This window comes from Geodermatophilus sp. SYSU D00684 (assembly GCF_054050455.1).
On record NZ_JBJGZI010000004.1, the window covers coordinates 115,344 to 218,351 of the forward strand.

86 protein-coding genes and 1 pseudogene (1 of these 87 cut by a window edge) are annotated in these 103,008 nt (G+C 76.1%); 30 read left to right on the forward strand and 57 right to left on the reverse strand.

Annotation, left to right across the window (positions count from 1 at the left end):
- On the forward strand, positions 1-1,067 hold the 3' portion of the coding sequence (locus ACI79L_RS04010) for a glycosyltransferase (RefSeq protein WP_456935526.1). It extends 901 nt beyond the left edge of the window; only the last 1,067 of its 1,968 coding nucleotides appear in the window; its start codon lies off the left edge, out of view; its stop codon occupies positions 1,065-1,067.
- A 72-nt stretch (positions 1,068-1,139) separates the two neighbouring features.
- Here ACI79L_RS04010 and glfT1 read toward each other — a convergent pair whose 3' ends face one another.
- The 4 genes from glfT1 to ACI79L_RS04030 all read right to left on the reverse strand — a co-directional run bounded on the left by glfT1 (position 1,140) and on the right by ACI79L_RS04030 (position 6,720).
- A complete protein-coding gene (gene glfT1 / locus ACI79L_RS04015) occupies positions 1,140-2,048 on the reverse strand; it encodes a galactofuranosyltransferase GlfT1 (protein ID WP_456935527.1) in 909 nt (302 codons plus the stop codon).
- The gene (gene wzt / locus ACI79L_RS04020; protein WP_456935528.1) at positions 2,045-2,827 is read right to left on the reverse strand and encodes a galactan export ABC transporter ATP-binding subunit Wzt/RfbE; all 783 of its coding nucleotides are present in this window, start codon (positions 2,825-2,827) and stop codon (positions 2,045-2,047) included. The genes glfT1 and wzt overlap by 4 nt, the downstream gene beginning before the upstream one ends.
- A complete protein-coding gene (gene wzm / locus ACI79L_RS04025; protein ID WP_456935529.1) occupies positions 2,824-3,657 on the reverse strand; it encodes a galactan export ABC transporter permease subunit Wzm/RfbD in 834 nt (277 codons plus the stop codon). The genes wzt and wzm overlap by 4 nt, the downstream gene beginning before the upstream one ends.
- A 96-nt stretch (positions 3,658-3,753) precedes the next feature.
- Entirely contained in the window at positions 3,754-6,720 is a 2,967-nt protein-coding gene (locus ACI79L_RS04030) for an N-acetylmuramoyl-L-alanine amidase (RefSeq protein WP_456935530.1), read from the reverse strand.
- A gap of 258 nt (positions 6,721-6,978) precedes the next feature.
- On the opposite strand from ACI79L_RS04030, the gene ACI79L_RS04035 reads away from it, so the two are divergent.
- From ACI79L_RS04035 to ACI79L_RS04060, 6 genes are all read left to right on the forward strand, one after another.
- Entirely contained in the window at positions 6,979-8,535 is a 1,557-nt protein-coding gene (locus ACI79L_RS04035; RefSeq protein ID WP_456935531.1) for an LCP family protein, read from the forward strand.
- Between the two features lie 326 nt (positions 8,536-8,861).
- Positions 8,862-11,060, forward strand: coding sequence for an acyltransferase family protein (locus tag ACI79L_RS04040; protein ID WP_456935532.1), 2,199 nt, complete (start codon positions 8,862-8,864; stop codon positions 11,058-11,060).
- Entirely contained in the window at positions 11,057-11,842 is a 786-nt protein-coding gene (locus ACI79L_RS04045) for a TIGR03089 family protein (protein ID WP_456935533.1), read from the forward strand. Before ACI79L_RS04040 ends, ACI79L_RS04045 begins: the two co-directional genes overlap by 4 nt.
- 43 nt (positions 11,843-11,885) lie before the next feature.
- Entirely contained in the window at positions 11,886-12,719 is an 834-nt protein-coding gene (locus ACI79L_RS04050; protein WP_456935534.1) for a CoA transferase subunit A, read from the forward strand.
- Positions 12,716-13,384 carry a CoA transferase subunit B gene (locus ACI79L_RS04055; protein ID WP_456935535.1) on the forward strand — a complete coding sequence of 223 codons (669 nt, stop codon included), beginning with the start codon at positions 12,716-12,718 and terminating at the stop codon, positions 13,382-13,384. The genes ACI79L_RS04050 and ACI79L_RS04055 overlap by 4 nt, the downstream gene beginning before the upstream one ends.
- Positions 13,385-13,403: 19 nt before the next feature.
- Positions 13,404-14,225 (forward strand): DUF1028 domain-containing protein, encoded by an 822-nt coding sequence (locus tag ACI79L_RS04060; RefSeq protein WP_456935536.1) that lies wholly within the window; start codon positions 13,404-13,406, stop codon positions 14,223-14,225.
- A gap of 9 nt (positions 14,226-14,234) precedes the next feature.
- On the opposite strand, the gene ACI79L_RS04065 is transcribed toward ACI79L_RS04060, so the two are convergent.
- Positions 14,235-15,227, reverse strand: a complete 993-nt coding sequence (locus ACI79L_RS04065) for a decaprenyl-phosphate phosphoribosyltransferase (protein ID WP_456935537.1) — start codon at positions 15,225-15,227, stop codon at positions 14,235-14,237.
- 141 nt (positions 15,228-15,368) lie between these two features.
- The gene (locus tag ACI79L_RS04070; protein ID WP_456935538.1) at positions 15,369-18,455 is read right to left on the reverse strand and encodes an arabinosyltransferase domain-containing protein; all 3,087 of its coding nucleotides are present in this window, start codon (positions 18,453-18,455) and stop codon (positions 15,369-15,371) included.
- Positions 18,456-18,613: 158 nt separating this feature from the next.
- Between ACI79L_RS04070 and ACI79L_RS04075 the strand changes: the two genes are divergently transcribed.
- Positions 18,614-19,909, forward strand: a complete 1,296-nt coding sequence (locus ACI79L_RS04075; protein ID WP_456935539.1) for a hypothetical protein — start codon at positions 18,614-18,616, stop codon at positions 19,907-19,909.
- Positions 19,906-21,063, forward strand: coding sequence for a glycosyltransferase family 4 protein (locus ACI79L_RS04080; RefSeq protein ID WP_456935540.1), 1,158 nt, complete (start codon positions 19,906-19,908; stop codon positions 21,061-21,063). The genes ACI79L_RS04075 and ACI79L_RS04080 overlap by 4 nt, the downstream gene beginning before the upstream one ends.
- On the opposite strand, the gene ACI79L_RS04085 is transcribed toward ACI79L_RS04080, so the two are convergent.
- The gene (locus ACI79L_RS04085) at positions 21,011-21,823 is read right to left on the reverse strand and encodes an alpha/beta fold hydrolase (protein WP_456935541.1); all 813 of its coding nucleotides are present in this window, start codon (positions 21,821-21,823) and stop codon (positions 21,011-21,013) included. The two genes, ACI79L_RS04080 and ACI79L_RS04085, sit on opposite strands and share 53 nt — an antisense overlap.
- Before the next feature lie 159 nt (positions 21,824-21,982).
- On the opposite strand from ACI79L_RS04085, the gene ACI79L_RS04090 reads away from it, so the two are divergent.
- Both ACI79L_RS04090 and ACI79L_RS04095 read left to right on the forward strand, forming a co-directional pair.
- Positions 21,983-22,489, forward strand: a complete 507-nt coding sequence (locus ACI79L_RS04090; RefSeq protein WP_456935542.1) for a GNAT family N-acetyltransferase — start codon at positions 21,983-21,985, stop codon at positions 22,487-22,489.
- 66 nt (positions 22,490-22,555) lie between these two features.
- Positions 22,556-23,197, forward strand: coding sequence for a methyltransferase domain-containing protein (locus ACI79L_RS04095; protein WP_456935543.1), 642 nt, complete (start codon positions 22,556-22,558; stop codon positions 23,195-23,197).
- An 18-nt stretch (positions 23,198-23,215) separates the two neighbouring features.
- On the opposite strand, the gene ACI79L_RS04100 is transcribed toward ACI79L_RS04095, so the two are convergent.
- Genes ACI79L_RS04100 through ACI79L_RS04115 form a run of 4 tightly spaced genes read right to left on the reverse strand, consistent with a single transcriptional unit; the run spans position 23,216 to position 26,918 of the window.
- Complete coding sequence (locus tag ACI79L_RS04100) at positions 23,216-24,385, reverse strand: acyl-CoA dehydrogenase family protein (RefSeq protein WP_456935544.1); 1,170 nt, start codon at positions 24,383-24,385, stop codon at positions 23,216-23,218.
- A 9-nt stretch (positions 24,386-24,394) separates the two neighbouring features.
- Positions 24,395-24,919 carry a 5-(carboxyamino)imidazole ribonucleotide mutase gene (gene purE, locus ACI79L_RS04105; RefSeq protein ID WP_456935545.1) on the reverse strand — a complete coding sequence of 175 codons (525 nt, stop codon included), beginning with the start codon at positions 24,917-24,919 and terminating at the stop codon, positions 24,395-24,397.
- Positions 24,920-26,149, reverse strand: a complete 1,230-nt coding sequence (locus ACI79L_RS04110) for a 5-(carboxyamino)imidazole ribonucleotide synthase (RefSeq protein WP_456935546.1) — start codon at positions 26,147-26,149, stop codon at positions 24,920-24,922.
- 31 nt (positions 26,150-26,180) lie between these two features.
- The gene (locus tag ACI79L_RS04115; RefSeq protein WP_456935547.1) at positions 26,181-26,918 is read right to left on the reverse strand and encodes an SGNH/GDSL hydrolase family protein; all 738 of its coding nucleotides are present in this window, start codon (positions 26,916-26,918) and stop codon (positions 26,181-26,183) included.
- 60 nt (positions 26,919-26,978) lie between these two features.
- Between ACI79L_RS04115 and ACI79L_RS04120 the strand changes: the two genes are divergently transcribed.
- Positions 26,979-27,497: a GtrA family protein gene (locus ACI79L_RS04120; protein ID WP_456935548.1), complete on the forward strand. Its 519-nt coding sequence runs from the start codon at positions 26,979-26,981 to the stop codon at positions 27,495-27,497.
- 106 nt (positions 27,498-27,603) lie between these two features.
- Entirely contained in the window at positions 27,604-28,086 is a 483-nt protein-coding gene (locus tag ACI79L_RS04125) for a hypothetical protein (protein ID WP_456935549.1), read from the forward strand.
- A gap of 16 nt (positions 28,087-28,102) precedes the next feature.
- On the opposite strand, the gene ACI79L_RS04130 is transcribed toward ACI79L_RS04125, so the two are convergent.
- The 4 genes from ACI79L_RS04130 to ACI79L_RS04145 form a co-directional block, all read right to left on the reverse strand.
- Positions 28,103-31,063, reverse strand: coding sequence for an AAA family ATPase (locus tag ACI79L_RS04130; RefSeq protein WP_456935550.1), 2,961 nt, complete (start codon positions 31,061-31,063; stop codon positions 28,103-28,105).
- Positions 31,060-32,211 carry an exonuclease SbcCD subunit D gene (locus tag ACI79L_RS04135; RefSeq protein WP_456935551.1) on the reverse strand — a complete coding sequence of 384 codons (1,152 nt, stop codon included), beginning with the start codon at positions 32,209-32,211 and terminating at the stop codon, positions 31,060-31,062. The genes ACI79L_RS04130 and ACI79L_RS04135 overlap by 4 nt, the downstream gene beginning before the upstream one ends.
- 61 nt (positions 32,212-32,272) lie before the next feature.
- Entirely contained in the window at positions 32,273-32,818 is a 546-nt protein-coding gene (locus ACI79L_RS04140) for a PH domain-containing protein (RefSeq protein ID WP_456935552.1), read from the reverse strand.
- A 31-nt stretch (positions 32,819-32,849) separates the two neighbouring features.
- A complete protein-coding gene (locus ACI79L_RS04145) occupies positions 32,850-33,707 on the reverse strand; it encodes a biotin--[acetyl-CoA-carboxylase] ligase (protein WP_456935553.1) in 858 nt (285 codons plus the stop codon).
- 18 nt (positions 33,708-33,725) lie between these two features.
- On the opposite strand from ACI79L_RS04145, the gene ACI79L_RS04150 reads away from it, so the two are divergent.
- The 5 genes from ACI79L_RS04150 (at position 33,726) to ACI79L_RS04170 (ending at position 38,812) form a co-directional block, all read left to right on the forward strand.
- Positions 33,726-35,351: an acyl-CoA carboxylase subunit beta gene (locus tag ACI79L_RS04150; protein WP_456935554.1), complete on the forward strand. Its 1,626-nt coding sequence runs from the start codon at positions 33,726-33,728 to the stop codon at positions 35,349-35,351.
- Complete coding sequence (locus ACI79L_RS04155) at positions 35,348-35,563, forward strand: acyl-CoA carboxylase subunit epsilon (protein WP_456935555.1); 216 nt, start codon at positions 35,348-35,350, stop codon at positions 35,561-35,563. Before ACI79L_RS04150 ends, ACI79L_RS04155 begins: the two co-directional genes overlap by 4 nt.
- On the forward strand, positions 35,560-36,168 hold the full coding sequence (locus tag ACI79L_RS04160) for a Maf family protein (protein WP_456935556.1): 609 nt from the start codon (positions 35,560-35,562) through the stop codon (positions 36,166-36,168). Before ACI79L_RS04155 ends, ACI79L_RS04160 begins: the two co-directional genes overlap by 4 nt.
- A gap of 56 nt (positions 36,169-36,224) precedes the next feature.
- On the forward strand, positions 36,225-36,959 hold the full coding sequence (locus tag ACI79L_RS04165; protein WP_456935557.1) for a class I SAM-dependent methyltransferase: 735 nt from the start codon (positions 36,225-36,227) through the stop codon (positions 36,957-36,959).
- An 86-nt stretch (positions 36,960-37,045) separates the two neighbouring features.
- Complete coding sequence (locus ACI79L_RS04170) at positions 37,046-38,812, forward strand: acetyl/propionyl/methylcrotonyl-CoA carboxylase subunit alpha (RefSeq protein WP_456935558.1); 1,767 nt, start codon at positions 37,046-37,048, stop codon at positions 38,810-38,812.
- Between the two features lie 43 nt (positions 38,813-38,855).
- Here ACI79L_RS04170 and ACI79L_RS04175 read toward each other — a convergent pair whose 3' ends face one another.
- The 4 genes from ACI79L_RS04175 to ACI79L_RS04190 all read right to left on the reverse strand — a co-directional run bounded on the left by ACI79L_RS04175 (position 38,856) and on the right by ACI79L_RS04190 (position 48,581).
- A complete protein-coding gene (locus tag ACI79L_RS04175) occupies positions 38,856-42,398 on the reverse strand; it encodes a S8 family serine peptidase (RefSeq protein ID WP_456935559.1) in 3,543 nt (1,180 codons plus the stop codon).
- A 65-nt stretch (positions 42,399-42,463) separates the two neighbouring features.
- Positions 42,464-45,124: a zinc-dependent metalloprotease family protein gene (locus ACI79L_RS04180; protein WP_456935560.1), complete on the reverse strand. Its 2,661-nt coding sequence runs from the start codon at positions 45,122-45,124 to the stop codon at positions 42,464-42,466.
- Positions 45,125-45,173: 49 nt separating this feature from the next.
- A complete protein-coding gene (locus tag ACI79L_RS04185) occupies positions 45,174-46,877 on the reverse strand; it encodes a reprolysin-like metallopeptidase (RefSeq protein WP_456935561.1) in 1,704 nt (567 codons plus the stop codon).
- A gap of 105 nt (positions 46,878-46,982) precedes the next feature.
- Complete coding sequence (locus ACI79L_RS04190; RefSeq protein ID WP_456935562.1) at positions 46,983-48,581, reverse strand: NAD(P)H-quinone dehydrogenase; 1,599 nt, start codon at positions 48,579-48,581, stop codon at positions 46,983-46,985.
- On the opposite strand from ACI79L_RS04190, the gene ACI79L_RS04195 reads away from it, so the two are divergent.
- The gene (locus ACI79L_RS04195) at positions 48,507-48,965 is read left to right on the forward strand and encodes a gamma-glutamylcyclotransferase family protein (RefSeq protein ID WP_456935563.1); all 459 of its coding nucleotides are present in this window, start codon (positions 48,507-48,509) and stop codon (positions 48,963-48,965) included. The two genes, ACI79L_RS04190 and ACI79L_RS04195, sit on opposite strands and share 75 nt — an antisense overlap.
- 291 nt (positions 48,966-49,256) lie before the next feature.
- Here ACI79L_RS04195 and meaB read toward each other — a convergent pair whose 3' ends face one another.
- From meaB to ACI79L_RS04230, 7 genes are all read right to left on the reverse strand, one after another.
- On the reverse strand, positions 49,257-50,243 hold the full coding sequence (gene meaB, locus ACI79L_RS04200; RefSeq protein ID WP_456935564.1) for a methylmalonyl Co-A mutase-associated GTPase MeaB: 987 nt from the start codon (positions 50,241-50,243) through the stop codon (positions 49,257-49,259).
- 15 nt (positions 50,244-50,258) lie between these two features.
- Positions 50,259-52,466 (reverse strand): methylmalonyl-CoA mutase, encoded by a 2,208-nt coding sequence (scpA, locus tag ACI79L_RS04205; protein ID WP_456935565.1) that lies wholly within the window; start codon positions 52,464-52,466, stop codon positions 50,259-50,261.
- Positions 52,463-54,376: a methylmalonyl-CoA mutase subunit beta gene (locus ACI79L_RS04210; RefSeq protein WP_456935566.1), complete on the reverse strand. Its 1,914-nt coding sequence runs from the start codon at positions 54,374-54,376 to the stop codon at positions 52,463-52,465. Before ACI79L_RS04210 ends, scpA begins: the two co-directional genes overlap by 4 nt.
- A gap of 29 nt (positions 54,377-54,405) precedes the next feature.
- Positions 54,406-55,665, reverse strand: coding sequence for an amidohydrolase (locus tag ACI79L_RS04215; protein ID WP_456935567.1), 1,260 nt, complete (start codon positions 55,663-55,665; stop codon positions 54,406-54,408).
- On the reverse strand, positions 55,662-56,867 hold the full coding sequence (locus tag ACI79L_RS04220; RefSeq protein WP_456935568.1) for a glutamate--cysteine ligase: 1,206 nt from the start codon (positions 56,865-56,867) through the stop codon (positions 55,662-55,664). The genes ACI79L_RS04215 and ACI79L_RS04220 overlap by 4 nt, the downstream gene beginning before the upstream one ends.
- 62 nt (positions 56,868-56,929) lie before the next feature.
- A complete protein-coding gene (locus ACI79L_RS04225) occupies positions 56,930-58,414 on the reverse strand; it encodes a hypothetical protein (protein WP_456935569.1) in 1,485 nt (494 codons plus the stop codon).
- A gap of 101 nt (positions 58,415-58,515) precedes the next feature.
- Positions 58,516-60,009 carry a hypothetical protein gene (locus ACI79L_RS04230; RefSeq protein ID WP_456935570.1) on the reverse strand — a complete coding sequence of 498 codons (1,494 nt, stop codon included), beginning with the start codon at positions 60,007-60,009 and terminating at the stop codon, positions 58,516-58,518.
- A gap of 121 nt (positions 60,010-60,130) precedes the next feature.
- Here ACI79L_RS04230 and ACI79L_RS04235 point away from each other — a divergent pair, with 121 nt between their 5' ends.
- Genes ACI79L_RS04235 through ACI79L_RS04245 form a run of 3 tightly spaced genes read left to right on the forward strand, consistent with a single transcriptional unit; the run spans position 60,131 to position 63,254 of the window.
- Complete coding sequence (locus tag ACI79L_RS04235; RefSeq protein ID WP_456935571.1) at positions 60,131-60,931, forward strand: purine-nucleoside phosphorylase; 801 nt, start codon at positions 60,131-60,133, stop codon at positions 60,929-60,931.
- Positions 60,928-62,559 (forward strand): phospho-sugar mutase, encoded by a 1,632-nt coding sequence (locus ACI79L_RS04240; protein WP_456935572.1) that lies wholly within the window; start codon positions 60,928-60,930, stop codon positions 62,557-62,559. The genes ACI79L_RS04235 and ACI79L_RS04240 overlap by 4 nt, the downstream gene beginning before the upstream one ends.
- A gap of 2 nt (positions 62,560-62,561) precedes the next feature.
- On the forward strand, positions 62,562-63,254 hold the full coding sequence (locus tag ACI79L_RS04245; RefSeq protein WP_456935573.1) for a haloacid dehalogenase type II: 693 nt from the start codon (positions 62,562-62,564) through the stop codon (positions 63,252-63,254).
- A 6-nt stretch (positions 63,255-63,260) separates the two neighbouring features.
- On the opposite strand, the gene ACI79L_RS04250 is transcribed toward ACI79L_RS04245, so the two are convergent.
- From ACI79L_RS04250 to ACI79L_RS04275, 6 genes are all read right to left on the reverse strand, one after another.
- Positions 63,261-63,524 (reverse strand): hypothetical protein, encoded by a 264-nt coding sequence (locus ACI79L_RS04250; protein WP_456935574.1) that lies wholly within the window; start codon positions 63,522-63,524, stop codon positions 63,261-63,263.
- Between the two features lie 25 nt (positions 63,525-63,549).
- Complete coding sequence (locus tag ACI79L_RS04255; RefSeq protein WP_456935575.1) at positions 63,550-64,050, reverse strand: hypothetical protein; 501 nt, start codon at positions 64,048-64,050, stop codon at positions 63,550-63,552.
- A 38-nt stretch (positions 64,051-64,088) separates the two neighbouring features.
- Positions 64,089-64,568, reverse strand: a complete 480-nt coding sequence (locus ACI79L_RS04260) for a DUF805 domain-containing protein (RefSeq protein WP_456935576.1) — start codon at positions 64,566-64,568, stop codon at positions 64,089-64,091.
- 113 nt (positions 64,569-64,681) lie between these two features.
- Complete coding sequence (locus ACI79L_RS04265; protein ID WP_456935577.1) at positions 64,682-65,572, reverse strand: Gfo/Idh/MocA family protein; 891 nt, start codon at positions 65,570-65,572, stop codon at positions 64,682-64,684.
- A gap of 2 nt (positions 65,573-65,574) precedes the next feature.
- Positions 65,575-66,198 (reverse strand): uracil phosphoribosyltransferase, encoded by a 624-nt coding sequence (gene upp / locus ACI79L_RS04270; RefSeq protein WP_456930009.1) that lies wholly within the window; start codon positions 66,196-66,198, stop codon positions 65,575-65,577.
- A gap of 17 nt (positions 66,199-66,215) precedes the next feature.
- Positions 66,216-67,319, reverse strand: coding sequence for a calcium:proton antiporter (locus ACI79L_RS04275; protein WP_456935578.1), 1,104 nt, complete (start codon positions 67,317-67,319; stop codon positions 66,216-66,218).
- Positions 67,320-67,400: 81 nt separating this feature from the next.
- Here ACI79L_RS04275 and deoC point away from each other — a divergent pair, with 81 nt between their 5' ends.
- Genes deoC through ACI79L_RS04290 form a run of 3 tightly spaced genes read left to right on the forward strand, consistent with a single transcriptional unit; the run spans position 67,401 to position 70,716 of the window.
- Complete coding sequence (gene deoC, locus ACI79L_RS04280; RefSeq protein ID WP_456935579.1) at positions 67,401-68,396, forward strand: deoxyribose-phosphate aldolase; 996 nt, start codon at positions 67,401-67,403, stop codon at positions 68,394-68,396.
- Positions 68,396-69,847, forward strand: coding sequence for an aldehyde dehydrogenase family protein (locus ACI79L_RS04285; protein WP_456935580.1), 1,452 nt, complete (start codon positions 68,396-68,398; stop codon positions 69,845-69,847). The genes deoC and ACI79L_RS04285 overlap by 1 nt, the downstream gene beginning before the upstream one ends.
- Positions 69,844-70,716, forward strand: a complete 873-nt coding sequence (locus ACI79L_RS04290) for an aldehyde dehydrogenase family protein (protein ID WP_456935581.1) — start codon at positions 69,844-69,846, stop codon at positions 70,714-70,716. The genes ACI79L_RS04285 and ACI79L_RS04290 overlap by 4 nt, the downstream gene beginning before the upstream one ends.
- A gap of 6 nt (positions 70,717-70,722) precedes the next feature.
- Here ACI79L_RS04290 and ACI79L_RS04295 read toward each other — a convergent pair whose 3' ends face one another.
- Positions 70,723-70,860, reverse strand: a complete 138-nt coding sequence (locus ACI79L_RS04295) for a hypothetical protein (protein ID WP_456935582.1) — start codon at positions 70,858-70,860, stop codon at positions 70,723-70,725.
- Positions 70,861-70,943: 83 nt separating this feature from the next.
- On the opposite strand from ACI79L_RS04295, the gene ACI79L_RS04300 reads away from it, so the two are divergent.
- Positions 70,944-72,449, forward strand: a complete 1,506-nt coding sequence (locus ACI79L_RS04300) for a hypothetical protein (RefSeq protein WP_456935583.1) — start codon at positions 70,944-70,946, stop codon at positions 72,447-72,449.
- A 213-nt stretch (positions 72,450-72,662) separates the two neighbouring features.
- Here ACI79L_RS04300 and ACI79L_RS04305 read toward each other — a convergent pair whose 3' ends face one another.
- The 10 genes from ACI79L_RS04305 to ACI79L_RS04350 form a co-directional block, all read right to left on the reverse strand.
- Complete coding sequence (locus ACI79L_RS04305; RefSeq protein ID WP_456935584.1) at positions 72,663-74,102, reverse strand: DEAD/DEAH box helicase; 1,440 nt, start codon at positions 74,100-74,102, stop codon at positions 72,663-72,665.
- A gap of 234 nt (positions 74,103-74,336) precedes the next feature.
- Positions 74,337-75,413 (reverse strand): adenosine deaminase, encoded by a 1,077-nt coding sequence (locus ACI79L_RS04310; protein WP_456935585.1) that lies wholly within the window; start codon positions 75,411-75,413, stop codon positions 74,337-74,339.
- A gap of 9 nt (positions 75,414-75,422) precedes the next feature.
- A complete protein-coding gene (locus ACI79L_RS04315; protein ID WP_456935586.1) occupies positions 75,423-76,250 on the reverse strand; it encodes an ABC transporter permease in 828 nt (275 codons plus the stop codon).
- Positions 76,247-77,155, reverse strand: coding sequence for an ABC transporter ATP-binding protein (locus ACI79L_RS04320; RefSeq protein WP_456935587.1), 909 nt, complete (start codon positions 77,153-77,155; stop codon positions 76,247-76,249). Before ACI79L_RS04320 ends, ACI79L_RS04315 begins: the two co-directional genes overlap by 4 nt.
- Positions 77,156-77,243: 88 nt before the next feature.
- Positions 77,244-78,524, reverse strand: coding sequence for a thymidine phosphorylase (locus ACI79L_RS04325; RefSeq protein WP_456935588.1), 1,281 nt, complete (start codon positions 78,522-78,524; stop codon positions 77,244-77,246).
- On the reverse strand, positions 78,524-78,940 hold the full coding sequence (locus ACI79L_RS04330; RefSeq protein WP_456935589.1) for a cytidine deaminase: 417 nt from the start codon (positions 78,938-78,940) through the stop codon (positions 78,524-78,526). Before ACI79L_RS04330 ends, ACI79L_RS04325 begins: the two co-directional genes overlap by 1 nt.
- On the reverse strand, positions 78,941-80,227 hold the full coding sequence (locus ACI79L_RS04335; protein ID WP_456935590.1) for an ABC transporter permease: 1,287 nt from the start codon (positions 80,225-80,227) through the stop codon (positions 78,941-78,943).
- The gene (locus ACI79L_RS04340; RefSeq protein WP_456935591.1) at positions 80,224-81,480 is read right to left on the reverse strand and encodes an ABC transporter permease; all 1,257 of its coding nucleotides are present in this window, start codon (positions 81,478-81,480) and stop codon (positions 80,224-80,226) included. The genes ACI79L_RS04335 and ACI79L_RS04340 overlap by 4 nt, the downstream gene beginning before the upstream one ends.
- Positions 81,477-83,084 carry an ABC transporter ATP-binding protein gene (locus ACI79L_RS04345; RefSeq protein WP_456935592.1) on the reverse strand — a complete coding sequence of 536 codons (1,608 nt, stop codon included), beginning with the start codon at positions 83,082-83,084 and terminating at the stop codon, positions 81,477-81,479. Before ACI79L_RS04345 ends, ACI79L_RS04340 begins: the two co-directional genes overlap by 4 nt.
- Before the next feature lie 261 nt (positions 83,085-83,345).
- Positions 83,346-84,401: a BMP family lipoprotein gene (locus ACI79L_RS04350; RefSeq protein WP_456935593.1), complete on the reverse strand. Its 1,056-nt coding sequence runs from the start codon at positions 84,399-84,401 to the stop codon at positions 83,346-83,348.
- Positions 84,402-84,648: 247 nt separating this feature from the next.
- On the opposite strand from ACI79L_RS04350, the gene ACI79L_RS04355 reads away from it, so the two are divergent.
- Positions 84,649-85,977: a D-alanyl-D-alanine carboxypeptidase family protein gene (locus ACI79L_RS04355; protein WP_456935594.1), complete on the forward strand. Its 1,329-nt coding sequence runs from the start codon at positions 84,649-84,651 to the stop codon at positions 85,975-85,977.
- Between the two features lie 31 nt (positions 85,978-86,008).
- Here ACI79L_RS04355 and ACI79L_RS04360 read toward each other — a convergent pair.
- The 4 genes and pseudogenes from ACI79L_RS04360 to hisC all read right to left on the reverse strand — a co-directional run.
- Positions 86,009-86,698 (reverse strand): annotated as a pseudogene (locus tag ACI79L_RS04360) (YihY/virulence factor BrkB family protein); the annotation flags it as partial.
- A 222-nt stretch (positions 86,699-86,920) separates the two neighbouring features.
- Positions 86,921-87,490 carry a 2'-5' RNA ligase family protein gene (locus ACI79L_RS04365; protein ID WP_456935595.1) on the reverse strand — a complete coding sequence of 190 codons (570 nt, stop codon included), beginning with the start codon at positions 87,488-87,490 and terminating at the stop codon, positions 86,921-86,923.
- Positions 87,487-88,506, reverse strand: coding sequence for a tryptophan--tRNA ligase (trpS, locus tag ACI79L_RS04370; protein WP_456935596.1), 1,020 nt, complete (start codon positions 88,504-88,506; stop codon positions 87,487-87,489). Before trpS ends, ACI79L_RS04365 begins: the two co-directional genes overlap by 4 nt.
- Positions 88,507-88,521: 15 nt before the next feature.
- Positions 88,522-89,661, reverse strand: a complete 1,140-nt coding sequence (hisC, locus tag ACI79L_RS04375) for a histidinol-phosphate transaminase (RefSeq protein ID WP_456935597.1) — start codon at positions 89,659-89,661, stop codon at positions 88,522-88,524.
- Positions 89,662-89,717: 56 nt separating this feature from the next.
- On the opposite strand from hisC, the gene galE reads away from it, so the two are divergent.
- On the forward strand, positions 89,718-90,674 hold the full coding sequence (gene galE, locus ACI79L_RS04380) for a UDP-glucose 4-epimerase GalE (protein WP_456935598.1): 957 nt from the start codon (positions 89,718-89,720) through the stop codon (positions 90,672-90,674).
- A 6-nt stretch (positions 90,675-90,680) separates the two neighbouring features.
- Here the strand turns inward: galE and ACI79L_RS04385 are convergent, their stop codons facing one another.
- Entirely contained in the window at positions 90,681-92,000 is a 1,320-nt protein-coding gene (locus tag ACI79L_RS04385; protein WP_456935599.1) for a hemolysin family protein, read from the reverse strand.
- Positions 92,001-92,250: 250 nt separating this feature from the next.
- On the opposite strand from ACI79L_RS04385, the gene ACI79L_RS04390 reads away from it, so the two are divergent.
- Entirely contained in the window at positions 92,251-93,303 is a 1,053-nt protein-coding gene (locus tag ACI79L_RS04390) for a CAP domain-containing protein (RefSeq protein WP_456935600.1), read from the forward strand.
- A 61-nt stretch (positions 93,304-93,364) separates the two neighbouring features.
- Here ACI79L_RS04390 and ACI79L_RS04395 read toward each other — a convergent pair whose 3' ends face one another.
- From ACI79L_RS04395 to ACI79L_RS04415, 5 genes are all read right to left on the reverse strand, one after another.
- Entirely contained in the window at positions 93,365-94,135 is a 771-nt protein-coding gene (locus ACI79L_RS04395) for an endonuclease domain-containing protein (protein WP_456935601.1), read from the reverse strand.
- Positions 94,136-94,400: 265 nt separating this feature from the next.
- Complete coding sequence (locus tag ACI79L_RS04400) at positions 94,401-95,615, reverse strand: NADP-dependent isocitrate dehydrogenase (protein ID WP_456930210.1); 1,215 nt, start codon at positions 95,613-95,615, stop codon at positions 94,401-94,403.
- Between the two features lie 69 nt (positions 95,616-95,684).
- Positions 95,685-96,638 (reverse strand): malate dehydrogenase, encoded by a 954-nt coding sequence (gene mdh, locus ACI79L_RS04405; RefSeq protein WP_456930211.1) that lies wholly within the window; start codon positions 96,636-96,638, stop codon positions 95,685-95,687.
- 53 nt (positions 96,639-96,691) lie between these two features.
- On the reverse strand, positions 96,692-96,991 hold the full coding sequence (locus ACI79L_RS04410) for a DUF3017 domain-containing protein (protein ID WP_456935602.1): 300 nt from the start codon (positions 96,989-96,991) through the stop codon (positions 96,692-96,694).
- 73 nt (positions 96,992-97,064) lie between these two features.
- Positions 97,065-97,937 (reverse strand): bifunctional methylenetetrahydrofolate dehydrogenase/methenyltetrahydrofolate cyclohydrolase, encoded by an 873-nt coding sequence (locus ACI79L_RS04415; RefSeq protein WP_456935603.1) that lies wholly within the window; start codon positions 97,935-97,937, stop codon positions 97,065-97,067.
- Between the two features lie 94 nt (positions 97,938-98,031).
- Between ACI79L_RS04415 and ACI79L_RS04420 the strand changes: the two genes are divergently transcribed.
- Positions 98,032-98,637: a hypothetical protein gene (locus ACI79L_RS04420; RefSeq protein ID WP_456935604.1), complete on the forward strand. Its 606-nt coding sequence runs from the start codon at positions 98,032-98,034 to the stop codon at positions 98,635-98,637.
- A gap of 114 nt (positions 98,638-98,751) precedes the next feature.
- Here the strand turns inward: ACI79L_RS04420 and ACI79L_RS04425 are convergent, their stop codons facing one another.
- The 4 genes from ACI79L_RS04425 to ACI79L_RS04440 are packed head-to-tail and all read right to left on the reverse strand — an operon-like array spanning position 98,752 to position 102,779.
- Positions 98,752-99,396 (reverse strand): pentapeptide repeat-containing protein, encoded by a 645-nt coding sequence (locus ACI79L_RS04425; RefSeq protein ID WP_456935605.1) that lies wholly within the window; start codon positions 99,394-99,396, stop codon positions 98,752-98,754.
- Positions 99,393-100,946, reverse strand: a complete 1,554-nt coding sequence (gene purH, locus ACI79L_RS04430; protein ID WP_456935606.1) for a bifunctional phosphoribosylaminoimidazolecarboxamide formyltransferase/IMP cyclohydrolase — start codon at positions 100,944-100,946, stop codon at positions 99,393-99,395. Before purH ends, ACI79L_RS04425 begins: the two co-directional genes overlap by 4 nt.
- Entirely contained in the window at positions 100,943-101,551 is a 609-nt protein-coding gene (gene purN, locus ACI79L_RS04435) for a phosphoribosylglycinamide formyltransferase (protein ID WP_456935607.1), read from the reverse strand. Before purN ends, purH begins: the two co-directional genes overlap by 4 nt.
- Before the next feature lie 31 nt (positions 101,552-101,582).
- On the reverse strand, positions 101,583-102,779 hold the full coding sequence (locus ACI79L_RS04440; protein ID WP_456935608.1) for a cell division protein PerM: 1,197 nt from the start codon (positions 102,777-102,779) through the stop codon (positions 101,583-101,585).
- Between the last annotated feature and the right edge of the window lie 229 nt (positions 102,780-103,008).

The following is a 103,008-nucleotide window of genomic DNA, read 5'->3' on the forward strand; positions in this document are numbered from 1 at the left end:
GCCCGATGCTGGTCGGCGGCCAGATGCTGGCGCTGCAGAACCGCTCGGTGCTGCACAGCATGGGCGAGATCGTCGACCGCGAGACGTTCTTCTGGACCAACGCGCCGAACACCGAGTACCACCACGACTTCGGCAAGGAGACGCTGCGCGAGTCGCCGGACCTGCACCGGCGGATCGACGTCGACTACAACGGCTGGTGGATGTGCCTCATCCCCCGCGCCGTCACCGAGAAGATCGGCATGCCGCTGCCGGTGTTCATCAAGTGGGACGACGCCGAGTACGGCCTGCGGGCCTTCGCCGCCGGCTTCCCGACCGCGTCGCTGCCCGGCACCGCCATCTGGCACCTGTCCTGGGGCGACAAGGACGACGCCAGCGACTGGCAGGCGTACTTCCACATCCGCAACCGGCTGATCGCCGCGGCCCTGCACTCGCCGCACAGGCACGGCGGCAAGCTGTTCCGCGAGATGCTCAAGGCCGACCTGCGGTTCCTCATCAACCTGCAGTACTCCACGGTGGAGCTGCACCACCGGGCCTACCGCGACTTCCTCGCCGGCCCGGAGGCGCTGTTCAGCGGCATGCCGCAGTCGGTGGTCACCGCCCGCGAGGTGCGGGCCACCCACGCCGACGGCAAGGTGCTGCCCACCTCGGCGGACCTGCCGCTGCCCTCGATGCCGACGGCGAAGGCGGTGCGCTTCCGCCGGATCCCGGTCAACCCGCTGCAGATCGGCAAGACGCTGGTCAAGGCGCTGGTGCACAACGCCCGGCCGGTGGCCCCCGAGAACCTGGACACCCCGCAGCTGAACCTCGCGTTCCAGGACGCGCAGTGGTTCCTGCTGTCCCGGCTCGACAGCGCGACCGTGGGCACCGCCGACGGCCGCGGGGTCACCTTCCGGCGCCGCGACCCGGCGACCTTCCGCCGGCTGGCGGCGACGTCGGTGCAGCTGCTGCGCCGCATGTCCGCCGACTTCCCGGAGCTGCAGCGCCGCTACCAGGCCGCGGCCGGCGAGCTGACCTCCATGGACCGCTGGACCGAGGCGTTCGAGGAGTGGGGCTACACCCGCGTCTGAGGGACGCACCGAACGGCGAAGGGCCCCGACCGGATCGCCGGTCGGGGCCCTTCTCGCGTGCGGGGGCGGTCGTCAGGGGCGGGTGAAGCGCTCCTGGCGGCCGGCGCGGGTCAGCCGCAGCCACTCGCGCCAGCCGGCGCGGTCGCGGCGGGACACCAGGAAGAACCAGCCGAAGCGCACGGTCTCCAGCGGGCGCAGCCAGCGCATGCCCGGCTGGGCCATGAGGTAGCCGCGGTTGCGGTAGGTGAAGTACCGCTTGACGTCGTTCGCCGGGTACTGCGCCGACAGCCGCCCGCCGAGGATCGGCGCGAACTCCGTCGTCCCCTCCGGGTGCAGGTAGGCCGCCTGGGTGCAGGTGCCGAAGGGCAGGCCCGCGCGCAGCAGCCGCCGGTGGATCTCGGTCTCGTCGCCGCGGAAGAACAGCCGGTAGTCCGGGACGCCGACGACGTCGAGGGCCTCGGCGCGGAACAGCGCCCCGTTGAACAGCGAGGCGTAGGACGGCAGCAGGTCCAGGCCGGCGAAATCGCTGCGCCACCGCCGCCAGCGCAGCCCGCGGCGCAGCGGGAAGGCCAGCCGGTCGGGGTCGGCCATGTCGGTGACCAGCGGGCTGACCTCGGCCAGGCCGTGCCGCTGCGCGGCGTCCAGGAGGGTGGCGAGCACGGTCGCGTCGGCGGGCCGGCCGTCGTCGTCGGCGCACCAGACCCAGTCCGCGCCGAGGGCGAGGGCGTGCAGCATGCCGTAGGCGAAGCCGCCGGCGCCGCCGAGGTTGCGCCGGCTGGGCAGGTGGGTGGCCGACAGCCCGCTCGCCGCGACGACGTCGGCGGCCGACTCGTCGGGCCCGTTGTCGACGACGACGACGTGGTCGACGCGGCGGGTCTGGGACGCCAGCGCGGCCAGGCTCTCGGCGAGCAGCTCCCGCCGGTGCCGGGTGACGACGACGGCGACGACGCACTCCCCCGCGGCCGGGACCGCGGCGCTCACGCGGGCAGGCCCTTGTAGGCCCGCAGCACGTCGTCGAGGTCGCCCTGCTGCCGGATCCGGCCGTGCTCCATCCAGATGGCGGTATCGCACAGCTCGCGCAGGAACTCGTCGGAGTGCGAGGCGAACACCAGCAGGCCCGAGCGCTCGACGAGCTCGACCAGCCGCTGCTTGGACTTCTCGAGGAAGGCGGCGTCGACGGCGCCGATGCCCTCGTCCAGCAGCAGGATCTCCGGGTCGATGCTGGTGACGACGCCGAGGGCCAGCCGCACCCGCATGCCGGTGGAGTAGGTGCGCAGCGGCATGTGCAGGAAGTCGCCGAGCTCGGTGAAGTCGGCGATGTCGTCGACCCGCTCCTGCATCTGCCTGCGGCTCATCCCGAGGAACAGCCCGCGGATCATGATGTTCTCGAGGCCGGAGATCTCGGGGTCCATGCCGACGCCGAGGTCGAACACCGGCGCGACGCGGCCGCGCACCTCGGCGTGGCCGCGGGTCGGCTCGTAGATGCCCGACAGCAGCCGCAGCAGCGTGGACTTGCCCGCGCCGTTGTGGCCGACCAGGCCCACCCGGGCGCCGTGCTCGAGGGTGAGGGTGATGTCCCGCAGGGCCTCGATGACCGGGACCTTGGCGCCGCTGTCGATGTTGCCCCCGACCAGGCCCATGACGGTCTTCTTCAGCGACCGGCTCTTGGCGTCGAAGATCGGGAAGTCGACGCAGGCGTCCTTGGTCGTGATCCCGATCGAGCCGTCCGTGCCGGCCTCGTTGACGTCGTTCACGCTCACACCCAGTAGGAGACGCGGGACCGGTAGCGGCGCATCACGAACATCGTGAACGCCCAGCCGGCCACCGTGATGGAGAGGACGACCACCCAGTACCTCAGCTCCTGGTCCTGGCCCAGCAGCGGTCGCCGGATGATCTCCACGAAGTGCAGGAAGGGGTTGAACTCGGCCAGCCGCGCCCGCTCGGCGATGGCCGGGTTCGGGCTGTTGACCAGCTCGTCGTAGATCCACACGATCGGCGTCAGGAAGAACGCGAGCTGCACGACGCTCTGCGTGATCGGCAGGATGTCGCGGAACCGCGCGGTGATGACGCCGACGGCGAGGGAGACCCAGGCGCCGTTGAGGGCGAGCAGCACGAACGCCGGGAGCACCGCGACGGCCGTCCACTTGAGCGGCTGCGGGAACACCAGCAGCATGACCAGGTAGACGATCAGGTTGTGGGCGAAGAACAGCGTCTGCCGCCACACCAGGCGGTAGACGTGCACCGACAGCGGCGCGGGCAGGTGCTTGATCAGGCCCTCGTTGGCGATGAAGACCTCGGAGCCCTCGTTGATGCACCCGCTGATGAAGTTCCAGACGATGAACCCGACGAGGACGTGCGGCAGGAACCGCGAGAGCTCGATGTCGAACAGCCCCGAGTAGAGGATCCCGAGCGCCACGGCGGTGACCGCCATGCTGATGGTGATCCAGATCGGGCCGAGGACCGAGCGGCGGTAGCGCTGGCGGATGTCCTGCCAGCCCAGGTGCCCCCAGAGCGTCCGCTGCTCCCAGCCGCGCCTGAGGTCCGCGACGGCTGCGGCGAGCGTCCGTCCGGCCGGTTGTGCGATTGCCACGGCGGTCCACGCTACCTGCGCGCGGCGGACCGGCCCTGGTACGGACCGGTCCGCCGGGACGCCGGGGTCGGGTGGGACCGCTGTGCCGGATGGGGGTCAGCGGTAGGCGACCGTGGTCTGGCCGGTGGTGCGGTCGTGGGTGATCGAGCCGCCCTGGAAGTCGGTGCGCCAGCCGGTGGGCGTGGCGATCGAGCCCGACACCGGGTAGCCCAGCCGGGAGTGCTCCCAGCCCAGCTGCACCCACCGCTGGTGCACCGGGCCGACGATCTCGTGGGTGCCGGTGGCGGGTGACCAGTACACGGCTCCCCCGCTGAACAGCGTGTAGCGCCCGTCGCCGTCGCGGGTCGGGAACTGCTCGCTGGTCGGCACGCCGAGCACGCCGGCCTCCGCGCCGAGGGCCGCCCACAGCCGGGCGGTCTCGCCGGGCAGCACCCGCGTGCCCGCCGCCGTCCGCACGATCGTGCCGCCCTCGAAGGTCTGCACCTGCTGGACGGCGGTGCCGCCGGCCAGCCGCCGGGGGCCCGACGTCGGGTAGCCGAGCGGGCCGTGCTCCCAGCCCTGCGCGATCCAGCGGAGGTACACGTCGCCGGTGAGCACGTGCACGCCGGCGCGGGAGGCGTAGATCGCGCCGTGCTGGAACTGCTGCCACGTCGCGTCTCCCCCGCCGGTGGGCAGGACGTCGCTGGTGGGCAGGCCGAGCGGTCCGGCGTCGGCGCCGCCGGCGTTCCAGGCCACCCGGATCGGGCCGGCGACGACGTGCACCCCGGCCTCGCGGCTGGCGTAGACGGCGCCGCCCTGGAAGGTCGTGAACCGGCCGACGCCGCCGGGCGCGGGCAGGTCGTCCGACGTCGGGTAGCCCAGCGGCCCCGCCTCGTACCCCTGCGCCACCCAGCGCCGGTGGACGTCCCCGACGAGGAAGTGGGTCCCGGCCGGGGACGCGTAGAGGGCGCCGTTCTCGAACGCCTGCCAGGTGGCGTCCCGCGCGGCGGTGGGCAGCGTGTCCGCGGTCGGCCAGCCCAGCGGGCCCTCCTCCGCGCCGGACGCCGCGTAGGCCGTGGCCAGCGTCCCCAGCAGGACGCGGACGCCGTGCGCCGGGGTGGCGTAGACCGAGCCGCCCTGGAACACCGAGAAGGTCCCGTCGCCGCCGGCGGTGGCGGCGGTGTCGGTGGCCGGGTAGCCCAGGGGGCTGCCCTCCCAGCCGAGCTCCACCCAGCGGGCGTGGACGTCGCCGGTCAGCAGGTGGACGCCGGCGGGTGAGTCGTAGACCGCGCCGTGCTCGAACAGCTGGTAGATCGCGTCGCCCCTGCTGGTCGGGAACGGGTCGCTGGTGGGGTAGCCCAGCGGGCCGTGCTCGTGGCCGGAGCCGGCCCAGGCGGTGAGGATGCGGCCCTGCACGACCCGGACGCCGTTGCGCGGCGTCTCGTAGAGGGCGCCGCCCTGGAAGCCGGTCCAGCGGGCGTCGCCGTCGCGGGTGGGCAGGGTGTCGGTGGTCGGGTAGCCGAGGGAGCCGTGCTCCCAGCCGAGCTCGACCCAGCGCCGGTGGGTCGCGCCCAGCATGTAGTGCGGGCCGGTGGCCGGCGACCAGTACATGGCGCCGTTCTGGAAGAGGTTGTAGCGCCCCTCACCCCCGCCGGTCGGGGAGGTGTCGGAGGTCGGGTAGCCCAGCGGGCTGCGTTCCCAGCCGAGCTGGGCCCAGCGGGTGTAGAGGTCGCCGAGGACGAACCGGGCCCCGGTCGGCGCCGACCAGTACATGGCGCCGTTGACGAAGAAGCGGTACCGGCCCTCTCCGCCGATGGTCGGCCACTCCGCCGTCGTGGCCGGGCCCAGCGCGGCGCGCGCGCCGGCGTCGGCGTCGTACCGGTCGGTGACGGGGGTCTGCGCCCCGGCGATGAGCCGGGCCGCCTTCTCGCGGATCTCGCCGAGGCGGGCGTAGCCGTACCGGCCGGGACAGGCGGTGGACCCGACGTCCCGGTGCCCGAACACGGTCGGCAGGGTCACCCGCACCCCGGCGGCGTAGCGCGAGGTGCCGCCCCCGCTGGAGGTGAGCGTCGTGGTGCCGCGCGGGTCGATGCGGAACAGCGAGAACTTCCACGCGATGATCGCCGCCACCGAGTCGACCATGACCTGCGGCGTCGCGGCGACGTCGAAGTTCCCGAGCATCGAGACGCCGAAGGTGCCGGTGTTGAACCCGCCGGCGTGGGCGCCCATGACCGTCGACGCCAGGCCGCCGTAGCGGCCCTCCCAGCGCCGGCCGAACCGGTCGACGATCACGTTGTAGCCGATGTCGCCCCAGCCGAGGCTCACCGTGTGGTAGCGGTAGATCGACCGCATGATCGCCGGCACCTCGTCGGCGGAGTAGCCGTTGGCGTCGGCGGTGTGGTGCAGGGTCGCGGCCTTGAGCGTGCTCGCGTACTGCGGCCGCCAGGTGCGGATCCGCTCGTCGGCGCCCCACTGGGCCCGGGAGTAGACGTCGGGCATCGCCATCGCGGCCTCGGCGGTGTCCTGGATGTCGGGGGTGCCCAGCGAGTCGTCGGCGTCGCTGGTCCCGGGGTCGACCAGGTCCAGCCGGACGTCCGCCGGCTGCGCCCCCGCCCGCGTCACCAGCTCCACCTGCACGCCGGTGCTCGGGCCGGTCCACAGCGGGGCGGTGCCCTGGCGGGGCTCGCCGCCCGTGCCGGCGGCCGCGCCGGGCTCGGCGTCCTCGCGGCCGACCTCGGTCCAGCCGCCCCAGTCCCCGTCCTCGTCCTGCACGCGGACCTGCACGAGGGTGTCGGTGACCGCGGGATCGGCCCGCCAGGTGACGCCGACCAGCGAGAACTCCGCGACGTCGGTCTCGGTCACGGTGAGCGTGGGCGCGCCGGCGGGGACGCCGGCCACCGGGTCCGTGGTGCCCTCCTGCACCTCGGCCCCGCCCTCCGGCGCGCTCACCGAGCCGAGCTCCAGCTGCTCGGTCGAGGTCTCGACGGGGACCGGCTCGGGCCCCGGGGCGGCGTAGACCGGCAGCACGAGCACCGTGCCGGTCAGGGCGACGAACGCGACGGAGCCGGCGAGCAGTCGGCGCACCGAGATGCCTCCTCTGGTCCTCGGACCGGGACACCGGTCCGGTCCTGGAGGTTCGTCACGGAGCACCCCGTTGTTGAGCCGGACGCGCCGGACCCGCGGGATCCGGCACCGCCGGGGCCCGTGTGACGGCCGTGCCGGGTGAGGTCGTGCGCGACCAGACGGGCAGCAGGTGCACGACGGGCACCCGCGACCCGGGACGGAGCGTTCCCCCGTGTCGCGCGACCACCGGCCGCTCCACCCGCCCCTAACCTCGGTCGGGTGAGCCGAGACCGCAACGAGCAGGGTGGCGCCCCGGGACGTCCGATCCCGGCGCGGCTCGACCCGCGCGCCGGCCGTCCCTCGCGCCCCCGCGCCCGGGCCGCCGACGAGACCGCGGGGCGCCGTGCCGGCCCCGGGACCGCCGCGCCGCGCCGCCGGGGCGCCGCTGTCGCCCGCGGCGTGGCCGCCGTCCTGTCCGTGGTCCTGCTCGGCGCGAGCGGCTGGGGCTGGTACCTGGGCCGGGTCGCCGAGGCGACGGTCAACCGCACCGACGCCATCCCGACCGACGGCAACTCCGACGCCGGGGACGCCGCCGAGGCGATGAACCTGCTGCTGGTCGGCAACGACAGCCGCGCCGACCTGACCCCCGAGCAGCTCGCCGAGCTCAGCGCCGGCGCGGACTCCGGGATCAACACCGACACGATGATCCTGGTGCACGTCCCCGCCGACGGGTCGCGCGCCTCGTTCGTCTCGTTCCCGCGCGACTCCTACGTCGAGATCCCCGGATACGGCATGGACAAGCTCAACGCCGCCTACGCCTACGGGTACGCCGAGGTGGACGACGCCGCGCCGGAGGCCGACCGGCAGGCCGGCGGCGCGCAGCTGCTCGTCCAGACCATCAGCCAGCTCACCGGCCTGCAGATCGACCACTACGCCGAGGTCGACCTGCTCGGCTTCTTCAACCTCACCAGCGTGGTCGGCGGCGTGGACGTCAACCTGTGCGAGGCCGTGGACGACTCCGCCTACTCCGGCGCGGTCTTCCCGGCCGGGCCGCAGACCATCTCCGGGGCGGACGCGCTGGAGTTCGTCCGGCAGCGGCACGGGCTCCCCCGCGGCGACCTGGACCGGATCGTCCGCCAGCAGGTGTTCATCGGCGGCGTGCTCCGCAAGATGCTGTCCGACGACGTCCTGCTGGACCTGGGCAAGCAGCGCGCGCTGATCCAGGCGGCGTCGGAGTCGCTGACCATCGACCAGGACCTCGACCTGCTCGACCTCGCCCAGCAGATGCAGTCGGTGACCGCCGGCAGCATCGAGTTCCAGACGATCCCGATCGTGGGCGACGACCGCGACGAGCAGGGCCGCTCGATCCTGCAGCTGGCCGACGAGGACGAGCTGCACGACTTCTTCGCCGAGCTCTCCGCCGAGCCCGAGGCGGCCGCCCCGGAGGCGCCGGCGGCGCCGGTCACCGTGGCACCCGCGGACGTGTCGGTCGCGGTCTACAACGGCTCGGGCACCCCGGGCCTGGCCGCGGAGGCGGCGTCCTCGCTCGAGACCGTCGGCTTCCCCGTCACCAGCACCGGCAACGCCGACAGCACCGACTACGAGCAGACGACGATCCGGCACGCCCCCGGCGACGAGGCGCTGGCCGCCACCCTCGCCGGGCAGATCCCGGGCGCCGTTCCCGAGGTCGCCGACGACGCCACGTCCGGCACCGTCCAGCTGATCCTGGGCTCGGACTTCAACGGCATCGGCCAGGCGACCACCCCGCCGACGGCGTCGCCGAGCGCCCCCGTCGAGCCGGCGCGCACCGCGGCCGACACCAGCTGCATCAACTGAGGCAGGCCCCTCCTGCCCCTCACCACCCGCACGCCCGCGGCGGGCCCCTGCCCGGGGGCCACCCGCGACGGCACCAGGTCCCCCACCGCGTCCGCGCGGTGGGGGACCTCGGCGCTCCCGGACCCGCCCGCCGCTGCCCGGCACGCGCGTGACGGGTGGGGCGACAGGGGCCGGGAACAGACCCGTCCGTCACGGTCGTCAGTTCTTGCCATCCCTGAACGTCTCGGAACCGTTACAGACTTGGCCTGCACTTCCGCGCGGTCCGGCCGAGGGGCCGCGGTGTGACCCGCGGGCCGGGCAGGGCCGCGTGGCCGAGATGGGGGACGATGAGCGCGACGCTGGACCACACCGGCAGGGCCGGTGTGGAGGACACGACCGTCCTCGCGCAGCCGACGCCCCCCGTCCCGCGGCCGCGGGGCCCCCGGCCGCCCGCCCGTCCCGCCGAGCGCGGCATGCGCGTCGAGATCCAGGGGCTGCGCGCGCTCGCCATGGCCCTCGTGGTGCTGTACCACGTCACCCCGCTGCGGGTGCCCGGCGGCTACGTCGGCGTCGACGTCTTCTTCGTCGTCTCCGGCTTCCTCATCTCCGGCCACCTGCTGCGCGAGGTGGAGCGCACCGGCCGCATCCGGCTCGGCCGGTTCTGGGCCCGCCGCGCCCGCCGCCTGCTGCCGGCCGCGCTGCTGGTCCTGCTCACCAGCGCCGTCGTCACGTTCCTGTTCGTGCCGACGACGCTGTGGGCCCAGTTCCTGCGCGAGATCGGCGGCTCGGCGCTCTACGTCGAGAACTGGCTCCTGGCCGGGGACGCGGTGAACTACCTCGCCGCGGCGAACGTCGCCTCCCCCGCCCAGCACTACTGGTCGCTGTCGACGGAGGAGCAGTTCTACCTCGTCTGGCCGCTGCTCGTGCTCGCGGCGGCGTGGCTGGCCGCCCGGCTCTCCCGCGGCCGCCGCGCCGTGCTGGCCGCCGTCCTGGGGACGGTCACGGTCGCCTCGTTCGGCTACTCCCTGTGGGCCACCACCCACTCGGTCTCCTACGCCTACTTCGCCACCCCGGCCCGCGCCTGGGAGTTCGGCGCCGGGGCGCTGCTCGCCCTGCTGTCCACCACCACCGGCCGCGACGGGCTGCGCCGCCTGGTCTCCTGGGCCGGCTTCGGCGCCATCGCCTACGCGGCGTTCGGCTACTCGCACGACACGCCCTTCCCCGGCACCGCCGCCCTGCTGCCGGTGCTCGGCACCGTCGCGGTCATCTGGGCCGGCTCGCCGCGCGGCGACTGGAGCCCCACCCGGGTCGCCGAGTTCGGCCCGGTCCGCTTCCTCGGCGACGTCTCCTACTCCGCCTACCTCTGGCACTGGCCGCTGGTGGTGCTGCTGCCCTTCGTCCTCGGCCACCCGCTCGGCCCGATGTCCAAGGCCGGCATCGTCGTCGCCACCGTGGCCGCCGCCTGGCTGACCAAGGTCCTCGTCGAGGACCCGGTGCGCACCAACGGCTTCCTGGACCGGCGCGGGTCGGGCACCACCTACCTGCTCACCGCCGTGGCGACCGGCGCCCTCGTGGCGACGACGGCGTTCGGGTCGTGGCACCTGCAGTCCCAGGTCGACGGCGCGCGCGCCGCCTCGCTCGCGCTCGCCGGCACGCCCTGCTTCGGCGCCCCGGCCATGGACCCGGCCAACGGCTGCTCCGGCGTGCACGCCGTCACCGACACGGTCAACCCGCTGTTCGCCAAGGACGACCTGTCGGCGGGGATGTTCTGCCTCACCAACGACACCTCCACCGAGGTCGCCCCCTGCCGGCACGAGGTGGCCGGGGCGACGCGCGAGGTGGCCCTCATCGGCGACTCGCACGCCGCGTCCTGGTGGGAGGCGGTGCAGGGCCTGGCCGACGACCAGGGCGTCGACGCCTCGCTCTACGTCCACTCCGGCTGCCCGGCGCTGGCCACCGCCTCGTTCACCGGGCCGAACATGGACCCGGCCCAGCCGGCCGCCTGCGCGGAGTGGGGCCGCGACGTCATCGCGACCGTCGCCGCCGACCCGGCGGTCACCACCGTGTTCACCAGCTACCGCTCCGACATCTACAAGTTCGTCGGGCCGGAGGGCGCGCTGCTCAACCAGTGGCCCGCCGAGGTCGTGCAGGACGCGCTGCGGCCACTGGTCGACGCGGGTAAGCAGGTGGTCGTGCTGCGCGCCGTGCCCACGACCAACGGGGTCTCCCCCGACGGCGTGCTGGGCAACCAGGAGGTGCCCGTGCCCGACTGCCTGGCCACCACCGACGACGGGACCGACCCGTGCGCCGGCCCGCGCGACCTGCGCGTCACCCCGGACTCCATCGCCGACGGCGTGCAGGACCTGCCCGGCGCCTCGGTCGTCGACCTCACCGACTCCTTCTGCGACGCCGACACCTGCCACGCGGTCGTCGGCGGGGCGGTCGTCTACTGGGACGGCAGCCACCTGACCAGCACCTTCTCCCGGTCGCTGGCCCCGGCACTGACCGAGGCCTGGCTGGGCCTGCAGGACGGCCGGGACCGGTGACCCCCGCCGACCTCCTCGCCGCCGCACTGCGGCGCGGTCCCGCCGCGCCGCTGGTCACCGCCTACGACGACGCGACCGGCGAGCGGGTCGAGCTGTCCGGCGCCACCCTCGCCAACTGGGTGGCGAAGACGGCGAACCTGCTGCAGGACGAGTTCGACGTCGGCCCGGGCAGCACCGTCGCCGTCGCCCTGCCGGTGCACTGGCAGACCGCCGCGGTGCTGCTCGGCGTGTGGAGCTGCGGGGCCGCCGTGCTCGACACCGCCGTCGAGGACGACGGCGGGATCGACGCCGCCGACGTCGTCCTCGCCGCGCAGGACCGGCTGGAGGCACTGGAGGAGCAGGAACCGCCCGAGCTGCTCGGCCTCTCGCTGCACCCGCTGGGCCTGGGCATGACCGGCTACGCCGGCCCGGCCCGCGACTTCGCCCTCGAGGTGCGCGCGCACGGCGACTCGTTCGCCCCGTACGTGCCACCGGACCCGGCTTCCCCCGGGCTGCTGGCCGGCGGGCTGGAACTCACCCTCGGCGGGCTGACCGAGGCCGCCACCGCGCTCGCCGGGCGGCTCGGCATCGCGGCCGGCGACCGGGTGCTCGTCGACGACGCCACCGCGGCCGAGGCCGGGCCGGTCGCCTGGCTGCTCGCACCGCTGGCCGCCGGCGCCTCGATCGTGCTGTGCCGCAACGCCGACCCCGCGGCCCTGGGCGGCCGGGCGGAGGCCGAACGGGTCACCGCTACGCTCGGCGTCCGGATCGAGGGCGTCCGCGAGCTGGGCCGGCCCGCCTGAGGGGGCGGGCGCCCGCCGCGCCGGAGGAGACGGTGGTCGACTGATGGACAAGGTCGTGGCGAGCGCCCGGGAGGCGGTGTCCGACGTCGGCGACGGCGCGGTGCTCGCCGTCGGCGGGTTCGGGCTCTGCGGCGTGCCGGTGGTGCTGATCGACGCGCTGCTGGAGCAGGGCACGAGGGACCTGACGACGATCTCCAACAACTGCGGCGTCGACGACCAGGCCCTGGGCGTGCTGCTCTACGCCGGCCGGATCCGCCGCACCATCAGCTCGTTCGTCGGCGGCAACAAGGAGCTCGCCCGGCTGTACCTCTCCGGTGAGCTGGAGGTCGAGCTCACCCCGCAGGGCACGCTGGCCGAGCGGCTGCGCGCCGGCGGCGCCGGCATCCCCGCCTTCTACACCCCCACCGGCGTGGGCACGATGGTCGCCGAGGGCGGCATCCCGGTGCGCTACGACGCCGACGGCAACGTCGTCGAGACCAGCGCGCCGAAGGAGACCCGGGTCTTCGACGGCACCGAGTACGTGCTGGAGACCGCGCTGACCGCCGACTACGCCCTGGTCCGGGCCTCGGTCGGCGACCGGCACGGCAACCTCGTCTTCCACGAGTCGGCCATGAACTTCAACCCGCTGGCCGGCATGGCCGGGCGGGTCACGATCGCCGAGGTCGAGGAGCTCGTCGAGCCCGGCGAGATCCGCCCCGAGCACGTGCACCTGCCCGGGGTCTTCGTCGACCGGGTGGTCGTCGTCGGCGCCGAGGGCAAGAGGATCGAGAAGCGCACCACCCGCCCGCGCCCGTCGGCCGCCCCGCCGGCCGCTGCCGGTGAGGAAGCCACGACGGAAGGACCGGATGACGTGACCACCCAGGGGCAGGCCCAGTGACCCTGACCCGCGACCAGCTCGCCGCCCGGGTGGCGCTCGAGCTCGAGGACGGCGCCTACGTCAACCTCGGCATCGGCATGCCGACCCTGGTGCCCAACTTCGTCCCCGACGGCGTGCACGTGGTGCTGCACTCGGAGAACGGCATCCTCGGCGTCGGCCCGTACCCGTTCGACGGCGACGAGGATCCCGACCTGATCAACGCCGGCAAGGAGACCGTCACGGTCCTGCCGGGCGCGAGCTTCTTCGACTCCGCGACCAGCTTCGCGATGATCCGCGGCAAGCACCTGGACCTCGCCATCCTCGGCGCCATGCAGGTCAACCCCCGCGGCGACCTCGCCAACTGGCTGATCCCCGGGAAGATGGTCAACGGCATGGGCGGCGCCATGGACCTCGTCCACGGCGCCAAGCGCGTGATCATCATGATGGAGCACGTGGCCCGCGACGGGTCCCCGAAGCTGGTCGAGGAGTGCTCGCTGCCGCTGACCGGCAAGGGCTGCGTCGACCGGGTGGTCACCGACCTCGCCGTCGTCGACGTCACGCCCGAGGGCTTCGTGCTGCGCGAGGTCGCGCCCGGCGTGTCGGTCGACGAGGTGGTCGAGAAGACCGGCGCTCCGCTGCGCGTGCCGGGCGACGTCCCCACCATGGCGCTGCCGGCCACGGTCTGAGCGCGGCACCGCTCCCCCGGTGACGTTCTCGGTCGTCGCCCACGACCCGGTCACCGGGGAGATGGGCATCGCGGTCTCCTCCTGCATCCTCGCCGTCGGCCGGGCGGTGCCCAGCGCCCGGCCCGGCGTGGGCGTCGTCGCGGTGCAGGCGCGCAGCCCCCGCGGCACCGGGCACGTGCTGCTGTCCGGGCTCGCCGAGGGGACCGCGCCGTCGGTGCTGGTGCGCCGCGCGGCGCACGCCGCCGAGGACCAGGACCGGCAGCTCGCCGTGCTCGCCCCCTCCGGGGCGGTCGCCGCCGACACCGGCCCGGGCTCCTTCCCGGTCAGCGGCCACCTGCTCGGCGAGGGCTGGAGCGTGCAGGGCAACATGCTCACCTCACCGGAGGTGCTGCCGGCGATGGCGCAGGCCTACGAGGCCGCCGCAGGCGGCCTCGCCGACCGGCTGCTGGCCGCCCTGACCGCGGGCCAGGACGCCGGCGGGGACCTGCGCGGCCGGCAGTCCGCGGCGCTGCTCGTGGTCAGCGGGGAGCCGGCCACCGAGGAGGACGACGGCGTGCGGATGGACCTGCGCGTCGACGACTCCGGCGACCCGGTCGCGCAGCTGCGGATGCTGCGCAACCTGCAGCGCGCCTACGACGAGCGCGACTACGAGACCCTCGCCCTGTTCGCCCCCGAGGGCGCGCGCGACCTCTACGCCGCGCTGGCCGCCTCCCGCCGCGGCGACCGCGCGGCGGCGCGGGCCGCGCTCGAGGCCGTCCGAGCCCGTCCCGGCTGGTCGGCGTGGCTGGCCTCGATGGCCGGCGACGCGCGGCTGGCCGCGGTCTCCCGGCTGCTCGGCTGAGCGGGCCGGTCAGCCGGTCCAGACGCCGAGGGCGACGGTGACCGCCCACACGGCGCCGAGCGCCAGCAGCCCGCGGTCGCGCAGCACGACCTCCTCGGGCGCGCCGGTGCTGCCGCGGTCGACGTCGACGGCGTAGCGCAGCAGGGCCAGGACGAACGGCGCGACCGAGATCGTCGTCCACGGGACCCCGCTGTCGCTGCGCATCTCGAACGCCCACAGGCCGTAGGTCGTGCAGGTCACGGCGGCCGACAGGCTCCACACGAACCGCAGGTAGCTCGCGGAGTACTCGCGCAGGCTGCGCCGGGTCTCCGCCTGCTCGCCCAGCGCCAGCAGCTCGGCGTACCGCTTGCCCGCGACCATGAACAGCGCCCCGAACGCCGCGACGAGGATGAACCACTGCGAGAGCGCGACGCCGGCCGCCGCGCCCCCGGCCACGCCGCGCAGGACGAACCCGGAGGCGACGCAGGCCAGGTCGATCACCGGCTGGTCCTTGAGCACCAGGCTGTAGGCCAGCGAGATGCCGACGTAGGTGGCCAGGACCGCGGTGAGCGCCGGCCGGGCCAGGATCGCCGCCGTCCCCAGGGACGCCGCCAGCAGCACCACGCCCGCGACGACCGCGACCCGGACCGGCACCGCGCCGGAGGCCACCGGCCGGGTCCGCTTGCGCGGGTGCCGGCGGTCGGCGTCGACGTCGCGGACGTCGTTGAGCAGGTAGAGCCCGCTGGCCGCGACGCAGAAGAGGGCGAAGGCCAGCAGGGTGGCGGCCAGGACGTCGGGCCGGACCACGGTGCCCGAGGCCAGCGGCGCGGCGAACACCAGCAGGTTCTTCACCCACTGCCGGGGCCGCATCGTGCGCCCCAGCCCGGCGAGGACCGTGCCCCCGGTGCGGCGGGCGGGCCGGGCCGGGGCGCCGCCGGTCACCCGGGGCAGGTCCGCCGCGACGTTCCCGGTGAACGCCGCCTGGACCGCACGGGGCCGGAGCTGCTGGTCCTCGACGTCCATGCGGCCTCCCCGGCGCTGCCGGAACGCACCGGACGGCCAGCGCGGGCTCGGCGGCCGTCCTCCCGGGCGGGACATGCTCCCGGAGCCTGGCCGGGAAACCCGCCCCCGACAATCCCTCGCGCCGCCGCGGGACGGAACGGTTCAGTCCGGGGCGGGGCCGGCCCAGCCCGGCCGGGTCACGCGGGAGCGCTCCAGGTCGTACGCGTCGCGGGCGTAGGGCACGTCGAAGCGCAGCACCTGCACCTGGCGGACCCCGGGCGTCCCACGCAGCCGGACGCCGAGCTCGGTGACGGCGGAGGTGCGCTCGACCGGGGCGAACACGCCGCCGCGGAACACCTGCCAGGTGTTGTCGACCAGGCCGTCGGTGGCGCCGTCCGGCCGCCACACGATGCCGTAGGCGGCCGGCTCGGTGACGCCCGAGCGCACGACGGGCTGGCGCTGGCACGGGAAGAGGAACGAGATCTGCCAGGCCACGGCCACCGGCGCGTCCGCCGGGAGGAGGTCGGTCAGGGGCACCTGCGGCAGCACCGAGGGGCCGGTGAACGCCAGCCAGCCGCCCCGGCCGACGCTCCGGTCGTCGGCCACCAGGCGCACGAGGCCGGCGCCGGCGTCGCGGGCGCCGCGGGCGTCCAGGACGAAGGTCCGCCACCGCGGGGAGTCCAGGCCGTCGGCGAGGTCCTGGGTGCGCAGCACGCGCGGCGTCCCGCCGTCGCCGGCCGGCTCGGCGTACTCGGCGCGCAACCCGTTGGCGCCGACGAGCCGGCCGGAGGCCAGGACGGCCGCCTCCTCGTCGTCGGCGGGCTCGGGCAGCGGGAACCAGGGCGTGACCTGCCCGCCGGTGGTGTCCTCGCCCCCCGGCCCGGTGAGGCTGCCCCAGCTCCAGGTGGCGGCCCCCTCCCCCGGCGGCGGGCCGGCGGCGAACCAGCCGCTCCCCGCGGCGAAGTCCGCGGGCCCCTCGGACGCCGGCCCCCCGGGCACCGGCGCCAGCGGCCGGGCCGCGGCGACGTCGAGGACGTCGGCGTCGCCGGCGGCGCCGCAGGAGCGGGCGAGCGGGTCGGTCAGCGCGGCGGCGCCCGGGGACCAGGTGTCCAGCGTGCGGAGGGCGGCCAGCGCGAAGCTCCCGGCCAGGTAGCCGGCCGAGGTGAGCAGGAGGACCAGCGCGAGGGCCGGCACGGCCACCGCCCAGGCCCCGGCGCGCCGCCACAGCGCCCGGACGGCGGCGAGCACGACCAGTGCCACGACCGCCCAGGTCAGCAGGCCGTCCAGGGCGACCGGGCCGAGGGAGGGCGGCTCGTCCGGGTTCGGCATCCCGGGCAGCCAGGAGTAGGGCCAGCTGTTCGGCCCGCGCATCGCCAGCGCGGCGACGACGACCCCCGAGCCGAGGGCGAGCGCCGGGACCGCCGGGGACACCGGGCGGTCGCGGGTCACCGCCCGGACCAGGCCCGGCACCGCGACGAGGAACAGCGCGAGGAACAGCGGCCCGAGCCCGGACAGCGCGCCGAAGTGGTGCGTCCACTTGCTCGGGGTGAACCACAGCAGCAGCAGCGCCGCGCCGAGCGACCCGGCGGCCAGCAGCAGCGTGGGCGGCACCCGGACGTCGCGCGCCCGCGCGGCCACCGCCAGGACGAGGAACCACAGCAGCGCCACGATCCCGGCGAGCACCGCCGTCCGCCGGGCGTAGGAGCCCATCGGGATCGACTGGAACAGGAACGCGTAGCGCTGCCACTCGTCGTACCAGGCGTCCTGCCGCTGGATGGACAGGAAGATCTCCTGGCCGCGGCGGAAGTCGTTGAGGGTGCCGTCGGCGAAGGCGGCGCAGACGGCGAACGCCCCGGGGGCGAGGACCAGCAGCGTCCGCCCGGTCGCCTCCGCCCGCCCGCGCCCGGCGGCCACCAGCCGGCCCAGCCGCGGCAGCGTGGCGACCAGCGGGGCGAGGGCGACGAAGCCCGTCGGGTGGCAGGCCACCGCCAGCCCCGCCGCGCCGAACGCGAGCCCCACCGGCAGCAGCCGGCCGGTGCGCAGCGCGGCGGCGACCGCCACCAGCGTGGCGAGCGCCAGGACGCCGACCACGGCCTCGGGCCGCACGCCGATGCCGTAGGGCAGCCACCAGGCGAGGAACGCGGCGGCCAGCAGCAGCCGCGCGGCGACCGGGCCCCAGGCGGACGCCGCGACCGCCGGCGGCAGCGCGCCGGGGCGGGCCACCAGCCGGCGCAGGAGGACCCAGGTCACCAGGCCGGTCACCAGCGACGGGAGGCGGAGCAGGGTGGGCGAGTCACCGAGCTCCTGCCACCAGCCCAGCAGCCGGTAGAACCAGGTGAACGGCGTGAACGACTGGTTGAGCAGCTGGTAGTAGTTCCCGACGAACCCGGTCTCCTGGGCGTTGCGGGCCATCGCGGCGTAGTAGCCGTCGTCGTCGGACGTGGGCGCGAGGAACAGCCACAGCACCGCCGTCGCGACGACGGCGACGTCCACCGCGGCTCCCGCCCAGCGGGCGGCCCCCCGCGGGCGGGCGGCGGGCGGCTCCGGTGCCGGCGGGCCGGACGGCGGGCCGCGGCGCCGGTCGGCCGCGGCGAGGGCGAGCAGCGCGGCGAGCGCGGCGACCAGCACCAGCCCGGCGAGGGCCAGCTTCGCCGGCGTCGGGGTGGTGTCGAACTGGTCGTCCACGGTGAGCGAGACCCGCAGGTCGCCGTCCGGGAGCGCGGTCAGGCCGGTGGCGAGGACGTCGACGTCGGGCAGCACCGTCCCGCCGTCGGGCGGCGCGAGGCCGGCCACGCGGGTGCCGTCCCGCTCCACGGTGAGGCCGTCCGCGTCCGCCGTCACGCGGTAGGTGCAGTCGCCGGCGGGGACCGGCTGGTCGAGCACCTCCGTGCCGCGGTCGACCACCCGCACCCGGCCGTCCGAGGAGGTGACCAGCAGGCCGTCGGCCCCGGCCGCGGGGTGTTCCGGCACGAGCGTGGAGAACACGACCCCGCCCGGGACGTCCGCCGCGGCGCGGACCGCGGCGCAGCCGACCCGCAGGTCCAGGGCCAGCGGCTCCTGGCTGGTCAGCTCGAGCATCGTCGACTCCGGCCGCGCGGGGTCCTGCGGCCAGGTGACGGCCGGGGTGCTCATGCGGACGGGGGCCAGCGGCAGGAGCACCGCGCCGAGGACGGCGACGAGCGCGGCCAGGACCCCGAGGCGGGAGAGGCCCGGGGAGCGCGGCGGCGGGGGTGGTTCCGGGTCCGCCACCGGGCGCGGTCGCGCCTCCCCGACGAGGTCCACACGCTCCCCCTGCTGATCGCTGTTGACCGGCTCCGGTCAGTGAACACCCCGACCGGGTGCCGCGTCGCCCCCTCACCAGGCGTTCCCGGCGCGCCCGGCACCCTCCGGAGCACTAGCGTCGGCCCGTGCCCCAGCGCGGCCGGGATCGGACACCGGCACCCCGCGGTGCCCGCCGGCTGGTCCCGTCGCTGAGCTGGGTGGCGCTGTGCGTCGTCGTGTCGGGCGTCCTGGTCTACGTCTACCTGGCGCTGGTGGCCCGCGCGCTGCCCGCCGGGGAGTACGCCGGGTTCGGCGCGTTCTGGTCGCTGTCCCTGCTGCTCGGCTTCGGCCTGTTCCTCCCGCTGGAGACCGAGATCGCCCGGCTGGTGCACCTCGGCCCCGGCCGCGGCCTGCCCCGCGGCACGCTGCGGGTGACCGCCGTCCTGACGCTGGCCGGCCTGGTCACCGTGGCGGTCGCGACGCCGCTGCTGCTGCCGACGCTGGGCGCGGCCGGCCTGGTCGTCGCGCTGGCGGCGGTCTGCCTGGTCTCCCCGGGGCAGTTCGTGCTGCGCGGGCTGCTCGTCGGCACCGGCGGCTACCGCGGCTACGGCGTCGTGCTGCTCGCCGACGCCGTGCTGCGGGTGCTCGGCGCCGGCGTCGTCGTCCTGCTCGCCGATCCCGCCGGGCCCGCGGCCCTCGGGTGGACGCTGGTGGCCGCGCTGGCGCTGGCGCACCTGCCGCTGCTGGGGTGGCGGCTGCGGCGCCGGTCGCCGGCGCCGCCCGGCGGCCCGCGGCTGGCGCCCGGCGCCGTGGCGCACCTGGTCGTGGGCACGGTGTGCGCCCAGACGCTGCTCAACGCCGCGCCGGTGCTGGTGACCGCCGGGACCGCCGAGCGGACCGCGGCCGCCGCCTTCGTCGCGGCCTTCACCCTCGTGCGGCTGCCGCTGTTCGTGGCGGTGCCCCTGCAGGGTGCACTGCTGCCGGCGCTGGTCGACGCCGGCTCGGGCCCCCCGCGGGCGCGGGCCCGGGTGGTGCGCCGGCTGCTCGCCGCGGTCGCCGCACTGGCCGCGGCGGCCGCCGTCGTGGGGGCGCTGGCCGGCCCGCCGGTGGTGCGGCTGGTGTTCGGCGAGCGCTACGACCCCGCGGCCGCCGACGTCGCCGTCCTGGCCGCGGGCAGCGTCGTGCACCTGGCCCTGCTGGTGGCCGCGCAGGCGGTGGTGGCCGACGCGCGCCACCGCGACAGCGCGCTGGCCTGGGTGGCCGGGCTGGCCGTGGCGGCCGTCGTCGCGCTGACGGTGCCGGGCACCGCGGGGGCGGCGTGGGCGTTCGCGGGCGGCTCGGCGGCGGCGCTGGCCTGGTGCGCCGTCGTGCTGACCCGCCGGGGTACGGGGGCCGCGCCGGCGCCGCCGGTCCCCGCGGGGTCGACGGGAGGAGCGCGGTGAGCGACCGGCTGGACCTGGTGGTGGCGCTGGACTACTACGCGCCCTACGTCAGCGGCCTGACCAACGTGGCGCGCGACGTCGCCGAGGGGCTCGCCGCGCGCGGGCACCGTGTCCGGGTGCTCACCAGCCGGCACGACCGGTCCCTGCCGGAGCGGGAGGTGCTGCGCGGGGTCGAGGTCGAGCGCGCGCCGGTCGTGGCGCGGCTGGGCAAGGGCGTGGTGAGCCCGGCGCTGGTGCGGCGTCTGCGCGCGGCCGGGCGGACCGCCGACGTGGTGAACCTGCACCTGCCGATGCCCGAGGCCGGCCTGCTCGCCGTCGGCATGCGGACGCCGCTGGTCAGCACCTACCACTGCGACGTCAGCCTGCCGCCCGGTCCGGTCAACCGGGCGCAGACGCTCGGCGTGGACCTCGCCAGCCGGGCCACGCTGCGGCGCAGCGCCCGGGTCGTGGTGTCCAGCGAGGACTACGCGCGGTCCAGCCGGCTGTGGCCGGCGATGGCCGGGCGCACCGCCGCCATCCCGCCGCCGTGCCGGGAGCGGCCGGCCGGCCGGCCGCGGTTCCGCGACGGCGGCGGGCTGCACGTGGGGTTCCTCGGCCGGATCGTCGAGGAGAAGGGGCTGCAGTACCTGGTGCGCGCCTTCCTCGCCCTCGGGGACCCCGACGCGCGCCTGCTCATCGGCGGGGACTTCGCCGACGTCGCCGGCGGGTCGGTGGTCGAGGAGGTGCGGCGCGCGGCCGACGGCGACCCGCGGGTGCGGCTGCTCGGCTTCCTGCCCGAGGAGCAGATCGCCGACCTCTACGCGTCGATCGACGTCTTCGCCCTGCCGTCGGTGAACTCCTTCGAGGCGTTCGGCATCGTGCAGGTGGAGGCGATGATGGCCGGCGTCCCGGTGCTGGCCAGCGGCTTGCCCGGCGTCCGGACGCCGGTGCGGGAGACCGGGTTCGGGGTCGTGGCGCCGCCGCGCGACGTCGCCGCGCTCACCGAGGGGCTCCGCCGGCTCGCGGCGGCGCCGCCGGACCGCGACCGGGGCCGGGCCCGGGCGCGGGAGCGCTACGCCCTGGGCACCGTCCTCGACGCGTACGAGGAGCTGTTCGCCGAGGTCAGCGCGCGGGGTCCGGGACCTCGCGCCAGAAGGCGTCGAGCCGGCGGTTGAACTCCTCGGGCGCCTCCTCGAACGGCGCGTGCGCCTGGTCCTCGATCAGCTCGAAGCGCGCCCCCGGGATGGCCTCGGCCACCGCCCGGCCGTAGTCCGGTGGGGCGATGGGGTCGGCGCTGCCGGTCATCACCAGCGTCGGGACGGCGATCCGGGGTAGCCGGTCGAGGGTCGCGTGGTCCCAGAAGGCGTCGGCGAAGCGCTGGAAGGACTCGCTGGACTGCGGGTACGGGAAGGCCAGCGCGGCCTCGATCGTCCGGTCGACCCGCCCGTCCTCGTGGGCGCGGTGGGTGTAGGCCCAGGCGAAGAACGCCTCGAGGAACGCCCGCTCGCTCGGTGCCCGCTCGGCCATCCAGAGCCAGGACCCGACCATGTGGTGCCAGCGGACGTCCGGGCGGCACCAGGTGCCGACCAGCACGAGGCTGCGGACGGCGTCGGGGTGCCGCAGGGCGAGCTCCTGCGCGATCACGCCGCCGCCGGAGTAGCCGACGACGTGCGCGGGGCCGGCGCCGCACTCCAGCAGCACGCCGGCCGCGTCGTCGGCCAGGTCGGCCACGGTGTAGGCGAGGTCCGGGCGGGTGGAGCGGCCGACGTCGCGGTTGTCGAAGGCGATCAGCCGGTAGCGGTCGGACAGCCCGTCGAGCTGGGCCGACCAGGCCTCGAGCGGGTCACCGCCGCCGTTGACGAGCAGGACGTCGGGCCCGCTCCCCCGCTGCTCGACCCACAGCCTGACGTCGCCCGCTCGCACCGCTGCGCCCATCGGTCCGGCCCTCCGCTGCATGGGGCCGGACGGCTCCCGGCCCGGGCTGGGAGCTGCCATCGTCGCGCGCCGCGCCAGCCGGTGGACGGTTCCCGTCCCCGGGGACGGCGCGCCGTCACGGGCAGGTCCCCGGCGCTGGGACGGCTGCCACGATCAGCCGTGCCCGTCGACGACCTCGTCCTCGCCCGCTGGGACCGCGGGGACGCCGCCTCCGTCCGTGAGCTGGCGGGGATGCTCGCCGCCTACCACCTCGCCACCGAGGCCGAGAAGGGCGCCGCGGTCGCGTCGGTGGACGAGCTGCCCCCGCGCTACCGGGACGAGGTCGCCGACCCCGTCCGCGCCCTCGCCTCCGCCACGGTGCTGACCGCGGCCGTGGGCGGCGCCGGCTGCGGGTGCGTCGTCGTCTCCCCGGTCGCGGAGGGCACCTCGGAGGTCCGGCGCCTGTGGGTGGGGCCCGCGGCGAGGGGCCGCGGGGTGGGGCGGGCCCTCGTGGACGCCGCGGTCGCGGCGGCGGGGGCGCGGGGCGTCGGCGTGGTCCGGTTGTCCGTCTGGCGCTGGAGGACGGCGGCGATCGCCGTCTACGAGCGCGCCGGCTTCGTGCCGGTCCCCTCCTGGGACGCCCGCCCGGACCTCACCTGCATGGAGCTGCGCCTCCCCGGCACGTGACGACGGGCCCCGGTCCCCGCGCGCGGACGGTCCCGATCGGGCCGGCGCCGGTGGCAGGGTGCCCGCATGGGCGGCTGCTGCGACCCCCGCGGCTGCGAGCGGGTGTTCGACGACCGGTTCGCCCGGCGGATGGCCGCCCGCTACCGGGCGAAGGGCCTGGACCGGACGGCCCGCCGGATGGTGGACCTGCTGACCGAGCGCGGCGTGCACGGCGCGACGGTGCTGGAGATCGGCGGCGGGGTCGGCGAGATCGGCCTCGAGCTGCTGCGGCGCGGCGCGGCGTCGGTGACCGCCCTCGAGCTCTCGCCCGGCTACGAGGACCAGGCCGCGGCGCTGGCCGAGGAGGCCGGCCTGACCGGCCGGGTGCACCGCCGCCTGGCCGACGTCGCCGCCGACCCGGCCGGGGTCGAGCCGGCCGACGTCGTGGTCCTGCACCGGGTGGTCTGCTGCTACCCCGACCACCGGCGGCTCCTGGGCGCCGCCGCCGACCACGCCCGCCGCGACCTGGTGTTCAGCTTCCCCCCGCGCAACCCGGCCACCCGGGCGCTCCTGGTCACCGAGAACGCGTCCTTCCGCCTGCGCGGGCGCCGCTTCCGGACGTTCGCGCACCCGCCGGCGGCGATGCTGGCCGTCCTCGCCGAGCACGGACTGCGCCCCGCCGTCGTGCACCGCGGCGTGGTGTGGCGCGTCGCTCACGCGGCCCGGTGAGCACGGGCGGCGGGCGGCCTACCGCAGCAGGCTGCGGGCGATGACCATCCGCTGGACCTGGTTTGTGCCCTCGTAGATCTGGGTGATCTTGGCGTCGCGCATCATGCGCTCGACCGGGAAGTCCTGCGTGTAGCCGGCGCCGCCGAAGAGCTGGACGGCGTCGGTGGTGACCTTCATGGCGACGTCGGAGGCGAACGCCTTGGCCGCGGCGCACAGCCGGCCGAGGTCGGGGTCCACCTTGCCGCCGGAGTGACCCGCCTCGCCGCGGGCGGCGGCGACGTAGACCAGGTGGCGGGCGGCCTCGATCTGCATGGCCATGTCGGCGAGCATGAACTGCACGCCCTGGAAGTCGCTGACCGCCTTGCCGAACTGCTTCCGCTCGCGGGTGTACTCCACGGCGGCGTCGAGCGCGCCCTGCGCGACGCCCACGGCCTGCGCGCCGATGGTCGGGCGGGTGAAGTCCAGCGTCCGCAGCGCGGTCTTGAAGCCGGTGCCGGGCTCGCCGATGATGCGGTCGGCCGGGACGGCGCAGTCGGTGAAGTAGAGCTCGCAGGTGGGCGAGCCCTTGATGCCCATCTTCCGCTCCTTGGGGCCCACCGCGAAGCCCGGGTCGTCGCGGTGGACGACGAAGGCGGAGATGCCGTTGGCCCGCTTCTCCGGGTCGGTGACGGCCATGACCGTGTACCACTCGGAGACGCCGGAGTTGGTGATCCAGGCCTTGGTGCCGTTGAGCACCCAGGTGTCGCCCTCGAGCCGGGCGCGGGTCGTCATCGAGGCGGCGTCGGAGCCGGCCTCCCGCTCGGACAGGCCGTAGCTGATCATCGCCCGGCCCTCGGCGATCGACGGCAGGACCTTCTGCTTGAGGTCCTCCGACGCCGAGAGGATGACGGGCATCGAGCCGAGCTTGTTGACCGCCGGGATGAGCGACGCCGAGACGTCGACCCGGGCGACCTCCTCGATGACGATGCAGGTGGCGATCGCGTCCGCGCCCTCGCCGCCGTACTGCTCGGGGACGTGCGTGGCGTGGAAGCCGGCCGCCGTCAGCGCCTTCTGCGCCTCGATCGGGAAGCGGGAGTTCGCGTCGACGTCCGCGGCGTGCGGGGCGATCTCGCGCTCGGCGATGTCGCGGACCGCGGCCCGGATCGCGTCGTGCTCCTCGGTCAGCTGGTACAGCCCGCTCGTACTCACGGGTAGATGCTAGGACGTCCCAGCAGATCCGCCGTCGCCGGTCAGGCGGGCCCGCAGGGCCGCGTCGCGGGCGACGACGGAGTCGGCCAGGTCGGCCTGGAACCTCTCGACGGCGGCCCGCAGCCCCGGGTCGCCCGCGGCGAGGATGCGCACCGCGAGCAGGCCGGCGTTGCGGCCGCCGCCGATCGACACCGTGGCGACCGGGACGCCCGCGGGCATCTGCACGATCGACAGCAGGCTGTCCAGGCCGTCGAGGCGGTCCAGCGGCCGCGGCACGCCGACCACCGGCAGCGGGGTGGCCGCGGCGAGCATGCCCGGCAGGTGCGCCGCTCCCCCGGCGCCGGCGACCAGCACCCGCAGCCCGCGCCCGGCCGCCGAGCCGGCGTAGTCGAGCATCCGCTGCGGCGTGCGGTGCGCGGACAGGACGTGCACCTCGTACGGGACGCCGAACTCCGCGAGCGCCTCCGCGGCCGGCTCCATCGTGGGCCAGTCCGAGTCGCTGCCCATCACGATGCCGACCACGGGCTCGCTCACTCAGTGCTCCTCGGGAAAGGCGAACGCGGGGTCGACCACGCCGTCGGCGAGGTAGCGGGCCGCGGCGACGGCGCGAGCGCGCACCTCCGCGAGGTCCTCCCCCAGCGCCGTCACGTGGCCGAGCTTGCGGCCGGGGCGCTGGCCCTTGCCGTACCAGTGCAGCTTGACGTCGGGCCAGTGCGCCATGAGGTGGTGGACGCGCTCGTCGAGGCCCGGCCCGTCCCAGCCCGGCTCCGACGCGCGGCCGCCCAGCACGTTGGCCATGACGACGGCGGGCGCGGTCATCGCCGTCGACCCGAGCGGGTAGTCGAGGACGGCGCGCAGGTGCTGCTCGAACTGGCTGGTGCGCGCGCCCTCGATCGTCCAGTGCCCGGAGTTGTGCGGGCGCATCGCCAGCTCGTTGACCAGCACGCCGTCGGGGGCCTGGAACAGCTCGACGGCCATGACGCCGACGACGCCGACCCGGTCGGCGACCCGGACGGCGAGCTCCTGCGCGGCCAGCCCGGTCGCCTCGTCGAGGCCGGGGGCGGGGGCGAGGACCTCGGTGTTGATGCCGTCGCGCTGCACGGTCTCCACGACCGGCCAGACGGCGACCTGGCCGAACGGTGAGCGGGCCACCAGCACCGCGAGCTCGCGGACCAGCGGGACCCGCTCCTCGACCAGCAGGGTGCCGTGCGCCTCGAGCAGCTCGGCCACCTCGTCGGGCCCGCGGACGACGAAGACACCCCGGCCGTCGTAGCCGCCGCGCGGGGCCTTCACCACGACCGGCCAGCCGACCTCCTCGGCGAACGCGGTCACCTCGTGCACCGTGTGCGCGTCCGTCCACGACGGCTGGGGCTCCCCGGCGGCGGCCAGGGCGCGGCGCAGGACGAGCTTGTCCTGGGCGTGGACCAGCGCGTCGGGGCCGGGGGCGACGCGGACGCCCTCGGCGGCCAGCGTCCGCAGGTGCCCGGTGGGCACGTGCTCGTGGTCGAAGGTGAGCACGGTGGCGCCCTCGGCCGCGGCGCGCAGCGCGTCGAGGTCGCGGTGGTCGCCGATCCGGACGTCGGCGGCGACCAGCGCCGCGGACTCGTCCGGCCCGGTGGACAGCACGCGCAGCGACTGGCCGAGCGCGATCGCGGCCTGGTGGGTCATCCGGGCCAGCTGGCCCCCGCCGACCATCGCGACGACGGGGAGCCCGGTCCGGGGGTCGGTCGGGGCGGGCGGCAGCGCGGTGGGATCGGAGGCCATGGCAGGACGAGGCTAGCCGGGGCCGGCCGGCTCAGTTCCCGGCGAGGTCGAGCAGCGCCGCCCGGATGCGGGCGCCGACCAGGTCGGCGACCGCCTGGGTCGGGTGCACGCCGTCCGCGGAGGCGCCCGGGGCGAAGGTGCCCTCCCCGGTGTCGACGTCGGTCCACGGGTCCAGGTGCGCCCAGCCCTGCTCGCCGGCGAGCCCGGCCAGCCGCGCGTCGAGCTCCTCCCGCCCCTCCGGGTCGACGTCCAGCGGCGGGACGGCGACCAGGACGACCTGCTGCACGCCGGCGGTGGCGACGGCGTCGAGCAGGTTCCGCCGGGTCTCCTCCCACGGGACGGAGCCGAGCACGTCGTTGGTGCCGGCCAGGACGACCAGGACGTCGGCCTCCACCGGCCGGATGCCGGCGCGCATGTCCGCCGTGCGGGCGCCGGGCACCGCCCAGCCGCCGCGGAACTCCAGCGGGGCGACGTCGGCCGCGCGCACCCACGAGTTCCGCCCGCGGACCTCGGTGCCCTCGACGGGGGCGTCCAGGCCGGCGGTGATCGAGTCCCCGATGACGCCGAAGCCCACGGTCTGCGCGGTCTCCTCCGGCGCGGACCCCTCCGGAGCGGTGCCGGGCTGCGGGGCCGGCGCGGTGGCGCTCGCCGACGGGGTGCCCCCGTCGCCGGCGCCGCAGCCGGCGGTGAGGAGCGCCGCGGCGAGCACGGCGGCCGCCCACCGGCGTCCCGGCCACCGCAGGGACGAGGACCCGAGGGAGCTGCGCACGAGGCCCGAGTATCCCGTGTGTCCCGGCGTCCGCCGCGCTGCGACCCGTACCCTCGGCTCGTGCTGGCCCCGGGACGTCGACGTCGGCGCGGCGCCCTCCTCCAGCGGCTGCGCGGCACCTGGCGGGTGCTGCTGCGGGAGCTGTCGGCGTTCGGCGTGGTGGGCGGCGCCTCGTTCGTCCTCGACCTCGCGCTGTTCCAGTACCTGTACGCGCACGCCGGCGTCGGCGCGGTCGTGGCGAAGCTGGTGTCGACGACGGTGTCGACGTCGGTCGCGTTCGCCGGGCACCGCTGGTGGTCCTTCGCCGGCCGGGCGCGCACCGGGCTGCGCCGCGAGTACCTCGCCTTCGCCGTCGTCAACGCGGTGACGCTGCTGCTCGGGCTGGCGATCGTCTACGTGGTCCGGCACCCGCTCGGCCAGGAGAGCGCGCTGGTGCTGCAGGCCGCGAACGTCGTCTCGATCGCCGTCGGCACGGTGATCCGCTTCGTCTGCTACCGCACCTGGGTGTTCCCCGCCGCGCCGGCCCCGCGGGCGCGCGCGGGCCTGGCGACCGGCCGCCTGTCCCCCGCGGACCGGTAGCCGCGCCGCGGACCCGGCAGACTGGGGGCGTGCACGCACCGCTCCCCGCACCCGCCCGAGCGCAGCGCCGGGACCCCCGGCCGACCCTCTCCCCGGGAGAGGAGGCGTGACGGCGGTCGAGGCCCCGGAGTGGGAGGCCGCCGTCGGGCGGCTGGTCGCGGCGGCGGCGGCGGCGGAGCGGGCCGTGTCCCGGCTGGCGCGGGCGCTGTCCGGCATCGACCGGGTCGCCGCGCCCTACCTGCTCCCGCTGGAGCTCGACGCGCTGGTCCGGCTCATCCGCAACCTCATGCCGCTGCGCGTCCGGGACCGCCGGCTCAACGACGACGTCGTCGACTGGACCCACCAGGTGCGCAAGCTCTACGCGGTGCGCACGACCGTGGTGCACACGGTGTGGGAGCCGGCGCACGGCGAGCCGGGCATGCGGCCGGCGTGGTCGAACGCCGGCGTCGCCGAGCACCCGCTCACCGTCGCCGAGCTCACCCGGACCGTCGACCGGATCGCCACCCTGTGCGGCGACCCCCTCGACCGCCTGCTGCAGCGGATCGCCGAGGCCGCCCCGGCGCTGGCGGCGGCGGCCGAGCCGCGCTGACCCGGCCGTCGGCCGCTCAGCCGGCCAGCCGCGACCCCGACCGCCCCGCCACGACCTCCAGCCGGGTGGGGATGCGGGTGCGCAGCTCCTCCAGGTGGCTGATCACGCCGACGGTCCGCCCGCCGCGGCGCAGCTCGTCGAGCACGCCCATGACCGCGTCGAGCGCCTGTGCGTCGAGGGTGCCGAAGCCCTCGTCGACGAACAGGGTGTCCATCTGCACCCCGCCGGCCTCGGCGGTGACGACGTCGGCCAGGCCCAGGGCGAGGGCGAGGGAGGCCATGAAGCTCTCCCCGCCGGAGAGCGTCTTCGTCGGCCGGCGCACGCCGGTGTACTCGTCGAGGACGTCGAGGCCCAGGCCGCCGCGGGCGCCGTGGCGGCCCAGCGCGTCGCTGTGCAGGAAGGTGTAGCGGCCGCGGGACATCTCCTGCAGCCGCCGGCTGGCCACCTCGGCGACCTGCTCGAGCCGCGCGGCGAGCACGAACGACTGCAGCCGCATCCGCAGTGTGTTCGCCCCGCGCCCGCCGACCAGGTCGGCCAGGCCGGAGACCTGCTCGGCGCGGGCCCGCCGCTCGGCCAGCTCGACCTCGGCGGACACGACGTCGCCGGCCAGCGCGTCCAGGGCGTCCGCGCAGCGGCGGGCCTGGTCCAGCGCGGTGACGGCGTCCTCGCGGCGGGCGGTGAGCTCCGCGCAGCGCTGCTGCCCGGCCGCGACGTCGGGGCGCTCGCCGAGGTCGGCGAGCTCGGGGTCGGCGAGGGTGGCGACGACGACCGCGTGCGCCTCGTCGTGCTCGCGCAGCCGCCGGTCCAGCGCGGCCAGCCGGCCGTCCTCCAGCAGGGCGGCGGCCGCCTCCGCCACGCCGGCGAACCCGGCCGCGGCGGCGCGCTGCCCGGCGGCGTCCCGGGCCTCCTCGGCGGCGGTGCGGGCGCGGCGCTCCTCCTCGGCGGCGGCGACGGCGCCCTCGCAGCGGGCGGCCTCGGCGGTGAGCCGCGCGACGCGGGCGGGCAGGTCGCGGTCCTCCCCGCGGGCGGCGTCGAGGCGGGCGGCCAGCTCGGCGTGCGCCTCCGCGCGGGCGTCGTGCTCGGCGGTGGCCCGCTGCAGCGCCTCGCGGTCGGCGGCCAGCGCCGTGACGGCGGCGTCGCGCCGCTGCTCGGCCGCCGCCAGCTCGCGGCGGGCGGGCTCCACCTGGCGGGCCAGCGCCGCCACCTCGGCGCGCTCGGCCGCCGCGGCCGCCGCCCGCCCGGACAGCTCGGCGACCGGCAGCTCCCCGGCCTGCGCGCGCAGCACGGCCAGCTGCCGCTCGAGCTCCTCGACCGCCCGGCCGGCGGCGGTGCGCCGCTCCTCGGCGGCGTCGACGGCGGCGCGGGCGCGCTCCTCGTCGTCGGCGGTGACCGCGGCGCCGGCCGGCACCGCGGGCCGCGGGTGCTCGGCCGAGCCGCACACCGGGCAGTCGGCGCCGTCGGTCAGCCCGGCGGCGAGCTCGGCGGCCATGCCCTCCAGCCGGGCGGTGCGCACCTCGACCAGCCGCTCGCGCGCCTCCAGCCAGCCCAGCCGGGCGGCGTCGGCGGCCTTGGCGGCGCGGTCGAGCCGGCCGGTCACCTCCGCGGCGCGGGTGGCCGCCTCCAGCGCGGCGCGGGCGGCCTCGTCGGCGACGACCAGGCCGGGCAGGCGGGCGGCGGCGGCCTGCGCGGCGTCGAGCCGGGCCTGCGCCGCGGCGACGCGGGCGGGCTCCTCCTCGACGGCACGGGAGCCCTCGGCGACGCGGCCGGTGAGCCGCTCGCCCTCGCGGGCCAGGCGGGCGACCTCGGCGGCCAGGCCCGCGGCGCGGTCGGCCTCGGGCAGCAGGGCCCGGACCGCGGCGGCGGCGTCGCGCAGCTCCCGCGCCGGCTCCGGGCCGGCCGGGCGCCCGCCGGAGACCGCGGCCCAGGCGGCCTCGGCGGCCTGCCGGGCGGCGGTGGCCCGCTCGGCGGCGCGGGTGGCGCGCCCGGCGGCGTCCAGGACGTCGCGCAGCACCTCGGCGCGGCGGCCGGCGTCGGCCCGGTCCCGCAGCGGCGCCAGCTCCGGCTCGCGGGCGGTGAGCCGCTCCAGCTCGGCGCGGGCCCGGTCGCGGCGGGCGTGCCGGTCGGCCAGCGCCCGCGCGGCGGCGAGCTCCGCCTCGGCCCGGGTGCTCGCCGCGGCCGCGTCGTCGGCCTCGGCGGCCGCGCGGACCAGCCGCTCGGCCGCCCGGCCGCGCACCCCGGTCACCCAGGCGCCGACCGAGGCGCCGGGGCGGGCGCCGACCAGCTCGGGGGCGAGCTCCTCGGGCACCTCGACGTCGGCGATCTGGGCGACGCGGTGCAGCAGCGTGCTCACCCGGTGCCGGTCGGCGCGCAGCTCCTCCTCGGCGGCCCGCCGCTCCCCGGCCAGCCAGTCCTCGGCGCGGGCGAACCGGTCGACGTCGAACAGGGTGCGCAGCAGCCGGCCGCGGTCCTCGGGCTCGGCGCGCAGGAACCGGGCGAAGTCGCCCTGGGGCAGCAGCACCACCTGGCAGAACTGCTCGGCCGACAGACCCAGCCGCACCCGCAGGTACTCCGAGCCCTCGTCGATGCGGGTGCTCACCGGCTCCCAGCCGTCGGCCGTCGCGCGCTGCACGGTCAGCTTGGCCTGCTCGGTGGTCTCGCCGCTGCCGCGCTTCTTCGGCCGGGTCTGCTCCGGGCGGCGGACGACGAGCAGCCGCTCGCCGGCGAGGGTCAGCTCGCAGGAGACCTCGGTGCGGGTGGCCGCGTCGGCGTGGTCGCTGCGCAGCCGGCGGGCCTCGCCGCGGGCTCCGGGGACGGTGCCGTAGAGCGCGAAGACCACGGCGTCGAGCAGCGTGGTCTTGCCCGCGCCGGTCGGGCCCCAGAGCAGGAACAGCCCGTCGCGGGCCACCTCGTCGACCCGGACGGTCTCGGTGCCGGCGAAGGGGCCGAACGCGGTGAGGGTGAGGGTGTGCAGCCTCACCGGGCCAGCTCCTCGCGGCCCGCGGCGCCCAGCGCCCGGGCCAGCAGGTCGCGCTCGGCGGCCGTGACGCCCACCCCGCCGCGGACGTGCGCGACGAACTCCCCCGCGACGTCGAGGTCGTCCCGGCCGCGCAGCCGCTCCTGGTAGCTGCGGCCGTCGCCGCCGGCGGCGCCGCCGATCCACTCCAGGTGCACGCAGTGGCCGAACCGGGTGCGCAGCGCGCGCATCGGGTCGGCCGGGCGGACCGGGTCGGTGAGCCGGGCGGACACCCAGGCCTCCTCGGCGGCGGTGTGGGCGGGGTCGGCGAGCAGGTCGTCGAGGTCGCCGGTGAGCACGGTCAACGGCCGGGGCGCGGGCAGCGGCACCGACCGGACGCCGGCCAGCCCGCCGGCGTCGAGGTCGACCAGCCACACCTGCTTGTCCTGCCCGGCCTCGCCGAAGGAGTACCCCAGCGGGGAGCCGCTGTAGCGCATCCGGTCGCTGAGCGTCTGCGGGCGGTGCAGGTGTCCCAGCGCCACGTAGTCGACGCCGTCGAAGACCGGCGCCGGCACCACGTCCACCCCGCCGACGCAGATGTCGCGCTCGCTGTCGCTGGCCACCCCGCCGCCGACGAAGGCGTGCGCGAGCACCACCGAGCGGGTGCCGGGACGCAGGAACAGGTCGGCGCGCACCCGGTCCATCGCGGCCCGCAGGACGCCCTCGTGGCTGCGGGCGTCCGGCACGCCGAGCTCGTGCCGGGCGATCTCCGGCTCGAGGTAGGGCAGCCCGTAGACGGCGACCTCGCCGTGCGCGTCGGGAAGCAGCACCGGCTCGTCGAGCCGCGCGGTCTCGGCGCGGACGTGCAGGCCGGCCTTGGTCAGCAGCGAGGAGAAGGTGCCCAGCCGCCGCGCCGAGTCGTGGTTGCCGGGGGTGAGGACGACCGCGGCGCCGGCGCCGACCAGCCGGCCGACCACCCGGTCGAGGACCGCCTGCGCGTCGGCCGAGGGCACCGCCCGGTCGTAGACGTCCCCGGCCACGACGACGGCGTCGACGCCCTCCTCGGCCACCACCCGGGCCAGCCCGGACAGCACCGCCTCCTGCTCGGCGAGCAGCTCCGCGCCGTGCAGCGACCGCCCGATGTGCCAGTCCGAGGTGTGCAGCAGCCGCATGGGCGCGCAGGGTAGGTCGGGGGTACGACAGAACCGGGCCAGGCTCGCCGTGACCGGTCGGTCACACCCCGGCGTCGTACCCGTGTCCCCCGGCGGCCGCGGAGGCCCAGGGGTCCCCGTCCTCGTCCTCCTCGACCAGCCGGACCAGCAGCTGCTGCACGTCGGCGCAGGCGGGCAGGCGCTCGAGCACCACCGGGCCGCCCTCGCCGGCGGTCTCGACGGTCAGCGTCCCCGAGCGCAGCACCCGCTGCCGGAGCGTCTGGTGGATCGAGACGTCGGTGACGCGCGACAGCGGCACGTCCCGGCCGCGGCGGGACAGCACGCCCGAGCGGACCAACAGCCGGTGCGTGGTGACGACGGTGTGCGTGGTCCGCCAGCGCAGCACCGGCCGGACGACGAGCACGACGAGGGCGACCAGCACCGCCGCCAGCAGCGCCATCCGCAGCACGCCCTGCTGGCGGCCGGCCGGGACGAGGGCGGCGAGGTAGGAGCCGGCGCCCACGACGGCGAACAGCCCGGTCACGGGCCAGAACAGCGTCGTCCAGTGCGGGTGCAGGTGGACGACGACCTCCTCGTCGTCGGCCAGCAGCCTGTCGGGGTAGGGCACCCGGCCAGGATGACCGAGCGCGGACCGCGCGTCAGGCTCCGGCGGGGCGTGTCCGGACGTGCTGCACGTCTCCGCTGGCCAGCTCCACCGTGCCGCCGTCGGTGCGGACCACCAGCCGGCCGTCCCAGTCGACGGCGGTCGCCGTGCCGGACAGCGTCGACCCGTCGGGCAGCGTCACGGTCACCTCCGCGCCGACCGTCGAGCACCAGGCGAGGTAGTCCGCGGCCAGGCCGGTGGCGACCGGGTCGCCGAGCGCCGCCGTCCAGGCGAGGTAGCGGCGCTCGAGCGCGCGGAGGAAGGCCAGCAGGACCGGCGCGCGGTCGACCGGGGCGCCGGTGACCAGCGTCAGTGACGACCCGGTGGGCGGCAGCTCCTCGCGGCGGGTGCCGACGTTGAGCCCGGTGCCGACGACCACCGCGGTGCCGACCGCCTCGGCCAGGATCCCGGCGAGCTTGGCGCCGTCGACGGCGAGCAGGTCGTTGGGCCACTTGAGCGAGGTGCGCACGCCGGTGACCTCCCCGACGGCCTCGGCCAGCGCCACACCGGTGAGCAGCGGCAGCCAGCCGCGGCGGGCGGCCGGGACGTCGGGCCGCAGGAGCACCGAGACGGTCAGCCCGGCCCGCGGCGGGGAGGTCCAGGTGCGGTCGAGCCGGCCGCGCCCGGCGGCCTGGTGCTCGGCGACGAGGACCGCGCCCTCGGGCACGTCGTCGTCGGCGGCTCCACTGCTGACGGCTCTGTCGGCGAGGACGGCGTTGGTGGAGCCGACCTCCTCGACCACCTCCAGGGAGCGCCACAGCCGGCTGTCCCTGGTCAGCGCGGCCCGCAGCGCCGCGGCGTCGAGCGGGGGGCGGTCCAGCTCCGACCAGCGGGCGGAGGGCGTGTCGGGCACTCCCCTACGCTACGGGCCGTGAGTGCGGCTGAACTGGAGAGCGCCGGCGAGCACGTCCCCGGCGACATCGACATCCACACGACCGCCGGCAAGCTGGCGGACTTCGAGCGCCGCGTCCAGGAGGCCACGCACGCCGGCTCCGAGCGCGCGGTGGAGAAGCAGCACGCGGCGGGCAAGATGACCGCCCGCGAGCGGATCGAGGCGCTGCTGGACCCGGGCTCGTTCACCGAGCTCGACGAGTTCGCCCGCCACCGCTCCAGCAACTTCGGCATGGACGCCCGGCGGCCCTTCGGCGACGGCGTCGTCACCGGCTACGGGACGGTCGACGGCCGCCCGGTGTGCGTGTTCTCCCAGGACGTCACCGTCTTCGGCGGCAGCCTCGGCGAGGTCTACGGCGAGAAGATCGTCAAGGTCCTCGACCTGGCCATCCGCAACGGCTGCCCGGTCATCGGGATCAACGAGGGCGGCGGCGCGCGCATCCAGGAGGGCGTGGTCTCCCTCGGCCTCTACGGCGAGATCTTCCGGCGCAACGTGCACGCCTCCGGCGTCATCCCGCAGATCTCGCTGGTCATGGGCGCCGCGGCCGGCGGGCACGTCTACTCCCCCGCGCTCACCGACTTCATCGTGATGGTCGACCAGACCAGCCAGATGTTCATCACCGGTCCCGACGTCGTGAAGACCGTGACCGGCGAGGACGTCACGCTCGAGGAGCTCGGCGGCGCCCGCACGCACAACACCAAGTCCGGCGTCGCGCACTACCTGGCCGAGGACGAGGCCGACGCGCTCGACTACGTCAAGGCGCTGCTGTCCTACCTGCCGAGCAACAACCTCGATCCGCTGCCCGCGGTCGAGGTCGCCCCGGCCGACACCACGCCGGACGGCGTCACCGAGGAGGACCACGAGCTCGACACGGTCGTCCCCGACTCGCCGAACACCCCCTACGACATGCACACCGTCATCGAGCACGTGCTCGACGACGGCGAGTTCCTCGAGGTGCAGGCGCTGTTCGCGCCGAACATCGTGGTCGGCTTCGGCCGGGTGGAGGGCCGGCCGGTCGGCGTCGTGGCCAACCAGCCCACCCAGTTCGCCGGCACGCTGGACATCGACGCCAGCGAGAAGGCGGCCCGCTTCGTGCGCACCTGCGACGCCTTCAACGTCCCGGTGCTCACCTTCGTCGACGTCCCGGGCTTCCTCCCCGGGACGTCGCAGGAGTGGGAGGGGATCATCCGCCGCGGCGCCAAGCTCATCTACGCCTACGCCGAGGCCACGGTCCCGAAGATCACGGTCATCACGCGCAAGGCCTACGGCGGCGCCTACGACGTCATGGGGTCCAAGCACCTCGGCGCCGACCTGAACCTCGCCTGGCCGACCGCGCAGGTCGCCGTCATGGGCGCCCAGGGCGCGGTGAACATCCTCTACCGGCGCGAGCTGGCCGACGCCCCGGACGCCGACGCCCGCCGCGCGGAGCTCATCACCGAGTACGAGGACGCGCTGCTGTCGCCGTACATCGCGGCCGACCGCGGGTACGTGGACCAGGTGATCCGCCCCTCGGAGACCCGCATCGAGATCACCAAGGCGCTGCGGCTGCTGGCCAACAAGCGCGAGACGCTGCCCCCGAAGAAGCACGGGAACATCCCCCTGTGAGCGAGCCACAGCGCCCGCTGCTGCGGGTGGTCCGCGGCGAGCCGACCGCCGAGGAGCTCGCCGCCCTCACCGTCGTCGTGGCCGCGCTCTCGCAGCGCCGGCCGCGGCGGCGCCCGACCCCGGTCGGGGCGTGGGCGAGCCGGGCCGACGCCCACCGGCAGCCGCTGCGGCCCGGCCCCGGCGGCTGGCGCGCGTCCGGGAGGTTCGCATGAGCGACGTCCGCCGGCTGGTCCTGGCCTCGGCGTCCCCGGCCCGGCTGGCGCTGCTGCGCCAGGCGGGGCTCGCGCCCGAGGTCGTGGTCAGCGACGTCGACGAGACCGCGGTGACCGCGCCGCGCGTCGCCGAGCGGGTCGCGCTGCTGGCGTCGGCCAAGGCGTCGGCCGTCGCCGGGCGGGAGGACGACGCCCTGGTGGTGGGCGCCGACTCGCTGCTGGAGTTCCGCGGGCAGGCGATGGGCAAGCCGGCCGACGCCGCCGAGGCGCGGGAGCGCTGGCGGCGGATGTCGGGCCGCTCGGGCGTGCTGCACACCGGCCAGGCGCTGCTCGACGTCCGCGGCGGGGCGGTCGAGTCCCGCGACGTCGTCGTCACCTCGACCGTCGTGCACTTCGCCACCCCGACGCCCGCGGAGGTCGAGGCCTACCTGGCCACCGGCGAGCCGCTGGCGGTCGCGGGCGCGTTCACCCTCGACGGCCTCGGCGCCCCGTTCGTGCGCCGGGTCGAGGGCGACCCGGCGTCGGTGATCGGGCTGTCGCTGGCCGCGCTGCGGGAGCAGCTGCGCCGCCGCGGGCTGACGATCACCGACCTCTGGCGGCGCTGACCAGCACGGTCCCCGCGGCGCTGGCTCCCGCCCGCCGACCGGCCTAGGGTCCCGCCGTGGACACACGCTCCCTGCGCACGGCGTGGGACACCTTCGGCTCGCGGGACCCGATGTGGGCGGTGCTCACCGAGCCCGACCGCCGCGGCGGGCGCTGGGACCCCGAGGAGTTCTTCGCCACCGGCGTCCGCGTGGTGGACGACGTCATGGCGCTGGCCGACTCCCTCGGGCTGCCGGCCCGGCGGGAGACGGCGCTGGACTTCGGCTGCGGGGTGGGCCGGCTGACCCAGGCCCTGGCCCGGCACTTCGACCGGGTCACCGGCGTGGACATCGCGCCGTCGATGCTCGCCGAGGCGCGCCGGCACGACGCCGGGGGCCGCTGCACCTTCGTGCACAACGAGGCGCCGGACCTGTCCGTGTTCGCCGACGACAGCTTCGACATGGTGCTGTCGACGATCGTGCTGCAGCACATGCCGCCCGAGCTGGCGCTGGGCTACGCCGAGGAGTTCGGCCGGGTGCTGCGGCCGGGCGGGCTGGCGGTCTTCGCCGTCCCCACCGGCCCGTCGGACACCCTGGTCGGCCGGCTGTACCGGACGGTGCCCCGGCCGCTGGTGCACGCCTACGTCCGGCGGCGGTTCGGCGCGGTGCTGCAGATGCACGGCCTGCCGATGGAGGTCCTGCTGCCCCGCCTGACCGAGCGCGGCCTGGTGGTGCTGCGGGTCGAGCCCGACGACAGCCCGGGGCCCAACTGGCGGGGGTTCCGCTACGCCGTCACCAAGCCGGCCACCGGCTGAGCCGCGCTCCGGCTCCCGCCCTACTGCGGGCGGGCGGACGGGCGCTGGCTAGAGTCCGACCCGTCCGTCTTCGAGGGAGTACGCCGGTGCAGAAGGTCCTGATCGCCAACCGCGGGGAGATCGCGGTCCGGGTCGCCCGCGCCTGCCGCGACGCCGGGCTGACCAGCGTCGCGGTGTACGCCGAGCCCGACCGCGACGCCCTGCACGTCCGCGTCGCCGACGAGGCGTTCGCCCTGGGCGGCACGACGCCCGGCGACTCCTACCTGGTCATCGACAAGATCATCGACGCCGCGAAGCGGTCCGGCGCTGATGCGATCCACCCCGGCTACGGCTTCCTGTCGGAGAACGCCGACTTCGCCCAGGCCGTCCTCGACGCCGGGCTGACCTGGATCGGGCCCTCCCCCGAGTCGATCGTCGCGCTCGGCGACAAGGTCGCCGCGCGGCACATCGCCACCAAGGCCGGCGCGCCGCTGGTGCCCGGCACCAAGGACCCGGTCTCCGGCGCCGACGAGGTGCTGGCCTTCGCCCGCGAGCACGGCCTGCCGGTGGCGATCAAGGCCGCGTTCGGCGGTGGCGGGCGCGGCCTGAAGGTCGCCCGCACCGAGGAGGAGATCCCGCACCTGTTCGACTCCGCCGTCCGCGAGGCCGTGTCGGCCTTCGGCCGCGGCGAGTGCTTCGTCGAGCGGTTCCTCGACAAGCCGCGGCACGTCGAGGCGCAGGTCCTGGCCGACACGCACGGCAACGTGGTCGTCGTCGGCACGCGCGACTGCTCGCTGCAGCGGCGCAACCAGAAGCTGGTCGAGGAGGCCCCGGCGCCGTTCCTCACCACCGAGCAGCGGGCACGCATCCACGAGTCGGCCAAGGCGATCTGCCGGGAGGCCGGCTACCACGGCGCCGGCACCGTCGAGTACCTCGTCGGCGCCGACGGCTCGATCTCCTTCCTCGAGGTCAACACCCGCCTGCAGGTCGAGCACCCGGTCAGCGAGGAGACCAGCGGCATCGACCTGGTGCGCCAGCAGTTCCGCATCGCCGAGGGGCTGCCGTTGGAGATCACCGAGGACCCCGCCCCGCGCGGGCACAGCATCGAGTTCCGGATCAACGCCGAGGACGCCGGCCGCAACTTCATGCCGGCCCCCGGCCCGGTCACCCGGCTGGAGATCCCCCAGGGCCCGGGCGTGCGCTGGGACTCCGGCGTCGAGACCGGCGGCGAGGTGGCCGGCGCGTTCGACTCGATGCTGGCCAAGCTGATCGTCACCGGCGCCAGCCGCGAGGAGGCGCTGCAGCGCGCCCGCCGCGCGCTGGACGAGCTGGTCGTCGAGGGCATGCCCACGGTCGTCCCGTTCCACCGCGCGGTGGTCCGCGACGAGGCGTTCACCAGCGAGCCGTTCACCGTGCACACCCGCTGGATCGAGACCGAGTGGGACAACCAGGTCCAGCCCTACAGCGCGGCGCCGGCCGAGGCCGACGAGGAGGCGCCACGGCAGACCGTCGTCGTCGAGGTCGGCGGGCGCCGGCTGGAGGTCTCCCTCCCCGCCGGGCTGGCCGCGGGCGGCGGGGCGCCGGTGGCCGCCGGCGGGGGCGCCAAGCCGCGCAAGCGGGGCTCGGGCCACGGCGGCTCAGCGGCGTCCGGCGACGCCCTCACCTCGCCGATGCAGGGCACGATCGTGAAGGTCGCCGTCGAGGAGGGCGACACCGTCGAGGCCGGAGACCTCGTCGTCGTCCTCGAGGCGATGAAGATGGAGCAGCCGCTCACCGCGCACAAGGCGGGCACCGTGACCGGGCTGTCGGCCGAGGTCGGCGCCACCGTCACCAGCGGCGCCGCCATCTGCACGATCGCCGACGCCGAGGGCTGACCGCGCCGCGCGGCCCCGGCAGCCCGGGGCCGCGCGCTGCGGATCAGCCGAGGCCGACGGTCACCTGGCCGCCCCGCACCGTGATGCGGCCGCGCTGGAACGTCTGGGTCACCGTGCCGTCGGGCGCGGCGACGGCGTTGCCCAGCGGGTAGCCGAGCGGCCCGGACTCGCCCCGGTGGGAGTCGTAGACCGGGGAGATCGGCTGCAGCACCGCGTACGCGCCGGTGGCCGGCGAGGTGTGGATCCGACCGAACTGGAACGCCTGCGTCCACCCGTTGCCCGGCGTCGGGTACCGGTCCCCGACGGGGTAGCCGAGCACGCCGGACTCGCCCCACAGCGGGTCGTAGGCCCTCGAGATGTCGCCGTACACCGCGTGCGCCCCCGTGCCTGGCGAGGTGTGGATCCGGCCGAACTGGAACGCCTGCGTCCACCCGTTGCCCGGCGTCGGGTACCGGTCCCCGACGGGGTAGCCGAGCACGCCGGACTCGCCCCACAGCGGGTCGTAGGCCCTCGAGATGTCCCCGAACACGGCGTGGGCGCCGGTCGACGGGGAGGTGTGGATCCGGCCGAGCTGGAAGGCCTGCGTCCACCCGTTCCCGGGCGTCGCGTACCGGTCGCCGACCGGGTAGCCCAGCACCCCGGACTCCCCCCGCAGCGGGTCGTACGCCTTCGAGATGTCCCCGAACACCGCGTGGGCGCCGGTCGCGGGTGACGTGTGGATGCGGCCGAGCTGGAAGGCCTGCGTCCACCCGTTCCCGGGCGTCGCGTACCGGTCGCCCACGGGGTAGCCGAGCACCCCCGACTCGCCCCACAGCGGGTCGTAGGCCCTCGAGATGTCGCCGTACACCGCGTGCGCCCCCGTGCCTGGCGAGGTGTGGATCCGGCCGAACTGGAACGCCTGCGTCCACCCGTTGCCCGGCGTCGCGTACCGGTCCCCGACGGGGTAGCCGAGCACGCCGGACTCGCCCCACAGCGGGTCGTAGGCCCTCGAGATGTCCCCGAACACGGCGTGCGCCCCGGTGGAGGGCGACCAGTGGATGCGGCCGTTCTGGTACGCCTGGGTGAGGCCCCCTCCCGCCGTCGCGTACGCGGAGCCCACGCGGGCACCGAGCGGGCCGGAGCTGCCGCCGGTGGCCGAGTACGCCGCGGCGATGGCGTCGGCGCCGCCGCCCACCGGGGTGACGGCCGCGCTGGGCGCGCTGGCCGGGCCGGTGCCGGCGGCGTTGGTGGCGGTGACCGTGAACGTGTAGGCCGTCCCGTTGGTCAGCCCGGTGACCATCGCGGTGGTGACCCCGGCCGTGGTGACCGTCGCGCCGCCCGGCGAGGCCCGGACCGTGTACCCGGTGACCGGGCTGCCGCCGGACGCGGCGGCCGCCCAGGTGACGCTCGCCTGCCCGTTCCCGGGGGTGGCGGACACCCAGGCGGGGGCGCCCGGCACGGTCACCGCGGCCGGGGAGCCGTACGCGGGCTCGCTGGCCGGCCCCGTCCCGACGGCGTTGGTGGCGGTGACCGTGAACGCGTAGCCGCTGCCGTTGGCCAGCCCGGTGACCGTCGCCGTCGTCGCGCCGGTGGTCGTCACCGTCGCCCCGCCCGGGGAGACGAGGACGGTGTAGCCGGTGACCGGGCTGCCGTTGTCGGCGGCCGGTGACCAGGAGACGGTGACCCGCCCGTCGCCGGCGCGGGTGGTCACGCCGGTCGGTGCGCCCGGCCGGGTCGCGCCGGTCGGGGTGACGGTCACGGCGGTCGCCGGCCCGGCCTGGCCCCACGCGTCCACCACGGCGACGTCGTAGGTGCGCGACACCCCGACCGCCGGCGCCGGGAGCGTGACCCCCGCCGTCCGCGGGTCGGCGACGAGCTCGCCGCCGACCGCCACCCGGTACGTGTAGGCGGTGCCGGCGTCGTCCCAGCTCAGGAGCACCTGGTCGCCGTCGGCCCGGCCGGTCAGGCCGGTCACCGCCCCTGGGACCGCCGGCCGGCCGCTGCCGACGACGACCGCGTTGGAGAAGCCGGTCTGGCGGCCGAGGTCGTCGACCCCGCGCAGCTGCCAGCGCGTCTCCTGGGTGGGCATGGCGCCGATGCCGATGGAGAAGGTCTCCGGCGTGCCGGTCAGGGCCCGGGTGATCGTCCCGATGCCGACGCCGTCGCGGTAGATCGCCAGCCTGGGCGCGGAGGCGCCGGGGACGGAGGCGGTCAGGTCGAGGGCCGCGCCCGAGGCCGTGCCCCGCAGCGCGGCGGAGTGCAGCACCGGCGTCGTGGGCGCGGCCGGGCCGACGGTGGCCAGGACCGGGCGGCTGCGCTCGCCGCCGGCGGGCTGGACGTCGACCGCCACCTGGGTGCCGTCGGTCAGGCCGGAGACGCGGGCGGTGGTGCCGGAGACGGTCGCGCGGACGACGCCGTCGACCCGGACCGTGTACGAGGGGGCCCCGGCGACCGGTGCCCAGGCGACGTCGACCGCTCCCGGGGCCGGCGTGACCGTCGGCGCCGCGCCGGTGCGGTCGGCCGCGGCCAGGGCGGCGGGCACCACCAGCCGGCCGGCCCCCCACGCGCGGTCCCAGGAGCCGGAGGCGTCGGCGCCGGCCTGCAGCGCCGCCTGGACCTCCCCCGGCGTGATGCCGGGGTGCGCGGCCCGCAGCAGCGCGACGGCGCCGGCGACCGCCGGGCCCGAGAAGGACGTGCCCGACCCGCTGGCGAAGCCGCCGCCGGGCATGGTCAGCAGGACGCTCTCGCCGACCGTGGCGACGTCGGCCTGCCAGCCGTGCACCGCCCAGTCGGCCGGGGCGCCCGCGGGCGTGGTCGCCGAGACGGCGATGACGCCCTCGTTGGCCGCCGGGTACATGACCGGGTTGCCGTTGAGGCCGTCGTTGCCGGTCGAGGCGACCAGCACGACGTCGTGGTCGAGGGCGTAGCGGATGGCCACCGCGGTCACGTCGGACCAGCCGGCTCCTGACAGCGACATGTTCACGACGTCGGCGCCGTGGTCGACCGCCCAGAGGATGCCGCGTGCGATCGCCGCGGACGGGCAGCCGTCGGTGGCGTTGCACACCCGGACCGGCATGATCCGCGCCTCCGGCGCCATGCCGGCGGAACCGGTCCCGTTGTCGGCGCGCGCGGCGATGACCCCGGCGACGCCGGTGCCGTGCCAGGGGTCCAGCGGCCCGCCGACGGTGTCCGTGCCGGGGACCAGGGCGCCGGCGAGGTCGGGGTGGCCGGGGTCGACGCCGGTGTCGAGGACGGCGACGGTCTGCCCGGCGCCGCGGGTGCGCGTCCAGACGTCGCGGACGGCGCTGGCCTGCTGCGGGTCGTCGGCCTCCCAGAAGGGGTCAGTGCCCTGCGGCCGGTAGGTCACCGACGGGCTCGCCTCGACGACGTCGGCGCGCGCCTCGAGCGAGGCCTCCGTCCGGTCCGCGCTGCCGGCGGGCACGGCGACGGTCTCGACGACGTACTCGCCGTCGACGACCTTGAGCACGTCGATGGTGACCGGCTCGTCGGCGGCGTGCGCCGGAGCGGCGGTCAGGGCGAGCAGCGCGGTGACCGCCGCCCCGGTCAGGGCGGCGCCGAGCCGGGACGGGGTGCGGGCGGACGGCATGGGACGCGCATCGGCACGGTCCCGCCCCGGGCTGAGGGGTGGCGGGCGGTCGTCCCCCGAGGGGGTCAGTAGGCGTAGGTGACCCTGGTCCCGAGGGACGAGGAGGTGATGCTGCCGCCCTGGAAGTCCTGCCGGTACACGTCGGGACGGATCCAGGCCCCGTGCCGGACGGGGTAGCCCAGCCGGCCCGCCTCCCCGCCCACCGCGTCGTACGCGCGGGACACGGCACCGGTGACCGGGATGGCGCCGGTCCCGGGCGACCAGTGGATCCGGCCGTTCTGGAAGGCCTGCGTCACGCCGCCCCTCACGGTCGGGTACGGCTCGGTCACCGGGTAGCCCAGCACCCCGGACTCGCCCCACAGCCGGTCGTACTCGAAGCGGCCGGGGCCGTAGACGCCGTGTGCCCCGGTGCCGGGCGACCAGTGGATCCGCCCGTTCTGGAAGGCCTGCGTCCAGCCACCCTGCGCGGTCGGGTAGCGGTCCGCGACCGGGTAGCCCAGCACCCCCGACTCGCCCCACAGCGGGTCGTAGGCCCGGCCGATCACCGACAGCACCGCGTGGCCGCCGGTGGCCGGGGACCAGTGGATGCGCCCGTTCTGGAAGGCCTGGGTGACGCCGCCGTTCGCCGTCGCGTAGCGGTCGGTGACCGGGTAGCCGAGCACGCCGGACTCCCCCCACAGCGGGTCGTACGCGCGCGAGATGTCGCCGTACACCGCGTGCCCGCCCGTCGCGGGCGACCAGTGGATCCGGCCGTTCTGGAACGCCTGGGTCACCCCGCCGTTCGCCGTCGGGTACCGGTCGCCCACCGGGTAGCCCAGCACGCCGGACTCCCCCCACAGCGGGTCGTAGGCCCGGGAGACGTCCCCGTAGACGGCGTGGCCTCCGGTCGCCGGCGACCAGTGGATCCGGCCGTTCTGGAACGCCTGGGTCACCCCGCCGTTCGCCGTCGGGTACTGGTCGCCCACCGGGTAGCCGAGCGGCCCGGACTCACCCCACAGCGGGTCGTACGCCGCGCCGATGACCGCGCCCACGAGGTGCGCCCCGGTCGCCGGGGACCAGTGGATCCGGCCCCAGCGGAAGGCCTGCGTCCATCCGCCGCCGGGCGTCGCGTACTGCTCGCTCGTCGGGTAGCCGATGCCGGAGCCGGAGAAGTCGCCGCGACGCCGGTACTCGTCGAGGAGGATCCCGCGGACGACGTGCGCCCCCGTCGCCGGGGAGTGGTAGACGCTGCCGCCGGGGAAGTGCTGCACGCACCCGCCCCACGGCAGCCCGCACGTGGGCGGCCAGCCCGGGGTGCCGAGCCCGCCGTCGGCCGCGGCGGCGGCCGCGATCGCCGCCGGGCCGGCGGGCACGACCTCCACCGTGGCCTGCTCGGGCGTGACGGCGCGGACGGCGACCGTGACGTCGCCGCCCGACACCGGGACCGCGCGGCCGTCCGCCGGCAGCGGGACCTGGACGTCGGTGCTCCAGCCGCTGCTCGCCGACGGCGTGGCGTCGAGCAGGAGCGTGTCGTCGTCCTCCCCGGGCGCGGTGCGACGCAGCAGCACGCCCGGCTGCGGCGCGGCAGGGCCGAGCTGCCCCAGCCAGCTGTCGCGGCCGGTGCCGCCGGCGGCCCGGTACTCCAGCCAGTAGACGACGCCGTCGGCGTCGGTGAACCGCAGGGCGTAGGCGCGGTCGGCGGTCCGGGCGTCCCAGCGCGGGAGGGTGTAGGTGCCGCCGTCCGGGCCGACGTCCATGGCGGGCAGGTAGGACACGACCTGCGCGGCGTGCGGCGCGGACAGCGAGCCGAGCCGCTCCCAGGAGAAGCCCATGACGTCGTAGTAGTCGGCGTAGGACGACGTCCGGCAGGTACCGGTCTCCACCGAGCGGTCGCACTGCAGCGCCGAGGCGTGGCCGAGGCCGAGGTTGTGGCCGAGCTCGTGGGCGATGACCGACGCGCCGGTGTCCTGGACGTAGACCAGTCCCCCCTCGCTCGTCCACCCGCTGACGGTGCCGAGGCCGTACGCGCAGCCGGGTGAGTCCTGCGGCACGTAGACCAGCAGGTGCTCCCCGCGGTCCGGGGTCCAACCGGCCGCCCGGGCCGCCGTCTCCCAGAGGCCGAAGGGGTCCTCGCAGGTGGCGGCGCTGGGGACCCAGTCCGTCCGGCTCACGACGCCGAAGCGGATGCTGCCGCCGGTCTGCTCGGACCAGTAGCCGGCCACCGGACCGTCCACCGCGGCGACGACGTCGGCGAGGGTGGTGGGGTCGGCCGCCCGCTGGGCCGCGGCGTCGGCCGGCTGCACCATGACCACCCGCACCGGGTGGTTGACCGGCTCCGTCGCGGAGGCGGTCGGCGGCTGGTCGGCCGCGGCGACCACCTCGGCGGACAGCACCTCGCGCGCGGGCTCCAGGCCGTCCTCCGAGGCGGCGTCCTCGACGGGACCGCCCAGGGTCACCTCGACGGTCGCGCCGGCCTCGGCGTCGCCCAGGTCCTCGGTGGGGACGCGCACGGTCTCGCCCGGCGCGGTCCGGATCCAGCTCAGCAGCCCGGCGTCCTCCGCCGCGCCGTGGTGGCGCCCCGGCGTCTCCGGGTCGGCGTAGGCCTGGACCAGCTCGCCGACGACGGTCCCGCCGGCGGCCGGGGGCGCCTCCTCCGCCCGGGCGGCCGGGACGGTGCCGACCAGGGAGAGGACGGCCGCCGCGGCGAGGGCGGCGGCGGCGAGGCGCGGGCGGCGGGCGACGGGCATGGCTCCTCCATCGGCAGCCGCGGCGCCGGACCGCACCCGAACGGGCAGGTCAGCCGCGGCGCAGGCGCGGGAGGACCCGCCGGGTGGCCAGCACGGTCCCGCCCAGGCCGACGGCACCGCCGGCCGCGAGCGCCGGGGTGGCCCAGCCGCTGCCGGCGGGCTCCGTGGCGGCGGCCTCGACCGGTGCCGCGGCGACCGGGGCGGCGTCCTCGGCCGCGGGGTCCTCGGCCGCGGGCGCCGGGGCGACCGGCGCGACGGCGGACACCGGCGGCGCGGCCGGGACGGCGGCGGGCGGGGGCGCGGTCCTCACGGGGCTGCCGGCCAGGACGCGCGGCTCCGGGGCGGCCGGCGCGGGGGAAGGCGCGCCGGCCGCCACGGACGTGCGGACGACGGTCACCGTGGCGCCGGCCGGGGTGACCGCGTCGAGGGTGACGGTGAGCGCGCCGCCGGCGACGGCGACCGGCACGCCCGGCACCAGCGCCGTCTGCAGGTCGGCCTCCCAGCCGGCCGCGGCCGACGGGCTGCCGTCGAGCAGCAGCGACGTGTCCGGCATCCCGCCGGCGCGGTGCAGCAGCACGCCGCTGTCGAGCCGGTACCGGTTGTCCGAGGTCAGCCAGGCGTCGCGGCCGACGGCGGTGCGGTACTCCAGCCAGTAGGCGGTGCCGGCGACGTCGGTCAGGCGCAGCGCGCGGGTGCCGGTGCCACCGCCCAGGGGCGCGAGCGTCGCCGTCGTCGTCCCCTCGCCGGCGGCTTGCACGGCCGCGGCCGGGAGCACGCCGAGCCGGTCGGCCTGGGCGGCGGTGAGGGTGCCGATCCGGTCCCAGGAGACGCCCATGACGTCGTAGAAGTCGCGGTAGGCGGCGGTGCGGCAGGTGCCGGTCTCGACGGCGGCGTCACACTGCAGCGCGCTCGAGTGGCCCAGACCGAAGTTGTGGCCGAGCTCGTGGGCGATGACCGAGGCCAGGTCGTCGCGGACGTAGAGCCGCCCACCCGCGGCGGGGCTCACGCCGACCTGCCCCAGGGCGTAGGAGCAGCCGGGCAGGTCCTGCGGCCGGCTGCTGACGTAGAGCAGCAGGTGGCGGCCGGGGCCGGCCTGGAAGCCGACGCGCGCGGCGACCTCGTCCCACAGCGCGGTGGGGTCGGCGCAGCCGGCGGCGGTGGTGAGCCAGTCGTGGGCGGCGGTGACCCCGACGGTCACCGCGCCGGCGGTCTGCTGCGCCCAGAAGGCCGCGACGTCGCCGTTGACCGTGTCCACGACGTCCGCGAGCGCGGTGCCGTCCGGGGTGCCGCCGGCGGGCGCGACCATCGCGACGGTGACCTGGTTGGTGACCGAGCCCGCCGGGACCGTGGCCGCCGCCCGCGCGGTGCGCACGACCTGCGTGTCCAGCACCTCGAGCGCCGGCTCGTAGCCGTCCTCGGTGGCCTCGTCGTCGGCGGTGCCGCCCACGGTCACCTCGACGGTGCTGCCGACGTCGATGCCGGCGACCGCGTCGGTCGGCACGCGCACCGAGGTCCCGTCGGCGCCCTCGACGAAGGTCAGCGGCTGCTCGTGCGACTCCCCCGCGTGCTGGCCCTCGAGCGAGGTCTCCGGCCAGGCCTGCACGAGCTCCCCGACGACGGTGGTGCCGGCGGTTCCGTCGACGGCGCTGTCGGCCTGCGCCACGGCCACCGGCCCGGCGCACAGCGCGACGACGGCGCCGGCGAGGGCGATGGCCCGCGGGAGGGACCGCGACAGGACTCGGGAGGCGTGCATCCCTCCCGGCATCGGCGGGCCGGCGTCCCAGGTGCACCACCCGGGACCCCACCCGTCACACGCGCCCCGGCGGCCCCGTCCCGCGCGCCCGGGCCGTCACACGCGTCACGCCAGCGCGTCGGCCCCCATCAGCCTCCGGCCGGCCTCGGTGATCGAGCCCGACAGCGACGGGTAGATGGCGAAGGTGTGCGCGAGGTCGCTCACGGTCAGGCCCTTGGTGACCGCCAGCGCGATCGGCAGGATCAGCTCGCTGGCGCCGGGCGACACGACCACCCCGCCGACGACGACGCCGGTGGCCTTGCGGGCGAACAGCTTCACGAACCCCGCGTGCAGGTCGCTCATCTTCGCCCGGGCGTTGGTGGCCAGCGGCAGCTGGACGACGTCGAGGTCGTGGCCTTCGGGCAGCGTCTTCTCCTGCACGCCGACGGTGGCGATCTCCGGGTGGGTGAACACGTTGGCGGCGACGGTCTTGAGCCGGATCGGCTGCACGGCCTCGCCGAGCGCGTGCCACATGGCGATCCGGCCCTGCATGGCCGCGACGCTGGCGAGCTGGAAGACGCCGGTGACGTCGCCGGCGGCGTAGATGCCGGGGACGTTGGTGCGCGACACCCGGTCGACGACGACGTGGCCGGACTCGCGCAGCTCCACGCCGCACGCCTCGAGGTTCAGCCCGGCGGTGTTCGGCACGGTGCCGACGGTCATCAGCGCGTGCGAGCCCTCGACGGTGCGCCCGTCGGTGAGCTCGACCAGCACGCCCTTCTCGGTGCGCTTCACCGACGCGGCGCGGCCGCGCTCGGCGATCCGCCCGCCGCGGGCCTGGAAGACCTCGGCGATGACGTCGGCGGCGTCGGCGTCCTCGCCGGGCAGCACCTGGTCGCGGGAGGAGACGAGGGTGACCGGCACGCCGGCCTCGAGGTAGCCGGAGGCGAACTCCGCGCCGGTGACGCCCGACCCGACGACGACGAGGTGCTCGGGCATCTCGTCGAGGTCGTAGAGCTGGCGCCAGTCGAGGATCCGCTCGCCGTCGGGCTCGCTGCCGGGCAGCACGCGGGGGTCGGCGCCGGTGGCGACGAGGACGACGTCGCACTCGAGCGTCTCCCGCACCCCGCCGTCGCGGTCGAGGACCTCGACGCGGTGCTCGACCAGCCCCCGGACGTCGTCGGCGAGCCGGCCCTGCCCGGACACCAGGCGCACGCCCTCGGCCTCCAGCCGGGCGTGGATGTCGGCGGACTGGGCGACGGCCAGGCCCTTGACCCGGGCGTTGACCGAGGCGAGGTCCAGGCCGACGGTGGCGAGGTCGGCGCCGCGCAGGCCGAGGACGCTGGAGTCGCGGACCGAGGTCATGGTGCCCGCGGCGGCGATGAAGGTCTTCGAGGGCACGCAGTCGGTGAGGACGCTGGCGCCTCCGAGGCCGTCGCGTTCGACGACGGTGACCTGCGCACCCAGAGAGGCGGCCACCAGCGCGGCCTCGTAGCCGGCCGGGCCGCCGCCGATGATGACGATGCGGGTCATGCGGGTCTCCTGCGTCGTGGACCGGGGGGTTCGCCGTCCATCCTCCCAGCCCGGGCGGGTGGTGTCGGCAGGCTCACGGGGTCGTGCGGGCCACACCGGCCGTAGGCTCGGTCGGCGATGGGTCTCTACGCCGCGTACGGGTCCAACATGGACCCCGAGCAGATGCTGCGCCGCTGCCCGTCGTCCCCGCACGTCGGCACCGGCTGGATCCGCGGCTGGCGGCTCGCCTTCGGCGGCGAGGAGTACGGCTGGGAGGGCGCGCTGGCCACCCTCGTGCCGGCCGAGGACCGCGAGGCGCCCGGCGTGTTCGTCGCGCTCTACGACCTCACGCCCGCCGACGAGCGCGAGCTCGACGCCTGGGAGGGCGCCGACCGCGGCCTCTACCGCAAGCTCAACCTGCGGGTGCACACCCTGGGCGGCGACGCCGTCGCCTACGTCTACGCGCTGGACGCCTTCGAGGGCGGGCTGCCGTCGGCGCGGCACCTGGGCGCGATCGCCGACGCCGCCGAGGCCGCCGGGGCCCCGGACGACTACCTCGCCGAGCTCCGCGCCCGCGACTGCCGCTCCGCCTTCTGACCCGCTCGTTCCTCCCCGCGATCATGGCGCCGGGACCACGATCCGGGGCTCCCGGGTGGTCACGGCGCCATGATCGTCCGGCGCGGGGCGCGCCCTGGCGGTCGATCGTCCTGAGCAGTCCGGCTCGCACCCGGCCGACCCTGCGGCGTCGGTCCCGGGTCCCCGCTGCACACCGGGACGCTGTGGACGGGCACCCACCTGGGGACGGCCCGCGATCATGGCGCCGGGACCACTCCGCAGGCCCCGGAGGTGGTCACGGCGCCATGATCGCGGGCTCAGGGCGCCGGGAAGTCAGGTGCCGAGGAAGGTCTCGAGGATCTGCCGGGCGGCCAGGGCCGGGGTGAGCTCGCCGGCCAGCACCGCCTTCTCCAGCTCCAGCGCCTGCGACCGCACCGCCGGGTGCGCGCGCAGCCGGTGCTCGAGCCCGTCGCGCACCAGCTGCCAGGTCCAGCGCACCTGCTGCGCGCGGCGCCGCTCGTCGAAGGCCCCTGACGCCTTCGCCCGGTCCTGGTGCTCGACCAGCTTGGCCCACACCTCGGCCAGCCCCTCGCCGGTCAGCCCGGCGCAGGTCAGGACCGGCACGTCCCAGCCACCCGGGGTGTGCCCGCGCAGCATCCGGATGGCCCCGGCCAGCTCCCGGGCGGCCTTGCGCGCGTCGGCGGCGGCCGGCCCGTCGGCCTTGTTGACGGCGATGACGTCGGCGAGTTCGAGGATGCCGCGCTTGATGCCCTGCAGCTGGTCGCCGGTGCGGGCCAGCGTGAGGAACAGGAACGAGTCGACCATCTCCGCGACGGTGACCTCCGACTGCCCGACGCCGACGGTCTCCACCAGCACGACGTCGTAGCCGGCCGCCTCGACGACGACCATCGACTCCCGCGTCGCCTGCGCGACCCCGCCCAGCGTCCCCGCGGTCGGCGCCGGCCGGATGAAGGCGTTGCGGTCGACGGCGAGGCGCGCCATCCGGGTCTTGTCGCCGAGGATCGACCCGCCCGACCGCGCCGACGACGGGTCGACCGCCAGCACCGCCACCCGGTGCCCGGCACCGGTCAGGTCGACGCCGAGCTGGTCGATGAACGTCGACTTCCCCACTCCGGGCACCCCGCTGATGCCGACCCGCCGGGCCGCCCCCGCGTGCGGCAGCAGCTCGACCAGCAGCTCCTGCGCCCGCTCGCGGTGGTCGGCGCGGCGGGACTCGACCAGCGTGATCGCCCGGGCCAGCGACCGGCGGTCGCCGCCGAGCACCCCCTCGACCAGCGCGGGGACGTCCGGCGCGGGCATCAGAGGCCCACCGCCTCAGTGACCAAGACGCTGCGACAGCGTCCGCAGCAGCTCCTGCGCCGCCTCCGCGATGACCGTGCCGGGCGGGAACACCGCGGCCGCGCCCATCTCCTTCAGCCGCGGCACGTCGCCGGGCGGGATGACCCCGCCGACCACGACCAGGACGTCGTCGGCACCGAGCTCGGCCAACGCGTCGCGCAGCGCCGGCACCAGCGTGAGGTGGCCGGCGGCCAGCGACGAGACGCCGACGACGTGCACGTCGGCCTCGACCGCCTGCCGCGCGACCTCCTCCGGCGTCTGGAACAGCGGGCCGACGTCGACGTCGAAGCCGAGGTCGGCGAACGCGGTGGCGATGACCTTCTGCCCGCGGTCGTGGCCGTCCTGGCCCATCTTGGCGACGAGGATGCGGGGGCGGCGCCCCTCGGCCTCCTCGAACGCCTCGGTCATCCGGCGGGTCTCCTCGAGCGGCCCGGAGCTGCCGGCCTCGTCGCGGTACACACCGGAGATGGTGCGCACCTGGCCGGCGTGCCGCCCGTAGACCTCCTCGAGCGCGTCGGAGATCTCCCCGACCGTCGCCTTGGCCCGCGCCGCGTCGACGGCGAGCTTGAGCAGGTTGGAGTCCAGCGACGCGTCCCGCCGCCCCTCGGCCGCGGCCCGGGCGGCGTCGGTGAGCCGGCGCAGCGCCTCGGTCACCGCGGAGGCGTCCCGGGAGGCGCGCAGCTCGGCCAGCTTGGCCTTCTGCTGGGCGAGCACGTCGGCGTTGTCGACGCGCAGCACCTCGATCGCCTCGTCGGCCTCGACCCGGTACTTGTTGACGCCGATCACCGGCTGGCGGCCGGAGTCGATCCGCGCCTGGGTGCGGGCGGCGGCCTCCTCGATGCGCAGCTTCGGGATGCCGTCGTCGATGGCCTGCGCCATGCCCCCGTGCTCGGCGACCTCCTGGATGTGCGCCCAGGCGCGGCGGGCCAGGTCGTAGGTCAGCTTCTCCACGTACGCCGAGCCGCCCCACGGGTCGATCACCCGGGTCGTCCCCGACTCCTGCTGCAGCAGCAGCTGGGTGTTGCGGGCGATCCGCGCGGAGAAGTCGGTGGGCAGGGCCAGCGCCTCGTCGAGGGCGTTGGTGTGCAGCGACTGGGTGTGCCCCTGGGTGGCGGCCATGGCCTCCAGGCAGGTGCGGACGACGTTGTTGTAGACGTCCTGCGCGGTCAGTGACCAGCCCGAGGTCTGCGAGTGGGTGCGCAGCGACAGCGACTTGTCCTTCCGCGCGCCGGCCTCCTTCACCAGCCGGGCCCACAGCAGCCGCCCGGCGCGGAGCTTGGCGACCTCCATGAAGAAGTTCATGCCGATGGCCCAGAAGAAGGACAGCCGCGGCGCGAACGCGTCGATGTCCAGGCCCGCGGCCTTGCCCGCGTTCAGGTACTCGACGCCGTCGGCGAGGGTGTAGGCCAGCTCCAGGTCGGCCGTCGCCCCGGCCTCCTGGATGTGGTAACCGGAGATGGAGATCGAGTTGAAGCGGGGCATCTCCGCCGAGGTGAAGGCGAAGATGTCGCTGATGATCTGCATCGACGGCTTCGGCGGGTAGATGTAGGTGTTGCGGACCATGAACTCCTTGAGGATGTCGTTCTGGATGGTCCCCGTGAGCTGGTCCGGCCTCACCCCCTGCTCCTCGGCGGCGAGGACGTAGAGCGCCAGGACCGGCAGCACCGCGCCGTTCATGGTCATCGAGACGCTCATCCGGTCCAGCGGGATGCCGTCGAACAGCTGCCGCATGTCCAGGATCGAGTCGATCGCCACCCCCGCCATGCCGACGTCGCCGACGACGCGCGGGTGGTCGGAGTCGTAGCCGCGGTGGGTGGGCAGGTCGAAGGCGACCGACAGGCCCTTCTGGCCGGCGGCCAGGTTGCGCCGGTAGAAGGCGTTGGACTCCGCCGCGGTGGAGAAGCCCGCGTACTGGCGGACGGTCCACGGCTGGGTCGTGTACATGGTCGGGTAGGGCCCGCGCAGGTAGGGCGGCAGGCCGGGGTAGGTCCGGAGGAAGTCCAGCCCGGCGAGGTCGGCGGGGGTGGCCAGCGGCGGGACGGCGATGCCCTCGGGGGTCTCCCAGGTCGCCTCCTCGACGCCGCGGCCGGTCGCCTCCTCGAACGCCTTGGCCCAGTCGTCGGCGCCGGCGTGCGCGGCCGGCCGGCCCAGCTCGACGCCGCCGAAGTCGGGGATCCCGCTCATGCCCGCTCCTCCTTCCCAGGAGCGGCAGAAATGGCCATTTCTGCCGTCACTCCCAGCTGCTCGTGGACGGTGCGGAGCACGTCCAGCGCGTCACACCCGGCGTACACGTACCCGTCGACGCCGTCCACCCCCAGCGAGGGCCTGCCGGCCAGCCACACGTGGGTGGCGCCGGCGGCCCGGAGCTCGGCGGCCAGCGCGGCGGCGGACTCGGCGTAGTCGGCGTCGGTGCCGCAGATACAGGCCACCGTCGTCCCGGCGTCGGCGAACCCGGAGGCGCCGTCGGCGGCGGGGGTGGCCACGCCGCCGGCCTGGAACAGGTTGCCGGCGAAGGAGGCCCGCGCGGTGTGCCGCGCGATCGGGCCGATGGTGGCGAGGTAGACCTGCGGCCGCTCGCCGGCGGCGTCGGCGCGGTCGCGCAGCTCCTCGTACTCCTGCGCGGCCCGCACGCGGGGCAGGCCGCCGGTCGGGTGCAGGGCGGCGGCCGGCTGCCGCTCGGGCAGCTTCTCGGTCAGGTTGGGGAACTCGCTGACGCCGGTGATCGCGTCGCTGCGCTTGGCCAGCCGCTTGGCGCGGGCGTCCCAGGCGGCGGCCAGCCGGTCGCGGACCAGCCCGGAGGTCAGCGCCGCGGCCAGCCCGCCCGCCCGCTCGATCTCGGTGAACCAGGCCCACGCGGCCCGGGCGAGGTCCTCGGTGAGCGACTCGACGTACCAGGAGCCGCCGGCCGGGTCCAGCACGCGGGCGAGGTGGCCCTCCTCGACCAGCAGGCTCTGGGTGTTGCGCGCGATCCGCCGGGAGAAGGCGTCGGGCAGGCCGAGCGCGGCGTCGAAGGGCTGCACGGTGACGACGTCGGCCCCGCCCACGCCCGCGGCGAAGCAGGCGACCGTGGTGCGCAGCATGTTCACCCACGGGTCGCGCCTCGTCGTCATCACCGACGACGTCACCGCGTGCTGGCGCTGCGCCCGGGCCGCCTGCGACGCGCCGCTGACCTCGCCGACCCGGTCCCACAGCCGGCGGGCGGCGCGCAGCGCGGCGATCGTCGTGAACTGGTCGGCCGAGGCGGAGTAGCGGAACTCGACGCGCTCGAACGCCTCGTCCACGGTCAGCCCGCCGTCGGTGAGCGCCCGCAGGTAGGCCACCCCGGCGGCCAGCGAGCAGCCGAGCTCCTCGACCGCGGTCGCCCCGGCGTCGGCGTACACGGTCGCGTCGACGACGACGGTGCGCCAGCCCGCGGGGGTCCGGCGGGCGAGGTCGGCGAGGCCGGCGAGGTCCTGCTCCTCCCCCGACGCGGCCTGGTCGCCGAGCGGGTCGAGGCCCAGCGAGCCGCCGGGCGCGAGGTCGGTGCGGTCGCCGGTCAGCGCCAGCAGCGCCTCGGCGGCCGGCACCCCGCCGGAGACGGCGACCGGCGCGAGGTCGAGGTAGACGTCGGCGAGCACGTCACCGAGGGAGTCCACGGGCACCGCGCCGTCGCCGAGGTGCAGCCACAGCGAGGTGACGCCGTTCTCCAGGTCGGCGGCGATCGCCTCCCGGGTGACCGCGACGTCGGGGTGGGCGTGCCGCTGCCGCACGTCCCAGCCGGCGGGCACCCCGCTCTCCGGGTGCGCCCCGGCGCGGGCGCCGCGGACGAACGGCGGCAGGCCGGGCACGCCGACCGCCGTCGGCAGGTCGCCGGCGTCCTCGGGGGTGTAGAGCGGCGCGACGCTGACGCCGGTGGCCACCGTGCGGCGCAGCGCGTCCTCGGCCGGGTCGGGCAGTTCCTCGCGGCCGGCCTTGCGCAGGACCCCGGCGACCAGCTCGCGCCACTGCTCGCGGCCGACCGGCGGGAAGTCGCCGGCGAGGGACAGCTCGTCGGGCACCTCGTGCTCGGCGGGGACCTCGTCCCCGCCCGGCGTCGCGGTGTCGGTGGCGCTCATCGGTGAACTCCTCCCAGTCGAGGAGTGTTCTACCGGCGCTCCCGCGAGTGCGGACGCGCGGGGTGGCCCGCCCTGGGCGCACCGGCGGCCGAGCCCGACGTCCCGGCGGCGGCGGCCAGCGCCTGCAGCGCGGTGCGCACCATCAGCCGGATCCCGACCCCGATGGCCCGCTCGTCGACGTCGAAGGTGCCGCGGTGCAGGTCCAGCGGCGCGCCGCCGCCGTGCGTGCCCAGCCGGGCCAGCGCGATCGGCAGCACGTCGGCGAACCAGCCGAAGTCCTCCCCGCCCATGCTCTGCGGCGACTGGCGCAGGTTCTCGCTGCCGACGGTCTGCAGCGCCGCGGTGCGCAGCAGCGCCACCGCGCGCGGGTCGTTGACCACCGGCGGCACGCCGGGGACGTACTCCACCTCGACGCCGGCGCCGGTGGGCGCCACCACCTGCTCGACCAGCTCGCGCAGCAGCCTCTCGGCGCGCTGCCACTCGTCGCGGTCGAGCACCCGGACGGTGCCGCGCAGGGTGCCCCGCTGCGGGATGGCGTTGGCCGCGACGCCGGCGTTGACCGCGCCCCAGACCAGCGAGAACCCGGCCCGCGGGTCGACCTTGCGCGACAGCAGCCCGGGCAGCCCGGTGACCAGGCGGCCCAGGGCGTCGACCAGGTCGACGGTCAGCTGCGGGCGGGCGGTGTGCCCGCCGGGACCGGTGAGCGTGACGTCGATGCGGTCGCAGGCGGCGGTGATCGAACCGGTGCGCAGGCCGACGGTGCCCACCGGGATCGCCGGGTCGCAGTGCAGCGCGAACGCCCGGGACGCGCCGTCGAGGACGCCGGCCGCCACCACGTGCGTCGCGCCGCCGGGGACGGTCTCCTCCGCCGGCTGGAACACGCAGCGCACCCGGCCCGGCAGGTCGTCCAGCGCGGCGAGCGCCAGCGTCGCGCCGAGCAGCACGGTGGTGTGCACGTCGTGGCCGCAGGCGTGGCACATGCCCTCGCGGGTGGAGGCGTAGGGGACGTCCTTGAGGTCGGCCAGCGGCAGTGCGTCGATGTCGGCGCGCAGCACCACCGTCGGGTCGCCGGACCCGATCTCGACCACCAGCCCGGTGCCGCTGGGCAGCCGGCGCGGCGCGAGCCCGGCGCCGGCGAGCCGCTGCTCGAGGAACGCCGTCGTCTCCACCTCGGCGAAGGCCAGCTCCGGGTGCATGTGGAGGTGCCGGCGCACGCCGACCAGGGAGTCGGTGCGGTCGGCCACCCACGCATCGAGCCCGGCGGCCAGTTCCTCGGGGCTCCGGGTCATGCGGCGTGGCCGCCGGCGCACGCCGCCGGGCCGGGGACGGGGCCGTCGGGGCCGGCCGCCGGCCCGGAGGTGGGCAGGCCGTCCCGCAGCTCGGCGAGCAGCCCGTCGACGACGACGCGCAGGTCCCCGCCGGACGCCAGCGCCGCGGCCCGCTGCCGCTGGTAGGAGGCGCCGACGGCGAGCACCCGCTCCACGCCCGCGAGCTCCGCCTCGCAGCCCAGCCGCTTCGCCGTCGGGGTCAGCTCCTCGGCGAGGTCCAGCAGAGCCTGCCGCACCGGGCGCACCGTGCCCTTCTCGTCCACCACCACGTCGGCGTCCAGGCCCCAGCGTGCCGCGCGCCACTTGTTCTCCTTCACCACCCAGCTCGGCGGGGTGGGCAGCGTGTAGCCGCGGTCGAGCTGGGTGTCGAACTGCTCGACCAGGCACTGCGACAGCGCCGCGACGACGCCGACCTCCTCGAGCGTGGGCAGGCCGTCGCAGATGCGCAGCTCCACGGTGCCGAAGCCGGGGTGCGGGCGGATGTCCCACCACACCTCGCGCACGCTCTCGATGGCGCCGGTGGAGATCAGCGTCTCCATGTAGGTCTCGAAGCCGGCCCAGTCGGGCAGCTGGGTGGGCAGCCCCGCCGTCGGCATGGCCTCGAAGACCTTGCTGCGCGCCGAGGCGAGCCCGGTGTCGCAGCCGACCCAGAACGGCGAGGACGCGGACAGCGCGAGGAAGTGCGGCACGTACTGGGTCAGCGCGTTGACGATCGGCATCGCCTTGTCCGGCGAGCGGACCCCGACGTGCACGTGGACGCCGAAGATCTGCAGCCGCCGGGCCAGCCACTGCATCCGCTCGACCAGCTGCAGGTACCGCTCCTTGGGCGAGATCAGCTGCGTCTGCCAGTCGGTGAACGGGTGGGTGCCGGCGCACAGCAGGCCCAGGCCGCGGCGCTCGGCGGCGGCGGCCACCTCGGCGACCGTGCCGGCGAGGTCGGCGGTGGCCTCCTCGACGGTGGTGCACACGCCGGTGATGACCTCGACGGTCGACTGCAGCAGCTCGTGCTTGGCCTTGGGGTGCTCCTCGGCACCGTCGGGCCGGATCTCCTCGAGGATCTCCGTCGCCCCGGCGGTGAGCTCCCGGCTCTCCCGGTCGACGAGCTGCAACTCCCACTCCACGCCCAGGCTGGAGCGCTCCGAGGACGAGAACGGGATCTGCACGCTGCCGAGGATAGGGACGACGGCGCTCCCGCACCGCCTGAACAGCGCGGACCCCCGCGGACTCAGCCCGCGGCGGCGACGGTGTCCGGCTCCGGGGTCCGCGGCCGCGGGAGCAGCGCGGCGGGCGGCACCCGGCCGGTGACGGCGGCGACGGCGCGGCGGCCGTAGAGGTCGGGGTGGACGCGCACGCCGCACAGGTCGCGGCCGACCACCGAGACGCCGCGGCCGTCGTCGGTGGGCACCACGGCCTCGACCCGCGACCACGGGATGCCGTGCACGTCGCCGTCGGCGTCGGTGTGGGCGAGGCCGTCGTCGGAGACGACCAGCGCCACCCGCGCGGCCGGGTCGAGCAGCCGGCGCAGCAGCGGCGGGCGGAACACCGTGCCGGCCGGCAGCTCCCGGAGGGTGCCGCACAGCGGGCGGCGGGCGACGCCGGCCGGGCCGTCCCAGGCGGCGGTGTCGGGCACGCCGAGGACGGCGGTCGCCCCGGCCCGGCGCAGCGCCGCGGTCACCTGCGCCGGCGTCACCGCGCGCCAGGCGGCGAGGGTGTCCGCGGCCGGGCGGAACGGCAGGCCGGTGGCCGCGCAGTAGGCGGCGTCGGCCAGCTCCGTGCCGACGGCGTCCTCGTCGTCCAGCTCGGCCTCCAGCCCCGCGACGGCGTGCGCGACCTCCGCGGCATCCGGCCCGTCGGCGCACAACTCGGCGAAGGTCTGCCACAGCAGGCCCGCCACCTCGGCGTCGCGGCCGGTCCGGGCGTCCACCACGACCGCCACCTCGCGCCGGTCGGGCGCGAGGTCCAGGGTCAGGGAGTCGACGCCGTAGGACAGCCCGCGGTCGTGCCGGGCGCGCTCGCGCAGCCGGTCCTGGAGCACGTCGACGCCGACCGTCAGCGCGGCGTCGCCGGGGGTGTCGGTGGCCAGCAGCAGGCCGACGCCGGGGGCGTCGGTGTGCGTCCAGACCGGCCCGTCCTGCGGGCGCGGGACCGGCACCCGGCGCGCCGGGCGCGGCCCGTCGGGCAGCGGCAGCCGCAGGCCCCCGGGCAGCGGGCCGTGGCACCACAGCGCGGCGTTGGAGCGGACGAACCAGCGGGCGGCGTGCGCCCGGACGGTCTCCTCGGTCAGGTACTCCGGCCCCGGCCCGGCCGAGACGGTCAGGCCCGGCCCGGTGAGGCCGTAGCGGGCGGCCCACAGCGCGCTGACCGTGGAGGAGCCGGTGCCGCAGCCCTCGGCCTGCAGCACGCCGGCCTCGGCGGCCAGCCGCTCGGTGGGCAGGTCGGCCAGGGCGCGGCAGACGCCCTCCAGGAAGGCGGCGACGGCGTCCGGGCGGCCGGTGGCGAAGAAGGCGGTGCTGTCGACGTCGGTGACGGCGTTGCAGCGCAGGTGCGTGCGCGGGAGCGCGGCCATGGCCAGGTGCTCGACGAGGTGGGTGACCTCGATGGTCGGGAACGTCTCGTCGCGCAGGCCGACGCCGAAGACCAGCGCCGCCGTCGTCCGCTCCCGCCCGCCGGCGGTGAACACCGGGACGCCGTCGATGACCGTTCGCTGCACCGAGCCATGGTCCGGGAGCCGGCCCGTCGTCCCCGGCCGACACGCGGCCGGAGACGACGGGGACGGGTGGGTCGGCGCCGGCCGGGCCCCCGGTGACCGCCTCAACCGGCGGGGACGGCGGCCGGGCGCGGCACCGACCAGCGCTGCGGGTGCACGACCTCCCGCAGTCGGGCGCTGACCTGGTCGACGGCGCGCTGGCCGAACACCGCCTTCTCCACCGGCACCATGCACAGGTTGCCGCCGACGACCACGACCCCGCCGTCGTCGAGGATCGGGAAGACGTTCTCCACCTGCCCCCAGCCGATCGCGTGCACGTCGCCGTCGGCATCGCGGTGGGCGATGCCCTGGTCGCCCAGCACGATCGCACGGTCGCCCACCCGGCCGAGCACCCGCCGGCCCAGCGGCGGCCGGATGGTCCGGCCCGGCACCGGCTCGCGGGTGAGGCCGCACAGCAGCCAGCGCTGCAGGCCCGGGAGGCCGGCGAACTCCGACCACTCGGGCACCTGCAGCAGCGCGCTGCCGCGGACCCGCCGCAGCGCGGCCTGCACCTCGGCGGCGGTGACCCGCGAGCAGGCGGCCAGGCCCTCGGCCACGGTCAGCGGGGCGATGCCGGTGACGGCGGCGAGGGCGGCGTCCATGAGGTCGGAGCGGACGAGGTCGTCCTCGTCGGCGGCGTCCAGGTGCTCGGCGAGGCCCTCGCGGGCGTGCGCGATCTCGTCCTCGCCCGGGCCGGTGCGGCACAGCTCCTCGAACTGCGTCCAGAGGATCTCCGCGACCGCGCCCTCCTGCCCCTCCCGGGCGTCGACGAGGACGGTCACCTCGCGGCGGTCCGGGTCGACGTCGTGGGTGACCACGTCGGCGGAGTAGCTCAGGCCGCGCTCGGTGCGCGCGAGGTCCTGCACGCGCTCGCGCAGCACGTCGGCGCCCATCCGCAGCGCCGGGTCCCACGGGCCGGTGGCCGACAGCTGCAGCCCGACGCCCGGCGTCCACGACTTGGTCCACGACGGCGCCGCCTGCGGGCGGGGCACGGCGGGGCGGTGCGGCGGCACCGGCCGGTCGGGCAGGTCCAGGCGCAGCCCCTCCGGCAGCTCGCCGTGGCAGACCAGCGCGGCGTTGCCGCGGACGAACCAGGTGGTCGCGTGCGCGCGGATGAGCTCGTCGGGCAGGAACTGCGGACCGGGGCCGCCGGCGAAGGCGATGCCCGGGCCGGTGAGGCCGTAGCGGGCGGCCCACAGGCTCTCGACGAGCCCGCCGCCGGCGCCGGAGCAGTCCTCGGCCTGCAGGACGCCGATCTCGGCGTCGGCCCGGGACAGCGACAGGCCCGACAGCGCCGCGCACACGCCCTCGACGAACTCGCGCACCGCCTCGGGCCGGCCGGTGGCGTAGAACGACGTCGAGTCCACCGTCGTCGTGCCGTTGCACTGGATGTTGCGCTTGGGCAGCGAGCCCATCACCAGGTGCTCGACGAGGTGGGTGAGCTCGCGCGTCGCGTAGGTCTCGTCCCGGACGCCGACGCCGAACACCAGCGCGAGCGTCGTCCGGCGCGGCCCCGGGGCGGAGAACACCGGCACGCCGTCGATCTGCAGGGTCTGCACGGGGCCATGGTGCGGACCGGTACCGGCGGTCCCCGGCGACACGCCCACGCGGGGACGGCTGGGGCTGCTGTGCCGACCGGCGGCCCGGGTCGCCGCGACGGCGCTGGGTTAGCGTCGCCCGGTGAGCGCACCCGATCCCGCGGCCCTGGCCGTCACCGCCGCCGCCGACCTGACCGCAGCCCTCGGGGACGGCCACGACGTCGCCGTCGTCATGGGCTCGGGCTGGGCCCCCGCGGCCGACGCCTTCGGGGAGGCCGCGGCCTCCGTCGCCATCGGCGAGCTGCCCGGCTTCGCCGCCCCCACGGCGGTCGGGCACGGCGGGCAGGTGCGGTCGGTGCGCGTCGGGGACCGGCGGGTGCTGCTCTTCCTCGGCCGCACCCACCTCTACGAGGGCCGCGGCGTCGAGCCGGTGGTGCACGGGATCCGCACCGCCGCCGCGGCCGGGGTGCGCACCGTCGTCCTCACCAACGCCGCCGGCGGCCTCGCGCCCGACCACCGGGTCGGCCAGGCGGTCCTGATCGCCGACCACCTCAACCTCACCGCCCGCTCGCCGCTGGTCGGCGCCACGTTCGTCGACCTCACCGACCTGTACTCCGCGCGGCTGCGCGAGCTGGCCCGCTCCCTCGACCCGGACCTCACCGAGGGCGTCTACGCCGCGCTGCCCGGCCCGCACTACGAGACGCCGGCCGAGATCCGCATGCTGCGGACCCTCGGCGCGGACCTCGTGGGCATGTCCACGGCGCTCGAGGCGATCGCCGCCCGCGCCGCGGGGATGGAGGTGCTGGGGCTGTCGATGGTCACCAACGCCGCGGCCGGCATCACCGGCGAGAAGCTGGACCACGAGGAGGTGCTCGCCGCGGGCAAGGCCGCCGCCGGGCGGCTCGGGGAGTTCCTGGTCGAGTTCATCGGGCGCCTGCCGTGACCGGTTCGATCCTGGACACCGCCCGCGCGTGGGCCGCGGCCGACCCGCACCCCGGCGACCGGGCCGAGATCGAGGCGCTGATCGCCGCCGGGGACACCGCCGAGCTCGCGCGCCGCTTCGCCGGGCCGCTGACCTTCGGCACCGCCGGGCTGCGCGGGCCGCTGCGCGCCGGGCCGGCCGGGATGAACGCCGCCGTCGTCACCCGGGCCGCCGCCGGGCTGGGCGCCTGGCTGGCCGCGCACGGGCACGGCGGCGGGGCCGTCGTCGTCGGGTTCGACGCCCGGCGCCGCTCCGACGAGTTCGCCCGGGTCACCGCCGCGGTGCTGTCGGCCGCCGGGTTCGCCGTCTCGGTGCTGCCGCGGCCGCTGCCCACGCCGGTGCTGGCGTCGGCGGTCCGGTCGCTGGGCTGCGTGGCCGGCGTGATGGTCACCGCCAGCCACAACCCGCCGCAGGACAACGGCTACAAGGTCTACCTCGCCGACGGCGCCCAGCTCGTGCCGCCGGCCGACCGGGAGATCGAGGCCGCGATCGCCGCCGTCGGCCCGGCGGGCGAGGTGCCCACCTCCGACGCGTGGACCACCCTCGGCGACGACGTCGAGGCCGGGTACGTGGCCGCCGTCGTGCGCGCGCTGCAGCCCGAGCGGGTCGACGCCGCCGCGCGGGCGGACCTCACCGTGGCCTACACCGCGATGCACGGCGTCGGCGCGGCCACCACGCGGGCGGTGTTCGCCGCCGCCGGGCTCGCCCCGCCGGTGAGCGTGCCCGAGCAGGACGCCCCCGACCCGGCGTTCCCGACGGTCACCTTCCCCAACCCGGAGGAGCCCGGCGCGGTCGACCTGCTGCTCGCGCTGGCCGACCGCTGCGGCGCCGACGTCGCCATCGCCGAGGACCCCGACGCCGACCGCTGCTCGGTGGTGTGCGAGGGCCGGCAGCTCACCGGCGACGAGGTGGGCGCGCTGCTCGCCGACTGGCTGCTGCGCCGCGGCGTGCGCGGCACGTACGCGGCCTCGCTGGTCAGCGGCTCGCTGCTGTCCGCGCTCGCGGAGGCGCACGGCGTGCGGTTCGCCGAGACGCCGACCGGCTTCAAGTGGATCATCCGCGCCGGCACCGACGAGCAGCCGCTGGTGTTCGGCTACGAGGAGGCGCTGGGCTACGCGGTCACCCCGGAGGTGGCCCGCGACAAGGACGGCATCTCCGCCGCCCTCGCCGTCGCGCTGCTGGCCGCGGAGCTGAAGCAGAGCGGCCGCACCCTGGTCGACCGGCTCGACGAGCTGGCGCGCGAGCACGGGCTGTTCGCCACCGGCCAGCTGTCGGTGCGGGTGGAGGACCTCTCGCTCATCTCCGGCGCCATGGAGCGGCTGCGCGCCGACCCGCCGGCCCGGCTGCTCGGCCGGGCGGTCACCGCCGGCGACCTGCTGGCCGAGGACCCCCCGGTCGACGCCGTCCGGCTGCTCGGCGACGGCGTCCGCGTGGTGGTCCGGCCCAGCGGCACCGAGCCCAAGCTCAAGGCGTACCTGGAGACGGTGGTCCCGGTGCACGACGACGCCGGGATCATCGCCGCCCGGGGCCGCGGCGCGGACGAGCTCGACCAGCTGCGCGGCGAGATGGCGCACGCGCTGGGGCTGTAGCCGTGGACGTCGGCGCGCTGGTCCTCGACGTGTTCGGCACGGTCGTGGACTGGCGCGCCGGCGTGGCCCGGGAGGCGGCCCGGCTGCTCGGCCCGGACGTCGACGCGCACGCGTTCGCCGACGCCTGGCGGGCGCGGTACCAGCCGTCCATGGAGGAGGTGCGCTCCGGCGGGCGGCCGTTCGTCCCGCTCGACGTGCTGCACCGCGAGTCGCTGCCGGAGGCGCTGGCCGAGGTCGGCGTCGACGACGTGCCGGACGACGTCGCCGCGGAGCTCGTGCTGGCCTGGCACCGGCTCGACCCGTGGCCGGACGCGGTGCCGGGCCTGACCCGGCTGCGGCGGCGGTTCGTGCTGGCGCCGCTGTCCAACGGCGGGGTGCGGCTGCAGGTGGACCTGGCGCGGCGGGCCGGGCTGCCGTGGGACCTCGTGCTCGGCGCCGAGGTCGTCGGCCGCTACAAGCCCGACCCGGAGGTCTACGACTCCGCGGCCCGGCTGCTGGCGCTGCCGCCGTCGGCGGTGCTCATGGTGGCCGCGCACGTCGACGACCTGGCCGCCGCGCGGGCCCGCGGGCTCCGGACGGCGTACGTGCACCGGCCCGCCGAGTTCGGCGGGACGCGGGTGCCGCCGGGGAGCGACCCCGACGCCGACCTGTCGGTGTCCTCGCTCGAGGAGCTGGCCGCCGCCCTGGGCTGCTGAGGCCGGTCAGCCGCCGTGGCGGGGCCGGGTGCCGGTGCCGCGCCGGCCCGCGGCCACGGAGCCGCCCGCGGCGAGCAGCGCGATCACCAGCCAGCCGATCCCGGTGAGGACGTCCCGCTGCTCCCCGGCCGCGTCGCGGGTCTCCACCCACAGCACGGCGGCGGCGGTGCCGAGCAGCCACAGCAGCACCGGCAGCGGCCGCCAGCGGCGGAGGTCGGCCATCACGACCACGGGTGCGAGGACGACCACCCCGACCAGCACGATGATCACGCCGGGAGTGTGCCGGACGGGTCCCTCACCTGCGGCGCCGCCCCGGGCGGGCCCGTGGCGGGGACCACGCGAGGGTCCAGCTCTCCCCCACCGGCAGCGCCCGCCAGCGCCGCCCGGCGTCGGCCAGGGCGGCCGCGGCGGCGGCCAGCCGCTGCGGCGGCAGGTCCAGCGCGGCGGCCTCGCCCGGCAGCACCGCCGCGCCGCGCGCGGAGCGGGACACGAGGTCGGCCACGCCCTCGGCCCGCGTGACGGCGGCCGCGCGCTCCCGCTTGAGCCGGGCCGACCGCTCGGCCGCGTGCGGGGGCTGCCGCCCGGAGACGTGGCGCATCGTCGTCCAGACGACGCCGTCGGCGATGCAGCCCCAGATGCCCTCGCGCATCCCGAGCTCGGTCTCGACCAGCGCGTGCACCAGGTCGTGCGGCAGGTCGGCCCCGCCCCCGGCGCCGCGCAGGGCGAACACCACGCCGTCGTCGCGCTCCACGCGGGTCTCCACCGGACGCCGGTCGGCCAGCCGGGAGAAGGTCATCCGCACCCCTCCAGGCTGGCCGGTCCGGTCAACCGGTTTCACCGGGTCGCGAGTCGCGGCTCCCGCCGGGCCGGGTGCGGGGCGCCGTCGTACTGGTTGCGGCCGGGCTCGCTCGGCGAGAAGCCGAGCGTCACGAGCAGGACGATCGCGCCGGCGATCGGGACCAGGCCCCACAGCAGGAACCAGCCCGAGCGGCCGGTGTCGTGCAGCCGGGTCACCGCCGCGCTGATCGAGGGCGCGAACAGCGCCAGCGAGACCAGCAGGGTGATCGGCCCGCCCGAGAAGGTGACGTCGGCGCTGGAGGAGTAGTAGCCGTAGGACTCGTGGCTCGCCGTGTACCAGGCGGTGCCGAACGCGATGTCGGCCCAGATCGCCGCGACGCTCGCCGCCCACAGCGGCAGCGCGTAGTGCAGCCAGTAGGTGCGCCGGTCGATCCGGCCGCGGCGGACGTACCAGCTGCTGTCCGAGACCGCCCGCGCGTCCGCGCGGTCGTGGCCGAGGTACGAGTAGTCGCTCATGTCGTCTCCCTGTCCGGCCCCGGACCCCGGGGCTCCCCGTCGTCGGGGAGACGGTGTCGACCGGTGCTTGTCCGGCCCTTGCGCGCGACTGGAGGCCGCGCCGCAAGTCGGCCTCAGGCGGGGACGTCCTCCCGGCAGCCCGAGGCCAGAGCCCGCTCGGCGGCGGCCAGCACGACGACGACCTCGCGGCCGAAGCCGACGTCGCACGGGTGCGCGCCACCGGTGACCGCCGCCGCGGTCAGCTCCTCGACCGCCGCCGTCAGCGACGCGATCGGGCTCTCGGTGTCGGGCAGGAGCACCAGCCGCCCGGCGTCGCCGTGGACGGAGAACTCGATGCCGGTCGCCAGCGGCGCCACGGTGTGCGACAGCGTGACGGTCGAGGCCACGCCGGGGGTGGCGTGCTGCAGGACCAGGTGCACGGTGTCACCGGCACCCGCCCCCGCCTGCACCGACACCACCGGGCCCAGCGCCGGCACCAGCAGCGACAGCGCGTGCGGGCCGATGTCCCACAGCGCCCCGTAGCGGCGGCGCCAGGCCGAGTCGAAGGGGCTCCCGGCCAGCGCCGACAGCCACGAGGCGGCGCCACCGGCCAACCGGGTGCGGCCGGCCTGGGCCAGCCACGACGTCGTCTGCGCCTGGAACCGGAAGGTGAAGAACACGACCGAGGCGACCCCCGCGGACCGCACCGCGGTCACCACCCGGTCGGCCTCGTCGACGGTCAGCCCGATCGGCTTCTCCAGCAGCAGGTGCCGGCCGGCGGCGGCCGCCTGCTCGGCCAGGGGCACCTGGACGTCCGGCGGGACGGCGACCGACACCGCGTCCACCTGCTCGAGCAGCGCCGCGAGGTCGCTCGTGCCGGGGACGTCGTACTCCGCGCCCACGTCGGCGGCCTTGGCCGCGTCCCGCCCCCAGATGCCGGCGAGCTCCGCGGTGGGGTGCGCGGCGATCGCCGCCGCGTGCACGGTGCGGGCCCAGTGACCGGTGCCCAGGACGGCGAACCGCACGGTCAGACCGCACCGAACTGGCGGTCCCCGGCGTCGCCGAGGCCCGGGACGATGTACGCCTTCTCGTTGAGGCCCTCGTCGACGCTGGCGGTGAACACCCGCAGCGGCAGGCCGCTCTGCTCCAGCCGCTCCAGGCCGACCGGCGCGGCCAGCGCACACAGCACCGTGATCTCGGTGGCGCCGCGCTCCGTGAGCAGCGTGCAGCAGTGCACCAGCGAGCCGCCGGTGGCCAGCATCGGGTCCAGCACGAACACGTGCCGGCCGACCAGGCTCTCCGGCAGCGACGCCATGTACGCCTCGGGCTGGAAGGTCACCTCGTTGCGCGCCAGGCCGACGAAGCCCATCTGCGACTCCGGCAGCATCCCGTGCGCGGTGTCGGCCATGCCCAGCCCGGCCCGCAGCACCGGCACGATCAGCGGCGGCGCGGCCAGCCGGTAGCCGGTCGTCGTCGTCACCGGGGTGGTGATCGGCTCCTCGGCGACGGCGAGGTCGCGGGTGGCCTCGTACACCAGCATCTGGGTCAGCTCCCGCAGCGCGGCCCGGAACGCGGCGTTGTCGGTCCGCTCGTCGCGCATCCGCGACAGACGGGCACGGGCGAGCGGGTGGTCGACGACGGTCAGCTGCACGGGCGCCACCGTATCGGTCAGGGCGCGACGGCCAGGAACAGGAAGCCGGCCAGCAGGACCAGGTGCACGACGCCCTGCAGCCGGGTCGCCCGGCCGGGCACCACGGTGAGCACCGCGACGACGACGGTCACCGCGAGCAGCACCATCTGCGTGGCGCCGAGGCCGAGCAGCAGCGGCCCGTCCAGCCAGATCGAGGCGACCGCGATCGCCGGGATGGTCAGCCCGATGCTCGCCATCGCCGACCCGAACGCCAGGTTCAGGCTGGTCTGCAGCCGGTTGCGGCGGGCGGCGTTGGCGGCCGCGAGCGTCTCGGGGGCGAGTACCAGCAGCGCGATCACCACGCCGACGAACGACTGCGGGAAGCCGATCGCGGCCACCCCGGCCTCGATCGCCGGGGACTCCACCTTCGCCAGCCCGACGACGGCGACCAGCGCCACCAGCAGCAGCCCGAGGCTGGTCAGCGCGGTGCGGTCCGACGGCGGCTCGGCGTGCTCGTCCTCGTCGTCGCGGCTGCCGCCGACGGGGACGGGGAGGAAGAAGTCGCGGTGCCGGACGGTCTGGGTGACCACGAACGCGCCGTAGAGCACGAGCGAGGCGAGCGCGGCGAAGGTCAGCTGCGCCGTCGAGAACTCCGGCCCGCTGACGGTCGTCGTGTAGCTGGGCAGCACCAGGCACATCACCGCGAGGGTGAGGACGGTCGCCAGCGCCGCCCCGGCCCCCTCCCGGTTGAAGACGACGACGTCGTGCCGCAGCGCCCCCAGCAGCACCGACAGCCCGAGGATGCCGTTGCAGGTGATCATCACCGCGGCGAACACGGTGTCCCGCGGCAGCGACGCCGCCTCCGGGCCGCCGGACGCCATCAGCGTGACGATCAGCCCGACCTCGATGACGGTGACCGCGACGGCGAGCACCAGCGACCCGAACGGCTCCCCCACCCGGTGGGCGACCACCTCGGCGTGGTGGACCGCGGCCAGCACCGCGCCGACGAGGGCGACCGCGTCGACCACCACCACGAGCGCCCCGGGGTCACGCCCCCAGGTGAGCGCCAGGAGGACCACCGCGGCCACGGGCGCGACGGTGGTCCAGGACAGCAGGGCCGGTCTCGTCGTCGTCGTCGCCACGTCCCCACGCTGCCATGCCCGGCCGGCTCCCCCGGGTGACCGCGGTCCCGGAGTGACCGGTCGCACTGGGAGGATGGGCGCATGACCCACGTGCTCGACCCCGGGACGCTGGCGGCCGGGACCCGGCCCGGCCCGGGGCCCGCGGCGCCGTTCGACGACGTGACCCGCTCGGACGCCGCCCTCCGCGCCTTCCTGCACGGCCTGCCCGGTGTCGACCAGGTGGGAGCCGAGCAGCGGGCCGCCACCCTCGGCACCCGCTCGATCAAGACCACGGCCAAGGCCTGGGCGATCGACACCGCGATCTCGATGGTCGACCTGACCACCCTGGAGGGCGCCGACACCCCCGGCAAGGTCCGCTCGCTGGCGGCCAAGGCCCGCCGGCCCGACCCCGGGGACCCGACCGCCCCGTCGGTCGCCGCCGTCTGCGTCTACGGCGACCTGGCGGGCGTCGCGCGGGAGGTCCTGCAGGGCACCGGCATCCACGTCGCCGCCGTCGCCACCGCGTTCCCCAGCGGCCGCGCCAGCCGGGAGGTCAAGCTCGCCGACGTCCGCGACGCCGTGGGCAACGGCGCCGACGAGATCGACATGGTCATCGACCGCGGCGCGTTCCTCGCCGGCCGCTACCTCGAGGTGTTCGAGGAGATCGTCGCCGTGAAGGAGGCCTGCGGGGACGCCCACCTCAAGGTCATCCTCGAGACCGGCGAGCTGGTCACCTACGACAACGCCCGCCGCGCCTCGTGGCTGGCGATGCTCGCCGGCGCCGACTTCATCAAGACCTCCACCGGCAAGATCTCCCCCGCCGCGACGCTGCCGGTGTGCCTGGTGATGCTCGAGGCGGTCCGCGACTTCCGCGCCGCCACCGGCACCCAGGTCGGCGTGAAGCCCGCCGGCGGCATCCGCACCACCAAGGACGCGGTCAAGCACCTGGTGCTCGTCAACGAGACCGCCGGCGCCGACTGGCTGTCCCCCGACTGGTTCCGCCTCGGCGCCTCCAGCCTCCTCAACGACCTGCTCCTGCAGCGGCAGAAGCTGCGCACCGGCCACTACTCCGGCCCCGACCACGTGAGCGTCGACTGATGACCACCAGCCCCCTGTTCGAGTACGCCCCCGCCCCCGAGTCCCGCTCGATCGTCGACGTCGCGCCGTCCTACGGCCTGTTCGTCGACGGCGAGTTCGTCGACGGCTCCGGCGAGACCATGAAGACGGTCAACCCGGCCACCGAGGAGGTGCTCAGCGAGATCGCGGTGGGCACCGAGGCCGACGTCGACCGCGCCGTGAAGGCCGCCCGCCGCGCGTACACCCGGGTGTGGGGCCCGATGCGCCCCGCGGACCGCGGCAAGTACCTGTTCCGGATCGCGCGGATCCTGCAGGAGCGGGCCCGCGAGTTCGCCGTCCTGGAGTCCCTGGACAACGGCAAGCCGATCCGGGAGTCCCGCGACGTCGACGTCCCCCTGGCCGCGGCGCACTTCTTCTACCACGCGGGCTGGGCCGACAAGCTCGCCCACGCGGGCCTCGGGCCCGACCCGCGGCCGCACGGCGTGGCCGGCCAGGTCATCCCGTGGAACTTCCCGCTGCTGATGCTGGCGTGGAAGGTCGCCCCGGCGCTGGCCACCGGCAACACCGTCGTCCTCAAGCCGGCCGAGACCACCCCGCTGACCGCGCTGCTGTTCGCCGAGGTGTGCCGGCAGGCCGACCTGCCGCCGGGCGTGGTGAACATCGTCACCGGCGCCGGCGACACCGGCCGGGCCGTCGTCGAGCACGAGGACGTCGACAAGGTCGCGTTCACCGGCTCCACCGAGGTGGGCCGCTCGATCGCCCGCGCCGTCGCCGGCACCCGCAAGGCGCTGACCCTGGAGCTCGGCGGCAAGGCCGCGAACATCGTCTTCGACGACGCCCCCATCGACCAGGCCGTCGAGGGCATCGTGCGCGGCATCTTCTTCAACCAGGGCCACGTCTGCTGCGCGGGCTCCCGGCTGCTGGTGCAGGAGTCGGTCCACGACGAGGTGATCGCCTCGCTGCAGCGGCGGATCGGCACGCTGCGGGTGGGCGACCCGCTGGACAAGAACACCGACATCGGCGCGATCAACTCCGCCGAGCAGCTGGCCCGCATCCGGGAGCTGTCGGAGATCGGGGAGGCCGAGGGCGCGCAGCGCTGGCAGCCGGACTGCGACCTGCCCGACCGCGGCTTCTGGTTCCCGCCGACGGTGTTCACCGACGTCTCCCCCGCCCACCGGATCGCCCGCGACGAGGTGTTCGGCCCGGTGCTGTCGGTGCTGACCTTCCGCACGCCCGACGAGGCGGTGGCCAAGGCCAACAACACCACCTACGGGCTGTCGGCCGGCATCTGGACCGAGAAGGGCTCGCGGATCCTGGCGATCGCCGACCGGCTGCGCGCCGGCGTGGTGTGGGCCAACACGTTCAACCAGTTCGACCCGACGTCGCCGTTCGGCGGCTACAAGCAGTCCGGCTACGGCCGCGAGGGCGGCCGGCACGGGCTCGCCGCGTACCTGAAGGAGAGCTCCCGGTGATCGGCAGCGAGCGGCTCGCCGTCCGCAAGACCTACAAGCTGTACGTGAACGGGGCCTTCCCGCGCTCGGAGTCCGGCCGCACCTACGAGGTCACCGACCACAAGGGGACGTTCCTCGCCAACGCCGCGCTGGCCTCCCGCAAGGACGCCCGCGACGCCGTGGTCGCCGCGCGGGCCGCGTTCGGGAAGTGGTCGCGCGCCACCGCCTACAACCGCGGCCAGGTGCTCTACCGGGTCGCGGAGGTGATGGAGGGCCGGCACGCGCAGTTCTGCGAGGAGGTCGCCGCCGGCGAGGGGCTGTCGGCCGGCCGCGCCCGCGCCGTCGTCGACGCCGCCATCGACCGCTGGGTCTGGTACGCGGGGTGGACCGACAAGCTGGCCGCCGTCCTGGGCAGCGCCAACCCGGTCGCGGGGCCGTTCTTCGACTTCTCCCTGCCCGAGCCGACCGGCGTCGTCGCGGTCCTCGCCCCGCAGCGCTCGTCGCTGCTCGGCCTGGTCAGCGTGCTGGCGCCGGTGCTCGCGGGCGGCAACACCGCCGTCGTCGTCAGCTCGCACGAGCGGCCGCTGCCGGCGGTCACCCTCGGCGAGGTGCTGGCCACCAGCGACGTCCCCGGCGGCGTGGTCAACCTGCTCACCGGCGACGCCGGCGAGATCGGCCCCTGGCTGGCCGAGCACGACGACGTCGACGCCGTCGACCTGACCGGCGCGCCCGCCGGCCGGGCCATGGAACTCGAGCGGCTGGCGGCCGGCAGCATCAAGCGGGTGCTGCGCCCGCCGGCGGAGGAGCCGGACTGGACCGCCGACCCCGGCACCGGCCGGATGACGCGGTTCCTGGAGACCAAGACGGTGTGGCACCCGAAGGGCGTCTGACCGCCCTCAGCCCGCCGCGGGCGGCTCACCGGCCCGGTCGCCGGTGAGCCGCCGGGTGGCCTCGAGCTGGGCGGCGGTCGCGGCGCGCAGGTCGCCCACCGCCTCGCCCGCACCGCGCGGCGCTCCGCCCGACGACCGGCTCACCGGTCACCACGTCGACTGGGACGAGCCGGTGCGGGCCTGAACCCGGGGGTGCGCTCCCAGGCGCACCGGGCAGGATGGGCTCCGTGGCCAGGCCCAGCATCGTCCCCATCGCCCTCACCGTCGACGACCGCACGGGTTACACCCTGTGGGCGCCGCCGTGGGAGGAGGACGGCGAGGAGTGGCAGGCCTTCCTCGGCACCTCCGAGGGGGAGACCGCCACGGTCCACCTCTTCCCCACCCCGGCCGCGCTCGCCGCGTTCTGCCGCACCGCCACCGACCACGACCTCGCCGACCACCCGGTCTGGCCGGTCGTCGTCGGGCTGGGCGCCGCGGACCTGACGCCCGACGACGACCACCGCTACGACCTCGACGGCGTCTACGACATCGCCGCCGAGAACCCGGACCGGTGGGCGGTCGAGGAGCTCGCGGCCACCATCGACATCGTCAGCCGGCTGGCCGAGTGCCTGGACACCGCCGGGGACGACGACGAGGAGGGCACGACCGCCGCGCGGGCCGGCGCGGACACCGACGACGAGGACGCCGACGAGGACCTCGACGGCGACGAGGAGACCGAGTTCCCCTCCCTCGCCGAGCTGGTGGCCCGGCCGGAGATCGGGTCGCTGGGCCTCGGGGTCGACGCGTTCGTCGGCCGCTCGGGCGAGGACGCCTGGATCGGCGTCGGCGGCGCGCTCGACGAGCTGTGGGAGGACGTCATCGAGGAGCTGTCGGCGCACCTGGACTGGACCGGCGCCGGCACGACCACCCTCGAGGCCTACCCCTCGGCCGCCGACGAGGACGAGACCGACGACGACCTGGCCGACGACGACCTGGCCGACGAGGACCTGGCCGACGAGGCGCCCACCGGTGCCCGCGCCGGCCGCGGCGCGGAGGCCACCGTCGCCCGGGGCCGGGACGGCTCGGCCGACCGCCCGGCCGCGGGCTCGACCGCGGCCGCGCCGGAGGAGACGGTCACCGCCGGGGTGAGCACGATCCGCGGCGGCAGCCGGATCACCGCGACCCCGGCCGCGGTCGCCGCGGCGGCGGAGTTCTGGGAGGCCGTCGGCATCCTCCCGGTGGAGCTCGTCGTCCCCGGGGGCGCCGGCGTGACGCTGCGCTGCTACGTGGAGGACGTCGCCCGGTTCCTCGGCCGCGACGGCGAGGTCTACCTGTTCGACACCCCCGCCGACCTCGCCCGGTTCTGCGCCGGCGACGAGCAGCACGACCTCACCGAGATCGCGTCCTGGCCGGAGGTGGCCGACACCGACGTCATGCCGCTGCCGGCCGAGCAGGACCGCTACGACCTCACCGAGCTGTCCGAGGTGCTCGCCGAGGTGGCCGGGGGCGCGGCGGGGCTGGTCGACCACCGGGTGTTCGCCCAGCCGGTCGAGGGCGTGCGCGACGTCGCCGAGTACGCGGGTCTCACGCGGGTCGACGAGCTGCTCGCCCCCACCGCGCCGCTGGGTCGCGCGGTCGCGCGCGGCGAGCGGGAGCCCGGCGCCACCCTGCGCGCCGAGGACGCCGCCCCGCTGCGGGAGGCCTGGGACGAGGTCGTCGCCCAGGTCGGCGGGGCGCTGGTCTTCCGCCACTGACGGGCGTCCTCCGGGGCCGGATCCGGGGCACGGCCCGGCGGCCGGGACCTCTCTGCCGCGAGCTCGTGCTCTGCCCACAGGTGTGGGCAGAGCACGAGCGAGCGCGGAACAGCACCACGGCCGGCCCCGGGGTCCCGGGGCCGGCCGTGGTGAGGTGCTGGAACGGGCCCCCGTCCCCCCGCCGCGAGCGGTGGGGGGACGCGGGGTCCGTCGTCAGTCGCGCGCGGGCGCGGGGCGGTCGGAGCGCCCGCCGCGGTGGCCCTCGCCGGGGCCGCGGTACCGGTCGCGGTCGCCGGAGGGCCGGCGCGGACGGTCGTCGCGACGGCCGCCGTCGCCGTAGGAGCGGCGCGGACGGTCGCCGTCGCGGCGCGGACGCCGGCCGCCGGGGCCGCCGTGCGGACGGCGCGCCTCGCGGGCCGGCCGCTCGACCGGCTCCACCGGCACGCCGCTGGCGACGAGCTCGGCGATCGGGGCGTCGCCCGGCCGGATGCGGCTGACCTGCGGGTCCACCTTCGCCTGCCGGAACCGCCGCTTGGCCTGGCCGACCTGGTCGGGCAGCAGCAGGGAGACCACGACGCCGCCAGCACCGGCGCGGGCGGTGCGGCCCGAGCGGTGCAGGTAGGTCTTGTGGTCGGCCGGCGGGTCGTAGTGCAGGACCAGCGAGACGTCGTCGACGTGGATGCCGCGGGCGGCGACGTCGGTGGCCACCAGCACGGGGCTGCGGGCGTCGGTGAACGCCTCCAGCGCCCGGCGGCGGGCCGACTGCGGCAGCCCGCCGTGGATCGCCTCGGCCTTGATGCCGACGGCCTGCAGGTTCTCGGTGAGCCGGTCGACGCCGAGCTGGGTGCGGGCGAACACGATCGTCCGGCCCGGCCGCGCGGCCAGCTCCTGGGTCACCGGCACCTTGTCGCGGAAGGCGACGCTGTAGGCCAGGTGCTCGGCCGGCGGGGCGTCGTCGCCGGGGCGCTTGACCTCGTGCCGCGCGGGGTCGGTCAGGTAGCGGCGGACCAGCGTGTCCACCTCGCCGTCCAGCGTGGCCGAGAACAGCAGCCGCTGGGCGTCGGGGCGGGTCTGGTCGAGCAGCTCCTGCACGACGGGCAGGAAGCCGAGGTCGGACATGAAGTCGGCCTCGTCGACGACGCTGACCTCGACCTCGGCGAGGGTGACCTCGCGCTGGCTGATCAGGTCCTGCAGCCGGCCGGGGGTGGCGACGACGACGTCGACGCCACGGCGCAGCTGCGAGATCTGGCGGCCCATCGAGGCGCCGCCGTAGACGGTGGCGAACTGGGCGCCGATGGCCTGACCGAGCGGGGCCAGGTTGTCGGAGACCTGCTGGGCGAGCTCGCGCGTGGGCACGAGCACCAGCGCCCGCGGGGCGCGCGGGCCGCGGCGGGCGGTGAGGCCCATGCGGGCGAGCATCGGCAGGCCGAAGGCCAGGGTCTTGCCGGACCCGGTGGCCGCCTTGCCCAGCACGTCGCGCCCGGCGAGGGCGTCGGGCAGGACGGACGCCTGGATGGCGAACGGAGCGCGGATGTCGCGCCGCTCGAGAGCGGTCACCAGCTGCTGGGGCAGGCCCAGCTGGGCGAACGTGGGGCCCGCCGGGGCGGGGGTGTCGGGGGTGCTCTGGACGTCGACGGTGTCGGACGTGGTCATGCGGGGGTGGGGACTCCGATACAGCTCGGGCGCGTCCCGTGGTGGTGCGCGGGCGCCACCCCTGCGACGGGGCCGGGCGTCCTCACTGGCGACCGCGGGCGTCGACGACGCGGCGGTCTGCACGGATGCGCTCATGCCCGGACGGACCGTCCGGGAGGATGTCCGGCGAGTGCCGGCACACCCACGGTAACAGCGCCGCCCGGTCCGCCCTTCCGCGGCGGGCGGTGGCCGTGATCACCCGCGGAGGGCGGCGTACCCCGGGCGGACGACGTCGTCGAGCAGCCGGGCCCGCTCGGCGTCGTCGGTGAACGCCGCGGCCAGCGCCCGCTCGGTGACCGTCTGGAGGTCGTCCCAGCCCCAGCCGTGGGCGGCGGCGACGTCGGTCAGCTCGCTGGTCACCGAGACGCCGCTCATCAGCCGGTTGTCGGTGTTCACCGTGACCGCGAAGCCCAGCCGGTGCAGCCGGCCCACCGGGTGCCGCGCGATCGAGGGGTAGGCGCCGGTCTGCACGTTCGACGACGGCGCGACCTCCAGCGGCACCTGCTCGTCGAGCACCCGCCGCGCGAGCGGGCCGAGCGGGCCCTCCATCGGCACCTCGTCGGCGATCCGCACGCCGTGCCCCAGCCGCTCGGCGCGGGCGCCGTCCAGCGCGGCCCGGATGCTGTCGACGCCGGCCGCCTCGCCGGCGTGGATGGTGCGGTGCGCGCCGGCGCGGTCGAGCAGCGCGATCGCCCCGGGGATCCGGTCCGGCGGGAAGCCGATCTCCGGCCCGGCCAGGTCGAAGCCGACGACGCCGGCGTCCCGGTAGCGGACGACGAGGCCGGCGACCTCCTCCCAGTGGTCCTCCTGCCGCATCGCGCACAGCAGCGCGCCGACCGTGATCGGCGTCCCCGCCGCGGCCGCCTCGGCGCTGCCCGCGGCGAACCCGTCGAGGATCGCCTCGACGGCCTCCTCGATGGGGGTGCCGCCCGCGGTCACCAGCTCCGGCGCCATGCGGACCTCGGCGTACACGACGCCGTCGGCGGCGAGGTCGAGGGCGCACTCGCGGGCCACCCGGCGCACCGCCTCGGGCCGCTGCATCACCCCGACGGTGTGCGCGAACGTCTCCAGGTACCGCACCAGCGAGCCGGAGTCGGCGGCCTCGCGGAACCAGGTCCCCAGCGACTCCGCGTCGGAGGCGGGGAGGGCGCGGTAGCCCGCCTCGTCGGCGAGCTCGAGCACCGTCTGCGGACGCAGCCCGCCGTCGAGGTGGTCGTGCAGGAGGACCTTGGGCGCGCGGCGGACCGAGTCGGCGTCGAGTGGTGCGGGCACCACCCGACGCTATCTCGTGCCGCGCTCCTGCCAGCGGAAGGTCAGGACGCACAGCACCAGACCGGCGGCGCACCACACGGCCAGCACCAGCGCCACCCGCCCGAGCTCCCAGGACCCGGCCGGCTCCTGCGCGGCGAGCGCGTCGGGGAGGAACACCGAGCGCAGGCCCTGCGCCATCCACTTGAGCGGGAACAGCGACGCGATCGTCTGCATCCAGCCCGGCACCTGGCTGAACTGGAAGAACACGCCGGAGATGAACTGCAGCACCAGGGCGATCGGCGTGACCGTGGCCGACGCCGACCGGCCGTTGCGCGCGAGGCTCGACACGGCGATGCCCAGCAGCGTGCACGCCGCGGCGCCGAGCGCGGTCACCCAGGCGAAGGTCAGCCAGTCGCGGCCCGAGGGCAGGTCGACGTCGTAGAACACCGCCCCGACCGCCAGCAGGACCACGATGATCAGCACCGTGACGGCGAGGACCTGCACGACCTTGCCGACGAAGTAGGCGCTGCGCGGCATCGGGGTGCCGTAGAGGTGCTTGAGCGTGCCGTCGGCGCGCTCGGTGGCGATCGAAATCGCCATGTTCTGCAGGCTCGCCCCGAGGATGCCCGCGGCGATCACCCCGGCCAGGAAGTACTGGACGAAGCTGACCCCGCTGCCGAGGTCGTAGTCGAGCACCGCGCCGAACACCACGAGCAGCAGCACGGGGAAGACGAGGGTGAACACCACCGACTCGCGCTGCCGGAAGAACTCCTTGAGCTCCACCCCGGCGCGGGAGCGGTAGACGGCGGGCAGCGACGGCAGCGCGGCGCGCTCCCGGGTGACGGTTCCGGCGCTCACGCGCGGGCCTCCCCGATCATCTGCAGGTACACGTCCTCGAGGGTCGGGCGGGCCACCGCCAGGTCGGGCACCTCGCCGGGGAAGCGCGCGGACAGCGCGGAGACGAACGCCGTCGGGGTCGCGGTGGCCTCGCTGCGCCGGACGCCGTCCTCGGTCCAGCTGACCACCGCCGGCGCGCGCCCGCGGCCGCCCAGCTCCGACGGGACGGCGACCTCGGCCAGCCGGCCGCGCGCGATGACGCCGACCCGGTCGGCCAGCGCCTCGGCCTCGTCCAGGTAGTGGGTGGTGAGCAGCATCGTGGTGCCGAGGTCGCGCAGCGAGCGGATCAGCGACCAGAACTGCCGCCGTGCCTCGGGGTCGAAGCCGGTGGTCGGCTCGTCGAGGAACAGGAGGGCGGGGCGGCCGACGATGCCGAGCGCGACGTCGAGCCGGCGGCGCTGCCCGCCCGACAGCGAGCGCCCGCGGGCCCGGGCCTTCTCGGTCAGCCCGACCAGCTCGAGCACCTCGTCGGGGTCGCGCGGGTCGGGGTAGTAGGACGCCTGCGCGCGCAGCAGCTCGCGGCAGGTCAGCTGGCTGTCCCCGGCGCCGGACTGCAGCACGATGCCCAGCTGCGCCTTCCACCGGCGCCCGCCCGCGGCCGGGTCGGTGCCGAGCACCCGCACCTCGCCGCCGTCGCGGTCGCGGAAGCCCTCGCAGATCTCGACCGTCGTCGTCTTGCCGGCGCCGTTGGGGCCGAGCAGGGCGAAGATCTCGCCGCGCCGGATGTCGAGGTCCAGGCCGTCGACGGCGGTGGCGGCGCCGTAGCGCTTCACCAGCCCGCGGACGGAGATCGCCGCGTCCGGATCGAGGGGCTCCCCGGCGCGCGGGGCGGCGGTGGAGGTCGGTACCGCGGACGTGCTGGTCACGAGGACCCAGTGTGCTCTCCGATCGCGGCTCCGCGCCGACCGCCCTCCGTGTGCACGTCCGCGGACGTGCACGCGGAGGGCGTCGGGACTACGCGGAGATGCGGTCGATCAGCAGGGGCAGCGGCTCGTCGCCGGTGTCGACGCCGACCGCGCCCTCCAGCGCCTCCAGCGCCCGCGGGATGCGCGCGGCGTCGTCGGTGTGCAGCTCGAGCAGCGGCTGGCCCTCGGTCACCCGCTCCCCCACCGTCGCCGTCCAGGTGACGCCGGCGGCGGCCGAGACCGGGTCCTCCTTGCGGGCGCGGCCGGCACCCAGCCGCCAGGCGGCGACGCCCAGGGCGTACGCGTCCAGGCGGGTGAGCGTGCCGGTGGCCGGCGCGGTCACCACGTGCCTCTCCGCCGGCTGCGGCAGCGGCGCGTCGGGGTCGCCGCCCTGCGCGGCGATCATCCGCCGCCACACGTCCATCGCCCGGCCGTCGCGCAGCGCGTCGGCGGGGTCGACGTCGGGCCGGCCGGCGCCGGTGAGCATCTCCCGCGCCAGGGCCAGGGTCAGCTCGACGACGTCGGCCGGGCCCCCGCCGGCGAGGACCTCCACCGACTCGGCGACCTCGACGGCGTTGCCGGCGGCGCGGCCCAGCGGCCGGTCCATGGCGGTCACCAGCGCCACGGTGTTCACCCCGGCCGCCTCGCCGAGGCCGACCATCGTGCGGGCCAGCTCGCGGGAGGACTCGGGGTCCTTCATGAACGCCCCGGAGCCGGTCTTGACGTCGAGCACCAGCGCGTCGGCGCCCTCGGCGATCTTCTTGCTCATGATCGAGCTGGCGATCAGCGGGATGGACTCGACGGTCGCGGTGACGTCGCGCAGCGCGTAGAGCTTCTTGTCCGCCGGCGCGAGGTCGTGCCCGGCGGCGCAGATGACCGCGCCGACCTCGGCGAGCTGCCGGAGGTAGGCGTCCTCGTGGACGTCGGCCCGCCAGCCGGGGATCGACTCCAGCTTGTCCAGCGTGCCGCCGGTGTGCCCCAGGCCCCGGCCCGACAGCTGCGGCACCGCCACGCCGCAGGCGGCGACCAGCGGCGCGAGCGGCAGGGTGGTCTTGTCGCCGACCCCGCCGGTGGAGTGCTTGTCGGCGGTCGGCCGGCCCAGCGAGGACAGGTCCTTGCGCTCGCCGGAGTCGATCATCGCCTGCGTCCACACCGACAGCTCGCCGGCGGACATGCCCCGGAAGAACACCGCCATGAGCAGCGCGCTCATCTGCTCGTCGGGGATCGCGCCGTCGGTGTAGGCGCCGATCACCCAGCGGATCTGCTCGTCGGTGAGCCGGCCGCCGTCGCGCTTGGCGCGCAGCACGTCGATGGCGTCGAACGCGGCCATCAGCCCTGCCCCCGCTCCGCCGCGGCGACCAGGTCGTCGGGGCCGAAGGCGTCGGGCAGCACCTCGCGCATGGGCACGATGCCCAGCGAGACCGTCTCGATGAGCATGTCGGCGCCGCCGTGCTCCCACAGCAGCTGCCGGCACCGGCCGCACGGCATGAGCGGCTGCCCGTCCCCGCCGACGCAGGCCACCGCGACGAGCCGGCCGCCGCCGGTGCGGGCGAGGTCGCTGACCATCCCGCACTCGGCACACAGGCCCAGGCCGTAACTGGCGTTCTCGACGTTGCAGCCGGTGACCACCCGGCCGTCGTCGACCAGCCCGGCCACGCCCACCGGGAACCGCGAGTACGGCGCGTAGGCGTGCGTCATGGCCTCCCGGGCCGCCGTGCGCAGGGCGTCCCAGTCGACGTCCCCCATCTAGTTCTCTCCTCTTCGGTAGACGAGCCCGTCGGCCTTCGGCATGCGCAACCTCTGCGAGGCCAGCGACAGGACCAGCAGCGTGGTCAGGTGCGGCGTGAACGAGACGATGCCCGGCGGCAGCTGGTCGACGGTCACGAAGCCGATCAGCGAGGCCGCGGCGACGATGCCCGCGATGCCCGCCACCAGCAGCTTGCCGCGCCGGGCCTGCACGACCGCGATCACCGCGAGCAGGATCGCGACCAGCAGGAACAGCGCGACGACGGCGGCGCGGCTGCGCAGCTGCAGGGCGTCGGTGAAGCCGAACAGCCCGGCGCCGGCGGCCAGCCCGCCCGGGCGCCAGTTGCCGAAGATCAGCGCCGCGAGGCCGATGAACCCGCGGCCGTTGACCTGGCCCTCGCGGTAGATGCCGGCGATGAACACGAGGAACACGCCGCCGAGTCCGGCGAGCCCGCCGGAGATGACCACGGCGACGTACTTGAGCCGGTAGACCGGCACGCCGAGCGAGTCGGCGGCGGCCGGGTTCTCGCCGCAGGAGCGCAGCCGCAGGCCGAACGCCGTCCGCCACAGCAGCAGGTAGGACGCCGGGACGAGCAGGATCGCGATGAGCGTCAGCAGGCCCAGGCCGCTGGTGAGCCCGCGCAGGATGCCGGCCAGGTCGCTGACCAGGAACCAGTGCCGCGCCTCCAGCGAGCCGAGCAGGTCCGGGCCCGAGGACAGCACCGGGACGGAGAAGTCCGGCGGGTTCCCCTTGACCGGCGGGGACTGGGTGACGCCGCCACCGGCCGGGTTGTCGGTGTACAGCAGCTCGGAGAGGAACCGCACGACACCGGCGGCGAGGATGTTGATCGCCACACCGGAGACGACGTGGTCGACGCCGAAGGTCACCGTGGCCACCGCGTGCAGCAGCCCGCCGAGGGCGCCGAACAGCAGGCCGCCGACGACGGCGGCGCCCCAGCCCCACTGGTAGCCGGCGAACCCGGCGCCCCAGGTGCCGAGGGTCATCATCCCGTCGAGGCCGATGTTGACCACGCCCGCGCGCTCGGAGTACAGGCCGCCCAGCGCGGCCAGGCCGATCGGCACCGCCAGCAGCAGCGCCGCGGCGATCGTGGAGGAGCTGGTGAGCGCCTGCTGGCCGCTGATGACGCGCACCAGCGAGAACAGCAGCACGATGCCCACGAGGATCCAGGTGATCCGGCGGGCCCGGCCGCCGCCGGTGAACAGGTCGGTCACCGGGCCGCGGCCCGTCCGGGTCCCCCTGTTCGAGGGTGACGCCACGGTGCTCACGCGCCGGTCTCCTGCCGCTCGTCGGAACGCTGCCCGGCGCCGGTCGTCCGGCTCACGCCGGTGCCGGTGCCCTCGCCGCCGTCGGCGGCGCCCCCGGTCGAGGCCGCGCCGGAGGCGGCCTGCCCGGGTCCGGTGCCGCCGTCGCCGGCGACCGCGGCCGCCGGTGCCGCGCCGCGCTCGGCCGAGCGGCGGGCCACCCGGCGGGCGATCTCGTTGGCGACGACGACGGAGAGCACGATCGTGCCCTGGAAGATCGTCACCACCGACGCCGGGTAGTCGGCGATCTGCAGCGGCACGAGCGCCCGGTCGAGGAAGGCGAACAGCAGCGCGGCGAGCGCGATGCCGCCCGGCCGGTTGCGGCCCAGCAGCGCCACCGCGATGCCGAGGAAGCCCAGCCCGGAGGTGAAGTCGGTGGTGTAGGCGTGCGTCGAGCCGAGCAGGTCGGGCATGCCGATCAGCCCGGCGACCGCGCCCGACAGCAGCATCGTCTTGACGACCATGCCGCGGGCGTCGACGCCGCTGGCGGTGGCCGCCGAGGGCGAGAGGCCGGCGGCGCGCAGGTCGAAGCCGAAGCGGGTGCGGTTGAGCAGCACCGCGATGAGCACACCGACCACGACCGCCACGAGCAGGAACCCGTAGAGCTGCCGCGGCGGGTTCGCCAGCCCCAGCACCCCGAAGACGCCGTTGAGGCTCGGCATCCAGCCCGACTCGGGGATGTCGGCGGTGCTGATGATCGAGGCGCCCTCCGGGCTCCCCCGCAGCGGGCCGGTGAGCAGGTAGGACGCGATGCCCAGCGCGATGACGTTGAGCATGATCGAGCTGATGACCTCGCTGACGCCGCGGGTCACCTTGAGCACCGCGGCGATGCCGGCCCAGATCGCGGCGACGAACATCGCCACCACCACGATGAGCAGCACGTGCAGCGGGCCGGGCAGCGCCACCGCGGCGCCGACGCCGGCGGCGATGATGGTCGCCAGCCGGTACTGGCCCTCGACGCCGATGTTGAACAGGCCCATGCGGAAGGCGATGGCCACCGCGAGCCCGGCGAGGAACAGCGGCACCGCCCGGTTGAGGATCACGACCAGCGCGGTGACCTGCTGCGACGGGGTGTCGCCGAAGTCGACCATGACCTCGAACACCCGCAGCGGGTTGACCTGCAGGGCGGCCATGACCGCCGAGGAGATGACGAGCGCGACGACGACGGCGAGGACCGGCGCGAACAGCGCCAGGCCGATCCGGCGGAGGACGGTCACGCGGCACCCGCCGTCGTCCGGGCCCCGGTCATGTACCCGCCGAGCTCCTCGGGGGTGACCGCGGACGGGTCGAGGGTGGCCACCATCCGGCCGCGCAGCATGACGTGCAGCGTGTCCGACAGGCCGATGAGCTCGTCGAGGTCGGCCGAGATCAGCAGGATCCCCATCCCCTCCGCGCGGGCGTCCTCGAGCAGCCGCCAGATGGCCCCCTGGGCGCCGACGTCGACGCCGCGGGTCGGGTGCGCGGCCAGGAGCAGCCGGGGCGCGGCGCTCATCTCCCGGCCGACGATCAGCTTCTGCTGGTTGCCGCCGGACAGGGCGACGGCCAGCGTGTCCGGGCCGGGGGCGCGGACGTCGTACTCGCGCATGATCCGCGCGGTGTCGGTGCGGGCGCTGCGGCGGTCGATGAAGGGGCCCTTCACCGCCGGCGGGCGGGTCTGGTGGCCGAGGATCCGGTTCTCCCAGAGCGGGGCGTCCAGCAGCATCCCCTGCCGGTGCCGGTCCTCGGGGATGAAGCCCAGGCCGGCCTCGCGGCGGGCGCGGGTGGACCAGGTGGTGATGTCGTCCCCGCCGAGCAGCACGGTGCCCGACGCCAGCGGGCGCAGGCCCATGACGGCGTCGACGAGCTCGGCCTGGCCGTTGCCCTCGACGCCGGCGATGCCGACGACCTCGCCCTCGCGGACGGTCAGCGTGACGTCGTCGACGGGCGGGCGGCCGGTGGGCGAGGAGACGGTGACCTCGCGCAGCTGCAGCACCGGCGTCTCGCGGACCGTGGAGGTGCGGGTCTCCGGCGAGGGCAGCTCGGTGCCGACCATCATCTCGGCGAGCTGGCGGGCCGTCGTCGTCCTCGGGTCGGCGGTGCCCACGGTGGTGCCGCGGCGGATGACGGTGATCGAGTCGGCCACCTTCCGCACCTCGTCGAGCTTGTGCGAGATGAAGATGACCGTCAGGCCCTCGCGCTTGAGCTCGGCGAGGTTGCCGAACAGCTCGTCGACCTCCTGCGGCACGAGGACGGCGGTCGGCTCGTCGAGGATCAGGGTCCGCGCGTTGCGGTAGAGGACCTTGGCGATCTCGACCCGCTGCCGGTCGCCGACGCCGAGGTCCTCCACGAGGGTGTCGGGGCGCAGGCCGAGGCCGTAGCGGTCGGAGATCTCGAGGATGCGGCGGCGCGCGGTGGCGCGGTCGAGCCGGCCGCCGCGGGTGGGCTCGCTGCCGAGGACCACGTTCTCGAGGACGGTGAAGTTGTCGGCGAGCATGAAGTGCTGGTGCACCATGCCGATGCCGGCGGCGATCGCGTCGGCCGGGCTGCGGAAGTGCACCTCGCGCCCGTCGAGCAGGATCTGGCCCTCGTCGGGGCGGTGCTCGCCGTAGAGGGTCTTCATCAGCGTCGACTTGCCGGCGCCGTTCTCCCCGACGATCGCGTGCACCTCGCCGCGGCGGACCCGCAGCTCGATGTCCTTGTTCGCGACCACCCCGGGGAACCGCTTGGTGATGCCGCGCAGCTCGACGGCCAGGGGCGCGGCCTCGCCGTCGCCGCCACCTGCCCCGCTCCCGCCCTTGCTGAGGCGTGCCGGCGTCCCCGCCGGGGTGCCTGCTGTGGCCATGGTGGGCCCTTCCCTGTCGCTGCGGCCCGCGGGTGCGCGGGCTCGCGTCCACTCTGCTGCACCGGGACCGCGGGATCGACCGCGTCCCGGCCGGTGCACGGGCGCCGGACCTCCCCGTCCGGCACCGGCTGCGCATCCTCCCCGACGAGTGTGACGGCCGGGAGGAGCACCCCCTCACGACGACGGCGGGCCCGGGGGACGTGCTCCCCGGACCCGCCGCGTGCGTGTGCGCAGATCAGCCGGCGCGGTCGCCGGCCGGCGTCACGGGGTCGTCGGGACCTCGATCTCGCCGTCGACGATCTGCTGGCGGTAGTCGTCGATCGTCGACTGGATGTCGTCGATGAACCCGCCGGAGGTGGCCAGGCCCACGCCGTCCTGCTCCAGGTCGTAGACGATGTCGGCGCCGCCCTCGACGCTGCCGTCGACGTAGGAGTCGATGAACGACGACACCGCGGTGTCGACCCGCTTGAGCATCGAGGTCAGGATGACCGCCTGCAGCGCCGGGTCGTCGACGGTCTGGTACTGGTCGGAGTCGACGCCGATGGCGCGCTTGCCGGCCGCCGCGGCCGCCTGGAAGACGCCGAGGCCCGAGCCGCCCGCCGCGTGGTAGACGATGTCCGCGCCGGCCTCGTACATGCCCTGGGCGACCAGCAGGCCGCGGTCGGGGGCGTTGAAGCCGGTGAAGTCACCGGCCGGCGAGATGTACTGCCGGTCGATGGTGATCTGCGGGTTGACCGCCTGGGCGCCGGCCACGTAGCCGGCCTCGAACTTCTGGATCAGCGGGGTCTCCACGCCGCCGACGAAGCCGATGTGGCCGGTCTCGGACTTGGTCGCCGCGGCGACACCGGCGAGGAAGGAGCCCTGCTCCTCGCTGAACAGCAGGCCGGTGAGGTTGTCCGCGCCGACGTCGGCCGCCGACGAGTCGATGATCGCGAAGGTCGTGTCGGGGTACTGCTCCACGACGTCGCCGATGACCTCGCCGTAGGCGAAGCCGACCGCGATGATCGGGTTGTAGCCCTCGTCGGCCAGCTGGGTCAGCAGGTCGGCGCGGTTGGAGGCGTCGGCGTTGGGGCTGAGGTCCTGGAACTCGCCGCCGTGCTCCTCGACGGCGGCCTCGAGGCCGGCGACCGCCGCGTCGTTGAACGAGCGGTCACCACGGCCGCCGGTGTCGAAGGCCAGGCCGATGCGCAGCTCCTCGGCGCTGCCGCCCTCGCCGCCCCCGCCGCCGGCGGCGGGCTCGTCGCTGGCGCAGGCCGCCAGGGCCATGCTGCCGGCCAGCAGCAGGGCTGCGGCCTTCATCTTCCGCGCTCGGCGCAAGACGATCTCCTCTCTGGAGGGAGCTGCCCGCGAAGGACGCGGAGGGCGCTCCCGTGGGTCCTGGTCGCGGCCGCCCGCGGGCGGCCGCCCGGACGTGGACGACGTCGGCACGCTAACCGCGCTCTCCGGGCAGGTCGCCATGCCTGCGGCGGACCGAGACGGGATCGTTGTGAAGCGGCCGGGATCCGTGGCCCCCGCCACTGCGCCCGGTCCCCGCAGGTGGCGCCGCCGGGGCTAGCGTCCCCCCGTGCATCGACGACGGGGTGCGCTCGCGGCCGTCCTGGCCGCGCTGGCCGTCCTCCTCGGGGGCGGCCCGGCGGTGGCCGCCCCGGACCCCGCGCGGCCCACCGCCGACCTCGCCGCCCCGACCCCGACCGCGCCGCTGCCCGGCGGCCCGCCGCAGGGCGAGGGCCCGGGCGGGGTCACCGTGGGCGGGGAGGGACTGGACACCCGCGGCACGGTCGTCGTCGTCGGCGCGCCGCCGCTGCCGGCCGACGTCGTCGCGGCCGGGTGGCTGGTGGCCGACGCCGGCACCGGGGACGTCCTGGCCGCCCGCGACCCGCACGGCCGCTACTACCCGGCGAGCACGCTCAAGACGCTGACGCTGCTCACCCTGGCGCACCGGCTGGACCCGGCGGCGGTGGTCGCCGGCACCGTCGAGGACGAGGCGATGGAGGGCAGCAAGGTCGGGATCGTGGCCGGCGGCCACTACCCGGTCGGGCTGCTGTTCCAGGCGCTGGTCATGCAGTCGGGCAACGACGCGGCCAACGCGCTGGCCCGGGCGTTCGGCGGGACGGAGGCGACCGTGGCCGCGATGAACGCCACCGCCCTGGAGCTCGGCGCCTTCGACACGGTGGCGGGCTCGGCGTCGGGCCTCGACGTCGCCGGGCAGTCCTCCTCGCCCTACGACCTGGCGCTGGTCTTCCGGGCACTGGTCGCCGACCCGCTCACCGCCGGGATCCTGATGACGCCGACGGCGCAGATGCCCGGCGTCGAGGGCCGCTCGCCCGGCTTCCAGATCCAGAACCAGAACCCGCTGGCCGGCTACCCGGGGACGCTGGGCGGCAAGACCGGCTTCACCGACGCCGCCCGGCACACCTTCGTCACCGCCGCCGAGCGCGACGGGCGGCGGCTGGTGGTCAGCGTCATGGGCACCGAGAACGTGCCGCGCCGCGCCGCCGACCAGGCCGCGCTGCTCCTCGACTGGGGGTTCACGGTGCCGCCGTCGCTGGGCGGGGTCGGCACGCTGGTCGACTCCGCCGCCGACGTCGTCCCTCCCGAGCCGACGACCACCGCCGCCCCCTCCCCCGCGGGGCCGGCCGAGGTCGCCGCCGGCCCGGCCGAGTCCGCTCCCCCCGTGGACGACGGCCCGCCGGCCCTGAGCGCGGTGGCGCTCGGCGCGGCGGCGGTCGCGGTGGTGGCCGCGACGCTCATCGGCCGGCGGCGGGCGGTGCGCCGGGCTCCGCCGGCACCGGCGGGTCCTCCGGGCCGGGGCGCCCGGGACCGGCAGGGTCCTCCGGGGCGGTCGGGACCGTCCGCTCCAGGGCCGGGAGGGTCGCCGTCCACGCCGCGGTGAAGAACGCGAACCGGGCCACGAGGTTGATCCAGACCAGGATGCCGACGGCGCCGCCGAACGCCGACGAGGTGACGCTGCCGGAGATCAGCGACAGGTAGAGGCTGCCGGCCAGCTTCATCAGCTCGAACCCGGCCGCGCCGAAGACCGCGCCGGGCAGGAGCAGCCGCAGCGGGTGCGACGTCGAGGGCACCACCCGCAGCAGCCACAGGAAGACCAGGACGTCGCCGCCGAAGGCGAGCACGATGCCGAGCACGCTGCTGACGGCGCCCCAGCCCGGCGCGTCCTCCACGCCGAAGGCCGTCAGGACGCCGTTGGTGGCCTGGGTGGCGAACCCGGTCAGGCCGATGGAGGCCAGGCCGGCTCCGCCGAGGGCGACGAGCGCGACGAGGTCGGCGAGGTTGTCCCGCCAGAACTCGGGCTCGTCGACGTGGCCCTTCCAGATGCGCTCCATGCCGATCCGCAGCTTGTCCATCGCGCGCAGGCCCGCGTAGAGGAAGCCCGCGACGCCGATCAGCCCGGTGATGCCGGCCGCGCTGACGGCCGAGCGCAGCTCCCGGACGATCTGCTCCCCGGTCGAGCCGGGGAACGCCTCGCGGATGGCGTCGTAGAGCTCCTGCTGGAGCAGCGCGTCGCCGGAGAGGACCAGCGCGATGACCGACGCGACCAGCAGCAGCACCGGGAACAGCCCGAGGAACACGAAGTAGGTGACGCCGGCGGCCATGAGGTCGCCCTGGGTGCGGGTGTAGCGGCCCCCGGCCCGCGCCAGGTGGTCGAACCAGGGCCGACGGCGGCGCTGGCCGTCGACGACGGCGGTGATCCGGGAGCCGACCCCGGCGACGCGGGACCAGGGCGCGCGGACGACGTCGGCGGCGCGCGACCGTCCGTCCCGGGGTGCACCCACCGGTCCGAGTCTGGCCCCTGGACGGGGGTGCCGCGCGGGGGCCTAGTGCGGCGGGCCGGTGAGGGGGTACTCGCGGGCGACCGCCCAGGTGCCCTCCGGCGTCTGCTCGAACTCGGTGAACGAGGTGACGCGGAACTCCGCGGAGAGGTCGCCGAGGCCGGTGTAGGCCAGCTCGAGCATGTCGCGCGGGACGTCGTGCGCCACGGTCACGTGCGGGTGGTACGGGTAGCTCAGCGAGCGGGCCAGCGGGCCGGACCGGACGTCGGTGGCGAGCAGCTCGCAGTTGCCGATGCCGCGCGCGACGGCGACGAACACGACCTCCGAGACCGGCGTGAACGTGCCGGTGCCCGACAGGTGCATGTCGAAGGGCGGGTGCGCCGCGGCGACGCGCACCAGGTGCTCGGTGATGGCCGCCCGGTCGGCGCAGGCCACCTCGGTGGGCGGCAGGAGCGTGACGTGCGGCGGCACGAAGCCCGCCTGCGGGTCGCCCACCTTGGCGCGCCAGTCGGTGAGCAGCTGCGCCCACGGCTCGGGGATCGGCACCAGGACACCGACGACGGCGGTCTCCGGCGGCGCCAGCCGGGCGCGCGGGACGAACGTGTCGTCGTTCACGACCCCGCCACCGGCGCGAGGAAGCCGACCCGCTCGTAGGCCGTGCGGACGGTCTCCCCGGCCACCTCGCGCGCCCGGGCCGCGCCGGCGGCCAGCAGCCGCTCGAGCTCGGCGCGGTCGTCGAGCAACTCGTGGGTGCGCTCGCGGACCGGCGTCACGAACTCGGCGACGACCTCGGCGAGCTCCTTCTTGAGGTCGCCGTAGCCGCGGCCGGCGAAGCGCTCCTCCAGCTCCGCGACCGGGGTGCCCGACAGCGCGCTGTGGATGGTCAGCAGGTTGGTGACGCCGGGCTTGGCCACCGGGTCGGCCACGACCTCGCGGCCGGTGTCGGTGACCGCCGAGCGGATCTTCTTCGCCGTCACCTTGGGGTCGTCGAGCAGGAACACGCAGCCGGCCGGCGGCAGGCTCTTGCTCATCTTCTTGTCCGGTGACTGCAGGTCCATGATCCGCGCGCCGCCGGCCGGGACGAGGGTCTCCGGCAGCGTGAAGGTCTCGCCGAAGCGCCCGTTGAAGCGGGTGGCGAGGTCCCGGGTCAGCTCCAGGTGCTGGCGCTGGTCCTCACCGACCGGCACCTGGTCGGCCTGGTAGACGAGGATGTCGGCGGCCTGGAGGACCGGGTAGGTGAACAGTCCCACCGAGGCCGAGGCGGTGCCCTCCCGCTGGCTCTTGTCCTTGAACTGGGTCATCCGGCCGGCCTCGCCGAAGCCGGTGAGGCACTCGAGCACCCACGACAGCTGCAGGTGCTCGGGCACGTGGCTCTGCACGAACAGCGTGCTGCGCTGCGGGTCGACGCCGAGGGCCAGCAGCTGGGCGGCCGAGACCAGGGTGTTCCGGCGCAGCTCCGCGGGGTCCTGCGGCAGCGTGATCGCGTGCAGGTCGACGACGCAGTAGAAGGCCTCGGTCGTCTCCTGCAGCGCGACCCACTGGCGGAGCGCACCGAGGTGGTTGCCGAGGTGGAAGGAGCCCGCCGTCGGCTGGATGCCGGACAGGACACGGGGAAGAGGCACGACGGCCATCAAACCAGCCGCGCGCTAGGCGACCGGCGCGCCGGGGCGCACCGTGTCGGGGGTCGTGGCGGCGAGCACGTCGTCGAGCGCGGCGAGGAACAGGTCGTCCTCCTCGGGCGTGCCGACGGTCACCCGGATGCCCTCGCCGGCGAACGGCCGGGTGATGACGCCGCGGGCCTCCAGCGCCGCGGCGGTCGCGGCGGACGGCTCCCCCAGCGGCAGCCACACGAAGTTCGCCTGGCTGTCGGGCACCTCCAGGCCGCGCCCGCGCAGGGCGGCGGTGAGCCGGTCGCGCTCGGCGACGACGGCCGCGACGCGGCGGCGGACCTCGTCCTGGCTGCCGAGCGCGGCGACGGCGGCCGCCTGGGCGAGCATCGACACGCTGAACGGCACGTGCGTGCGGCGGACGGCGTCGGCGACGGCGGGGTCCTCCGCGACCAGGTAGCCGACCCGCAGGCCGGCCAGGCCCCAGGCCTTGGAGAACGTGCGCAGCACCGCGACGTTCGGGCGCCCGCGCATCAGCTCCAGGCCGTCGGGGACGTCGGGGTCGGTGACGAACTCGCGGTAGGCCTCGTCCAGCACGACCAGCACCGTCGCGGGCACCCGGTCGAGGAAGCGCTCGAGCTCCGCCCGCCGGACCGCGGTGCCGGTCGGGTTGTTGGGGTTGCACACGAACAGCAGCCGGGTGTCGTCGTCGACCGCGGCGGCCAGCGCGTCGAGGTCGTGGGTGTCGGGGGCGCCGCCGGGGAGCGAGGGCACCAGCGGCACCTGGACGCTGCGCGCGCCGGCGACCTGCGCCAGCAGCGGGTACATCTCGAACGAGCGCCAGGCGAAGGCGATCGCCGTCCCGGGGTCGTTGAAGGCCTGGGCGAGCTGCTGGCAGAGCATGACCGCGCCGCAGCCGGGGACCACCTGCGCCGGGTCGACGCCGTAGTGCTCGGCGAGCGCGGCGGTGAGGACGGCGGCCCCGTTGTCGGGGTAGCGGTAGGTCTCCCCCGCCGTCTCCGCCAGCGCCCGCACGACGGCCGGCAGCGGCGGGAAGGGCACCTCGTTGCTGGCCAGCTTGACCGCGCGGTCGACGCCGAGCTCGCGCGCCAGGTCGGCCGGGTTGCGCCCGGGCTTGTAGGCGGGCAGCGCCTGGACGGCCGGACGGGCAGTGACCACGGGGCTCGACCTCCGCGCGCCCGGTGCTCCCGGGCGCCGACTCCTAGGGTGGCCCCATGCGCGTTCTCGTCGCCGGTGGGGCCGGCTACATCGGCAGCGTAGTCACCGCCGCCCTCCTCGAGGGCGGCCACGAGGTCACCGTGCTCGACGACCTGTCCACCGGGCACGCCGACGCCGTGCCCGAGGGCGCCCGGTTCGTGCAGGCCACGCTGCAGGACTCGGCGCCGGTGCTGGCCGAGGTGCGGCCGGAGGCGGTGCTGCACTTCGCGGCGAAGAGCCTGGTCGGCGAGTCGCAGGTGAGGCCGGAGATCTACTGGGAGCACAACGTCGGCGGGTCGCTGGCGCTGCTCGAGGCGATGCGCGCGGTCGACTGCCGGCGGATCGTGTTCTCCTCCACCGCCGCCACCTACGGCGAGCCCGAGCAGGTGCCGATCCGCGAGGATGCGCAGACCCGGCCGACCAACACCTACGGCGCCACGAAGCTCGCCGTCGACGCGATGCTGACCTCGTACGCGACCGCGTACGACTTCGCCGCGGTGAGCCTGCGGTACTTCAACGTGGCCGGCGCCGCCTACGGCCTGGGCGAGCGGCACACCACCGAGACCCACCTCATCCCGATCGCGCTGCAGGTGGCCGCCGGGAAGCGCGAGGCGATGACCATCTACGGCGAGGACTACCCGACGCCGGACGGCACCTGCATCCGCGACTACATCCACGTCTCCGACCTCGCCGACGCGCACCTGCTCGCGCTGACCGCCCCGGAGCCGGGCGAGCACCGGATCTACAACCTGGGCAACGGCACCGGGTTCTCCGTGCAGCAGGTGGTCGACGCCGTCCGCGAGGTCACCGGGCACCCGGTGCCGGTGCAGGTCGGCGACCGGCGGGCCGGCGACCCGGCGCAGCTCGTCGCCTCCAGCGACCGCATCCGCGCGGACCTGGGCTGGACGCCCCGGCACCCCGACCTGGCCGGCATCGTGCGCGACGCGTGGGAGGTCGCGCAGAAGCGCGGCTAAGCGGCCTCAGCCGGCCGGGGTGTCCTCCCCGGCCGGCTCGACGTCGGGCGCCCGGGTGACCGAGAGCCGGGCGATCCGGCGTCCGTCGAGCTCGAGGACGGTGAGCGTGCGGCCCTCCACCTCCACGGCGTCGCCGACGTCCGGCAGCCGGCCGAGCTCGGCGAGCACGTAGCCGGCGACCGTCTCGTACGGGCCCTCGGGCAGCCGCAGGCCGGTGACCTGCGCGAAGTCGTCGAGGTTGAGCAGCCCGTCGACGTCGTGCGGCCCGCCGGGCTCCTCGCCGTCCTCGGCGGCGACCTCCTCGTCGTACTCGTCGTAGATCTCCCCGATGACCTCCTCGATGAGGTCCTCGAGGGTGACGATCCCGTCGGTGCCGCCGTACTCGTCGACGACGATCGCCAGGTGCTGGTTCTCCCGGCGCATCTCCGACAGCGCCGTCAGCACGCCCGCGGTGCCGGGCAGCCGCTTCACCTCGCGGGCCATGTCGCCCACGGTCGCCGCGCGCCCGGCCGGGTGGGTGGGCAGCAGCAGGTCCCGGACGTGCACGAACCCGACGACGTCGTCCTGGTCGCGGCCGGTGACCGGGTAGCGCGACCAGCCGGACTCGGCGACCTGCCGGGCGGCGCGGCTGACCGTCGTCGTCGCGTCGAGGAACTCGACCTCGGTGCGCGGGGTCATCACCTCGCGCACCTCGCGGTCGCCGGCGCGGAACACCTCGTCGATGAGCCGCCGCTCGTCGCTGGACAGCGACTCGTGCGCGGCGACGAGGTCGCGCAGCTCCTCCTGGCTGATCGCCTCGCCGCTGGCCCTGGGATCGCCGCCGAGCAGCCGGACCAGCACGTTCGTCGACGCCGACAGCAGCCAGATGACCGGGCGGGACAGCCGGGCGATGGTGTTGAGCGGCCGGGCGACGAGCAGCGAGAAGCCCTCGGCGCGCTGCAGCGCGAGCCGCTTGGGGGTCAGCTCCCCCACGACCAGGGACACGTAGCTGATCGCGACGGTGACCAGCACGAGGGCCAGCGGGTCGGCGACGCCCTCGCGGAGGCCGCGGCGGACCAGCCAGCCGCTGAAGGGCTCGGCCAGGGTGCTGGCGCCGAAGGCGGCGGACAGGAAGCCGGCGAGGGTGACGCCGACCTGGACGGCGGCGAGGAACCGGTTGGGGTCGCCGAGCAGCCGGGCCAGCGCGCGGCCGCGGCGGCCCCGCTCCGACAGCACCCGGACCTGGGCCTCGCGCAGGGACACGAGCGCGATCTCCGCGCCGGCGAACACGCCGCCGATCAGCACGAAGACGACGACCATGACGATGTCGAGCCAGACGTCGCTCACCGGCGGCGTGCTCCTCGCGTCTCGGGGTGGTGGTCCGTCCATGCTGCCCGGAGGGGGACCCGAAACCCACCGCGCGTCCGGGAGACGTCCCCCACGGCCCTTCCTGTGACCTCGGTCACGTCACCCTCCCGGGCGACCTCCGGCTACGGCTACTCTCCACGAAGTCACAGAAAGCGACTTGTCGACTTCGTGAGGTAATCGCCCCGTGCGCCACCGGTCTTCCCCGCCGTCCGCCCGCCACGCCGCTCCGGTGGCTCCCTCGCGCCCGTCGCGGCGCCGGGCCCGCGCGCGTCGCCTGCTGCCGGTCCTGCTGGTCGTCCTCGTCGTGGGCGGCATCGCGCTGCTCGTGCCGCTGATGGCCGCCGGCCGGGGCGCGCTGTCGACGGCGGAGTCCGCGGCGACCTCCGCGGCGGACGCGGTGGAGGACGGTGCCGACGACGGCGCCGAGCGCACCGGCGTGGTCACGATGGGCGTCGACGGCGCCCCGACCACCGCACCGGGGACGACGCCCGGCGCGCCCGGCTCGTCGGCACCGGGCTCGTCGGCTGCGGGCTCGTCGGCTGTGGGCTCCCCCGCGCCGGGCTCGTCGGCGGCGGGCACCTCCGCGCCGGGGACCTCGTCGTCGGCCGGCGGCCCCACCGCCGCCGGCGGGGACCCGTCGTCGGCGTCCTCGTCGTCGTCGGCCGGGTCCTCGTCGTCCGGGTCCTCCTCGGCCGGGTCATCGTCGTCCTCCTCGTCCTCGTCCCCGGCGGGCACGTCGTCGGCTCTGCCCGGCTCCGCGGCCCCCTCGTCGGCCGGGTCCTCGTCGGCCGGGTCGTCGTCCGCCGGGGCCTCGTCCGCATCGGCGGCGGGGCCGGAGACGCAGACGCCCACTCCGTCGTCGGAGCCGGCGCCCGCGCCGGTGGCCCGCACCGCCGCCCCGGCCGACCCGTCGGCGGAGGCCGCGGTGCTGACCCTGGTCAACCAGGAGCGCGCCGCCGCCGGGTGCGCGCCGGTGGTCGCGGACGCGGCGCTGGCCGCCGTCGCCCGGGCGCACAGCGCGGACATGCGCGACCGCCGCTACTTCTCGCACGACACCCCCGAGGGGCTCGACCCGTTCGACCGGGCCCGGGCCGCAGGCGTCGGCAACGCGCGGGCGGAGAACATCGCCCAGGGCCAGCGCGACCCGGCCGCGGTGATGGCGGCGTGGATGGGCAGCCCCGGCCACCGGGCGAACATCCTGGACTGTTCGCTGACGACGCTGGGCGTGGGTGTGGCCGAGGGCTCCGGCGGGCCCTGGTGGACCCAGCTCTTCGGCGCCTGAGCCCTCACCGCGCGGGCACGAACACACGCTGAGCGCCCTCTCGCCGGAGCGAAGGGGGCGCTCAGCGTGTGTTCGTCGCTGCCTGCCGCCGGGCGCGGAGCGCACGCACCCGCGCCACCAGCAGGTCCGGTCGCCGGAGGTCGTCGACCGTCACGTGCAGGACGATCCATCCCGCGGCGTTGAGGCGGTTGAGCCGGCGGCGGTCGTCCAGGAACGTCCGGCGCTCCGCGTGCCACAGCCCGTCGTACTCGACGGCCAGCCGCAGCTCGGGGTACGCGAAGTCGACCCGCGCGACGAACCCGGCGTCGTCGAAGACGCGGTGCTGGGCCACCGGCGGCATGCCGGCCCGGTGCAGGAGGAGGCGCAGGCGGGTCTCCTGCGGTGACTCGGCCAGCCCGTCCGCCAGCCCCGCGACCAGCCGGGCCTGCGCGCTCCCCCGGCAGACGGGGAGCGTCGCCGCGGCCTCGCGGACGTCGTCCAGGGCCGCCAGGCCCGCCCGCACCAGCCGGTCGAGCAGGACGACCGCCTCGTCGCGGTCGCCGAAGCGGGTGAGGTCGACCGCGGTGTCCACGCGCGGGAGACAGCGCCACGCACCCCGCCGCACCAGTCGCTGCCCGGGGAGCAGGCTCCGGACCCGGACCCCGTCCCCGGCGTTCCACCGTCGGTCACCGGTCAGCACGACCTCGACCGGGTCGTCGGGACCGGCGACGTCGGGCACGCCCCACAGGACGGCGGCACTGCGGCCGCAGAAGCCCGCGCCCGGGGGCAGCGTCAGCCCGACCGCGCTGACCAGCAGTCGGTGGGTGACGGGGACCGAGGCGTCTGCGTACACGTCCCGCCTGAGCCGGACCCAGGCGGAGCTCCGCAACTGCTTCGGCGTCAGGAGCCCCCGCCGCACGACGGCGCTGCCACGGAATACGCGCCCTCGCAGCTCGGGGGGACGCGAGGGCGGGGTCGGCACGAGCCGACCCTGCCGGGCCCGGGACCCGCGGAACGGCTGTCCACAGGCCGAGGACACGCCAGTGGCCCCCTCGGACGTGCCGAGAGGGCCACTGGTGTGTGCTCGTCGCCCGAGCAGGGCGACGTCAGCGACTACGTCAGGCCATGGCCTTCTGCAGGTTGGTGTCGATGGCCGCCAGGAAGTCCTGGGTGGTCAGCCACGGCTGCTCCTTGCTGATCAGCAGGGCGAGGTCCTTGGTCATCTGACCGCCCTCGACGGTGTCGATGCAGACCTTCTCGAGGGTCTCGGCGAACCGGGTGACCTCGGGGGTGCCGTCCAGCTTGCCGCGGTGGGCCAGGCCCCGCGTCCAGGCGAAGATCGACGCGATCGGGTTGGTCGAGGTCTCCTTGCCCTGCTGGTGCTGGCGGTAGTGCCGGGTCACCGTGCCGTGGGCGGCCTCGGCCTCGACGGTGCGGCCGTCGGGGGTCATGAGCACCGAGGTCATGAGACCCAGCGAGCCGAAGCCCTGCGCGACGGTGTCGGACTGGACGTCGCCGTCGTAGTTCTTGCACGCCCAGACGTAGCCGCCCTCCCACTTGAGGGACGCGGCGACCATGTCGTCGATCAGCCGGTGCTCGTAGGTGATGCCGGCCTGCTCGAACTGGTCCTTGAACTCGGTCTCGAAGACCTCGGCGAAGATGTCCTTGAACCGGCCGTCGTAGGCCTTGAGGATCGTGTTCTTCGTCGACAGGTACACCGGGTAGCCGCGCTGCAGGCCGTAGTTCATCGAGGCCCGGGCGAAGTCGCGGATGGACTCGTCGAGGTTGTACATCGCGAGCGCGACGCCGGCGCCGGGCGCCTGGAAGACCTCGTGCTCGATGGGCGCGGAGCCGTCCTTCGGCGTGAAGGTCACCGTCAGGGTGCCCTCGCCGGGGAAGCGGAAGTCGGTGGCGCGGTACTGGTCACCGAAGGCGTGACGGCCGACGATGATCGGCTTGGTCCAGCCCGGCACCAGCCGCGGCACGTTCTGCATGATGATCGGCTCGCGGAAGATGACGCCGCCGAGGATGTTGCGGATCGTCCCGTTCGGGGAGCGCCACATCTTCTTGAGGCCGAACTCCTCGACCCGCGCCTCGTCCGGGGTGATGGTGGCGCACTTGACGCCCACGCCGTGCTTCTTGATCGCGTTGGCGGAGTCGACGGTGACCTGGTCGTCGGTGGCGTCGCGGTGCTCGATGCCCAGGTCGTAGTACTCCAGGTTCACGTCGAGGTACGGCAGGATCAGCTGGTCCTTGATGAACTGCCAGATGATCCGGGTCATCTCGTCGCCGTCGAGTTCGACGACGGTGCCCTCGACCTTGATCTTGCTCACGTCAGACATTCCCTCTCTGCAGCCCCGGCCCGTCGGGCCGGGAGTCGGTCAGGTCGCGGTGCAGTCGCTCTACAGCTCCGCGACGTCGGCCTGCTTGGCGCGCACGGCCTCGGCCGCCTCGCGCAGCCCGGCCAGCTCGCTCTCGGTGAGGTCCCCCTCGACCACCCGGCGCACACCCGCACGCCCGATCTCTGCCTCGACGCCGAGGTAGACGCCGGAGATGCCGTACTCGCCGTCGACCCAGGCGCACACCGGCATGACGGCGCCGGAGTCCTCCATGACGGCGCGGGCCATCCGGGCCGCGGCCGCCGACGGCGCGTAGTACGCCGACCCGGTCTTGAGCAGCGCGACCACCTCGGCGCCGCCGTTGCGGGTGCGCTGCACGAGGTGCTCGACGCGGTCGGGGGCCAGGACGTCGGCCAGCGGCTTGCCGTCGACGGTGCAGCGCGAGGGCACCGGCACCATCGTGTCGCCGTGCGAGCCGAGGGTCAGGGTGCGCACCGAGGACACCGGGACGCCGAGCTCCTCGGCGACGTTGTTGGTGAACCGGGCGGTGTCGAGCATCCCGGCCTGGCCCATCACCCGCTCCTTCGGGAAGCCGGTGGCCAGCTGCGCCAGGGCAGTCATCTCGTCCAGCGGGTTGGACACCACGATGACGACGGCGTCCGGCGAGGTCCGCGCGACGTTCTCGGACACGTCCCGGACGATCTTCGCGTTGGTCTCGATGAGGTCCATGCGGCTCATGCCGGGCTTGCGCGGCAGGCCGGCGGTGATCACGACGACGTCGGATCCCTCGGTGCCCTCGTACGAGCCGCCGCCGACACCGACGACCCTCGTCTCGAAGCCCTCGATCGGGCGGGACTGGTTGATGTCGAGGGCCAGGCCCTCGGGCTTGCCCTCGACGATGTCGGTGAGGACGACGGTCTCGAAGACGTCGTACTCCGCGAGCCGGAGGGCGGTGGTGGAGCCGTAGAAGCCGGCACCGACGACGGTGACCTTGCCGTTCCTGGGCTGCTCTGCCATGGCCGTCAACCTAGACCCGGGACCCCGGTCGCCGCGCCCGCGGGCCGACGCGCTCAACTGCCCGGGACGACGAGGGTCAGTGCCGACAGCGCGACCCCCGTCCCGGCCATGAGGACGACGTCGACCGCCCGGCTGCGGACGGCGAGGAAGCCGACCCGGCGGACGGGGAGCACCAGCCGCAGCACGGCCGCGCCGACGAGCGCCAGCCCGACCACCAGCAGGCCGCGCCGCCAGTGCTCCAGCGCCACCATCCCGAGCCCCACCGCGACCACGACCAGCACCGCGAACAGCGGCAGCTGGCGCAGCAGCCCGGCCAGGAACGGCCGGCGCAGGTACAGCGGCGGGCGGGTCACGCGTCCTCCTCGCGGGCGCTCGTCGACCACGTGCCCAGGGGTGCTCTGCTCCCGCGTGACCTCGCGAGCTCGGTCACGATGCGGTGAGCACCTCGTCCGCGGCGGCCCGCTCGGCGGCCAGCACCACGTTCTGCAGGAGCATCGCCCGGGTCATCGGCCCGACCCCGCCGGGGTTGGGCGCCACGTGCCCGGCCACCTCGACGACGTCCTTGGCGACGTCGCCGGCGATCTTCCCGTCGACCCGGCTGACGCCGACGTCGAGCACCGCGGCGCCCGGCTTGACGACGTCGGCCGTGACGAGTCCCGGCACGCCCGCGGCGGCGACGATCACGTCGGCGGTGCGCAGGTGCGCGGCCAGGTCCCGGGTGCCGGTGTGGCAGAGGGTCACCGTGGCGTTCTCGGTGCGCCGGGTGAGCAGCAGCCCGAGCGGGCGCCCGACGGTGATCCCGCGCCCGACGACGACCACCTCCGCGCCGGCCACCGGGACGTCGTAGCGGCGCAGCAGCTCGACGATGCCGACCGGCGTGCACGGCAGCGGCCCGTCGACACCGAGCACCAGCCGGCCCAGGTTGACCGGGTGCAGGCCGTCGGCGTCCTTGGCCGGGTCCATCGCCTCGAGGACGGCGTACTCGTCGACCTGGCGGGGCAGCGGCAGCTGGACGATGTAGCCGGTGCACGCCGGGTCGGCGTTGAGCTCCTCGACGACGGCGAGGACGTCGGCGAGCGTGGCGGTGGCGGGCAGCTCGCGCTGGATGCTGGCGATGCCGACCTGCGCGCAGTCGGAGTGCTTGGCGTTGACGTACCAGCGGCTGCCCGGGTCGTCGCCGACCAGCAGCGTGCCGAGGCCCGGCCGGTGGCCGGCCGCCGTCAGGGCCGCGACCCGCGCGGTGAGCTCCTGCCGGATGGTGGCTGCGGTCGCCTTGCCGTCGAGGATCGTCGCGGGCACCCCGACAGTGTGCCGGAGGCGCCTCCCGGCCGACCGCCGCGGCCCTACGCTTCGGGGCGAGCCCCCGCACGGCCGGATCCCTCGAGGAGAGCTGATGACCGAGCGCGACCCGTCCACCCGGCAGCTCGGCGCCGACCGGCGGGAGCAGACCACGCCCGGTCTGGCGCCCGTGGCCGGCTCGTCCGCAGTGGGCCCCGGCGCGTACGGCCAGGCGGCCCCGAACCCGTACACGACGCCCAGCTACTCCGACCGGCCGGTGCCGGTGCGCGGGCCGGACTCGCTCGGCGGGCTGCTGCTCATCCTGGCCGGCATCGCCGCCGCGGTGAGCCTGCCGCTGCGCTGGCTGGCGGGGGGCGACACCGGCTGGGGGCTCGTCCGGCGCGGCTTCGACGAGGCGGGCGCCGGCTTCGGCTCGCTGGTGAACTCCGGCTTCTGGCAGCCGCTCGCCGTCGTCCTGGGCGGGGGCGTGCTGTTCCTGCTCGGGATCCTGCTGTGGCTGCCCGCGCGGACGCACCGCCTCCTCGGCGTCCTCGCGCTGCTCGTCAGCGCGCTGGCGATCGCCGCGGTGCTCGTGCCGTTCGCCGCGGAGGACTGGGACCCGTCGGCGTTCGGCCTCGGCTTCTGGTTCGCCTGCGCCGTCGGCGTCCTCGGCCTGCTCGGCGCGCTCAAGGCGATGCTCACCGGCCCGCGGTACCGATGACGTCGTCGGCCTACCGGCCGACACCGCGGCCAGGAGCGGTCCCCGGCCCGCGCTGAGCCGCTGCCGGCGCTGGATCGCGGGAGCCTCCGGCGCCCACTCCTCCCGCCGCCTCGCTCACCCCTCGACGAGGGCACCGTGGGCGCGGGCGACCTGCACCGCCTGCACCAGGTCGATCCGGACGCCGGTGAGGTCCACACCCCGCCACGGCCAGGCCTCGGTGGCCGCGCCGCGCAGGTCGGTGCCGCGCAGCTTCGCGCCCTGCAGGCGGGCGCGGTCGAGATCGGCGCCGGTGAGGTCGCACTCGCGCAGGTCGGCGTCGGTGAGATCGGCCTCGCGGAACCGCTGACCGGACAGGTCGCTGCCGGACAGGTCGACGCCGCGCAGCGACGTCCAGCTCCAGTCCGAGTCGGTGCTGGTCAGCGGCCGGACGACGGCGCCGGGGAACTGCGAGCCGGTGAGCTTGCAGCCCTCCCACACGGCGTCGATCAGCCGGGCGCGGTCGAACCGGCAGGACAGGAACGCGCTGCCGCGGTGCCGCGAGCCGCTCATCCGCACGCCGGTGAGGACGCAGGAGTCGAACACGCAGCGGCGGGTGACCAGCTCGGTGAGGTCGGCGTCGTCGAACCGGCAGCGGGTGAAGGTGACGCCGTCGAGCTCGGCGCCCCACCAGTCGACGCGGGCGAGGTCGGCGTCCTGCAGCTCCTCCCCCGGCCCGGGCGGGCCGACGTGGGGCCGGCCCCTCGATGCGCCCGGCCTCAATGCGCGAAGTGGCGGGTGCCGGTCAGGTAGAGCGGGACGCCGGCCGCGCGCGCCGCGGCGACGACCTCCTCGTCGCGCACCGACCCGCCCGGCTGCACCACCGCGCGCACCCCGGCGTCGAGCAGCACCTGCAGGCCGTCGGCGAAGGGGAAGAACGCGTCCGAGGCGGCCACCGACCCGGCGGCCCGCTCCCCTGCCCGCGTGACCGCCAGCCGCGCGGAGTCCACCCGGTTCACCTGGCCCATGCCGACGCCGACGGTCGCCTTGTCGTGGGCGAGCAGGATCGCGTTGCTCTTCACCGCGCGGACCGAGCGCCACGCGAACACGAGGTCGTCGAGGCCGGCGGCGTCCAGCGGCTCCCCGCAGGCCAGCGTCCACGTGGTCGGGTCGTCGCCGGCGGCGTCGACGCGGTCGGCGCTCTGCAGCAGCAGCCCACCGCCGACCGGCCGCAGCTCGACCGGGGGCCGGCCGGCCTCGGGCAGCCGCAGCAGCCGGATGTTCTTCTTCGCCGTCAGCACCTCGACGGCGTCGGCGGTGAACGACGGCGCGACGACGACCTCGGTGAACACGCCGGCCACCTGCTCGGCCATCGCCAGGTCGACCTCGCGGTTGGCCGCGATGACGCCGCCGAAGGCCGAGACCGGGTCGCAGGCGTGCGCCTTGCGGTGGGCGGCGGCGACGTCCGGGCCGACGGCGATCCCGCACGGGTTGGCGTGCTTGATGATCGCCACGCACGGGTCGTCGTGGTCGTGCGCGGCCCGCCACGCGGCGTCGGTGTCGACGTAGTTGTTGTAGGACATCTGCTTGCCGTGCAGCTGCTCGGCGTGCGCCAGCCCCCGCTCGCCGGCGCGGTAGAGCGCCGCCCGCTGGTGCGGGTTCTCGCCGTAGCGCAGCACGTCGGCGCGCTCCCAGGTCGCGCCGACCCAGGACGGGAAGCCCGACCCGTCGTCCGGCGCCAGCACGTTGCCCATCCAGGAGGCGACGGCGATGTCGTAGGTGGCGGTGTGCCGGAAGGCGGCCACGGCCAGCCGCTGCCGCTCGGGGAGCGTGAAGCCGCCGGCGGCCACGGCGGCGAGGACGTCGCCGTACCGGGCGGGGTCGACGACGACGGCGACCGACGGGTGGTTCTTCGCGGCCGCGCGCACCATCGCCGGGCCGCCGATGTCGATCTGCTCGACGCACTCGTCCGGCGTCGCCCCCGAGGCCACGGTCTCCGTGAACGGGTAGAGGTTCACGACGACGAGGTCGAAGGCGGCGACGCCGAGCTCCTCGAGCTGCGCGACGTGCTCGGGCTTCCGCCGGTCGGCGAGGATGCCGGCGTGCACGGCGGGGTGCAGCGTCTTGACCCGCCCGTCGAGGCACTCGGGGAACCCGGTGACCTGCTCGACCGGCGTGACCGCGATCCCGGCGTCGGCGATCCGCCGCGCGGTGGCCCCGGTGCTCACCAGCTCCACGCCGGCGTCGGCCAGGCCGCGGGCGAGCTCCTCGATCCCGGTCTTGTCGTAGACGCCCAGCAGGGCACGGCGCACCGGCGTCCGGGTGTCGCTCATCGGGGGCTCTCCTCCGTCGTCCCGGTGACGAGTCGCGCCACCGTCTCCACCAGGAGCGTCCGCTCCACGGCCTTGATGCGTTCGTGCAGGCGGTCCTCGTCGTCGCCCGGCAGCACCGGCACCTCGCGCTGGGCGAGCACCGGGCCGGTGTCGACGCCGGCGTCGACCAGGTGCACCGTGCTGCCGGTGACGTCCACGCCGGCGGCCAGCGCGTCGCGGACGGCGTGCGCGCCCGGGAAGGCCGGCAGCAGCGCGGGGTGGGTGTTGACCAGCCGGCCCTCGTAGCGGGCCAGGACGGCGGGGCCGACGATCTTCATGAACCCGGCCGACACCACCAGGTCGGGCTCGTGCGCGGCGATCGCCTCGGTCAGCGCGCGGTCCCAGGCGGCCCGGTCGGGGAAGTCGCGCAGCGCGACGGTGAAGGTCGGCAGGCCGCGGAGGCGGGCGTGCGCGAGCCCGGCGGCGTCGCGGTCGGCGCCGACGGCGACCACCTGCGCCGGGTAGCCGGGGTCGTCGGCGGCCTCGAGCAGCGCGGCGCACAGCGAGCCGGTGCCCGAGATCAGCACGACGACCCGCGCCCGCGGGGAGGACTCGGGGCCGGGCACGTCCGCGACCCTATCGACGGCGCCGGGCCCCTCAGCCGAGGGACCGCCAGCGCGCGGTGGCCGCCCCGACCGCCGCGGCGATGCCGGCCTGCAGCGCGACGGCGAGCGCGGTGGCCACCGGCGGCGCGCCGACGTCGGCGAGCGCGCCGTCGCCCAGCGACCCGCCGGCCACCGCGGCGAGGACGCCCACGGCCACCCCGAGGGCGGCGCCGGCCGGCACGCCCCACAGGCCGGCGACCACCGAGCCGCCGTCGTCGTCGGTCATGCGGCGGCCCAGCGCCACCCCGGTGACCAGGCCGGCCAGCGCCGGGACCGCCTGCGAGACGAACGCCAGCAGCGGCACCGCCTGGGTGTCGGGCAGCGCGGCCAGCAGCGGCAGCGCCGGCACCGGACCGAGGCTGATGCCGTGCACCGAGACGACGGTGCCGGCGCCGACGGTGAACCCGGGCCCGGCCGCCACGCCGAGCGCGGCCGCGGCGGCGTTGGGCAGCAGCAGCGCCCCGAGCGCCAGCGTGCCGACCGCGCCGGCGCCCGAGCCGCCGAGGGCGCCGGCGACCGCCGCGTACCCGGCGGCGTCCGCGGCCAGTGCGACGGCGACGACGGCGAGGCCCAGCGCCCCCGCGGCGAGCAGCCCGGCGAGGACGGCGGGCAGCAGCGGGCGCACCGGCCCGGGCAGCCGGTCGAGGACGCCGTCGAGCAGGTCGCCCTCGCGCAGGACGCCCCAGCCGGCGGCGACCGCGGCGAGGACGGCGGCGCCGACGGCGCAGCGCAGCAGGTCGGTGCGGGCGCCGGGCCCGTCGACGGCGAGCCCGAGCAGGACGGCGAGCAGCGCGTGCACCGCGACCGCGGTCGCCACGACGCCGGCCACTGCGCGGGCACCGGCCGGCTCGGCGACGCGCACCACGCCCCGCCCGGCGCGGTCGAGCCCCCAGGCGACGGCGAGGGTGAGCAGCAGCGGCGCGAGGACCAGCGGCCCCGACGGCAGGTCCAGCCCGCCGCCGTTGGCCAGCAGCCACAGCCGGCCGCCGACGCGGGCCGCGCTCGGGACCGACAGCCCGCCGGCCGGGTCCAGCGTCTCGACGACGACGACCGCGAGGCCCAGCCCGAGCAGCCCGAGCAGCGTGACCGCGGCGGTGGCGGCGGCGGTCAGCGCGGCCGGGTACCAGGGCCGCCCGGCACCGGGGCCGCGCTGTCCCGGCAGGGGCAGGCGCGCCAGCAGGGAGACCACGCCCCCACTCTCGCAAGCGTCCCCGCCGTCTGTCCGCCGCACGCGCCGGGAAGGCGCTGTGACGCCGACGAGGGCCGGCGGCAGGTGCCGCCGGCCCTCGTCGGGACGGTGGGCCCCCGACCGGGGGCGGGCGGGGGAGGGCTTGCCGTGGCCCGACGCGGAGGAGCCGCCCTGCTGCCCGGAGGTCGGCTGACCCGGGTCGGTGGCCGGCGACGGGGTGTACGGCTGG

Bases quoted from the DNA above. Each gene is read 5' to 3' on its own strand.
- ACI79L_RS04085 (WP_456935541.1), bottom strand. From the start codon at position 21,823: ATGGGCGCAGCGGTGCGAGCGGGCGACGTCAGGCTGTGGGTCGAGCAG.
- ACI79L_RS04185 (WP_456935561.1), bottom strand. From the start codon at position 46,877: ATGCACGCCTCCCGAGTCCTGTCGCGGTCCCTCCCGCGGGCCATCGCC.
- ACI79L_RS04330 (WP_456935589.1), bottom strand. From the start codon at position 78,940: ATGGGGGACGTCGACTGGGACGCCCTGCGCACGGCGGCCCGGGAGGCC.
- ACI79L_RS04325 (WP_456935588.1), bottom strand. From the start codon at position 78,524: ATGGCCGCGTTCGACGCCATCGACGTGCTGCGCGCCAAGCGCGACGGC.
- meaB (WP_456935564.1), bottom strand. From the start codon at position 50,243: ATGCCCGCGCCGGACGTCCCCGCGCTGGTCGAGGGGGTGCTCGGCGGC.
- galE (WP_456935598.1), top strand. From the start codon at position 89,718: ATGCGCGTTCTCGTCGCCGGTGGGGCCGGCTACATCGGCAGCGTAGTC.
- ACI79L_RS04175 (WP_456935559.1), bottom strand. From the start codon at position 42,398: ATGCCGTCCGCCCGCACCCCGTCCCGGCTCGGCGCCGCCCTGACCGGG.
- ACI79L_RS04285 (WP_456935580.1), top strand. From the start codon at position 68,396: ATGACCACCAGCCCCCTGTTCGAGTACGCCCCCGCCCCCGAGTCCCGC.
- ACI79L_RS04160 (WP_456935556.1), top strand. From the start codon at position 35,560: ATGAGCGACGTCCGCCGGCTGGTCCTGGCCTCGGCGTCCCCGGCCCGG.
- ACI79L_RS04260 (WP_456935576.1), bottom strand. From the start codon at position 64,568: ATGAGCGACTACTCGTACCTCGGCCACGACCGCGCGGACGCGCGGGCG.
- ACI79L_RS04095 (WP_456935543.1), top strand. From the start codon at position 22,556: ATGGGCGGCTGCTGCGACCCCCGCGGCTGCGAGCGGGTGTTCGACGAC.
- ACI79L_RS04210 (WP_456935566.1), bottom strand. From the start codon at position 54,376: ATGAGCGCCACCGACACCGCGACGCCGGGCGGGGACGAGGTCCCCGCC.
- ACI79L_RS04195 (WP_456935563.1), top strand. From the start codon at position 48,507: ATGGGTCTCTACGCCGCGTACGGGTCCAACATGGACCCCGAGCAGATG.
- deoC (WP_456935579.1), top strand. From the start codon at position 67,401: ATGACCCACGTGCTCGACCCCGGGACGCTGGCGGCCGGGACCCGGCCC.
- ACI79L_RS04345 (WP_456935592.1), bottom strand. From the start codon at position 83,084: ATGGCCACAGCAGGCACCCCGGCGGGGACGCCGGCACGCCTCAGCAAG.
- ACI79L_RS04255 (WP_456935575.1), bottom strand. From the start codon at position 64,050: ATGACCTTCTCCCGGCTGGCCGACCGGCGTCCGGTGGAGACCCGCGTG.
- ACI79L_RS04180 (WP_456935560.1), bottom strand. From the start codon at position 45,124: ATGCCCGTCGCCCGCCGCCCGCGCCTCGCCGCCGCCGCCCTCGCCGCG.
- trpS (WP_456935596.1), bottom strand. From the start codon at position 88,506: ATGGCCGTCGTGCCTCTTCCCCGTGTCCTGTCCGGCATCCAGCCGACG.
- ACI79L_RS04110 (WP_456935546.1), bottom strand. From the start codon at position 26,149: ATGGCCTCCGATCCCACCGCGCTGCCGCCCGCCCCGACCGACCCCCGG.
- ACI79L_RS04065 (WP_456935537.1), bottom strand. From the start codon at position 15,227: ATGGACGTCGAGGACCAGCAGCTCCGGCCCCGTGCGGTCCAGGCGGCG.
- ACI79L_RS04305 (WP_456935584.1), bottom strand. From the start codon at position 74,102: ATGACCACGTCCGACACCGTCGACGTCCAGAGCACCCCCGACACCCCC.
- ACI79L_RS04040 (WP_456935532.1), top strand. From the start codon at position 8,862: ATGAGCGCGACGCTGGACCACACCGGCAGGGCCGGTGTGGAGGACACG.
- scpA (WP_456935565.1), bottom strand. From the start codon at position 52,466: ATGAGCGGGATCCCCGACTTCGGCGGCGTCGAGCTGGGCCGGCCGGCC.
- ACI79L_RS04050 (WP_456935534.1), top strand. From the start codon at position 11,886: ATGGACAAGGTCGTGGCGAGCGCCCGGGAGGCGGTGTCCGACGTCGGC.
- ACI79L_RS04420 (WP_456935604.1), top strand. From the start codon at position 98,032: ATGACCGAGCGCGACCCGTCCACCCGGCAGCTCGGCGCCGACCGGCGG.
- ACI79L_RS04215 (WP_456935567.1), bottom strand. From the start codon at position 55,665: ATGACCCGGAGCCCCGAGGAACTGGCCGCCGGGCTCGATGCGTGGGTG.
- purH (WP_456935606.1), bottom strand. From the start codon at position 100,946: ATGAGCGACACCCGGACGCCGGTGCGCCGTGCCCTGCTGGGCGTCTAC.
- mdh (WP_456930211.1), bottom strand. From the start codon at position 96,638: ATGGCAGAGCAGCCCAGGAACGGCAAGGTCACCGTCGTCGGTGCCGGC.
- ACI79L_RS04135 (WP_456935551.1), bottom strand. From the start codon at position 32,211: ATGCGGCTGCTGCACACCTCGGACTGGCACATCGGGCGGTCGCTGCAC.